This window comes from Sphingobacterium sp. NPDC055346, from assembly GCF_053645235.1.
Genome location: NZ_JBSHMI010000005.1, coordinates 1 through 115,343 on the forward strand (window position 1 = coordinate 1; position 115,343 = coordinate 115,343).

Here is a 115,343-nt window from a genome sequence, read left to right on the forward strand (position 1 = left end):
GAGCCGATGGTATTGCCGTAACAGGTGGGAGAGTAGGTCGGTGCCTAATTTTATACGGGAGCCCGCTGTCAACAGACAGCGGGCTTTCTGTTTTTGGTGAAAATTGGAAAGACAGCGGGAATATCATGTTCAGGCGACATAATGTCCATCATGATCCTGGAATATCCTCCTATCCCATAAATCCTGGTCCTTTCCCAGTTCTTGGCCCATCCTCTCATCCTTTCCATCCTGGTTCAAAACCAAACCATCCTTTCCATCCCTCCCTTTTCAGAACAATATCAAATAACAGATAGTTAAAATCGAATTAGTTCATTTGAAATATTATTCGCATTTTTATTCTAGTATAATTTTAACCAAATGTGAATTGTGAAATAGAATAAAGCTTATTTAAGCTCTAGTGCCAGTTAACTTTATTAAAATCTTACTTAAACCTGCGTATTAATGGGATCTTGTTTTCCGGGATTGGGAACCAAACCGGTTATTCGCTATTCCAATCAATCTATATTTATCATCGAGAATGAAAAGAACATTTAATTTATTTTTTCTCCTTCCATTAATGTTGGGGTTCCCCAATTTTAATGAGAACTCAGAACTACATCAAACTAAAAACAATTTCACTAATCAGTACGGTATCCGAAAGGGTCAGGATACTTTAAAAACCATGTCTGGTGCTCCATCCGATCTGATCATGACCGAATTTACCGGTCCCGATCTTACACCTTCGCCTGCCTGCCTAGCAGTTGCCCCTACTGGAGAAGTCTATGTAGGTGTGGATATGATCGGATCTCTGGGTAAGGATATGGGCAAAGGCTTTATCCGTAGATTTGTGGATTCGGATAATAACGGCAGCATGGATAAGCATACAGATTTCGCCCGCGTGGATAACCCAAGGGGAATCTTTGTCCTAGGTGATCAAGTATTTGTCCTGCACACGACATTTGACTCCAAATCGGGGATTGCTACAGGTATGGACCTTGTTGTGTTTGAAGACAAGGATAAAGATGGTGTTGCAGATGGAGACCCTAAGGTATTGATCAATGGCTTAAGTAATGCCAAGTATATTCAAGAACGTGGTACGGACCATGCAACAAATGGGATTAGAATGGGAATCGATGGCTGGATCTATATCGCAGTTGGAGATTTTGGATTCCATAATGCTACGGGTGCAGATGGCAAGAAATTGACCAATCTGGGCGGTGGTGTTTTGAGGGTTCGTCCTGATGGTACCGAAATGGAACTATATACACATGGTCTGCGCAATATTTATGATGTTGCAATCGATCCATTTATGAATATCTTCACCAGGGATAATACCAATGATGGTGGTGGCTGGGATATCCGTTTTTCCCATCAGATCCAATCTGGTGAATATGGTTATCCTTTATTGTTCCAAAACTTTACGGAGGAGATCATTCCGGCATTGGCCATGTTAGGTGGTGGTTCAGGAACAGGATCCTTATACATGGATGAGGATACTTGGCCAGAAAAATATAATAAGGTGCCAATGATGGCAGATTGGGGAAGGAACTTCCTTTATATGCATCATGTGACTCCGGATGGCCCTAGCTTCAAACAGAAAGAAGAAGAATTCATCAAGTTGCCACAGATTACGGATGTGGATGTAGATGGTTCAGGTAGATTATACCTATCTGCATGGGATGGTGCGGGCTATTCAGGTAATCCTGATAAAGGTTATATCGTTCGTGTTGTACCTCAAGGTTGGACTTACAAAGCCTTTCCAGAAATCAAGAATGCTTCTGTAGCTGAATTGAAGGAACTGTTGAAGTCTGGAAGTTCTACGATTAGGTTATATGCTTCCCAAGAATTGGTAGCAAGAGCATCTGATGAAGCTGCTACTGCAGCATTGGAGACTGCTCAAGACAAGAATTTGCCATTGAGCAGCCGAGTGGCTGGTATTTATACTTATGCACAGGTAGCTAAAGGAAAAGGCGTTACAGCCTTGCTAGACCTTGCTAAGGAAGCAACAGTTAGGGAATTTGCATACCGTGCCTTGACAGACCGTCTGTCTACCGTGGACCAAGTGCCAACAGATCCTTTTGTTGAAGGGTTGAAAGATCCATCAGTAAGGGTTCAGGCCGTTTCTGCTGTTTCATTAGGTAGATTGGGTCGTCCAGAAGTGGCTAATTCATTGCTACAAGTGGCTGTCCCAGCATCTTTCGTTGCTCCTGCAAAAGGAAAGGAAGGTCCTCATGATGTTCCTAACTCAGCAATTATTCTCCCTCATTTGGCCGTAAAAGCATTGGTTCGCTTGAATGCCGTAAATCCTGCCGTAGGATTTTTGAGCACAGAGAGTCCTGATCTGGCCTTATGGGCATTGCGCTATATGCATGATCCAAGAGCCGTAGAAGGATTGATCGCTGCCTATGGAAAAACAAAGGATCAAAAATTAAAGGATAAAATCCTGGTTACCCTTGCCAGGTTGTATAAAAAAGAAGCGGATTATGATGCTTCTTGGTGGTGGGGAACCCGTCCGGATTCGCATGGTCCATATTATAAAGCCGTTGATTGGGCATCATCGCCGGTTATCGAAAAATTCCTGGTTGCTGAGGGAGCAAAAAGCAGTAGTTCCAAAAAACAGTATTTTGCTGACCTAAATGAAAAATTCAGGATGGAGATTGCTGCATTTGATATTGTAGAACCTAAGGTAATTGCTGCAAAACAGCCTACAGAGAAGAAAGTTGACCTAGAGAAAATCAAGAACCAAAAAGGACAGGTAGGTAAAACTTCTATCGAAGAGGTAATGATAGCACTACGTAAAGTAAAGGGAGATCCTACGAAAGGTAAAGCTTTGTTTAACAAACAAGGTTGCCATGCTTGTCACAGTGTCAATAAAGGCGAGGCTATGAAGGGACCATTCATGGGACAGATCGGTGGTATCATGAACCGTGAGCAGATTGCCGAATCGATCTTGAGACCTAATGCATCTATTTCCCAAGGATTCTCCACTGTCTTGGTAACGACTAAGGACAAGAAGAATTTCATGGGTTTTGTGACCCAGGAGACTGCAAGCAAGCTTGTACTGAGAGATATTGCCGGGAATGTGAATACCATCAACAAAACCAATGTGGCAAGTAGAAAAGAAATGCCGAATTCTATGATGCCGGCCGGTTTGGCAAATTCATTGACTTTGGAAGAGTTTGCATCTCTGGTATCTTTCTTAGAAAAACAGAAATAAAAGCTTAATTAATAACAAAATAAAAGCCATGTCAAAGGACATGGCTTTTATTTTGTTGAAGGGTCTTAATCTTCTTCTTCGTCATAAAATTCCATCAATGATGAAATATAGGGATCATCCCATCCATCAACGATATCATCATAGGCCTCGTCAGGAATGTTGCTTTGCCTTACTTCTAATGAAGTACCCTTTTTATGTTCATGGAGTTTCAAGGTCACGATGGAAGGTTCTTCCTGCTCTCCGAAATACCATTCCTGGACAATTTTGCTGAACGGTTCCAATTCCAGGAACTTTCCTTGAATGGCTCCATCCCACATGGAGAATTCTCCATTGGGCACTGGGTCGATTTCTACAAGGTCGCCAGTCCATAATCTGATGGTTATTTCAGTCGTCAATGCTCTGTAAAGTTCCTCAGGTGTAGCAGGTATGATATAATATTTTTTAAATTCTTTCATTCTAAATATTAAAGGAAAAAAATAATTCCTGTAAATTTACATAGATTTATTAGCATAATATGAGTAATATTCTCCCGAATTCCTTAATAAAAAGATTAGGTATAAATCCATTTTTTGACGAAGACGCCTTTAAAGCCGCACATGAAAGCGGGGAAAAACTCACCTCCATACGCTTAAATCCTAAAAAACCCACAGAATTAGACTTTGAACTTGCCGACCGGATCCCCTGGTGTGAAAATGGGTATTATCTGAATGAACGTCCAAAATTTACCTTGGACCCCTTATTTCACGCGGGCTGTTATTATGTGCAGGAAGCATCATCTATGTTTGTCAGTCATATCTTGAAGGAACTAAAACTTCGGGAAAGGGACATCAAGGCCTTAGATCTATGTGCTGCACCAGGAGGGAAATCTACCTTGATCAATGATCAGATCAGTCCCAATAGCTTATTGGTAGCAAATGAAATCATAAAGAGTAGATCCGTCATCCTACAGGAAAACCTGATGCGTTGGGGGTTCCCAAATGTTGTGGTGACCAATAACGATCCTTCAGCTTTCAGAAGGTTGCCAGGGTTCTTCGATCTAATGCTGGTGGATGCCCCTTGTTCGGGTTCAGGCATGTTTCGAAAAGATGAAGATAGTATTGATGAATGGTCAGAAGCGAATGTAAAGCTCTGCAGGGAGAGGCAACAAAGGATTTTATCTGAAGTTGTATCTTGTTTGAGCAGCAATGGATATTTACTGTATTCTACCTGTTCTTATTCTTCTGAGGAAAATGAAGATATTTTGGATTGGCTGATCGAAGAATATAACCTTGCTAGCATAGAAGTTCCGGTTGATCCTGAATGGGGAATAGAACTGACCAAATCTGAAAAACATAAGGCCACTGGCTATCGTTTTTATCCGCATAAAACTAAGGGAGAAGGATTTTTCATTGGCATCCTGCAAGTAAAGCATATCCAGCCTACATTCTCGACCAAGAAGATGAAAATGGAGAAATCTCCAGTTCCTAAAGACTGCCTAGTTGGATGGATTGAAAATGACAAGGAGTTTTCCACATTAATGCACAATGAAAATGTCCACATTTTTCCGAAAGACTTGGAAGCCAGCATAAAGGCTTTACAACAGGTCCTTTACCTCAAAAATGCAGGAACAATGGTAGGAAAGTGGATAGGAAAAGAGCTTGTTCCATCCCACGATCTGGCATTGAGTGTTTTTAGAGATAAAAATCTGTCTTCAGTGGAGCTCTCTTTATCAGATGCTCAGGATTTCCTAAGAAAGGAACAGTTGGACATTGAATTATTCAATGGGGTGAAAAAAGGCTGGTGCTTGATTAATTATGAGGGTGTTTCTTTAGGCTGGGTAAAGGTTTTGGGAAATCGTATCAATAATTACTACCCAAGGGAAGTTAGGATAGCAAATCTATAACTTATAGATTTTGATGGGCTAAGATCAAAGCGCAAATATCCTTTGCAACTTCGTCTTTGCTTTTTAGATCAAATGAAAGGATCTCTTCTTTTTTATTGATGACCGTGATTTTATTGGTGTCGTGTGCAAAACCGGCTCCCTTATCTTGCATGGAATTGAGTACGATAAAATCTAGGTTTTTTCTCTTCAGCTTGCCAATTGCATTTTCCAGCTCATTGTTGGTCTCTAGTGCAAATCCAATCAGCGTCTGCTTTTCCGTCTTTTTTGCTCCAAGGCTAGCTAAGATATCCGTTGTTTTTTTAAGGGATATGCTGAAGTCTTCGGCTTTTTTCTTGATTTTCTGAGCGGCAACTTCGGTAGGGGTATAGTCCGCAACGGCTGCGCTCATGACCGTGATGTCGGCTTGATCAAAGTATTTGCTGCATGCATCAAACATCTCTGCTGCAGACTGAATATTGACCCTTTTTACGCCCTCTGGCGTGCTCAAAGCTGTTGGACCACTGACTAGGGTCACTTCAGCGCCAAGGCTGCTGAGTTCCTTCGCAATGGCATAACCCATCTTTCCGCTGGAATGATTGCCAATGAAACGAACTGGATCGATAGCTTCATAGGTTGGTCCTGCTGAAACCAGGGCTTTCTTTCCAGAAAGCGGTTTATCGGATTCGAAATAGTCTTGGATAAACTGGAAGATTTCTTCCGGTTCTGCCAGTCTACCTTCACCTACCAGTCCGCTCGCCAGATCTCCTTTTCCCGGAGGGATGATTACATTTCCGAATGATTGGAGCAGTTGGATGTTGTTTTTGACAGATGGGTGTATCCACATGTCCAAATCCATTGCCGGTGCTAAGAAAACCTTGCTTTTTGCAGAAAGATAGACTGCTTGAAGAAGATTGTCGCAGATACCTTGGGCACATTTTGCCAAAGTATTTGCTGTAGCTGGAGCAATTAAAATGAGGTCTGCCGATTCGGCAATATGGACATGGTTATTCCATTCCCCTGTTTTTTTGTCGTAATACTCGACGAAAACGGGGTTATTGGAAAGGGTAGAAAGAGTAAGTGGAGTAATGAATTGAGTAGCTTCCTGGGTCATGATAACCTGAACGGAGGCTTCTGCTTTTCTCAGTAATCTTACCAATGTTGCAATCTTATAAGCGGCGATGCTGCCGCTTATACCAATTACAATATGTTTGTCTCTTAAAGACATGGTAAATAGCTTACTCTTGTTCTTTAGATGGGTTTCTGAAATATACTTTCTCGTGTAAAAACTCGTCGATAGCTACTAAAGTTGGTTTTGGCAATCTTTCGTAGTGCTTAGAGATTTCAATTTGCTCACGGTTTTCAAACACTTCCTCTAAATTATCATTGCTGCTAGCAAACTCTGACAATTTTTGGTTTAACTCCTCTTTCATATCTACAGCGATTTGATTAGCACGCTTGCTGATAACAACGATAGATTCGTAAAGGTTATCAGTAGTTTGGTCTAACTCTCTTAAATCGCGAGTTACTGTTGAATTTGGAACGGTATTTTTATTCTGATTCATATATAAATAAAAATGGATGTACTAAAGATTATTGTTGATTGTTATTCTCGGTCTCGATTGGAACACCATTTGGTGTTGCAATACCTAAGTCTTCTTCACGTTGTTTCCTCATTTTTTCGTCATTAGCCATGATCTTCAGGGCAGAGGCAATCTTTCTGTCCGCACTTCCGCGAAGGCCGTTCAACTCATTGTTGTACTTGCTCTCAGGATAATGCTCCATAAAGCTGTCGTAATAATCAATCATCTGATTGAATCTTTCCTCCTGACGGTGAGGGTAGGAGTTATCGGCAAAAAGATATTGTGATTTTACCAATAGATATTCGATATCTTCTGCGTGCTTGGTGTCTGGATATATTTTTAATACATTTTCCAATGCGATCACAGCTGCACGGTAATCATCTGGCAATCCCATATTGAAATACAATTTGGCATTGTCAAAAGCTTTCTTCTCTAATTTGTCACGAAGGTTTTGGATCAAATCACCAGCCTCTTTTGCTCGTTCCGACTCAGGGTACAGGTTCACAAAGAGTTGAAGTTGGTCAATCGCCTTACGTGTATTGTCTTGATCTAAATTTGATCGTGGAGAATCTAAATAATAACAGTATGCAGACATAAACCGACATTCCTCAGCTCTAGGGCTGTTTGGATAATTATCTGCAAAGTTTTTAAAGTGAAATCTTGCTGAGATATAATCTTTAAGACGATAGGCAGCAAAAGCAGTGTAATAGTTTAGATCTTCAGCATCAGCTGTGCCACGGTATTTGGCCAACAGATCTTGAAATAAGGTCAAAGCTTTAGAGTACTTCTCTTTTTCGTAGTACTTTACAGCTTCTTGATACTTCATTTGTACGTTATTGCTTGCGCGTAGTTTTTCGAATTTACTCTTACAACTACCCAAGCCCAATAAAAGAAACAAGCCGACAATTAGGCTAAATACATGATTCTTTAAAAACATCCCACAAAGATACGTGAATTAATACTAATTTTCAATTATTTAATGATACGCGAAAATACTTGATTTCAATAAGGTAATTCTTGGATGAACCTGGTTTTAACAATCTTTAACTTAAAGTGCCTCATTTTGCTGAGATTGAAGGTCTTGAGGCTAATATTAGGGTTTTTTGTTAAGTCAAATGAATGTTGAATTAGCATCGGGCATGTCACAAATAATTAAAATAATAACTATATTTACGTTTAATATATTTTATCAGGATTTAAAATGACCTTATTTGAAAGAGTAGAGCAAGCATTGGATTCCATCAGACCTTATTTACAGACTGATGGGGGTAACGTTTCTATTGAAGAAATTACGCCAGACAACGTTGTGAAGCTTAAATTGTTGGGGACTTGCGCAAATTGTTCAATGAGTATCATGACTTTTAAAGCAGGTTTAGAACAAGCGATTAAAAAGGCCGTTCCGGAGATTGTTGCTGTGGAAGCAATCAATATCACGGATATGGATGATCCCAATGCGATAAACCCCAACCAATTGTAATAAAAATATTAGATGCTGTTAACACTATTTAACAGCGTCTTACGTATGATTTTCCCTAGTTTTGTTGCTACATGAAATTCCTACAGAAATATATCTTGCTTGCTGTACTATTGGCAGTTGGTTTGAGCCTCCAAGCTCAGAACAATAAAATAGTACAGGTCTCTGGGTATATTTTAGCGGAGGAGACGGATATTGCCGTTCCTTATGTGACCATTCGAAATGAAAGTTATGGGAATGAGACATATTCAGCCAACCATGAAGGTTACTTCTCCTTTGTCGGACATACCGGTGACGAGATTGTCTTTTCTTCTATTGGTTACCGCTCCGTGAGGATTACCATTCCTAATGTCGATGGAGATAAATATACCGTCAAGATCGAATTGACACCCACCGTAGAGGAATTACCGATGGTTACTGTTGGTCCTCCACTGCCATGGGCAAGTATTGAAGAGTTCAATATGGAATTCTTGGCCTTGAATATTGGTAGTGATGATGTAATGACTGCAAAAAGGAATCTATCTCCTCAAGCTTTGGCATCTCTTTCTAAGATTGTTCCTAGAAGTGCTGAAGAAATCCAGACGTTTAATAACTTTCAGCGACATATCAATATGTCGAATAAAGCCATCAACCAAAATATGGCAAACCCACTGTTGAATCCTTTTGCTTGGGGTTCATTGATCAACCAGATCAAGCGTGGAGATTTTAGTAGACAGCGACTGAAGTATTAATTGGCCTCTAGCGCTCCGCGCTTATTGATGCCTCTGATGTTTAACCTGGAGGCCATATAAGAAACCAAAGTGGAAACAGCCATTACCGTAATAAAGATCAGCACTAAATCCATATAACGAATGTCTACAGGGTAGGCGTCGAACAATGAGCCTTCGCTGGTTGTGACAAATCCGAAATGATCTTGCAATAAACAGAAAACCAATCCTAAGAAAGCGCCCGTGACACTTCCGATCAATGCAATGAGGATGCCTTGGTAATAAAAGATGTTTTGGATGAGGTTATTGCTCGCCCCTAAACTATTCAATACCACCATATCCTGTTTCTTGTCGATCACCAACATGGTCAGGGAACCAATAATATTAAATATAGCAATGATTCCGATGATCGTCACGATAAAGAAAACGATCCATTTTTCTGATCGTACGGTTTTGTAAAGGGTAGGGTTCTGCTGTTCCCTGTTCTTTACCTGAAAATCCTTGCCTAATAAAGCTTGAATTTCCTTTTGTAAGCTTGTAGAATTGTCGTTTTTCCCATAGAGTTCAATCGCTGAGATGCCTTCATGCTCATTGAGTAAATCTTTTGCAAAATCTATGGGTACAATGATTAAATCTTCGAAGCCGGGTTGATAGCCGAGAATGGCATTTGGCTTTATTACACGTGTCCTGATATCTTCCAATGGGTTGATATTGTTTGGAGATGCTTTTTTGTCAGGAATATTGAGGAATATCTGATTTTCGTCTCCTTGCAGCGGAACTTGTAAGTTTGCCTGGACCGTGGTGCCAAGAATAGCGTAATTCGTGCTGTCTTCCTTGACTTCTAACCTGCCTTCCAATAACATGTCTTCATTGGCGATTTGATGTAGGCTATTGGGTTCAATGCCCTTTAATCGCCCAATAAATTGCTGTTGGTTGAATTCAGCAAGGACCTTGTCTTCTAATACCTCGCTATATGAAGTGATTTCTGGTAATGCGCGAAGATTTTTAAAGGCTTCGCTATTGGTGGAAAACACCTTGCCTGAGGATGGTTCAATCCTATATTCTGGCGAAAAAGTGCTGTACTGTGAAAGAATAAAGCGTTCCAATCCATTGTAAAAGGATAAAACTATCACCAAAGCAGCTGTGCTCACCAATACCCCGATCATACTGATCGATGAAATGATATTGATCGCATTTACTGACTTTTTTGAAAAAAGATATCGTTTCGCAAAGAATATTGGGAGCTTCATTGTTCTAGGCTCTGATAAATGGATTAGTCTTTTTTTCTTCTCCAACAGTGGTTGTCGGTCCATGACCAGGATATACTACTGTTTCTTCAGGGAGTGTGTATATTTTGGTAGCAATACTGTTCAACAATTGCTGATGGTTGCCACCTGGAAGATCTGTGCGACCGATACTGCTCTTGAACAGAACATCGCCGCCTATCAAGAAGTTATGTTCTTTACTGTATAAACAAAGATGGGCAGGTGAATGACCAGGCGCTAAGATCAGGGATAATTCTTCATCGCCTATCTTTATGGAATCTTCTTCCGTTAAGAAGGTTTCAGGAATGGGCGATGGCTCATATCGGATACCCATTTGAGGAGCATAGTTTTGTACCTGTATCACTAAGGGTAATTCACCCTCATGGAACTGTGGAATTAGATCATAGGTCTCAGAAACAAATTTGTTGCCCAACACATGGTCGATATGACCGTGGGTATTGATAAGATGGATTGGTTTTAGACCATTGTTTTCAATATATTCTTTCAGATGGTTTTCTTCTTGATAATTGTGCATTCCAGGATCTATAATGATGCAGTTTTTGTTTTCATCATAGATTAGATAGGTGTTTTCCTGGTATGGATTGAATACAAATGTCTTGATATGTAGCATGTCCAAAAATAGGAAATATTTCTAAGCAATTGGGTTTTTCCTATTGATTCCAGATTTCCCAGTTTTTTTCTGCTTGCAGAACCAACATTTCATAACCATTTTTAATAGCTGCCCCTCTTTCTTTTCCTTTTTTTAGGAATAAGGTTTCTTCAGGGTTGTAAATAAGGTCATATAATAAATGTTCACTGCTGATTGCATGGTATGGCAAGGCTGGACACTCCTCGGTTTTTGGGAATGTTCCTAATGGTGTACAATTTATTAATAATGGCGTGTTTTGGATTAATTCTTCCGTTAGGTCTTCATAGGAAAGGTTATCTCCTGTCTTAGTCCGACTAACGATCTTAAAGTCTATGCCAAGCTTTTTTAAGGAGTATGCAACCGCCTTTGTTGCTCCTCCATTTCCAAATATTAATGCTTTGCTATGGTTGGGTTTCAATAATGGCTCCAATGACTTTTCAAATCCATATGCATCTGTATTGAATCCTTTCAATTTAACACCATCTGGTTCATGTCGGATTTGTATACAATTCACAGCGGCGATTTCCTTAGCTTCTTCTGAAAGTTCCGTTAAATATTGCATCACATCCTGTTTATAAGGAATAGTTACATTGACTCCGTAAAATTCAGGGTTATTAAGATAAAGGCTCGGAAATTCTTCGATTGTTGAAAGAGGGTATAAATCATAATCAATATTCTTTATACCCTCGTTTCTAAATTTTTCTAAATAATATTTTTTGGAAAATGAATGGCCAAGGGGATAGCCAATTAATCCTAATTGTTTCATCTTCCTTCTGTATATTTTTTAATTATGTCTACAATAACTTGATTTCCCTGTAATTGAGGCAAGTACTCAAATAATATATAATGCTTCTCTGGGTCTACATTTAAGGCAAGTTCCAAGAAACTCAAAGCCTCTGTATATTTCCCTGCTGCAAACATATAGGCAACCATGCGGTAATAAAGTGTAGCTTCATCAGGGTTACATTTGATGGCTTCTGAAATTACTTCAATAGCCTCTTCAAGTCTTGTTTGCTCAAATAAAAGCGATGAATAGTCCAACCATGCCTCAGCATCGGTTGGGTTTAATTCAACAACTTTTGAATAAGCTTCAATAGACTGATCAAATTGTTTCAATTTATATCGGGCATCCGCAATCGCAAACCAATAATCTGGATTTTCATCGTCGATTTCTAGAGCTTTTTTATAAAAATGAAGGGATTCAAAATATCTTTCTTCAAAATCTAAAGTTACTCCAATGCCAAACCAAGCATCACTTTGATTGCTATCAAGCTTTACAGCTTTTTTATAGTACTGCCTAGCTTCATCCATCAATTCCAACTTTTCATAGCATTCCCCAATGGCACAATAAGTATCTGCATTAGGAGTTTCATGCTCGAATGTTTGTTTATAGACTTCAATTGCTTCTGAATAGCGATCTAAGTTTACCAGGGCATTCCCTTTATTGAAATAAGCAGATGAGAAATTCTCATTGATCAAGATAGCATAGTCATAAGCGTCAATTGCAGCTCCAAAATCACCCAATTTATGGTAAGCATTTCCTAAATTATACCATGCAGCATATGAATATGGGTCTGTATCGATGTATTGGTTGTAGAATTGTATACTTTCTTGCTGTTGTTCCAATACATCATAGCAAAATGCTATTTCGTAAAGTGCATCTTGATTATCTTTATTTGCTTGAAGGGATTTCTTCAGATATGATATGGCCTTTTCGTAAGAGCCCTGCATCTGATATAAACCAGCAATCTGGTAATATACCTCATCTTTAGCATCACTTAATTTTAATGCCTTAAAAAAGTTTTCTTCTGCTAGAGCATGTTCCTGTAGGGCAGATAGGATTGTACCCTTGATTAGATAGATATCACCTTCCGAAGGTTCTAATAATTCAGCCTTGTTTAAAGCCTCCAATGCAGGCTCATACTGTAAAGTTGATGCCAATAGCTGAGCTTTTTTAATTAAGAACAAGGTTTCGAATGGGTGTTGGGCAGATGCAAATTCTATTACTTGTAAAGCCTTTATTGGATCATTGTTAGTAATGTAATAGTCAATAATGCTTTCAAAAGCTTTTGCGTCAAAAAAGTACTGGTCTTCATTTCGAAGCATTTCCTCATAACGATCCACCGAAAATTTTTGTTCTTCCGGGGTTCCAAATTCAAAATCTTCTTCCATTATTCTCCTCTTTAAATTTTATTCGTACTCTCCAATTCCTAAATGAAAATACTATTTTTTGAACATCTGAATATGTAATTGTTTTCAACATATTCACATTTTAGACTGGGCTAGTCTGCAAAAGTAAAGTTAATAAAGTAATTACAATGTAATTACTTCTGTAAAACAACAAAAAAGCCAGCTGTTTCAGCTGGCTTTTATTATTTCAAATTGTTATTTCTAACAATTATTTTTTGATCTCAACACGACGGTTTTGAACACGACCTTCTTCAGTATCGTTTGAAGCAACTGGGTTAGCTTCACCGTATCCTGTAGCGTTGATGCTTGATGCAGATACTCCAGCGTTAACTAAGTATTGTTTTACTGCATTAGCACGGTCTTTTGATAAGTTCATGTTGTAAGCTTCTGTACCTTCAGCAGATGCATAACCATCTAATGAAACAGAACCATTGCTATCTTTCAATTCTTTAGCTAATTTATCTAAAGTAGAGTAAGATTCAGTTTTCAATACTGAGCTATCAAATTCGAATTGAATTGGAGCGAAGTATCCTGAAGTAGTTCCGTCAGTTAATTGCTGAGGCTCAGGGAATTTGATTGGACATCCTGATCCGTCAACTACTGTACCTGCAGGAGTTCCTGGACATTTGTCAAATTTATCAGATACACCGTCACCATCAGAGTCTTTGCTTAATTGATCAACAGTGCCTTCTAAAGTAGATACGCGTTGTTTCAATGCTTCAACTTCGTTACGTAATGAAGGGTCTTTCAACTCATCATATAATGTAGCAACTGGGTTAGTGAATGTTAAGCTTTCTTTATCACGAGAACCTAAAGTGAACTCTAAACCACCATATACGTTAGAGAATTTTTGTTTTCCGTCGTAACGAACTGGTCCGTATAATAAGTTATCATCAGTGAAGTTCATTGTGTAACCTAAGTTCAAGGCAACAACTTCAGATAATTTAAATTTAACACCAACACCAACTGGGATAAATCCAGTTAAACGGTTGTCACGGTCTCCAGTAGCCTCACGGTCACCAAAGATTTCTTGACCCCATTTACCTTCGTTGTTGTAAACTTCAGTACCTGTGAAATCGTTGTTAGCAAATTGAACTGGGTTGTGAGCCATAACACCTAAACCAACTTTAGCGTAGAAGTTAACAGCATTTTCTCTTCTCATGAAGTCGATAGTACCTAATTGGAATACACCATTTAAGCTAGCTGCCCAGTTAACTGAAGTCTCAGCAGATCTTGCACCGTTTGCAGTTTCTGGAGCAGTTACTAAGTCATGGTTGAAAGTTTTGATACGACCACGGTTTCCTTCTAATTCTAAACCGAATAAGTGAGAGAATTGTTTACGGATAGTTAAACCATAGTATTCACCAACTTTGTTTTGGAAATATCCAACGCGTTGTCCGAAACCGTTTTGGCCACCTAAAATAGTGTTAGGAGTAGTGATACCACCTTGAACACCAATTGACCAAGTTCTGTATTGTGATCTACCACCAAATACAGTTGGGGTTTGTGCTTGAGCAGTTTCTGCGAAACCTAAAGCGGCTACTAAAGAAGCTGCAACAGCTGTTTTTTTAATTGTAGAATAGTTCATACTCTTTTTTTTAAGGTTATTAAAATTTTTAATTGTTTCTAGTTGTAAAAATCAATTTAACATAACTTAACAATAACAATGCCAAAAAATGTTAATTTGTAAAAAGCCCTTTTTTTATGTTACCTACAGGTCCTTTTGCCGCGTAAAAATACTTATTAACATTAAATAACACAAATTTTTTATCAAAACTTTATTAATTGTCAATAAATTCGAGGATAATAACAGATGCCTGTATGATATTTACTACAAAATATAATGAATTATTGCTAGGGTTAACCCGCCTAACAATGCACTTACAGGTATAGTTAAAATCCAAGCCCATAATAAACTTATGGTAACTCCCCATCGAACGGCGGAAACTCTTTTTACTATTCCAACACCGATAATTGAACCAGTGATCGTGTGTGTCGTTGATACCGGAATACCAAAATGCTCTGTAATCCCCAAGGTGATAGCACCCGCTGTTTCTGCACTTACTCCTTCTAATGGAGTAACCTTTGTGATTTTAGTACCCATTGTTTTTACGATTTTCCATCCTCCACTCATCGTTCCTGCTGCAATTGCAAAATAACAAGCCAATGGCACCCATTCAGGCATTTCTTCAAAACTTCCAATTACCCCTTGTGCAATCAATGCTGTTGCAATAATACCCATAACCTTTTGGGCATCGTTACCACCATGAGCAAAACTCAATCCTGCTGATGAAACTAACTGAAGGATTTTGAACCATTTCTCGGCTACAGCTGGTCTTGCTTTTTTGCAGATGTTGATAATTATTAAAGTAATGATAATGGAGATGGTCATACCAACCAATGGAGCCAAGACAATAAATGATACAATCTTTAAGGTTGCACTTAAATTAATAGCTTCCATGGGATTTGCTCCTAAGAATAAAGCATATGCCATTCCTGATCCCGCAAATCCACCAATCAAAGTGTGACTTGAGCTTGAAGGAATTCCATAATACCAGGTAAAAAGGTTCCATGCAATTGCGGCTACAAGGCCAGCAAAGATAACCTCTAGGGTGATGTATTCTTCTATGACCGTTTTGGCAATGGTATTAGCGACTTTATGGTCAGTAAAAACAAAATAAGCGACGAAGTTAAATAAAGCGGCCCATAGTACTGCCATAAATGGTGTCAATACTTTGGTCGATACGATAGTCGCAATGGAATTGGCTGCATCATGGAAACCATTGATGTAGTCAAACGCAATAGCCAGAACGATTACGACAATTAATAATGTGGTTATACCCATAATTTAATATTGTTGTGAATTCTTATTTAATAAATTAAGCGTTCTTCACAAGAATACTTTCTAATACATTGGCAACATCCTCACATTTATCAGTTGCATCTTCCATCGCTGATAAAACTTCTTTATTCTTGATCAGGTTGATTGCATCTTTTTCATACTCAAACAGCTCGGCAACTGCTTTGTCAAAAATATAGTCTGCCTTATTTTCGACGCTGTTGATGCGTACACATGAATCAGTAATATTTCTGATGTTTTTTAAATCTTTTAGCTCAAATAAAGCTTTTGCAACATGTTCAGTTGCTTCAAGAATTAAGCTTGAAATTTCTTTCATAGCCTCGCTTGGTTCTGTAACCTTATAAAGCTCCATTCTATTGGAAGCTCCATGAATAAAATCAGCAACATCATCTAGTGAACTAGCTAAGGCATGGATATCCTCCCTATCAAATGGAGTGATAAAGTTCTTGCCTAATTCTAAATGGATTTGATGTGTAAGATTATCTCCTTTGTGCTCAAGATCCTCCAATAATTTGGAGTTATCTTTTCTAAGCTGAAGATCTGTAGTATGAACGCTTTCTTTTAGAAGCTTAGCCATGTCAATTAAGTTTGATCCGGCCTGTTCAAATAATGGGAAAAATTTCTTGTCCTTCGGGACGAAGTATTGAAAAATGCTATTTAAAGACATAACTCGTATTTTAAGTAGCGCAAAATTATGCACTTAATGTTAAGTTAATGTTAAGTTTTGATAAATCGCTTAAATTAAGCTTTCTCAAGGGTAAATGAAAAGGTAGTACCTATACCTTCCGTACTTCTAACATGCACATTTTGCTGATGCGCTTCTATGATATGTTTAACGATTGCAAGTCCTAATCCTGATCCTCCGATATCCCGAGATCTACTTTTATCCGTCCTGAAAAATCGCTCAAATACTCTTGGTAGATTTTTTTCTTCAATGCCTTGACCATTATCAGTAATTTCAATCAGTACCTGGTCTATTAATAAGTGAACCTTGATATTTGTTTTACCTCCCTTGGATCCATATTTAATAGAATTATCAATTAAGTTGATTAAAACTTGTTGAATTTTCTTTCTATCCGCCTTTACATTAATTGGATTATTGCCTTTAGGGTTAAAAACAAGGGTTATATTATTTTCTTTGGCTTTATATTCCAAATCATCGATGGTCTCTTTAATAAGTGCAATGAGGTCAAATTTTTCCTTTACAATTGAGATCTCGCCAGATTCCAGTTTTGCTATTTCATCCAAATCATGGATCAGATAGCTCAAGCGATCTAAATTTCGAGAGGCTTTATTCAGAAAATTAACTGCCATTTCTGGATTGTCCTCAATCATACCGTCTTGAAGGGTCTCAATATATCCCTGAATCGCAAATAATGGGGTTTTGAATTCATGGGAAATATTAGAAAGAAATTCTTTTCGAAATTTTTCTTGAGCTTTTAATTGGTTAATCTCTATGGTTTTTTGTTTGGCCCAGTCCCTTACTTCTTTTTCTGCATCTCCAATCGGATCTTCAGATTTATGGTCCCCTAAAGCGTCTTTCAGTTCTTTGCCCAACTTCAGGTTGTGGATCAATTTGTATACAGATTTTATTCTTTCGTATACAAATTTTTGAAAAACATAGTTTAATAAGCTGAATGAAAGGACAAAACTCAGGATCAGGATAAAGGTAAAAGTAGGTAAGTCCCTCTCATAATAGTAGTTCATTCCTGATAGTGTCAAGGAAAAAACAAAACTAATGACAAGGATTAGGGTGCGAAAATTCATGTTTTACCTAATTAAAGGTGATCTCTCATTGTTTGAGATTAAAAACGGGCAATAATTGATTTACCTCCCGTAACCTTATCCCCAATGTTTACATTGATTTTTGAATCCAATGGCAAAAACAAATCCACCCTTGATCCAAACTTAATAAATCCAAATTCTTCACCTTGTTTCACCTCTTGGCCTTCTTTCACATACCAAACGATCCTTCTAGCCATTGCCCCAGCTATTTGACGGAACAATACTTCAACTCCAGATTCGGTCTTTACAACTACGGTTGTTCTTTCATTATCAGTAGAGGATTTTGGATGCCATGCTACCAAGAATTTCCCAGGATGATATTTGAAAAAGGATACAATTCCAGTTACAGGATTTCGATTGACGTGGACATTGATAGGAGACATAAAAATCGATACTTGAATTCTACGGTCCTTCAAATATTCAGTTTCTTCTGTTTCTTCAATCACTACAACCTTACCATCAGCAGGACATAGTACAATCCCATCATCGATTGTTATGGTTTTGTTTGGACTCCTAAAAAATTGGACAATCGTAATCAACAGAAATGCAGAAACAATATATATGATCCATTTCACAACACTACCGGCATCATAATAATGCGCAATGGCATTTATTATAAAAATAAATAATACTACTAATGCTAAACTGGTATAGCCTTCCTTGTGAAATTTCATAAATAAATATTTGTGCAAATATAATTATTCTCTATTAATGTCCTATTGTTCATTCTTTCTAACAATGTTCAAGCTATGGAATTGTATCTTTCCAGATTCGTCCGATGATACTTTTCCCTTTACAGTAATCTCATCCTGAATGTATTCCCCATTTACAAACGAGGGAATATATCGCTCCACGGAATTTAATACCAACTTAAATGGTCTGCTTATCTCCTCAGGAACATCATCTATGATCTCTAATTTTGATGGGTTTCCATCCTTGCTTACCTGAACTTTATATTCGAAATTATCCTCAATAGGTGCTCTCAATTCAAAAGAATGAAAAGGTTGGGTGAGATAATCAGTTAAATAGCTGTTATAACCCGCGATTTCATCGTAATTACAGCCCTTGGAAATGAATTTTTCTGCCCTAAAGAAATTTTCAACCGGTAGAACGCTGAAAATAGGAGATGAATACTCAGTTTCATTGATTATATCATACCCGGATTTGAAAACCCCTCTATAGTATACTTCCTCAGCAACTAAATCAGCTAATTTGTCCGCTGTATAATAAATTTGCCAAATTCCATCTGGCACACCGTCTTTTAATTTTCCTTTATGTTTTACAAATGGATAGCCATAGGGATTATAACCTTGGAAAGGAACATTGAAATCAAACCTGCCATTTCCTCCTTCTACAACCTTCCGACCCCGGGTATCATTGAACTCCATGATTTTCACATAGTCAGGAGAAAATTCTACAACCATCATTAATGCTCCATCCGGATAATAGTAGTTCCAATTGCCTTGAGGTCTATCATTCACAAATGTGGCTTCCCATTTAATAGATCGATTGGGGTGATAGGACTTGAAATAGCCAGATTTTTTCCCATCGACATAAGAACCTTCAAGTATCGGCCTGCCTTCTAAATCAAAATCGGTAAATGAACCGATATATTTACTGCTTGCAGGATCAAAACTCGCTACACGCTCAATGCTCTTAAATTCACAGTCTCTATCAACTAAATAATAATTGTTATCAAAATAAAAACGGACGAGGTTTTCTCCAGATTTTTCAAAAAAAATAGGGCTTCGGTCCTGAGCGAAGCTGTCCAAGAAAATTACAATAAAGAATAAAATACTACTCAGTATCTTCATTTTGTTTAATGTGCTTCTAACCAATTTCTTCCTTCACCAATCTCTATTTCAATTGGAACTTGCATCTCAATAGCGTTTTTCATCCTATTTTCGATGATGGATTTAAATTCATTGATTTCATGATTGGGAACATCGAATACAAGCTCATCATGTACCTGCATGATCATCTTGCCTTCCAATCCTCTTTCTGCAATATCTTTTTGAATATTTATCATGGCTATTTTAATCAAATCTGCTGCAGAACCCTGTATTGGAGCATTGATGGCATTTCGCTCTGCGAATCCTCTAACGGTCATATTTGCAGAATTGATATCCCTTAGATAACGCCTTCTTTTCAATATAGTTTCCACATATCCATTTTCCTTTGCAAATTCAATTACTTCGCTCATATATTTTCGAATACCTGTATATTGAGTGAAGTACTGGTCAATGATTTCTGCAGCTTCTTTGCGACTGATTCCCAAATTTTGTGACAGACCAAATGCAGATTGTCCATAAATAATCCCAAAGTTTACAGCCTTAGCATTTCTCCTCATATCAGAATTAACTTCCTCCAATGACACCGAATAAACGCGAGCAGCAGTTGCCTTGTGAATGTCTAATCCTTGTTTAAAGGCATCCAACATATTAACATCTTGACTTAATTCGGCCATAATCCTTAGCTCAATCTGAGAATAATCGGCAGAAAGCAATGTCCAGTCTTCATTTCGGCTGATAAAGGCCTTTCTCACTTCCCTTCCTCTTTCCGTACGGATTGGGATATTCTGTAAGTTTGGATTTGTAGAACTCAATCTTCCAGTTGCAGCCACAGCCTGATTGTAGGAAGTATGTATTAATCCTGTATTGGGATTGATCAGATTTGGAAGGGCATCAACATAAGTGGATTTCAACTTCTGAAGCTGTCTAAAATCTAAAATATCCTGTACGATGTCAGATTTGTTTGCTAAAGCCAGAAGAACGTCTTCACCGGTTTTGTATTGACCTGTTTTTGTTTTTTTAGCTTTCGGATCTAGTTGAAGTTTGTCAAATAGAACTTCTCCAAGTTGTTTTGGAGAGGCGATATTAAAGGTAACACCTGCTTTTTCATAAATCTGTTGCTCCAATACCTTTACATCTTTTTCTATTTCTTTTGAAAACTGCTTCAAGGTATCTACATCCACTTTTACTCCATTTCTTTCCACATCTGCCAACACTTTTAATAATGGAAATTCAACCTTTTGAGCTAACTCTATAGTTGAAGTTTCCTCAAGAAGAGGAGCAAGCTTGTTTTTTAATTGTAAGGTAATGTCAGCATCTTCAGAAGCATACTCTTTCACCAGCTCGACATCAACATCCCGCATATTTCCCTGATTTTTCCCTTTACCCCCGATTAAATCGGTAATAGAAACTGGAGTATAGTTTAAATAAGTCTCTGAAAGGTAATCCATGTTATGGCGAGTGTCAGGATCAATGAGGTAATGGGCAAGCATAGTGTCAAAAAACTCACCTTTAACATCAATATCATATCTGGATAGAAGAAGGATGTCATATTTTAGATTTTGACCAATTTTCTTAATGCCTTCATTTTCAAATATCTCTTTGAAAATATTCACTGTTTTTTGCGCTTCATCTTGATCGGCACTAACTGGTATATAATAACCTTCAAAAGCCTTGGTACTAAATGAAATTCCAACCAATTCCGCTTGTAGAGCATCCAAACCGGTTGTTTCCGTATCAAAACAGAAGGATTCCTCTTTGGCTAATTGCAGTGCAAGTTCTTTTTGTTTTTCTTCGCTGTCAACAAGTATATATTGGTGTGCAGTATTTTGAATGTTTGTAAAAACTGGGTTTTCGACAACTTCCGCAGATTGATTGCTCTTTGATCCTTCTAAGTTTGCATCATTATGGACTGCAAAAAGATCCATTTGTCCAGCTTTTGGTGCCGAATTTTCAACCATGCTGAAATCCTCTCCAAAAACTCTTTTTCCTAAAGTCCGGAACTCCAATTCAACAAACAAAGGCTCTAACACATCTTTATTAGGTTTCTCTAATTCCAATGCTTTTTCGTCCAATTCTACAGGAACATCCAGTAAAATGGTAGCAAGCTTTTTAGAAATCAATCCCTGTTCCGAAAAGTTTTCTACATTTTCTTTCAGTTTGCCTTTCAGTTTATCTGTGTTTTGGATCAGGCTTTCGATAGATCCAAATTCTTGGATTAATTTTTTAGCGGTTTTCTCTCCAATCCCCGGAATCCCTGGAATGTTGTCAACAGCATCACCCCATAACCCTAAAATATCGATGACTTCATGGACATTGTTTATTTCCCATTTCTCCAAAATTTCAGGAACACCTAAAGTTTCAGCGCCATTACCCATACGGGCAGGTTTATAGATGAAAATATTGTCCGATACCAATTGGCCAAAATCCTTGTCAGGAGTCATGCAATAGACCTTAAAATCCTTCTTTTCACCCTTTTTCGCTAAAGTCCCAATGATGTCGTCGGCCTCATAACCATCCATGGTAATGATTGGGATATTGAACCCTTCGATCAACCGATAAATATAAGGAATGGAAGCGGCAAGATCCTCGGGCATTTTTTCCCGTTGAGCCTTGTATGCCTCAAACTCTAAATGTCTATTGGTTGGTGCTGCAGTATCGAATACAACAGCAATATGACTAGGTTTCTGATTATTTAAAACATCGAGCAAAGTATTGGTGAAACCCATAATTGCCCCTGTGTTTAGTCCGTATGATGTAATGCGAGGTGTTTTACTTAGTGCGAAGTATGCACGGTAAATTAATGCCATCCCGTCTAAAAGAAATAACTTTTTCAAATTCTTCGTTTTTTTACCTTTATAACAAAGTTAACAAATTCAAATAGACGCAAAGATTAATTATTTTTTTCCATTTTTGCGGGAATTGCTTGTATTTTTAAATAACATGGAAAATTGATATGCGCGGACTTGTAACAAAATCTACCGGTAGTTGGTACCAAGTTTTGGATGATGATGGAAAAAGATATGAATGTCGGATAAAAGGAATATTCAGAACCCAAGGTATTAAAACAACTAACCCCATTGCTGTGGGGGATAGGGTGGAGTTTGAAATTGAGCATGGCCAACAAAGCGCAGTTATCACTAAACTTGAACCGAGGAAAAACTATATCATTCGAAGATCAGTAAACCTTTCCAAACAAACTCAAATTATTGGTGCAAATCTAGATCTAGCACTCTTGGTGGTTACTTTGGCCTCGCCACCTACATCTACTGGCTTCATCGATAGATTTCTGGTAACAGCTGAAGCTTATGGCATTCCAGCGGCACTTGTATTCAACAAACTGGACCTTTTTTCTGAAGAGGGCCTTGAGATCTTGGCGGAATACATGGCCATTTATGAAAACTTGGGTTACCCATGTTATACCGTATCCGCATTGGAAAAGGAAAATATAGAAGAATTGAATGAAGTTTTAAAAGACAAGATTACCCTCATTTCTGGTCACTCAGGCGTTGGAAAATCTACTTTGATCAATGCCATTATTCCAGGAGCCGATCTTAAAACCGGTAATATTTCCGACTGGTCAGATAAAGGAAAGCATACAACTACCTTCGCAGAGATGATCGATCTTCCATTCGGTGGGAAGCTTATCGATACTCCGGGGATTCGAGAATTGGGAATCGTGGATATCGAGCCCCAAGAACTTTCCCATTATTTTCCTGAAATGCGAAACCTCCTTAATCAATGTAAATTCCATAATTGTAGACATATCAATGAGCCGGGATGTGCTGTTTTGGACGCATTGGAAAATGGTGAAATTGAACCCTCACGCTACGATAGCTATCTGAGTATCTACAATAACGAAAACAATAGAAATTAATTCCTTCAAAATTTTCCCGAAGATTTGTAGTTATTTTGTTCTTTTTCAGTTAGTTGATTTAATTCTATTTAAATATTTTCTCCAGTAAATAAACATATTGGCTATATTGTTGTTAGGAAATAACACAAGCTGGGGATAAACCGTTTTTTTGAATTTTATGAAACCTATTTGGAAATGGATTATTGGGATTATAGCCGTCTTAATTTTGGCTATTTTGGGAATTGGCTGGTATTATAGCCGAAATTGGAAACCTATTGTAGAAGAAAAACTCAAGGAAACAGTTTCAAAAGCTACAAATGGTCTTTATTCATTGAAATATGATGATTTGGACCTCAATGTGGCTCTCGGAAATGTCACCTTAAAAAATGCAGAATTGATTCCTGATTCTGCTATCTATCGGAAAATGGTGCTCACTAAAGAGGCGCCTAATAGTCGCTATCATATCAAACTTTCAGCCTTAAAGGTCCGCAGATTCAATATCTGGGATGTAATCAAGAATAGGAAGCTGTATATCAAGGAAATCAATTTTGATTCCCCTGATATCCATATGATTTCCGAACGTCATGCCTATAATGACACCATTCAGCCTAAACAGCCCAAAACGCTATATGATAATATCAAAGATGTTTTTAGTTCAATAAATGTTCGGGATATAAACATTGATAATGTAAAATTTAAGTTCTCGAAAATTGAAGAAGGCAAATCCAGCGATATCGTCTTGGATAGCATAGGCATCAAGGTGCATGATATTTTGGTAGATCAGGCTTCTATACATGATACGACCCGCCTTTTTTACACCAAGATGGTCGAGGTTGAAGTGCCAAAGTTTGAATATGAACTCTCCAATGGTATATACAAGGCCAAATTTGACCATTTGATCATGAATACTCAGGATCAAAATGTATTGTTGACCAAAGTTGAGTATGCTCCAAAAATGAGCAAGGCAGCATATTTTAAGACCAGAAATGAAAACATAACCATGGCGGTCATGAAGTTTGACACCCTTCGTTTCGAAAAATTAGACTTCAAGGAACTGATTGACAACCAGCAGACCATTGCGCAACATGTACAGATTAAAAACGGATCCGTTTCCTTATATAATGATAAGAGGTATCCTAAAAAGAGTATCTCCAAGATAGGGAAATCACCTCAGCAGCAATTAATGAAAGTTAAGCAGCTCATTAGGATTGATACCGTATTTGTAGATAATGTAGACGTACTTTATGGCGAACATTCTGCGAAATACAATAAAGAAGGTGTAATTACCTTTAATCATGCCAAAGGAACATTGACAAATGTTACCAATGACAGTACGTTGTTGGCGAAAAATAAATTTATGCGGGCGGATCTGCAGGCAAGGATCATGAACGCCGGACTGTTAAAAATCCAGTTTGGCTTTGACATGCTGAGTAAAGATGGCTATCATACCTATAAAGGTTCTTTAGGTAGAATGCAAGCTCCAGCTTTCAATAAAATCTTGACTCCTCTGCTAAATGCTGAAATAGCCTCAGGAAATATTAGAAGCATCAGTTTTAATTATCAGGCCAACGACTATAGAAATTGGGGAGATTTTAGATTTGATTATGACCATCTAAAACTAAACCTGATGAACGCAATCGACCCAGGCATGAGTAAAACCAAGAAAGGGGTATTATCTTTTGTGGTCAACAACATCCTGATCAATGACAGTAATCCTGATGCCAATGAAAAATACCATATTGGCAAGGTAAATTATAAGCGTGTTCCAGAACATACTTTTTTCAAAACGTTATGGCAGAGTCTACTGGATGGGATCAAACAATGTGCGGGAATCAGCAAAGAGCGAGAGGCAAAACTGATGGGAGCCGCTGAAAAAGGTAAAGATGTCGTTGATGAAACCAAGGGCGTAGTCAAGCGAACAGGCAATTTCATTAAAGGATTGTTTAAAAAGAAAGATAAAGAAAAAGAAGAAAAGAAAAATTAGTTTCACGTGAAAGCTTTTTTTATGAGCCGTTCATTAATGAAGATATTGCTATGTTTGTAACTTGATGGATTCGATATTTAGCTTCCTAAAATATATATTTCGTTATAAAAAGAAAACTGTAGACCAGATTGTTTTTTATGTCAGTTTGATCAGTGCTGTAACCATGGTTGTGCATGTAGGTTACATTACGGATCCGGAGGTTGCAGTAATTACCGAGGATGCAGTTGTAGCTCTATATTATGGTCTTTTTCTTTTTGAGATCATTCGAACTGCCTCATCAATACTCGTAGCTCGGCGAATTAATGTGTCGCACTATACAGGGGTATTGGTCAGTGCCTATTTCCTGTTAATAACGATTTCGAGGATTACAGGTGGTTTCTTATCTACTTTTGCAAAAGACGAATGGTTATATCTTGGGATTGCCATTATATTCCTCTCAGAACTTTCGAAAAACAGCCTTTTCTTTGATAATTTCTACTTCAATCCGACCATATTATTTGTCATCAGTTTCTTGGGATTGATTATTCTAGGCGCGTTTCTGTTGATGCTGCCTCGTACGACACTGGAAGCGCCATTAAGTTTTGTCGACGCTTTTTTTATGGCCACAAGCGCCGTCTGTATCACAGGGCTTTCCACAACGGATATTTCGACCAATTTTTCTCTTTTTGGGCAATCCGTCATTATGGCCTTGATCCAAGTAGGTGGATTAGGGATCATGACCTTTACGGGATTCTTTGGGTATTTCTTTTCAGGAGGTTTTTCCTTCAAAAATCAATTGATGTTCGGAGAGATCTTAGGCGAAAACAAACTGAATTCTGTAATCTCCACTCTACTGACCATCATCTTTATCACTCTTCTTTTCGAACTGATCGGTGCCATTATGATTTTTGCCTCATTAGAAGCTAAATATTTTGACTCCGTTGGAGAGATGATTTTCTTTTCTTGCTTTCATGCCATTTCAGGATTCTGTAATGCAGGTTTTACCATTATTAAAGATGGGGTAACCAGCGATGAATACCGGTTCAACTATAATTTTCAATTGGCGGTAGCATCCATGTTTATTTTAGGAGGTTTCGGTTTTGGAACCATATTTAACCTATATACTTGGGTTCAGGAAAAAGTGAAATCTATGGTCCGTAGATTGATACAGAAGAAAAGTTATCGATATAAACCGCAGGTTTTTTCGTTCAATTCCAGGTTTATTGTAGTCTGTAATGTCACAGTTATTTTTTTGGCTACACTTTCTTTCTTTATTCTGGAACAAAATCATAGCCTGATGGCGGATAAATCCTCTTTTGGAAAATGGGTAACTTCCATTTTCATGGCGAACTCTACGCGCTCAGCTGGATTTAATAGTGTGGACTTAAACTTTATCAATATTCCCACATTGATCATGTTTGTGACCTTGATGTGGATTGGAGTTTCACCAGGATCAACAGGGGGTGGAGTAAAAGTAACGACCATTGCCATCGCCTTGATGAATATTGTGGCGCTTGCCAAAGGAAAAGAATCCATCGAAATCTATAAACGCAAAATTGCATCTGAATCAGTGAATAAAGCCTTTGCCATTATTCTGCTATCCGTTCTGACAATTACATTAAGCTTTATCTTATTGAATTTTTCAGATCCAAACCAACAGATGATTCCTTTGTTGTTTGAATCCGTTTCTGCATATACGACCTGTGGTTTATCCCTGGGAATTACCTCTTCCTTAACGGCGACGAGTAAGATTATTTTAATGTTTACCATGTTTGTAGGAAGGGTAGGAATGCTAACCTTATTGGTTGCATTTATTAAAAACACAAAGAACAAAAGTTATATTTATCCAACTGAAAAAGTATTGTTTTAAGAGATATGAAGTATATAGTATTAGGATTAGGGCATTTTGGGAGATCTTTGGCAATCCACCTTACCGAGCTAGGACATGAAGTAATCGCGGCTGATAAAAACATGAGCATTGTTGAACAGACCAAAGACCGCATTACCCATACCGTATGTCTGGACAGTACCGACCGTGATGCGGTCAGTTCATTGCCCTTAAGGGAAAGTAATGCCGTTATTGTAGCGATCGGTGAGGAAGAAGGTGCAAGTTTGATGACAGTGGCTCTTCTAAAACAACTGAAAGTAAAACGGATTATTGGTCGGGTAGTTTCAGATCTACAAAAGACTGTACTGGAAGCCATGAACATTGATGAATATATTATGCCGGAAGAAGAGGCCGCAGAGCGTTTAGCGATGCGTTTGGATAATATTGATATTGTTGACTCGTTTAAGATATCTGAAAAATACAGTATTATCGAAACAAAAGTTCCTAGCAAATACGTGGGAATGACCTTAAAAGATGCCGATCTGACCAATAAATACAAGGTTATTGTCCTGACGACTGTTCATGTAGAAAATGAAACCACCAAGGATGGTTCGACTCGGGTGAACAAAGAGGCTTCAGGGATTGCAAAATCCGATACCGTATTAATGGAAAACGACCTTCTGGTCCTATTTGGTGAACTGGCAAATATTAAAGATTTGATTCAGAAAGGTTAAAATAAACTTTTAACTAAATCCTTGCTCCAGACAAAATTAATCAATCGAAGAAGCCAAATAATCCTATAGGCTTCTTTTGTTTTATTTCAACTTTCTGATATCTCTTATCTCAAATCTCAACTCTATTCTATATTTTTGGAGCTATATCATTAATAATCCTATTAATTACTAGATGAAAACTTGGTTTAAGGAAAATCAGAATCACTTAATCATTATAGGCATCTTCTTGCTTCTAGTGGTGTTTTATTTTACGCCAGTATGGCAAGGCAAAACCTTACTACAAAGTGACGTGATGCAAGCTCGTGGTAGTCAGAAAGAAATTTTTGATTATAGAGAAAAAGACGGTACGACTCCATTATGGACGAATTCAATGTTCGGAGGGATGCCAACCTACCAAATTTGGTATGATCATGCCAATAATATCACCACCCACATCGGACCTGCTATTCGAGCTATATTTCCTCCGCCAGCGGATGTCTTGCTCATGTTCCTCCTAGGTGGATATTTCCTCTTCGCTGTATTGCGAATGAAGCCTTGGGTCGCGGCCATTGGTGCCGTCGCACTCGCGTTTTCATCCTATAATATGATATATGTCGAAGCTGGGCACATCAATAAGGCTTATGCTATCGCTTATTTCGCGCCTATTATCGGTTCGGTTATCCTCTGCTATCGCGGCAGCAAGTTTTGGGGACCTAGTCTACTGGCCCTATTCTTGGCACTTGAACTCAGGGCAAATCACATCCAGATGACCTATTACCTTTTCCTTGCCTTATTGGTATTGGTTGGGTTTGAGTTATATTACGCTATCCGTGACAAAAAATTGAACAATTTCTTAAAAGCTACTGGTTTGCAGCTGATCGGGGTTGTTGTCGCAGTTTTGGTCAATGCATCGGTGTTGTTCCCAACTTATGAATATAGCAAGGAAACCATCCGCGGAAAAGCGAACATCAGCAAAACAGATGATTCTGGTAAATCTGCCGCAGGTCTAGATAAGGAATATGCCTATGCATGGAGCCAAGGTATTGGTGAAAATATTACCTTTTTGATTCCAAATGCCTATGGTGGCCGTTCTGGAGGTACATTAACCCCAGAATCCAATACCATTAAAACCTTACAGAAAATTGGTGCATCCAAAGAAGAAGCTCTGCAGTATGCAAATAGACTTTTCCCTACTTATTGGGGTGAAAAACAATTTACCTCTGGACCTTGGTATTTTGGTGCAGGCATAATTTTCTTATTTGTCCTAGCGCTATTCGTGGTAAAAGACAGATTAAAATGGTGGATTTTAGCAGCAACCTTGCTGACTATTTTGCTTTCGTTTGGTCGTCACTTGCCATTTATATCCGATCTATTCTTTGACTACTTCCCAATGTACAACAAATTCAGGGCTGTAGAATCAATTTTGGTTATCCCTTCGGTCTTGATCCCTCTTCTTGCAATCATGGGATTGAACGAGATTATTACGCGTGGAAATGAAATCAAAGATCTAGATAAAAAAGTATTATATTCTGGTGGAGCCGTTGCTTTGCTGTGTCTGCTTATTGCAGTGATGCCTAGTTTGCTTTCTCTACGTATTTCAAACCATCAGGATTATGTTGCCTCATTGCAACAATATATTCAAGACCCAAGTTTAGCTAGTGAATTGGCCAATTCATTGTTGAAGGACCGTGCTGATATGGCTTCAAATGATGCTTGGCGTTCTTTCTTTATTGTGGTGTTGACCTTCGCCTTTGTATGGTTTTTCGTTAAGAAAAAACTTAATGCGGGAATCTTGATTGCTGCGGTAGCCGTTATTACCCTAGTAGATCTTTGGTCAGTTGATAAAAGGTATTTAAACACAGAATCTTTTGTAGACAAGAGTATCTATGAAAAACCGATCCCTGAAAGAGAAGTTGATCAATTGATACATTTGGACAAAGACCTTTCTTATAGAGTGTTTGATCTGACGACAAGTCCGTTCAATGATGCCAGTGCTTCATACTTCCACAAGAGCATCGGTGGATATCATGCTGCCAAATTGATGCGCTTCCAAGAATTATTGGAACATCAATTCAATGGCAACTTTAATGAAGACGTGTTGGACATGTTGAATGTACGATATGTCATCACAAAAGATCAAAGCAACAATTCAGATAGGATCCAACGCAGAAGCTCTGCATTAGGAAATGCCTGGTTTGTGAACAATGTTAAATTTGTCAACAGCAACCAAGCTGAGATGGATGCCTTGGGTACCTTTGATCCGAAAAAAGAGGCCATTGTAAACGAAGGATTGAAAGGCCAATTAGGGGACAAATCCATTGGTCAGCCAAATAACGCTGAAATTAAATTGACATCTTACCATCCTGATACCTTGAAGTATGAATATTCGGCAGGGAACAATGTCTTTGCGGTATTCTCTGAGATCTATTATGACAAAGGCTGGAAAGCTTACGTTGATGGCGAAGAAGTGCCTATTATCAGAACTGATTACCTATTGAGAGGTTTATCCCTACCAGGCGGTAACCACAAAGTAGAATTTGTTTTTGCACCAAATTCTATGCGAATCAGCAATATCATTTCACTGATTGCATCCATTACCCTTGTTTTAGGTCTAGGATTCGCAATTTGGTTATCTATCAAACATAGAAAAGAAAAAGTCAAATAAAATGGCTTAAGCGTATAGAAAAAGGAGATTCTTTATTAGAGAATCTCCTTTTTTTGCTTTTATCTTAGAATGTTCAGCCAGCGTGTTAAGTCTTACTCTGCGGAGTCTTGGTGTTCCCATAGCAAAGGGAAAATATATCCCCTAAAACAAGGTCAACTGCGGATCAGTGACCCTAAAGGTCTTTCTATGGTGAGGGGTCAACCCCAACTGTAAGACCGCTTGCCTATGTTTTATGGTCGGGTAGCCTTTATTCTGCATCCAATCATAATCTGGATAATCAACAGCAATGTTTTCCATGTACTCATCGCGATAGGTCTTTGCCAAGATCGAAGCTGCCGCAATGGAGAGGTACTTGCCATCACCCTTTATTATACAGGAATGAGGCACATTGGGATAAGGAATAAATTTATTGCCATCAATGATCAGGAAACCTGGTTTCACAGCAAGCATATCTAAAGCCTTGTGCATCGCCAAATAAGAGGCTTTATGGATATTGATCTTATCAATCTCTTCAGCCGAAACACTCGCAACGGCATAAGCCAAGGCTTCCTGCTCAATAATTGGCCTTAATTCCATGCGTTTCTTCTCCGAGAGCTTCTTGGAATCATTCAATACGGGATTACAATAATCCGCCGGAAATACCACAGCCGCTGCAAATACAGGCCCCGCCAAACAACCTCGGCCAGCCTCATCACATCCCGCTTCAATAAAGTCCCGCTGAAAAGTTGAAAGTAAAGTAATTGAATTCATGCTGTAAAGGTAGTATTTAGTAGTTAGTATTTAGTATTTAGTATTTAGACTGGTGTATCAACCATAGATTTATCCTTTTAAAGGCAAGAAAACCATATCAAAATCATTGAAAATCTGGCCGAAGCTAGAGTCTAAATACTAAATACTTTATACTAAATACTACCCCAAAGAAATGTAACAACTCCGTGATTAACCTCGTTTTACACTAATTTACACTTCTTGTGTTTTTCTTTGCTATGTATTCGGGAATATAAATTTTTTTCTTATACTGCTGGTAAATACAAGATTACTTGAATTGTATGAAAAGGAATATCATTATTGCCATTCTAATCTTTGCTAGTTCAAACTTGTTGGCGCAGAAGAAAAAAGACCGATATGCTATTTTACCCACTTTCCAAGTCCAGGTCGACGGAGACCTCAAGGAATGGGGAAATCAGCTATCTGTAATAGGTCAAGATTCCAGCTGGAGCTTTGCTGTTACAAACGACGCTAACTATCTGTACACCGCAGTTCAAATCAAGAACCTTGCCTTGCAACAGGAAGCAGCTCGAAATGGTATCATCGTGAATATCAACCCTGAAGGAAAAAAGAAAGATGGGGCAATTTTAATCTTTCCGATCCCAGACAGCGAGTCAGTCAGAGCAATGGTAAACGATGAAAACCTCCCGAATATGAATGTTCGCGAAGAGTTGATCAAGCGAAGCAGGGGGTATGGCGTGAAGGGTTTTGCTCGGATTGTAGATGGTAGGCTGTCATTCGAAAACACGTATGGCGTGCTGGCACTAGCAAAATTGATGGACAATGATGTTTTGGTTTATGAATCAAAAATTCCGATTCAATCAATTGGTATCAAGGATCTTAAAGATCCAGTTGCTATCCAAATCATGATTAACAATAGATTTACCATATTACAGAAAACTATCAAAAGCAGACCTGACCCCAGGGGATCGATGTACGGTCGATACAGCCCGACGGTTAAAAGTCCGTATAAGACCAAGATTGATGCTTGGATCTTAGGGACGCTGAACTAGAATTAGTTTAATTGATATATGGATAGATTATTGAAAGCCTTGATATGCTTATGCTTCATGGCAATGGGAATTACCGTATACGGTCAATCTGGCCGTGTCGTATCTGGGATGCTTCGGGATACCGAATCAAGACCCATATCAGGAGCGTCAGTGCGGTTGATAACGGCATCTGACACCATAGCAACTAGCTCTACCAATGCTGGTTTCTATACCTTTGAAAATGTTAAAGCCACAAAATTTAAGATCAGGGTAAGCAGCCTAGGCTTCTCACCTTTTGAAAAGGAAGTGGACTTTCCTGAAGGGCAAAAGGAAATCCAAATCCCTAGTTTTGAATTGGCCGTCAATGAAAACCAGATCGAAGAGGTGGTGATCCAAGGCGTACTGACTGTGCAGGTAAAGGGGGATACCGTAGAATACTCTACCAAAGACCTCAAACTCCGCGAAGGATCAGTTGCTGAAGACGCCCTTAAGAAATTACAGGGGGTTGAAGTCGACAAAGACGGAAACGTAACGGCCCAAGGTGAAACTGTAACCAAGGTCAGGATCAACGGGAAAGACTTTTTCGGTGGAGACGTCAAAACCGCTACCCAAAACCTTCCGGCCAATATTATCGAAAAAATTCAGGTTGTAGATGACTATGGTGACATGGCCAATGTGACCGGAAATAAATCTGGTGAATCGGAAAAGATCATCAATATCCAAATTGACCCTAAATATAATAAAGGCTTTATGACAACCCTTCGTGCCGGGTACGGTTCTGAAGATCGATACCAAGCAACAGGTATGTGGATGGGTATGACCGATAAAACTCAAGTCTCAATCTTGGGTAACCTAAACAACGTGAATGCGTCCCTGTTTGACTTCCGTACCATTGGCGGTGGCGCAAGGATGCGTCAAGGTGGTGGTGGCCGACCGGGCGGTGGCGGTGGAATGTTTGGCGGCGCATCGGGTCTAACTGATGTTGGATCCATCGGGGTCAATATCCGTCATGATTTCTCTGAAACGCTTAAAGTATATGGTAGCTACTCTTTTGGTCGGGATGATAATACAACATTGACGAATAGTTTGACAAACTATATCATGGGTGCTGATGGTGGTAACCTGGAGCAAAGTTCTGACTCCACTGCAAATAATATTGTTTCAAGCCATCGCTTTGAAGCTAATTTAGAATGGAATATCTCAGACAAGGATTATATAAAATTAACACCTCAGGTAGGGTTTTCTGGAACTACTTCAAACTCAAATTCTGTAAGTAACTGGTTTGATTTCCAAGAAAATACGGAAACCCGGGATAATAGGGTAGAAAGTGGAAGCTTGGATGCACCTAGGTTTGGTATCAGTGGTCTTTATAATAGAAAATTAAATGATAGGGGAAGGAATTTCTTCATGAACTTTAATTATGACAATGCCGCTACTACCCAGGATTACCAAGGCGTATTGGATCGCTTAATACAAGATCCTAATAACGCCAATACCAGCATGGCTGAAATCTATGAACAAACTATCCGTGAAGTCAACAACAAAAGTTGGAATGCAGGGGCTAGTGTATCATATCTAGAACCAGTATCCCAACATGGAAAGATTGAAATCCAGTACGACTTCAATAAAAACAATTATAACAATAAACAGAATCAGGATGCCTTTGATGAAGAAGGAGATGCATTACCTAATTTAGATGATCGTATCCTTAATTATCACTACGATCAAGATTATTCTTTTACCACACATAGAATTGGAGCAAATTATGCTTTTGAAAACGATAAGGTAAAATACTCCATTGGTGCTGCGGTTCAGCCGTCACTATTAAAAGGTACGGCCTCCAGCGATGCAGATAATGCAATTATCGATCGTTCAAACCTGAACTGGATGCCTATTGCAAGATTTGAATATAAGTTCTCTAGACAAAAGAACCTGAGCATCAATTATAATGGGTCTTCGACAGAACCTAATATCAATCAGATTCTTCCTTATGCGGTCGGAAACTCTTCTACCAACATCGTTTATGGTAACCCGAACCTGAATCCTGAATTCAGACATAGGATGATGTTGAGGTTCCGTGGAGGCGATTTCCAAAAAGGGAACACTTTCTTTGCGATGGTTAATGGTAACTTGACTTCAGATAAGATCGTATCTTTCGTAAAACGCGAAAACAATCCTACAGGTGGTTTGATTTCCGAAACTAGGTACCTGAATGAAGAAGATCCGGTATATAACCTAAACTCATTTTACCACTTCGGAAAATCGCTGAAGGAAAAAACCTACAACTTGATGTTGATGGGAGGGGTGAGCTATAACAAGAACATTTCCTATACCGCTAGGGAATTGAGTGCGACCGAAGGGATGAAGAATATTTCCAACAACTGGGTATTTATGCAAGGGTTGATGTTCAGATACAATCCATCTGAAAACTTTGAATTGAACCCAGGAGTAAGATACTCGTATAACTACACGAGAAACTCACTTGGTGATTTTAACAATAACGTTTCTTCTTGGACACCTACCTTGATAGGATCGGTGAACATCACGCCTACTACCATATTTGGTGCTGACCTTTCCAAGTCATTCAATAGTGGATATGGACCATTGACAAATGCCAATCCATTTATCATCAATTCTTACATCGAACAAAGACTTTTGAAGGGCCAACGCGGAACCATCCGTTTCCAAGCATTCGACTTACTGAATGAGCAAACCAACCTTTCAAGGACCGTTCAAGAAAACATGACCATCGACAGGCAAACAAACCGCCTAGGTCGTTACTTCATGCTTACATTCACATTCAAGCTTCAAAAATTCTCCGGAGTAGCCCCAACCGACAACGACGGCATGCCTCCAGGAATGAGAAGACCTAGGATGTAACAGTCTAGTATTTAGTAGAAAGTATTTAGTATTTAGATAAAAAATAAAGGACGGCCTAAGTTTATAGGCCGTTCCTTTGTTAAACATCGGTCTAACTACTATATACTTAATACTAAATACTATTCCTTACCTTTGTCATTCAATTTTTCTATATGGATCATAAGATATTCCAACTTGACAACGGGTTGCGAGTTTTGTTTCAGCCTCATTCCTCTTCCATTACGCATATTTGTTTGATTGTGGATGCCGGATCTAGGCATGAGGAGTTTGGTAAGTTTGGAACGGCTCATTTTATTGAACACCTGTTATTCAAGCGTACGGAACGTAGGAGCACCAATCAGATTTTAAATCGATTGGAGTCCGTTGGGGGCGACTTAAACGCCTATACGACCAAGGAATATACTTGTATCCATGCCTCCTTTTTAAATCCTTATCTCGAAAGGGCATTGGACCTATTCGAAGACATCCTATTTCACTCCGTATTTCCGGAGGAGGAGATGGATAAGGAGAAAGAAGTGATCTTGGATGAGATGGCATCCTATCTCGATAGTCCTGAGGAGTCCATTATGGATGATTTTGAAGATCAAGTCTTCAAGGACACTGGACTAGGCCACAATATCCTCGGACTTGAAGAGGACTTAAAGGCTATTCAACAAGACGATATCAAGCGATTCATTGACCAACATTATGACGCTTCCAAGATTGTAATTGCCATTTCAGGTAATTACTCGGACAAAAAGGTGCTCAAGATAGCCAATAAATGCTTTGGCAATCCAAATAACCACCAATGGATTCATGCAGCTGAAGATATGCGAAAGCCCGAAGTTGCTTTGATCGAAAAAGAAAGACCCATCAATCAAGCCCATGTAGTATTAGGTGGACCAGCTTTTGGAATCCATGATGACAGAAAAACTGGCCTCTTGCTATTGAACAATCTATTAGGGGGCTATGGGATGTCCAATATCCTGAACCTCAATATCCGTGAAAAATACGGGATTGCTTATACCATTGAATCCAACTACAGTCTTTATTCTGACACCGGCTTATTCAGTATCTATTTCGGTACGGATGCGGAGAAAGTGGATAAGACCTTAAAGCTGATTTACAAGGAATTGACTAAATTAAAGGAACAGGCATTGAGTGCACAGGCACTAGAAAAGGCGAAGAATAAGTTCAAGGGTCAGATTGCACTCGCAGAAGAAAATAGGATGAGCCTATTGATCGCAGAAGCTAAAAACATCTTAGATTATGATCGTGTTGTTGGCCTGCCTGAAGTATTTGAAAAAATTGATTTGGTAAGCTCCAAAGAGATTTTAGATATAGCAAATGAGGTTTTCAGTAAAGAAAATCTTTCATCTCTTTCTTTTCTACCCGAAGATTAAGTATATTTTTGTTGAATTAAACAATTGCATATGAAAACAGCATATATTTTTCCTGGCCAAGGTGCACAATTTGTGGGCATGGGTAAGGACTTATACGACTCAAACGAAGATTCAAAGGCTTTATTCGAAAAAGCCAATGAAATTTTAGGCTTCCGTATTACCGACATCATGTTCAATGGAACTGAAGAGGATCTGAAACAAACTAAAGTTACCCAACCAGCTATCTTTTTGCATTCTGTGATTTTAGCTAAGGCATTAGGCGATAGCTTTCAGCCAGCAATGGTTGCAGGACACTCATTAGGTGAATTCTCTGCATTGGTTTCTGCAGGAGCACTATCTTTTGAAGATGGATTGAAATTGGTTTCTAAGCGTGCTAATGCAATGCAAAAAGCAACGGATTTGGAACCGGGAACCATGGCTGCTATCTTAGGTTTGGACGATGTAATTGTAGAAGAGGTTTGTGAACAAGTTGATGATATCGTCGTTGCAGCAAATTATAACTGTCCAGGACAATTGGTTATTTCAGGATCTGTTTCTGGTGTTGACAAGGCTTGCGAAAAACTATTGGAAGCAGGTGCTAAACGTGCTTTAAAATTAAACGTAGGTGGTGCATTCCACTCGCCATTGATGGAAGCAGCAAAACAGGAATTGGAAGCAGCTATCTTGGATGTTGAAATCCAAGTTCCGGTTTGTCCTATTTATCAAAACTACGATGCATTGCCTTACCAAGATCCTACAGCAATTAAAGATAACCTGATTGCTCAATTGACTGGTGCAGTACGCTGGACACAATCTGTAGAGACCATGTTAGCAGATGGTGCTGAAAGTTTTGTAGAAGTTGGACCAGGTACGGTGCTTCAGGGGTTGGTTAAGAAAGTTAATCGTCAGATCCCAACTTCTTCAGCATCTATCGCTGAGTAAAATAAAAAATTAATTATTATTAAATAGGAAGATATAAGCCCTGCAATTTGCAGGGCTTATTTTGTTAATACTAATTTCTATGGACATTTTCCTTTGTAAATAGGTGCAATGCTAATGAATGAAATTGCCATTGTGATGAGTTTGTCGATATTATTTGAATGGATTTTAGTAGGAATAGTGATTTTTTTAGGTAAATTCATGTTGAATTAACACCTATAACTCAGAAATAGAACTAATTTCCTGTAATATCATTTGTCTTATATTCATTGGACCATTAAATAGAATTTTTTGGAGAATGGAGGGTTCCTTTTTAGAGAACGATTTTTATGCAAAATGTCCAAAATATTAATGATTTATTTCTTCTTCAGAAATTGAAAGATGGAGATAATATCGCTTTTCAAGAGCTTTACAACAAGTATTATGGCATTTTATATTTGCATGTCTATCAAAAATTGAAAGACCGAGAAGTCGCAAAAGACATAGTCCATGATTTATTTATAAGTATTTGGCAAAAACGGGCTGACCTTTCCATTAATGGCCAAGTTTCTTCCTATATGTATGCGGCAATTAGAAATAGAGTTATTGACTATATTTCTAAAGAAAAATCTAAGTTAAAATATTTAGAAAGCCTCACTGAGCCTAGTCAACAAATATCCTCAGAAACTGATTATTTATTGCGTGAAAAACTACTTGCTGAACAAATCGAAAGTGTTCTGGATAGGTTATCCCCTAGGGTTAAGGAAGTTTTTGAATTAAGTAGAAAGGAATATTTAAGTCATAAAGAAATAGCCAATAAGCTAAATATTTCTGAACACAGTGTTAGAGGATATATTAAACTAGCACTGAGGTTGTTGAAAATGAAGTTTGGGAGCATTCTTTACCTAATGTTGATTTTCTTTTGTAAATATTTATAATTATTACCCCCCCCCAATACACCTTTCATTCGTCATATAAGTAATCAAGGATAAACTTCAATGGCGAATCATAAAGATTCTATAAAAAAGGAACTATTAGATAAATATATATCTGGTAATTGTACTGAGTTTGAAAAAGCTCAAGTTGAGGATTGGTATCTAAATATTAATACAGATGGCAAAGACCTCTCTGACGCGGAAATAATTGATGACCTAATCGAAATCCAAGGAAAACTTAATTTAATCACTAAAAAGAAGGATAAAAAGGGAACATACCTCTTGTTAGCTGCTGCATCTATAATTGTTGCTTTGTGTTTTATCTTTCTATGGAATAATAAAATAGTTCCTCAAAAAAACCGAACTCAAAATGTCGTTACTAAAGGTGAAAATGTTATGCCTGGATCAAACAAGGCATATCTATCTTTAGATGGGCAGGCTTCAATTCCATTGGACGAGGACAATAACGGTATAGTTTCATCAAATTCTTCCATTCATTATGCAGATGGTACTAAAATAAGTGAATTAAATGTTGCCCAATCTGTCACTATATCTACACCTGCTGCTGGTCAATTTCAAGTTACACTTCCTGATGGTACCAAAGTTTGGTTGAATGCACTTTCTTCTATCAGTTTTCCATCCGTATTTGATAAAAGTGAACGAAAAGTAAGCATCAAGGGAGAAGTCTATTTTGATGTTTTTAGAGATGAAAAGAAACCCTTTACTGTAAATGCAGACAGGCAAATCATTGAAGTATTAGGGACAAGTTTTAACATTAATTCTTATGAGGACAATGATAATACCTATACAACGCTTATCTCGGGTAGTCTAGCCGTGAAAAATCCTAGCAGAGACAATAAAGTTATTTTGAAGCCGGGACAACAAGCCGTTTCTAATATAAACTCGCTTCCTAAGGTGAGTTCTGTCAATGTCGAAGAGATTTACTCTTGGAAGGATGGGATGTATATATTGAATAATGAACCCCTAAATGAATTTGCAAAAAAAATAGAAAGATGGTATGATGTCAAAGTTGACATGGGTAAGCATGGATCAAAACGTCTTTCAGCAATAATTCCAAGGAATGCAGTCTTATCAGAGGTTCTGGCAGCAATTGAATTGAAGACAGGTATTAAGTTTTATGTTGAAGAAAGGAGGGTTATGGTAAAATCTTAAATCTAAGGCGCTCACTATAAATGGGATGTAAGATCTTGCGAAAGGCTATATTCTTACTTTTTAACCTAATTCATATAATAACCTTAAACCTACAATACTGTAAAATCTCATTTTCCATGTATTGTTTATGAAAATACTTATGATCAATAATAATATTGGGTATTTTATTAAGTACCTACATTTCTCGAAGACTTATTTTACAATAAAGTTAACCGTACTGATTTTTCTGAGTTCAATCATGCTTTCATTAGGAAACATTAGAGCACAACAGGTTAGCTTAAATTATAATAATACTAATCTAAAAAGCATCTTGATTGACATTAGTAAGCAATCAAGTTATACATTTATCTACGATGAAAAGGACTTAGATGTAAATTCTGTTTTTTCAGTTAATGTTAAGAACAAAAGCATTTCTGAGGCTTTGAACGTCTTGTTCAATGGCAAAGCCATAAAGTATCAAATCAAAGGAAGATCAATTGCTTTAACAAGTAATACCGAATTTGAGCGTACTAAGCCAGAAGTAAAAGAAATTGACCAAACACGTGTTGTTTCTGGGAAAGTCATGAACGAAAGTGGTGAAAATCTTTCCGCAGTCAGTGTGTTGGTTAAAGGTACTTCCCAAGGGACCAGTACCGATATAGATGGAAAGTTCGCTATAGAAGTTCCTTCTGAAAACTCCGTATTGGTATTCAGTTCCATGGGCTATCAGAGTCAAGAAGTTTCAACCCAAGGGAGAAATCAACTTTCAGTGGTTCTAAAAACGGTGAGCAGTGATCTGGAAGAAGTTGTAGTTGTTGGATTTGGATCTCAAAGGAAGGAAAATTTAACAGGAGCAGTAAGTACGGTAAGTGCTAAAAAATTGGAAGATCGACCAATTGCAAATCTCGGACAGGGTTTGCAGGGATTAGTTCCAAATCTAAATATTTCGTCTGCTAATGGAAAACCAGGCACAGGTTCCTCATTCAATATCAGAGGGACAGGGTCCATAAACAGTGGCACGGCAACCCCTCTGATCCTTGTTGATGGTGTACAAAGGGATCCGAATTCAATTGACCCATCCGATGTTGAGAATGTTACCGTCCTGAAGGATGCCGCAGCTGCCGCAATTTATGGGGGTAGGGCCGCATATGGGGTGATATTGATCCAAACCAAAAATCCTAAAAGTCAAAAACCACAAATAAGCTATTCAGGAGAGTATACCATGTCTAGGCCGACAAAAATGGCAGAGTATATTAATTCCGTTGATTATATCAGAATGCATAGGGAAGCCAATAGAAATGGTCAGGATGGAGGAACAACCGCTACAGAAGCTTTTACAGTTGAAGATTCAATCCGGGCCGAGGCATATTTCAATGACCCTGTAAATAATTTACCTGTTTATGTAGATCCCGGAAACCCTGCAAAATACAGATACGTTGGGAACACCGATTGGATAAAAGAACAGTATCCAGGTTTTGAGCCCATGCAAAGGCATAATTTATCCTTGCAAGGAGGACAGGGTTCAACATCGGTTATTGCTTCGCTAGGTTATCTTGGTCAGAAAGGCCTTTTTAAGGAGGCTGGTCAAAAATATGAACGCTTGAATCCTTCCTTGAAGGTTAATTCTGATATTACAGATTGGCTTACATTAACTGGGAATTTTGCCTTGACACACATCTCTGATAAAGAAGCAGCGGGAGTGGTTACAGGCGGGACATCTAGTGGATGGATTTCTGGAGATTTAAGACCGATAATGCCTATCAGGCATCCTGATGGAAATTTTGCTGGACAAGGTAGTTTTACCAATCCATTTGCTGTAGCTGCAAATAATGGAAAAAGGAAGAGATATTCCAATGACTTATGGTTAACGGGAGGGGTGAAAATTAAACCAATAAAAAATGTATCCATTGTGGCCGACTATACTTGGAACGCCTACAATAATTTTAATCAAAGTCATCAAATTCCATTTAAGGAATATGGTGTAAATGGGATATTATTAGGGACGTTTCCATGGACTAGCCCATCTTCCGTTTCTGAAACCACAGACAATCACAATTATTTTGCATTGAATGCTTTTGCTACTTATGAAAACACCTTTGCTGAAAAGCATTATTTTAAGGCCATGCTTGGGGTTAACCAAGAAAGTAACCATTATAAAAGACTAGGTGTTTTTGCGAATAATTTAGTAGATCCTACAAAACCTGCTATAAATCTAAATAATGATCCTAGACCAAGCATCACTGGTGCTGAAAACGAATGGGCTCTATTTGGAACGGTATTTAGGTTGAACTATATTTTTAACAGTAAATATTTGCTAGAAATAAATGGCAGATATGATGGTTCGTCCAGATTCTCATCAAAAACCCGATATGTTTTCACCCCTTCGATTTCTGCAGGTTGGAGAATTTCGGAAGAAGGTTTTATGGAAGGGATAAGGGATGTTGTGAATGATCTAAAACTTAGAGGATCCTATGGTGAATTACCAAATCAAGGATTCGATCAAAATCAGCTTTATTCCGCAGCGAATTTCTATCCATATATTCCAACAATGCCAATCAATAATAGTCTGAGCTATATTTTTGGCAATCAAACCGGAGTTGGCGTATTGGCCCCAGGATTAGTTAGGAATGACTTTACTTGGGAAAAGTCTGCAACAACAAACTTCGGGCTGGACTTTGCATTTCTAAACAATCGTTTATCAGGATCTTTTGATGTATATGAAAGAAGAACTAGGGATATGCTAGTTGGAGGTGTTCCACTGCCCGCTGTTTTAGGAACTGCGTCTCCAAACCAAAATGCTGGGACTTTAATTACCAAAGGTTGGGAACTAAGTATAGGATGGAACGATCAAATTAATGAAGACCTTTCTTATGATCTCTTATTGTCTTTCGCTGACAACCATTCTAAGCTTACAAAATACCCACTTAACACGAGTCAAATTTTCAGCAATTGGTATGAAGGCAAATTAGATGGAGAAATTTGGGGTTTTGAAACTCAAGGCTTTTTTACAAGTCAACAGGAAATAGATTCGGCCCCTAACCAAAGTCAAATTTGGGGAGGTGCTTGGAGACCTGGAGATATAAGATATGCAGACCTAAATAATGATGGGAAGATTGACTTTGGCAATAATACGGTTTCCAATCCTGGTGATAGGAGGATAATCGGTAATTCTACTCCTCGTTATTCATTTGGATTGAATGTAGGGGTAAATTATAAAAGCTTTGATTTCACTGCTTTCCTACAGGGTATCGGCAAGCGAGATGCTTGGATAAGCAATAGTGCATTTTGGGGATTTACCAGTGAGTGGAATGTTCCTTTTATATATGCCACCGATTACTGGACTCCTGAGAATCAAGATGCTTTTTTTCCAAGGCTTCGTTTTGGAAATGGAGGAAACTCACAGACTCAAACCGGTTACCTACAGGACGCCTCTTATCTGAGGGTGAAACAATTGACGCTAGGATATACTCTTCCTCAAGTTTGGGCTAATAAGGTAAAACTTAGCCGAGTAAGAGCTTATTTATCAGGTCAAAATCTATTTACTTTCACCAAACTTTTCGATGCGTTTGATCCTGAAGTTTTCAATTTCCAAGACGCACCTCAAACTAGGTCATTTGCGTTTGGACTACAATTAGGATTTTAATTTTTGCTAAAGAACTTTGAATATGAAAACTATAATAAGAATTATATTAATAAGTCAAGTGGTTTTGCTTTTCTCATGCAAAAAAGATACTTATTTAGATAGGTTTCCGCTTTCTTCAATTTCGGAACCCACGTTTTTTAAGAATGAAAATGATCTGATGCTTTATGCAAATCAGTTTTATCCTTCACTACCTGCTCAAAATTTTATCCAGGACAATCAGTCTGATGATAAGGTGCCAAGTAGTATCAATAACTTTTTAGCTGGTCAATATGTGGTACCTACAGCGGATGCTTCTTACAATTGGACGAATATCAGGAACGTAAATTATTTTTTACAGCGATATATGAATGCTGAAGCTTCACAAGCTGTCAAAAATCAATATGCAGGTGAGGTCAGGTTTTTTAGAGCCTTATTTTATTGGGGATTAACAAAAAGATATGGCGATGTGGCATGGTACAGTAAAGATTTGACGGAAGACAGCCCTGAACTATATGCCCCAAGAACATCCCGTAATATTGTCATGGATTCTATTTTAGCTGACCTAAATTTTGCAGTAGAGAATATTCCTGCAGATAATGTTTCAGCTGGAAGAATTCATAAATATGCAGCAGCGGCCTTAAAAGCTAGAATATGTTTATGGGAAGGCACAAGGAGGAAATATTTTAATGTTGAAGGAAGTGAGAAATATTTGCAGGAAGCCTTGAAGGCAACAGATCTGATTATGGATTCAAAGAAATTCTCACTCTTCACAACAGGAAATCCTAAGACGGATTATTATAATCTGTTCATCCAACAAGAATTAAATAGTAATCCAGAGTCTATTTTAGGACGCCGGTTTTTACAAAGTATATTGATGAATGGAATCAGTAGGACTTTAGGTGAATCTGGGACAGGATATAGTAAAGATTTTGTTCAGAATTACCTTTGTATAGATGGATTACCTACGGCTTTGAGCCCTCAATATAAAGGTGAGGATACCCCTGAAAATGAATTTGCAAATAGAGATCCGAGAGCACAACAGACTATTGCTACCAAAGGGTTTGTACTTTTGCAAAATAGCGATGGTTCTAAAGATGTCATTGATCTTCCAAGAATAGGGACCAATACGGCTAATACGGGCTATCAGTTGATAAAAGGGAGAAGTTCCGATCCAGCAATGTGGCAAGCGAATCAATCGACTTTGGATTTCTTTATATTTCGATATGCAGAGATTTTGCTGATCTATGCGGAAGCAAAGGCGGAACTGGGCCTTGCCACACAGGCAGACATTGACAAAAGCATTAATCTATTGAGAAAAAGGGTCGGGATGGCTGAAATGACCATATCAACCTTAAAGCGTGATCCTAAGTCTTCATTTCCCGAAGTGTCTGTTTTAATCGATGAAATTAGAAGGGAAAGAAGGGTGGAATTGGCCGATGAAGGATTCAGGTTTGATGACCTATTAAGATGGAAGGCTGGTAAACGAATTGAAAAGCCAGAAACAATACTGGGGATGAAGCTAACGCCCGAGCTGAAAGCAAAATATCCCGCTTCTCAAGTAAATGGGATAATTGTAAATCAAAATAATTATGTCCGTTTATATACCTCAATTGAAAAAAGGCTGTGGGATGATAAGATGTATCTTTTCCCGATACCACTAGAAGAAATCAGTTTAAATCCTAACTTAACCCAGAACCCGGGATGGAAATGATAATTAAGAAATATGCGATTTGTCTGTTTTTCCTTTGTTTTGGAGGGACCTGTTTGGCTCAACAAAAGGAAGTAAAGCCTTCTTCCGCCCAAGTTGATTGGGCGGAAGCAGAAATTGGAGCGATGTTCCATTTTGATGTGGTGAATTATGTGCCCGATTATAACTGGAGAAAATGGGGGTCACATCCTCCTGCATCCATATTTAATCCCAGTAAATTGGATACTGATCAATGGATCAGGGCTGCCAAGGCCGCAGGAGCAAAATATGCTGTCCTGGTTGCAAAGCATGGCTCTGGATTTAGTCTGTGGCCTACAAAAGCACATGACTATAATATTAGTAATTCTCCCTGGAAGAATGGAAAGGGATACCTAGTCCTTGATTTCATCAATTCCTGTAAGAAATATGGACTCAAGCCAGGGATCTATGCTAGTGCCTCTGCAAACGGTTATTTACATGTGGATAATCCCGGTAAAGTCCAGGAAGGATCGCCCATAACCCAAGAAGAGTATAATAAGGTTGTTGAGACTCAATTAACGGAATTGTGGACTAATTATGGAAAGCTTTTTGAAATTTGGTTCGATGGTGGAGTTTTACCTGTAAATGAAGGCGGGCCAGACCTAGCACCCTTATTGAAAAGGTTGCAGCCTGATGCGGTGGTATTTCAGGGCCCCAATGACGCAAATAATTTGATTCGTTGGATCGGGAATGAAGAGGGACGAGCTCCTTACCCGAACTGGAGTCGATCTGATTTTACCACCTCTGCGACAGGGACTATTGTCATTGATGGTCTGAGCGGGAGTCCTAATGGTAAAATTTGGTGCCCTGGAGAAGCTGATTTTCCACTTAGAACAGGATGGCAAGGAGGGTGGTTTTGGAAAGAATCAGGACAAGATATGCTATCTTTAGAGCAATTGGTCAGTTCCTATTATACTAGCGTAGGAAGAAACTCCAATATGTTGTTAGGGATCGTAGTTGACACGAGTGGGTTAGTGCCAGAGGAAGATTTTCAAAGGCTTGAAGAGTTTGGGCATGAATTGCTAAAGATTTCCTCAAACCCTATTAAATCTCAGAAAAATCTTGTTGGCAATTCAGTCAACCTTGACCTGAAACAACCAAAAGATATTAATCAGATCATTATTCAAGAGAATATTAGGAACGGTGAAATAATAAGGAAGTATAAAGTTGAAGCATGGATCGGAAATAAATGGGTCGAGATTTGTTCTGGGGAATCAATAGGGAACAAAAGAATCCAAAAATTTGATGATATTTATACATCCAAAGTTAGATTAACCATAGTTGATTCTGAAGGATCTCCTGAAATTAAGGCTTTTTCGATTTTTAAAGTCTGAGACTGGTCTAGATGTTTGATGGATTCACCAAAATTTCTCGATTTTATTCTGACCTTATTCGAGACACATTCCGAATTTTCCGAATGTGTCTCGAATAAGGTCAAAGCAAGGTCCGGAGCATTGCACAAAAAAACGCTTGAAATTTTCAAGCGTTTTTATTTATGTTTTTGATCTTAAAGACCAAATGCTTTTTTCACTGGCTCGACAAAATCTAGCTTTTCCCAAGTGAAAAGATCCACTTCCAAAGTTTTGGTTTCGCCATTCGAGTTTTCGAAAGTTTTGCTTACCGTTTTTGGTGTTCTTCCCATGTGGCCATATGCTGCGGTTTCAGCGTAGATTGGGTTACGAAGGCCTAAGCGTGTTTCAATGCCGTAAGGAGTCATGTCGAACAGCTCAGCAATGATCTTTGCGATTTCTCCATCAGTTTTGTTCACCTTGTTGGTTCCGTAGGTATTCACATAGATACCCATAGGATCTTTTACACCGATAGCGTAAGAGATCTGTACCAGGATTTCGTCAGCAACACCCGCTGCCACCAAGTTTTTGGCAATATGGCGAGTGGCATAAGCTGCAGAACGGTCCACTTTGGATGGGTCTTTTCCAGAGAAAGCACCGCCACCGTGCGCACCTTTACCGCCGTAAGTATCGACGATGATCTTTCTGCCTGTCAAACCGGTGTCGCCATGAGGTCCACCGATTACGAATTTACCGGTAGGGTTGATGTGGTATTTGATTTTATCTGTGAATAGCGCCTGTAGTTCAGGTTTCAATTGAGCCTTTACACGAGGAACCAAGATGTTTTCAATATCAGATTGGATTTTCGCCTGCATTTCTTTTTCAGAAGCGAAGTCATCATGTTGGGTTGAGATCACGATGGTGTCGATGCGAACCGGTTTATGGTTGTCATCATATTCCAAGGTTACCTGTGATTTAGCATCGGGGCGAAGGTATTGGATTTCGTTGTTCTCGCGTCTTAGACCTGCAAGTTCATATAAAAGACGGTGGGAAAGGTCCAATGCCAGGGGCATATAGTTTTCGGTTTCGTTATTGGCGTAACCGAACATAATACCTTGGTCACCAGCGCCTTGTTCTTGTTTTGTGATACGATCTACCCCTTGGTTGATGTCGGCGGATTGTTCGTGAATTGCCGAAAGAACTCCACAGGAATTCGCTTCGAACATATACTCGGATTTAGTATATCCGATTTTTTCTATAACCTGGCGAGTGATCTTTTGAACGTCCAAGTAGATTTTGGACTTCACTTCACCTGCTAAAACCACCTGTCCAGTAGTAACTAAGGTTTCAATAGCTACGCGGGCATCTTCATCCCAAGCGAGGAAGTTGTCGATTAAAGCGTCCGAAATTTGGTCTGCGACTTTGTCAGGATGTCCTTCAGATACCGATTCGGAGGTAAATAAATATGCCATAAAAATAATAAACGTTTGAAGGGAATAGCAGGCAGTATGTGAAAAATCATTTGTCCCGAATGGTTTTAGCACTTTTTTACTGTGGTTGCAATCTCCCATTTACATTATGATAATGCTAAATGCAAATCAGTCCACATTTTGTGTGGCACAAAGCTACGATACTTTGCAATATTTAAAAAGTATTTCAACCAAATTATTATCTTTAGCGGAATTAAATGACGTAAATGAGAAAGAAACGCATACTGTTTGTAATCAATCCAGTATCTGGTGGGAAGAAGAAAACAACGTTTAATAAACAGGTACTCGAAGTACTGGATTTAAACAGATTTGACCCGACGTTTAAGATTACCAATCACGCTAATCACGCCTATGAACTTGCTAAATCTGCGATAGATGAGCAGTACGATGCCGTCATTGCCGTAGGTGGCGATGGCACGATCAATGAAATAGGGACGGCCTTGGTGGGCAGTGATATTCCATTGGGCATTGTCCCTGAGGGTTCTGGGAATGGATTGGCGCTTTATTTAGGTATTCCGATGAATGAGTCTGCGGCTTTGCGCAGGATCAATCGGTTTGAATCGGTCGACATCGATTGTGGAAAGATCGGGGAACGTTGTTTCTTCAATATTGCGGGTATCGGTTTTGATGCTTCAGTAAGTGATCGCTTTGCTTCGGAAACATTTAGGGGGCCGGTTGGATACCTTCGCACGATAATTAACGTTATTAGTAAGTATAAGCCTAAGAAATACACATTGAACATTGATGGTAAGGTCTACGAACGGGAGGCCTTTATGATATCGGTTGCGAATTCACCGCAATATGGCAATAACGCCTACATTGCGCCGAATGCATCCATCAATGATGGGGTATTGGATGTATGTATTGTGCATAAATTTCCGTTATATACATTACCGATGATGATCTTCCATCTCTTCAACAAGACTGCGGACCAATCCGAGTATGTAGAAATAATACCAGGGAAGAAGATCTGTATCGAGCAGGAGGGAAAGGCACCATTGCATTTGGATGGAGAGCCGATGGATTTAGGAAACAAGATTGATATAGAAGTGCAGGGCAATGCCCTCAAGATTATTTGTTAGTTATGGTAAAACAGAAGAAGCAAAGATTCGAAGGGATCGTTTATTCGACCTCTGACGATTATGAATATACCGATTCGGATGGGATGGAGGAAGAGGACACCATTCCCAATGAGAAGCAGAAACTGAAGGTCGGCTTGGACAAGAAACAGCGGAAGGGGAAGGTTGTGACCATCGTGACGGGATTTATAGGGACTGGTTCAGATTTGGATGATTTAGCCCGTAAATTGAAGCAGCGATGTGGCGTAGGGGGGAGTGCCAAGGATGGTGAAATATTGATACAAGGTGATTTTAAAGAAAAAATTATACAATATTTAACTTCCGAGAAGTACCAAGTTAAATCCTTTGGTGGTTAAACATGGAATTGTCCTGTAAACGTTTAAAAAACAAAGAAATAATGGGGATTTGGTTAAAAATAGGGGGTGCAAAGGCGGGCGGTATTGTAAGTAAATACTCACTTATTTTTAACATTTAACGATTTGATAATTTGCAATTCAAAAAAAAAATGGTTTTCATTGTAAAAAATATGGAATATTCAACCGTTATGTGATACGACAAAAGAAGCATTGATTTGAGAGCTGCTGAAGAACGTCAATGAGTAGGTAACACAGCCTAAAAGTTAAATAATCAGATATCTTCAAATTAATTTTGTTTTTAACAGAAAATGCTATATTTGTTTTGAATTAATGTAAAATAACGGCATTTAGCTTGCATTAAATTGAATTTAACTTAATAATTAAACAACAGTAAAAAATCTAAAAATTAGTAAAAAATGGCAAACGCACCAAAAACTACAACCCCAGCTAAACAAGAGAGTGGCAATGCGGGTAATCTATTTGCAAGTTTAGCAATTATCATTTGTCTAGTAATTGGTTTCTTGGTTTACAAGTTTGTGATGGGTGATCCTTCAAACTTTATCGATGAGAATCCAGCGAACCAACCAAAACCAGGTAACTACTACGGTATGGTTTACCATGCAGGTTACGTAGTACCAGTTCTTCTAGGTTTATTCTTAATGGTATGGGTGTTTTCAATCGAGCGTCTTATCGTTATTGGTAAAGCATCTGGAACAGGAAACGTAGGTAACTTCGTAAGAAAAGTACAAGGATTATTGAGATCAGGTAACATTGATTCAGCTATCCAAGAGTGTGACAAGCAAAAAGGTTCCGTAGCGAACGTAATCAAAGCTGGTCTTTTAAAATATAAAGATGTTGAAGCACATCCAGGATTAGATACAGAGAAATCGGTATTAGCAATCCAAAAAGAAATTGAAGAGGCTACTACCTTAGAAATGCCAATGTTAGAGAAGAACTTAACCGTTATCGCAACATTAGTTTCTATTGGTACATTGACAGGTCTATTAGGTACAGTAACAGGTATGATTAAAGCGTTCTCGGCTTTAGCTACAGGTGGTGCACCAGATTCAGCAAAATTAGCGAACGGTATTTCTGAGGCCTTGATCAACACGGCTACAGGTATCGGTACATCAACAATCGCGATTATTTTCTACAACATCTTAACTTCTAAGATCGATACGTTAACATATTCTATTGACGAGGCTGGTTTCTCAATCGTACAAACATACGCTGCAAACCACAAATAAGAAGATTCGAAAAAAAGTTGAATTTATTTTATGCAATGTTCAACGGTTTCGCATCATTATTAAAAAGAAATAGAGTGTTCACATTAAAGAAGTAAAGAAATGGGAAAAGCAAAAGTAAAAAGAGCCAGCACATCGATCGACATGACGGCGATGTGTGACGTGTCTTTCTTGCTTCTTACATTCTTCGTTTTGACAGCAACTGCACGTCAGCCAGAAGTAATGCCCGTAGACACCCCTGCATCCACTACGTTGGATAAATTACCGGACGATAACTTAGCAGTTATCACCGTAGGTAACCAAGGGAAAGTATTTTTTGGAGAGAAGAACCCTGAGGTTCGCGTAAAAACTCTTAAGAATATGTCGGCAAAATATGGTGTTGCGTTCTCAGAACAAGATTATGAGAAGTTTAAAGGACTAGATGAGTTTGGAGTACCTTTCAAGCAATTGCGTGCCCTACTTTCATTACCAAATGACAAACGTACTTTAGAGGTTCAACCAGGTATCCCCGTGGATAGCACCGAAGAACTTTCAAACGAGTTGTATCATTGGGTTCAACAGGCTCGCTTGGCAACGGTAGAATTCAACCGTGACCAAGAGACCAAAGTGAAGAACTGGTCAGATCCAGGAGCGATGAAAGTAGCGATCAAAGCAGATGCGGAAGAGAAGTACGCGGTAATGAATTTGATTATTGAAACACTGAGAAACCAAAAACAAAACAAATTCTTCTTTGTTACCGGTTTACGTCAGGAAAAATAATAAGAGAAAATGGCAGAATTAAATCAAGACTCCGGCGGCGGCAAAAAAGGCGGCAAAGTTAGGTCGAAGAAAAATGGAGGTCGTGTAGATTTAACCGCGATGGTGGATCTAGCATTCCTTCTGATTACTTTCTTCATGCTAACAACTTCCTTGAACAAGCCACAAGCCATGGATGTTAACATGCCTGATAAGAATAAGGACAAGAATGAGTTGAACCCTGAGATTGAAATCGCAGATAACCGTTCGATCACCTTATTGCTAGGATCAGATAACAAGATCGCTTGGTATTATGGACAATTAGCAAACCCAATCTCGGCACCCGCTGTAGTAGACTATAGCAAAGAAGGAATCAGAAAGATCGTCCTTGAGAAGAAAGCTCAGGTTCCGCAAGTGTCAGGAGGAAAAGACCTAATCGTCGTAATCCGTCCAAGTGACAGATCAGTACAACGTAACCTCGTTGATATACTAGATGAAATGAAAATCACTGATGTTAAACGTTTCATGATTTCGAAAATCAAACCTGAAGAAGTTGAGGTTTTGAAAACAAACGGAATCTATAACGAATAATTCATCAGACAAAAAGGAAAAAAATGATCGGTTCAAAATTAGATTTATTTAAGAAAGAATGGCTAGATGTCGTTTTCGAGAATAGAAATAAAGAATACGGAGCATATGCATTGCGTAAATACGCACCAAAAGCTACCAACATCGCTTTATTCTCAGTTTCGGCAGTAGTCCTTGCTTTCACGGCTATCAAAGCCTTCGATATAAAGCTTTTTCCTGAGAAACCTGTTGAGGAAGTAGTAGAAGTTACTCCAGTTACTTTAGAGGATTTAGAGATCCCTGAACCACCTGAAGAGGAAGAGCCACTACCTCAAGAGGAAGAGCCACCTCAACGTATCGCTGAGGAACCACCGGCGGAAGACCTAATCCGTTTCCCAGAGCCTAAGGTTGTTGATGCGAGACAAGTAAAAGAAGAGGTTGTTTCTCAAGAAGAGATTAAAGAGAAAAACGCTACTCCAGCACGTATTACCCTGAAAGGTACCCCAGGTGCATCAGGTGTTCCTACTGGAGAGTTCGGTCCGAAGAAAGTGGAAGGTGCTATCACGGGTAGTACAAAAGGAGAGGTGGACGGCGATGCTAACAAAGTTTATGACTTTGAGGCAGTTGAGGTTCCAGCATCTTACCCAGGAGGTATCAATGCATTCCGCCAGTTCGTATCGAGCACACTTCAATATCCACAAGCTGCAATCGATGCAGGTGTGAAAGGTACAGTTGAGTTGTCCTTCGTGATTGACAAAACAGGTGCTTTGACAGATATCAAAGTGGTAAAAGACGTTTCTTACGGTACAGGTCAAGCAGCGATCACTGCATTGAAGAAATCAAAGAAATGGCAACCAGCTATCCAAAACGGTCGTCCGGTTCCAGTTCGTTATTCATTGCCAATTCGCTTAGACTTGTCGCAAATGTAATTCGATATGTCGAATCATTCAACAAGAAATAATTTTAGACAGAAATCGCCCACACAGCGATTTCTGTCCATTTTAGGACTATTCATGTTCCTCTTTTATTTTGTGTTGGGATTGTTGATCATCTTTTGGAGCGGATTTCCAATTGAGATCGATCCAACCTATAAAAAGATCTTCGGGATACTCCTAATCGTCTATTCATTTATGCGTTTTGCCCGACTTTGGCAAAATAATTTCAGGAATTAATTAATCCTTGAGGCATTAAATCATTCTAAGATAATATGAAGGGTAGATTATGGTATGTACTGGCGATGCTTCTGATTGTAGCTTCAGCGATTTCCTGTTCACAAAATAGAAATAAAGGACAGGAAAGTGCAGACAGCACGACAGCAGGCGCTGGCACTTCAAAAGATGATATATTGACAGGTGAACTTTCGGTCATTGTTGATGAAGCAGTCCTTCCAATCATGCTGGAACAGGTAGAGGTTTTCAAGACATCCTATGTCAATGCGAACATCAAACTGATTCCATTGCCAGAACGCGAAGCAATCAATGCTTTAATTAAAGGCGAGGCGGATATTGCGATTTTGAGCAGGTTATTGAACAAGGAAGAAAATGCGGGTTTCAGCAGTCGAAAAATTAGCCCGAGGACATTTCCGGCCTTCTATGATGGGGTGGTTTTTTTCAATAATTTGAGCGCTAGAGATACTTCAATCGATATTCCGACGTTAACATCTTTATTGAAGGGTGATTCCAATACGGGAAAACGTTTGGTTTTTGACAATGTGAATTCAAGTACTCTTCGACGCGTGAAAGAATTTGTAAAATTGGATAAAGTCTCAGGGCAATCTGTAAAAGGTATGAAGACCTCCAAGGAGGTTGTAGAAGAGGTATTAACGGATGCAAATAGCATCGGTGTAATGTCCTATGGTCAATATTTAGATTGCGTTTCACAATTTGGAGAAGAAAATAAAATTCGTATCTTAAGCCTTCAAAGTTTGAAAGACGGGAAAAACCTTGGTTTTTTCAAGCCTTCCCAGACCACGTTTGCTACCGATGAATACGCTCTGAAGACAGAGTTTCACGTGTTGAATTATCAACCAAATTTGGGTTTGGGAATTGGATTTTCTGCTTTCTTGACAGGAGACCGTGGGCAGCGGATTGTGCTGAAATATGGGTTATTGCCCGTGACGATGCCAGGTCGAGAAATTATCATACGAGAAGACAACATAAATTAGTTTATAACAAAGAGTAAATAACAGATTATGACAAACAGCAAATTATTTTTAAGCCTTTTGGTTGCGGGAGCTTTTGCTACAGGAACAGCACAAGCTCAAAGTATCAAAGATGCAAAGGCTGCAATTCAAGCTGAACAATATGACAAAGCTAAAGCTATGTTGCAAAATTTAGTTCAGAAAAAGGCAAAAGATGGTGAAAACTATTTTTACTTAGGTCAAATCCACTTGATCAACGATAAGGTCGATTCAGCACAGATCGTTTTCCAGGAAGGTGTAACGAACGTTCCTAAGGAAAAATTGAATACTGTAGGTCTAGGTATCGTAGACCTTGAAAAAGGAAACGTGAGTGCCGCTGAAACAAAGTTCTCAGAAGCTTCACAAGGCATAGGCAAAAAAGAGTATGAAATCCCTTACTTTATCGGTAGAGCGTACATTGATGCCCCAAAACCGGATTACAAGAAAGCGGTTGAATACTTGACCAAAGCGAAGGAAATGAATGCTAAGGATGCCTTAATCCCTACAGCATTAGGTGATGCTTACGCTGGACTGCGCGAAAGTAGCCCTGCATTCGTAGCGTACCGTGACGCTTTGGCAATCGATGACAAACTATTGGCTCCAAAAATTGGTCAAGCAATCATTTCAAGGAGAGCGCAAGCTTATGACGTAGTATTAGAGCAATTGACCACGTTGGCTGGTGAAAACCCAGAATATGGTCCAATCTACCGTGAATTGGCAGAAACTTATTACTTGTCATCCATCAAAGCACCTGAAGAGCAATACCGTGAAATCAACCAGAAAGCAGTTGAAAACTATAAAAAATACTTGTCACTGACAGGTGATGCTTCCATTGATGCTAAAGTACGTTACGCTGACTTCTTGGTTTATTCAGGTAACTACGATGAATTGAAAACAGTAGCTCAAGAATTATCAACTGTGGAAGGTGTTGATGCCAAAGTATACCGTTACTTAGGTTACATCTCTTTCTTGCAAGATAAAGACTATCCAAAATCATTGGAGTACATGACCACTTTATTCAGCAAAGTTGATACTGCACGTTTGATCGGTCGTGACTACCTGTACGCTGGTTTAGCAAACTTAGTAGCAGGTGATGCTGCAAAAGGCGCTGAACTATTGAAAGTAGCTGAAACTAAACAGACTGAAGATGAGAACTATGATGAAGAAATCTCAGAAACTGCCTTTGAATACTTCAAGAACGGTGAGAACGAAATCGCAGCTAAGATCTTCAGGATCCCTGCCAGTAACGACAGCTCAGATTATTTCTTCGATTCAAACTTCTACTTAGGACAGATTGAGTACGGCATCGGTTCTAAATTGGTAACCGTTCCTGAAGGTACTGAATTGACTCCTGAAGAAGTTACTGCTAAGATGAATGAGGCTAGACCACATTTAGAGGCTGCAGTAAAATCGTTGGGTACAGTAGCTGCATCAACTAAAAAAGAAGTTGTTGACAAATACAAAATCCCTGCGTTATACTACAAAGGATTAACTGAATTAGCTTTGGATAACGTAATGTACGATCCAGAAAACGCTAAAGGTTTGTTCGTAGATTCATTCACTCAATTGCTATCTGCTATTACCGCATCTGGCAAAGCTGAAGAAGAAGCGAACAAAACTTACGCTGCTGATGCCAATAACTATATCGGTTACTTCGCATACCTAAAAGGTGATACAGCTAAAGCTAAACAACATTTTGGGGAAACATTGAAGTTGAAACCAGATGATGCCTTCGCTACCCAGATGATGGGTGCACTTTAAGGGAGTTCGAACAAGATTTATATAATGGAGGCCGCTTTTTGCGGCCTCCATTATTATTTAGAAATTTAAGAGGATTGACCGTGGTTGGATTTGAATGGCCAGGCGGTGAAATCGGGACTAAATCCAAATACAAATACGTTAACGGTCATCAAGCGTTGATCTCCCTACGCCGTTTTGGTTGAAATCCGTATATTGTTCCATGAAGTCCTCAACTCTTTTATATTAAGTGCCTTGATTATGCGATAAGGGGATTTGATACCGGGACTAACCTAATTTTAAATGATTATTGAGGAAAGCTGGTTACTTGACCACTTTCTGACCTTTTCATCTTGTTCCGCTTGCCCAATCTTCTACTGTGTATTTCCTAAGATGTGATTTGCCCGGTCCAATGGTCCTTAGTTAGGACCTGCCAGATTTTTTTCAACTACCTAAATTCCCCTGTATGGGATGCACATTCGTTCAAGATCATCAATTTCTTTTTAAGCGCGGTTTGCATATCCTTGCCAGGCCAATCAACCTTTTTCTACTTCACCTTTCCTGATAATTTAGCGGTTGTGCAAAATGGCAAATTTTCCAGATTTTTCCTGTATTTGCCAAAATAATTACCTGTCCCGTGAGTTCTGCAGGAGAATAAAGGCTCAATTGGTAAAGGTTAGGGTTGTTTAACTGCTGTATAGTGGCCAGTCTTGCCCTAAATCTATCGGGCCGGCAGGAACAGCTTTTTTTAGTATATCACAACTGTTCTCATATCCGCTTGTGGGATTTTTGACAATACAGCTTCCCTAAACACTCACAAGCCAGTGGTGAGATAAAGTGGAGTGATTCTCCCAATTAGACCAAAATCATGAAACGATGCTTCTAGGATTAGATATTCAGGCCTATCTCTAATTCCTGGACTAGTTCATGGAGGCTAAAAAATCACTCTTGAACTGTATGGAGCTTCTTTCATTTTTATTTATTTTTGGCATGTGACGATTAATGAACTAAAAAATGAATTGCTCAACAGGCAATATGAAGACAACATACGGATCGCACCACACATTGTGGTGTGCAATGCAGAGCGGTTCCTTCAAAAACAGTTCAGGGACTGTGCCAATTGGAAAAAGGATCTTGATTCTTGCCCAAGCTACGATCGGTTGATTCTCTTCCATAAAGCTGTTTCAGGACGCTGATTGACCAGAACCAGGTTACCTGACTTAAGACTGCTTGTGTTTTTAAGCTAGTGATCCCATTGGTCATGTGGAATTGAGTGATTTAGGACTATCAATTACCGTTATACTTGACGAAATGGAGTTTTGGCTTGCTAGATAGGGACTCCATTTCCGGACCCTGATAATTGCTCGGCCAGTGTTACCTCAATTCTTAAAAAATGTAAAAAAACCACTTGACACTTGAATTTAAAGGATTTGATTTTTAGATTAGCCAAAACTTTATAAAAACGGGATTTTCCATTTCATTTGACATTTTTTCCAAAGCTATCAATTTAAAATAGTTTAATAGATTATGTTACGAAAAACCAAATTTTCCAGATTTCAGGCCAAGCCTTTTTTTTTCCTTCTAATCTGCATGGTAATCCACTCGGGTTATGTGCTTAGCCAAAGCAGCCACATCCAGAACAGTTCCACGCAGGCTCCATTTCGGAGTCGCTTGATGAATGTCGAGGCAGCTCGGAACGAGACATTTAGGTACCATGCAACCTTAGAAAACTTATCCAAGACAACTAAGATTTACATGCTCCAGGCCGAATTGCCCCCGGGGTGGTTAGCTAACTTCATGGTAGAGGGGACCCCCGTGCGCTCCCTAGAGATGACGGCTGGCAAAAGCTATGACATAAACATTGAGGTAAATCCCTCTCTATTGGCCCCTCCGGGGAAAACGTCCTTTCTCATCCTCGCAATTTCCGAAATGGATACCCTTAAACTTCCGCTTGAAGCTGTCGTAAAAGGTTCATTCAATCTAGATCTCTCCACCCCTACCGGCAAGTTGAACGAGGAATTGGTTGCTGGGAGGAAAAAGGAGCTACTGTTTGAACTCAAAAATTCCGGCTCATTGCCTTTAACTGAAATTGAATTGAGCGGTCTCCCACCTAAAAGCTGGACGGTGACCTTCGAGGATGCGCAAGTCAAGGAATTGGCCCCTGGTAAGTCCATTACTGTAAAGGCTCTTATTGAGGTCCCTGAAAAGAGCATTGCGGGTGACTATGTCCTTAAGGTTTCTGCAAAGAACGCCAATGTATCTGCAGAAAGTGCCATTAGGGTCCAAGTTAGGACCTCTGTCTGGACGGGGCTGTGGGGGATTGCCATAATATTGATTTCGATAGCCTCCATTTTCTTTTTGATAAGGAAATTCGGCAGGCGCTAGCAAATTTCCATCAGGTCCTAATTATATAATCCATTATTTTATTGTGGGTAAACTTCCATGAAATGAAAGAACCGATCATTGAATTTGAAAATCTTTGCAAAAATTATGGTAATAAAAAAGCCGTAGACAACTTGAACCTTCAAATATATGAAGGAGAAATCTACGGTTTGCTAGGTCCGAACGGTGCTGGAAAAACAACCACTATCTTAATGATGATGGGACTTACCGAACCAACTTCTGGTATGGCGTCCGTAGATGGCATGCAATCAAACAGGAACCCGATAGAGGTTAAGAAATTGGTTGGGTACTTACCTGACAGCGTGGGGTTCTACGAAGGAATGTCACCTTTGGACAATTTAAGGCTTATAGGCCGGTTAAATCAAATTCCTGAAAAAGAAATAGAAGAAAGATCGCATCTTTTACTCCAGCAGGTAGGGCTGGAAGAGGATAAGCAAAAGTTGGTGGGTACGTTCTCTCGGGGAATGAAGCAGCGTTTGGGCCTGGCAGAAGTGCTAATCAAAGATCCTAAAATTATTGTCCTCGACGAACCTACATTGGGTTTAGACCCCCGCGGCATTAAGGAATTCCTGGCACTTATACAAGACCTTAGCAGGAGAAGGAACATTACTGTATTGTTGTCTTCCCACAATTTGCACCATGTCCAGCAGGTCTGTGACAGGGTGGGGATATTTGTCCAAGGAAAATTGATAGCGAGTGGAAATATTGCCGATCTGGGCCATTCATTGAATAAAAAAGATGGTTTTTTTACCAGTGTTCAGACCCAGGTTTCGACCCTGGGGCCTTCTGTTTTGAAAACGCTTTTAAGAGAGCTTCCCGTCATGAGGATTGATTTAATTTCGGAAAACCATGCCGAGATCACTACCTCTGAGGAATGTACTGCTTCCATCGTAAAGATCCTTGTCACAGAAGGATACGATATTACCTCGGTACAAAGGGACAACCTGACCCTTGAACAGATTTACCAACAATATTTCCTTGAAAACCCTAAATTTTTATAAAGATGAATATCCATAGTACCTTACGCACAGCGCAAATTGGTGTAAGTCATTTTTGTAGTCCTTTTTGGATTCTGGCACGGAAAGAAATTGCTGACATGGTTAGAAGTTGGAGGTTCCGAATATTAATTTTGTTAGTTCTGTTAATATTAACGAGTTCCATTACCCACGTCGTGGAACAGGTGCCGGCCTGGATCCAGAACAATGATCTCTTAGAATCGGATTTTCCATTTCTCAAAATATTTACCTCGTCGGGTTCAACCCCTTCGTATTATGTACTCATAAGTTTCGTCGCTCCCCTACTTGGGATAAGCCTAGGGTTTGACAGAGTGAATTCAGAATTTCTAAGCGGAACGATGACACGAATTGTTACCCAGCCAATCTACAGAGACAATATTCTATTGGCCAAATTTTTAGCACCCATATTTGTCCTGAGTGTATTATTTCTTTGTGTAACGGGATTGGTCGTTGGAACCGGAATGATTTGGACTGGATTAAGCGTTCAGCTTGTAGAAATTATTCGGATATTCGCCTTCATCTTTCTGTTGATTGTTTACCTAGGGTTCTGGTTGGCCTTTTCGTTATTGATGTCCATAGTTTTTAGACAGCCCTCGTCTGCGGCCCTCACATCATTGAGTTTATGGTTGTTCCTGACCATATTTTTTCCCATGCTGACATCACTCATTGTCCAGCAGCTGCTGCCTTTGAAACCTTTCATGTCAGTAGAAGAGCAGTTCTCAAGGCAGGAATTGGTGCTGAATATATTGAGAGTCAGTCCAAGCCAATTGTTCATAGACGGGAGTACTTCCATCCTGATGCCAACCGTAAGGAGTTTAGGTCCGCTGAACATTGAGCAGATGGAGGCAGCGATCCCAGCACCATTGCCGATAATTGATAGTTTATTGATAGTTTGGTCCCAGTTAACTGGATTAATAGCGGGAACTTTGGCCCTCTTTGCCATATCCTACTATCTTTTTATGAGAAGGGAAATTAGAAATTAACCCGTTTCCTTACTGTCCCATGGCAAGGCCCCCACGGTAGCCAAATGTGCATAGCTGCAGCTCCAATGTAGGGGGACGAGCTTTTAGCGCGCAATCTATCTTCTGGCGATAGCATTAGGTTCTATCGAGGAGCTTGATTAGGGCGGACTGTAGTAGATCAAGGTAACCGTAGGCTTTTGGGAAATTTGGCTTTAGGTCCAATAACCAGGTGTCCAGACCACTTTCTTAGGATAAGCTAGGTCTTTGTCCTGCGGAATGGCGAGCGGCACACCAAATTGTGCTCGCTTACCGATGTGGAAAATCTAGCGGAATCTAAACGGTGCTGGTTCAAGCGTCAGGTATTGTCCATTGGGACTATTTATAATGTTTCAAAATAACAAAAAGCAAAGCTATACGGCTGTCCCTCACTTTTTTTATTGACATAAATTGTTATTTTTGCTAGACTACTAATAGCGATAAACTAAAGATATGGAAGGATTAGCAGGGCAAAGTGCACCTATAGATTATATTCCTATATTGATCCAATTGGCTGTGGCCGTTGGCTTCGGTGTTACGACAATCATCGGTACCCATTTAATTGGTCCTAAAGTGCGCACAGAGAATAAGCTTAGTGCTTTTGAATCTGGGGTTGAGGTTGTCGGGAATGCAAGGCAGCCGTTTTCCATCAAATATTTCCTGGTAGCAATCTTGTTCGTCATCTTTGATATCGAGGTGATCTTTATGTATCCATGGGCAGTTAACTTCCGTGAATTTGGCGTTCAGGGGTTGATAGAGATGTTTGTTTTCATGGGACTATTGCTTTTAGGGTTTATTTATGTCATTAAGAAAAAGGCATTGGATTGGGACTAGCCTTGGGCCTATTCCTTGAAGATCACTTTAATAAACAGAGAGATGAGTAATATTACCTTATCAGATGCGCCTCCTGGTGTAGAGGGAGCAGGATTTTTTGCAACGACTTTGGATAAAGCCATAGGTTTGGCGAGAGCCAATTCCTTATGGCCATTGCCATTTGCGACGTCCTGCTGTGGAATTGAGTTTATGGCAACGATGGGATCTACCTATGATTTAGCGAGGTTTGGTGCCGAGCGTCCGAGCTTTTCACCAAGACAGGCTGATATGTTGCTAGTGATGGGGACCATTGCAAAGAAGATGGCTCCGGTATTGAAGCAGGTTTATGTTCAGATGGCAGAGCCCCGTTGGGTAATTGCTGTTGGTGCATGTGCTTCTAGTGGAGGTATTTTCGATACCTATTCCGTGTTGCAGGGGATTGATGAGATCATTCCGGTGGATGTTTATGTTCCTGGCTGTCCTCCGCGTCCTGAGGCAATCTTAGATGGAGTACTAAGACTTCAAGATATTGTAAAGAACGAGTCTTTGAACCGAAGAAATACGCCTGAGTATAAGGCTTTATTAGAAAAGTACGGAATCGCAACAGATAATGGATAAGTTGACTAATCAAATGGTTATTGATAAACTGAATGCAGAATTCGGGGAATCAGTAAACCATATAACAGAACCTAAAGGACTGCTAACAGTCGAAACCGATAAGGAAAATATCATAAAGCTGTTGACCAGCATCAAGGATGATGAGGCGATGCAGTTTATTTATTTGACTGATATTACTGCGGTCCACTATCCGGAACGTGAAAAGCCTTTCGCTGTTGTGTACCATGTCCATAGTTTAGTTCATAATGTCCGCATTCGGATCAAGGTTTTCCTGGAAAAGGAAAATCCAAGTATTCCAAGTGCCACGGTTCTTTGGAACGGTGCGAATTGGATGGAGCGTGAAACTTATGATTTCTTTGGGGTCAATTTTGAAGGACATCCGGATTTAAGGAGAATTCTTAATATGGATGATCTGGGAGTTTTCCCGATGCGCAAAGAATACCCGCTGGAAGATCCAAACCGTGTGGACAAAAAGGATTTTTATTTTGGACGTTAAGAGAGGATGTCATGAGTAAATCGATTTCAAGAATATCACATAATGCACCAGTCTTTGATGATAATGATCCTCAAGACGATTTGGTGACCCTAAATATTGGTCCTACCCACCCTGCAACGCATGGTGTTTTTCAGAATGTCGTGCAGATCGATGGTGAGCGTATCGTCAGTGGGGTTTCCACCATTGGATATATTCACCGTGCATTCGAAAAAATTGCAGAGCATAGACCTTTTTATCAGATTACCCCTTTAACAGACCGCTTGAACTACTGTTCATCACCAATCAATAATATGGGTTGGCATATGACCGTTGAGAAGCTTTTGGATATAGAGATACCAAAACGCGTTCAATATATGCGCGTGATAGTGATGGAATTGGCGAGGATTGCTGACCACATCATATGTAACGGTATTTTGGGGGTTGATACTGGTGCCTTTTCAGGATTCCTGTATGTGATGCAGGAACGTGAGTTCATCTATGAAATCTATGAAGAGATATGCGGAGCCCGATTGACGACCAATATTGGGCGTATCGGTGGTTTTGAGCGTGATTTCAACGACGTGGCATTTGAAAAGATCAGAGAATTCTTAAAGAGATTCCCGCCAGTTTTGAGGGAATTCCAAGAGTTGTTTGACAGAAACAGAATTTTTATCGAGCGTACCTCCAATGTAGCCGCGGTTACCCCAGAGGAAGCTTTAAGTTATAGCTGGTCAGGTCCAATCTTACGTGCAACAGGCGTGGATTATGATGTGAGAGCGCATTCTCCATACTGTTCATACGAGGAATTTGATTTTGATATTCCAGTAGGCACAAATGGGGATGTTTATGACCGATTTATGGTAAGAAATGAAGAGATGTGGCAATCCCTTCGAATCATTGAGCAAGCTTTGGAAAAAATAGACAAGGAGCCGAAAGGCATTTTCCATGCTGATGTTCCTGATTTTTACCTCCCGCCAAAAGAGCAAGTATATACAAGCATGGAGGCCTTGATCTATCACTTTAAGATCGTGATGGGAGAATGGGACGCTCCAAAGGCTGAGGTTTATCATTCCGTTGAAGGGGCAAATGGTGAATTGGGATTCTATATGGTACATGATGGAGGAAGAACTCCATATCGTCTGCACTTTAGAAGGCCTTCATTCATCAATTATCAGATGTTTGCGCCTATGAGTAGCGGAATGTTGATTTCAGATGCGATTATCAATATGAGTAGTTTAAACGTAATAGCTGGTGAATTAGATGCTTAGTGTTAAAGAAAATATGATTGTCGAGTTTTCGGCAGAGCTTTTGGGGAAATTCTCCGAAGTGGTAAGTCGTTATCCAGAAGGTAAGCAAAAATCAGCATTATTGCCTATCCTTCACCTCGTACAGGAGGAATATGGATGGTTAAGCGTGGATGCCATGGAGAAAGTGGCGGCCTTCTTAACCATCCAACCTATTGAAGTGTTCGAGGTGGCGACATTCTATACCATGTATTTCCTACAGCCGCAAGGTAAATATGTCCTGGAGGTTTGCCGAACGGGGCCATGTTGCCTGGTTGGTGCAGAGAAGATCATGTCTCATATTGAAGAGAAATTAGGCGTAAAAGAAGGAGAGGTGACTGCTGATGGGATGTTCTCTTGGCGGGGCGTGGAGTGTTTGGCGGCATGTGGATTTGGTCCCGTGCTTCAGATCGGTCCAAGCTATACCTTCTATGAGAACCTGACACCGGAGAGTGTCGATCAATTAATCGGCGATTTAAAGAATAAATCAAAAAGCGAGGCTTAGTAATATGGGACGTAAGTTATTATTAGAACATATCAATGTGCCAGGAATCAACACCTTCGCTGTTTATCGGGAGAAGGGTGGTTACCGTGCTGTAGAGAAAGCCTTGAAAAGCATGTCTCCAGAGGATGTAGTGGAAGAGGTGAAGAAATCGGGTCTTCGTGGCCGTGGTGGAGCAGGATTCCCTACTGGAATGAAATGGAGCTTTTTGGCAAAACCAGAAGGCGTTCCGCGTTATTTAGTTTGTAATGGAGATGAGTCGGAACCGGGAACATTCAAGGACCGTTTCTTGATGACCTATATTCCGCATGCCTTAATTGAAGGGATGATCGTTTCCAGCTATGCATTAGGAGCACATACCTCCTATATCTATATCCGTGGCGAGATGATGCCTCAAATCCGAATTATGGAAAAGGCCATCGAAGAAGCAAAAGCGGCTGGATTTTTAGGTAAAAATATATTAGGGACTGGTTACGACCTGGAGATCTATGTACAACCGGGAGGGGGGGCCTATATCTGTGGTGAAGAGACAGCCCTGTTGGAATCCCTAGAGGGGAAAAGAGGTAATCCAAGGATTAAACCTCCATTCCCTGCTGTTGCGGGCCTATATGGCTGCCCAACGGTGGTAAACAATGTGGAATCCATTGCTGCGACAGTGCCTATCGTCAATGATGGCGGCGAGGAGTATGCAAAAATTGGAATTGAAAGAAGTACAGGAACTAAATTGATTTCAGCGTCAGGGAATATTGCAAAACCTGGAGTATATGAAATTGAGATGGGTGTCCCAGTGGAAGAATTTATTTTCTCCGATGAATATTGTGGAGGAATGGCAAATGGCAAGCGATTGAAGGCTGTAGTGGCTGGAGGTTCTTCGGTGCCTATCCTTCCTGCCAACCTGATTGTGAAAACGATGAAAGGCGAACCGCGCCTGATGACCTATGAGTCATTGGCAGATGGGGGCTTTATAAGTGGTACAGCAATGGGATCTGGAGGCTTCATCGTTTTTGATGAAGATCAATGTATTGTCAGGAATACCTATAACTATACTCGTTTCTACCGTCATGAGAGCTGTGGGCAATGTTCACCTTGTCGTGAAGGAACGGGTTGGATGGAAAAGATCTTGAACAAGATCGAGACCGGTCATGGTGACATGTCGGACATCGATCTATTGTGGCAAGTGCAACAAAAGATCGAAGGAAATACGATCTGTCCACTTGGTGATGCAGCGGCTTGGCCTGTTGCAGCCGCAATTCGTCACTTTAGGGATGAATTTGAGTGGCATATCCTACATCCGGAAGAAGCCCAGAAGAGAAACTACGGTTTAGCACATTATGCAGATCCATTGGTTCCAGTAACGGAATAATTAGGGTCATTTTAACAAAAAGCAACAATGGCAGAAGAAGTTCAAAATTTTAAAGTAACGATAGACGGAATAACGATTGAAGTTGCTCCGGGTACTACGATATTAAATGCTGCTAGGCAGATTGGTGGGGAGATCGTTCCTCCAGCCATGTGCTATTATTCTAAGCTAGAAGGTACAGGGGGAAAATGCCGTACCTGCTTGGTGAAAGTAAGCAAAGGATCGGAAAAGGATCCAAGACCAATGCCTAAATTGGTTGCATCATGCCGTACAACGGTCATGGACGGAATGGAGGTGCTGAATATTACCTCTCCAGATGTCGTGGATGCAAGAAAGGCGGTTGTGGAGATGTTATTGATCAACCACCCATTGGATTGTCCGGTCTGTGATCAGGCAGGCGAGTGTAAGCTCCAAGATTTGAGCTATGAGCATGGTGCTGAGAAAACCAGATATGAATTTGAGCGCAGGACATTTGAGCGAATTGATATTGGTGATAAGATCCAGTTGCACATGAACCGATGCATTTTATGCTATCGTTGTGTATATGTGGCCAACCAATTGACCAATAAAAGGGAACATGGCATTCTGTTCCGTGGAGACCATGCTGAAATATCGACTTATATCCATGAGGCACTGGATCATGACTTTATCGGTAATGTGATCGATGTATGTCCAGTTGGAGCATTGACGGACAAGACCTTTAGGTTTAAGAATAGGGTTTGGTTTACTAAACCGGTCGATGCCCACCGTGATTGTCCAAAATGTTCTGGAAAGGTGACATTATGGTACAAAGGTCCAGATGTGATCCGTGTGACGGGAAGAAAAGATGAGTACAATGAGGTTGATGAGTTTATCTGTGATACCTGCAGGTTTGAAACCAAGCGTACAGATGAGTGGATTTTAGATGAGCCGACCAAGATCAGCGATCAATCGGTTATTGCCTCCAACCACTACCATCAATTTGATCCTCCAAGTGTAATCAAGGACAATCCTGTATTGCAGGAAGCCAATGTGGAGCAGTTAGCAAGATCTGAAAAATTAAAATAGAAAATAGGGAAGATGGAAACGGCCTTTATTTTAGAGAAATTAATCTTAGTTGTCATCATATTCGTGGTTACCTTGGTCATTGCCATGTATTCCACGTTAGCTGAGCGTAAGATTGCGGGTTTTATGCAGGATCGCCACGGTCCGGATAGAGCTGGAGCATTTGGTATCTTACAGCCTTTATGTGATGGTGGTAAATTCTTTTTCAAAGAAGAAATCATTCCTGCGGGAGCACATAAAACCTTATTTATTTTAGGGCCGACCATAGCCATTATTACAGCCTGTATCAGTTCGGCGGTAATTCCTTGGGGGCAAACCTTGACCATTGGTGACAAAGCGATCAGCTTACAGGTTGCCGATGTGAATATCGGTGTACTTTACATCTTTGGGGTTATTGCTCTTGGTGTTTATGGGATCATGCTTGGTGGATGGGCATCGAACAATAAGTTCTCGTTAATGGGAGCGATTCGTGCGGCTTCACAAAGTATCAGTTATGAAATTGCCATGGGTCTTTCCTTGATCGCTTTATTAATGGTGACCGGAACGCTATCCATTGGAGAGATCGTAGCACAACAATCAGGATTTGTAAACTGGAATATCTGGGTTCAGCCTTTGGGATTCCTGATCTTTATGACCTGTGCATTTGCAGAATGTAACCGTGTACCATTTGACTTGCCAGAATGTGAGACTGAGTTAGTTGGGGGATACCATACGGAATATTCATCCATGAAATTGGGTCTTTATATGTTCTCTGAATACATCAATATGTTCGTGTCCTCATCATTGATGGCAGCATTGTATTTCGGGGGCTATAATTTTCCATTTATGTATGATCTGGGTCTTTCAGAAAACTGGATCACCATCATTGGGGTATTGGTATTCTTTGCGAAGATATTTGGATTCATCTTCTTCTTTATGTGGGTAAGATGGACCTTGCCGCGTTTCAGATATGACCAGTTGATGAATTTAGGCTGGAAGATGTTGATTCCATTGGCCATTGCCAATATCGTTTTGACAGGGATCATTACCATCGTTAAAGATACTTACTTTTAATCGGGAGAGATATGCAGTCGTTATCAAATAGGAAAAAAGTATTAGAACAAAAGCCGATGAACTTTTGGGAGCGCATTTATTTGCCTGCTATCGCCAAAGGTCTATCGATTACCATAAGGCACTTCTTCAAGAAGATCCCTACCATTAAGTATCCGGAGGAGATCAGGCCTTATTCAAAGAACTTTAGGGGACAGCATTCCTTGAAGCGTGATGAACAGGGCAGGGAGCGTTGTACAGCATGTGGCCTATGTGCCTTGTCTTGTCCTGCAGAAGCCATTACGATGACTGCGGGAGAGCGCAAGAAAGGGGAGGAGAACCTGTACAGGGAAGAGAAATATGCAGTTGTTTATGAAATAAACATGTTGCGTTGTATTTTTTGTGGCCTGTGTGAAGAAGCATGTCCAAAAGAGGCAATTTACCTAGATGGTAAACATGTTACTGCAGATTATTTACGTAAGGATTTCATTTATGGTAAAGACAAGTTGTTGGAACCAAAGTTTGATATCACCAAATTATCTCAAAATCAGCAAGCATAACCTATGACCATATTTTATTTTGTAGCGTTTCTATCGATATTCTTTGCGTTGATGACCATCTTCACGAAGAATCCTGTACATAGTGTACTCTACTTAGTTATCACTTTTTTCACCTTTACCGTGCATTATATTCTATTGAATGCGCAGTTTTTGGCCGTAGTTAATTTTATCGTTTACATGGGGGCGATCATGGTTTTATTCCTGTTTGTCCTGATGTTACTGAACCTGAACAAAGATAGCGAGCCTATGAAATCCCATTTAGTGAAATTTATGGGAGCGATAGCTGGAATGTGCCTATTGGCCGTATTCTTAGGTGCTTTTAGGGTATTGGAATCTAATAATGAGTTTGTAAAGGGCCATGAAGATATTGGTTTGGTAAAGAACCTGGGCAAGGTATTGTTCAAGGACTTTTTATTACCATTTGAATTGTCCTCCATCCTGTTGTTAACAGCGATGGTTGGAGCTGTATTATTGGCAAAGAAAGAAACACGAGCGAAACAAAATGGGTAGTTTAATTGAAAATATGCAGGGTATTCCCCTGAATCATTATTTGATATTCTGTAGCATCATCTTCGTGATCGGTGTGATCGGGGTATTGATTCGCCGGAACGTCATTATTATCATGATGTCGATTGAGTTGATGCTTAATTCGGTGAATTTATTGTTGGCTGCGTTCTCCGCTTATCGTGGGGATCCTAGCGGACAGGTTTTTGTGTTTTTTATTATGGCTTTGGCAGCTGCAGAGGTTGCGGTCGGTCTAGCGATAATTATTATGGTTTATAGGAATACCAAATCAGTGGATATTGATTCCCTGAATAAACTGAGGTGGTAAAAATAGATAAGAATTTTAGAGAGAATTGTATATGAAAGAATTCATTTGGATGCTCCCCTTACTTCCTTTATTAGGATTTCTGATGATTGGACTGCTGAGAAAAAGCACGCCAAGACCATTGATTTCAATTATTGGATGCGGAACAATCCTCATTTCATTTTTACTAAGCTGTGGTTTATTCAAGGAGGTTTATGATGCAAGACAAGCTGGGGGTGATGGTGTTATTTTCCAAGAAGTATTCAACTGGTTTACGGTAGGAAGTTTTAGTTTCAACATTAGCTTTTTGGTTGATCCATTGAGTTCAATCATGTTATTGATCATTACGGGAGTTGGATTTTTGATCCATCTGTACTCTGTAGGATATATGGCAAATGATGAAGGTTTTGGTAAATACTTCTCGTATTTGAACCTGTTTATCTTCTTTATGTTGCTTTTGGTATTAGGATCCAACTATTTGGTGATGTTCATCGGTTGGGAAGGCGTAGGCTTATGTTCTTATCTATTGATCGGATTCTGGTTCAAGAACAGCAATTATGCGAAGGCAGCGAAAAAAGCTTTTGTCATGAACCGTATCGGTGATTTAGGGTTCTTGATCGCCATGTTCTTTATCTTGGCCAATTTTGGTTCTTTAGAATTTCAACAGGTATTTCCTGCTGCCGGACAACTGGCAATGGGCGATACGTCTTTATTGATCATTACCTTATTGTTATTTGTTGCAGCAACAGGTAAATCGGCCCAGATTCCATTGTTTACTTGGTTGCCAGATGCGATGGCAGGCCCGACGCCAGTTTCGGCCTTGATCCACGCAGCGACTATGGTAACTGCTGGTATCTATATGATCGCCCGTTCAAACATCATGTTTACATTATCTCCGGTTACCATGGAGGTTATTGCGATCATCGGTGTGGCAACGGCTTTGGTTGCTGCATTTATTGCGATTACGCAAAATGACATCAAAAAAGTATTGGCATATTCCACGGTCTCTCAACTGGGATATATGTTTTTAGGTTTAGGTGTTGGAGCCTTTACCGGAGCGTTTTTCCATGTGTTGACCCATGCATTTTTCAAGGCCTTATTGTTCTTGGGTGCGGGTTCCGTAATCCACGCGATGAGCGAGGAGCAGGATATGCGAAAAATGGGAGGCCTGAAAAAGTACTTGCCTATCACCTATGCAACGATGTTGATCGGAACGATAGCTATTTCCGGGATTCCACCATTGTCGGGTTTCTTTTCAAAAGATGAGATATTGGCACATGCCTTTGTTGCCAGTCCGATCTTTTGGGCGTTAGGTTTTATTGGAGCCTTATGTACCGCATTCTATATGTTCAGATTGTTGTATCTGACCTTCTTTGGTAAATTCCGTGGAACGGAGAACCAGAAACATCATTTGCATGAATCACCTAGCTCAATGACTATTCCATTGATCGTATTGGCTATTCTGTCGGTATTGGGTGGATTAATCAATATTCCTGAGGCATTATTCGGAGGCGCATGGTTGGCTAACTTCCTAAGTCCGGTATTTGCACAAACTAATCAGGTAGTGGAACCATTCCATCTATCACATAGCACAGAGTTTGTTTTAATGGGCGCATCAGCATTAGGTGCCATCATTATGGCTTTCGTTGCTTACAATAAGTACATTAAAAAATCAGATATTCCCGGGACCGATGGTTCAGCAGAACAAGGCGGACTATATAATCTATCTTACCATAAAATGTACATCGATCAATTGTATGACACCTTATTTGTTCGTCCATTGAATGGACTGTCCAAATTCTTGCATACTGTTGTTGATAAGACCGGTATCGATGGATTAGTCAATGGAATTGGCGAATTGTTTGTTTCTTCAGGGAAGGGCATTCGTCAGATCCAGAGTGGGAATGTTGGGTTTTATATATTTATGATGGTGATCGGAGTTATTGCTTTCATGCTTTATGGATTATTTACAATCTAGATCAGAATTTAGGAATCAATGGACAACCTTTTTATACTGCTAATTTTACCTGTAATAAGTGCTATTATTTTAGCCTTTATCAAGAACAGCTCTGCTAAATGGGCTGCATTGGTCTTGTCACTTATTCAATTAGGCTTAACAATTCCTTTCATCTGTACGTTTGTGCCTGATGCAAGTATTCAGTTTGCACAATCTTGGAACTGGATATCGAGCTTGGGGATTCAATTCCAGATAGGCTTGGATGGTATTAGCCTTCCTATGTTGATCTTAACAAATGGCTTGATCCCTTTAATCATCTTGGCAAGTTTTGGCCATGAGCAAAAGGGAGGATTCTATGGTTTAGTTTCCTTTATGCAGGCTGGATTGGTATTGGTATTTATCTCATTGGATGCTTTTTCATTTTATGTAGGTTGGGAAGCAGCTTTGATCCCAATTTACTTTATCTGTGCATTGTGGGGAGATGGAAACCGTATCAAAATAAACTTGAAATTTTTCGTATATACCTTCTTCGGGAGCTTGTTGATGTTGATTGCGATTATCTATCTATATCAACAAACCGGCGGAAAGGATATGTCATGGGCAACCTTGACTCAATTGGACCTGACAGATGCTGCTCAACGTTGGGTATTCTGGGCGTTCTTTATTGCTTTTGCAATTAAGATTCCTTTGTTCCCATTCCATTCATGGCTGCCAGATACCTATACTCATGCATCTACAGCAGGTACCATGCTTTTGTCGGGTATCATGTTGAAAATGGGTCTGTTTGGTCTATTGCGTTGGTTATTGCCTTTAGCACCTGAAGCGGTTTCTCGATATGGCAATATTGCATTGATCATGGGAATCATCGGTGTCGTTTATGGAGCGATCATCGCTTTCAAAATGAAAGATGCTAAACGCTTGATTGCTTACTCTTCTATTTCACACGTGGGTCTTATTGCCGCAGGTGTTTTTTCATTGACCCAAGAAGGAATGCAAGGAGCAATCCTGCAAATGATCAATCACGGTATTTCTGTTGTTGGTCTTTTCTTTGTAATCGATGTTATCCAGAGAAGGACAGGAACCAGGGATCTTGCTGAGCTAGGTGGTTTGGCGATTAAAATGCCGATCCTGGCGGTGACTTTCTTGGTGATCATCATGGGTGCAATCGGATTGCCACTAACAAATGGTTTCATTGGAGAGTTCTTATTGTTAAAGGGAATTTTCGGTAGTGGCGATAGTGGCGTTTGGTATGCTGTTCTTGGTGGTACGACCTTGATTTTTGCAGCAGTTTATATGTTACGTCTGTATCAGAAAACCATGTTAGGTCAGATCAATGACAATCAGACCCAGGTAAAGGATATTTCTGGCTATGAGGTGGTCTTATTATCGATCATTGTCATTCTAGTTATTTTAATAGGTGTTCTTCCGAATAGTTTATTACATCTTTCAGAGGCATCAGTTTCACAGTTATTACAACAAATTAAATAGTACGAGTTTAAAGATATATTATGGGTGCGATTATTACGCTTTCTTTGTTAGGTATTCTGCTTTTGTATTTAGGCTTGTACAAAGCTAAAAATGCATTACTGCCTGTTAGTATATTAGGCTTGTTGGTTGCCTTTGGGTTTGAAGCCTATTATTGGAATGTCCAGGCAGAGCCTTTATATAGAGGAATGGTTATTTTTGATCATTTTTCCCTTTCTTTTTCGATGCTATGTATAGCATTGACCATTCTGATCCTGTTATTGTCGAAAGAGTACTTTAAGTCTATTTCGGACAATATCGCAGAATATTATTCCTTAATCTTATTCTCCTTAACGGGTGCTATATTAGTTTGTTCTTACCATAATTTCGCCATGCTGTTTATCGGTCTAGAGATTATGTCGGTAGCCTTGTATATTTTGGCGGGGATCAGAAGGACCGATAAGGCATCCAATGAAGCTTCGTTGAAGTACTTCTTGATGGGGGCTTTTTCTACTGGTTTCTTGCTGTTCGGTATAACGCTATTATATGGATCAACTGGTTCATTTGATTTAGCTGTGATCAAACAATATATTATTGATAATCCAACAGGCATTTCACCAATGTTCTATGGAGGTATCTTGTTATTGTTAGTTGGGTTGTGCTTCAAAGTTGGTGCTGCTCCATTCCATTTCTGGACTCCAGATGTATATGATGGTGCTCCTATATTGATCACGATCTTTATGAGTACCGTGGTGAAGATTGCTTCATTCGCTGGCTTCTTAAAATTGTTCAGTACCGTCTTGGTTCCATTGAATGAGTTTTGGACTCCGGTTTTATTGACCGTGGTGATCATTACCTTGTTTATAGGAAACGTGACTGCGCTTATGCAGACCAGTTATAAGCGTATGCTGGCTTATTCTAGTATTTCGCATGCTGGATATATGCTTTTTGCAATCTTGTCGATCGGTCCAAATTCAACTTCAGGAATCTTAACTTATTCAGCAGCTTACGGGTTGGCTTCGATTATTTCTTTTGGAGCATTGATCTTGGTGAAACGCCAAGCTGGATCGGATAGTTTTGAATCCTTCAATGGTCTAGGTAAAAGAAGTCCGTGGTTGGCATTCTGTATCACGATTTCTATGCTTTCATTAGCAGGTATTCCGTTGACAGCAGGTTTTATCGGTAAGTTTATGATGTTCTCCAATGTTATGAATGATTACCATACCGTACTGTTGGTTTTGGCTGCAATCAATGCTGCAGTTGGTGTGTATTACTACTTAAGGGTAGTGGTTCATATGTACTTCATGGATTCTAAGGAAGAGGTGACCGTTAGCATGCCGATTAATTTCCAGATCGTATTTGTTCTTTCCGTAATTCTGACTTTTGTGTTGGGAGTTTATCCGGATGCGTTGATTTGGTTAGCTAAATAGACATCAGACAATGGACATAAGACCTGGAGAATGGGTTTTGATGTCCGATAGAAGATATAAAGTAAAAAGGTCAGGATATCCTGACCTTTTTGTATTGATGTGTAGTTGTTGAAGATTTTTAGGCTTTGGTATTCCAGAATTCGTCTTCCCAAGCCATTTCGTTTATTGGATGTTCGTGTTTAAGGCTGATATATTCCATTTCTTCATCGGTAGCTATGCTCTGAATGAGAGGGAACAGCTGTCTTTCTTCCATTCTGATATGGGATTCCATTTTTTCTTCAATTCTGTTGAGGGATTTGACGGTATGTGGCTCATTCAATATCAGTCTTTTTATAGCTCTATGTTCAGCAATAGCTTCCTGTGCAAGTTTGTTCTCAGAACCAAGGATTGGAAAAACATATTTCTCTTCAATATTGAAATGATGGGAGATCTGTTGATGCCAAGCATTGATCAAGAAGTTGCCGATACGGTCAGGGTCGATATTTAGTTCCAGGCCTCGCCTTATCTTCCAACAAATCAAAAGGGAGAAATGATGTTCCTTACTAAGAGGCCTTAATGCTGGATGTCTTTTCAAAGGTCTAGTTTCCATTGTTCCAGTTTTTATGGTGATTCTGTTCTATAGAGGCACCCAGATCAACCGGGTGCCTATTTTCAAGAGCTGAACTCTTGGGCTACAGATTTATTAATTTAAAGACAGGGATGCTGGTCCGAATTCTTCGAAATGGATCGCTTCTGTGTCAACGCCCGCATCTTTCAGGAATTCATAATGTTTGCGGATAAAGCCTGCAGGGCCACATAAATAGTAGTTGGCTCCATTCAGCAATACCTTTTCCTGAATCTCTTCGAGATTGACAACGCCAGATGTTGCATCAGCGCTTTCTTTTTCCAATTGTTCATAGAATAGATGATTCTGCAATGATGGATTGATGGCTGAAAGTTCCTGTAATCTATCTTTGAAAGCATGGACCTGTTCATTTCTACATCCATGGACCCAAACGATCGGTTGGGTACTGTTTTTATTGAGAATCAATTCCTCAAGCATGGCCAATAGAGGAGTCTGTCCGATTCCACCACTGATAAAGACTTGTGGGTTGTTGTTTTCCTTTTGGTTCAAGACAAAGTTACCTGATGGTGAACTAAGTTCGATCTTATCACCTACTTGGATATGGTCGTGCAATCTATTGCTGATCATGCCGTCTGGATGTTTACTGCCTTTTTCTTTTTTAACAGAAATACGGTAAAACTTGCCGTTTGATGAGCTTGAGATACTGTATTGGCGAGGTTGGATCAGGTTTAATTCTGGTAAGAACAGCCTAACACTGATATATTGACCAGGTAAGTGGGCAGCGATATCTCCCTGATCGGTTGGATACAGGTAAAATGAGGTAATCTCTTGGGATTCCATTACTTTATCTCTGACCTCAAATGGCCTCCAACCGGTCCAGCCTCCTGGTCTATTTACTTTTGCTCTGTAAAGAGCGTTTTCATGACCGCTCATGATATCTGCCAATTGGCTGTAAGCAAGGGTCCATGCTTCTAACAGTTCGTCCGTAGCTGCATCGCCAAGAACTTCTTTAATGGAAGAGATCAGATGGTTTCCGACGATCTGATAATGTTCAGGGCGGATGTCTAAACTGGTATGTTTATGGCCAATATGGTCGACCACGCCTAAAAGAACCGACGGATTTTCAATATTTTCGGCATAAGCCAGCACTGCCATAGCCAAGGCCGTTTGTTGTTTCCCTGATTGTTGGTTGCCCATGTTGAAGACATGTTTAAGTTCAGGGTTGTGCTGAAACATGCGGTTGTAGAAATAGCTTGTTAATAATACTCCGTTTTCTCTCAAGACTGGTACTGTCGCTTTAATTAATGCTATTTGATTCTCTGTCATTACGTTGATAGTTTTCTAGTTTCTTATTTAAATTGAATTAAATTAAAACAAAGATAAAAAGAATAAAAGAGTTTTTTGTCCTTTATTAAGTTTCTGACATAAGAATGTTGTAGACGAGGGCGGGTAAAGAATAGGGCTCATTCTCAATTTTTATCCCTAATTTTGGAGAATGGGTATGTTTTCAAAGTCAACCGAGTATGCCATTCGAGCAGTCTTTTATATCGCTAAGTCCACACAACTTGGTAGAAAAGTGGGTATAAAAGAGATTGCCAGCAATATACAATCACCTGAACCCTTTTTGGGGAAGATCCTTCAGGAGCTGAGCAAGGGTGGTATTGTGAAATCTGTAAAAGGTCCCAATGGCGGGTTTTACCTGACTGAAGTTGAGATGAATAAGAGATTGTCGGAGGTAGTCAAAGCAATCGATGGGGATGATATTTTTATCGGTTGTGGCATGGGCTTACCGCAATGTTCCGAGGAACATCCATGTCCTTTGCACAATGAGTTTAAGGCCATCCGTTCGGAATTGGCAAGGATGCTCAACAGCATTACCCTGGGTCAGTTCAATGAGGAGCTTATTCTGGGCAGCTTAAAACTGAACCGTGTTGATAAGAATCAATAATAATTCCTTCGGTCCACAACATATTTTGCCTCCTTTTTTCGTTTAATAATTTGAACTTTCACAACAAATTGTATCTTTATAAAGTTCAGGTTTTATTATGAGAAGTGCCCCTTTCTTCTGTTTTTTGTGCGCATTTGTATCGGTCCATTGCTTCACGGTTAACCTTTCGTTGGCCCAAACTGTCATTTCTGGCAAAGTATTGGATAAGGACAGCAAGCAGGCAGTTGCAGGGGCGACCATTCTGGATTTAGATACCAAAAGGGCAACTTCTGCAGATAATAAGGGCTTCTTCAGTTTGAGTTTGGATTCTCGGTCCAAACAGATTGAAGTCCGTGCCCTAGGCTTCAGGACCCTGATCGCCAATATCCCTGATTCACTTACCAATCTCGTCTTTGAATTGACCCATGATTCCAATAAGATCGAAGCAGTCTCCATTAGCCATAAATCTAAATATCGTAACAGGAACAACAAAGCGGTCGAGTTGATCGATTTGGTGATAAGACATAAACATCAAAACAGGTTGTCTGGAAAGGACAGTCTGGAGTTTGATCAATATGATAAGCTTAAATTCGGTTTTATTGACCCTAAGGTTTCCAATAAACAGGGAATGTTGGGACTGGGCTTTCTGTTCGGGAACATCGATAGTACCAGTTATGAAGGGAAAAAGCTGCTTTCCCTGTATTTGGAGGAGAGCAATGCAAAGGTCTATGGAAAGAAGGATCCCCCGAAATTTAAAAAGATAATAACCTCCCAAAGAAAGACCGAGTTTGATAGGCGATATGTCAACAACCCCAACATCCAGGAATTCCTGAACTACATGTTCCAGCAGGTAGATGTTTATGATGAGAGTATCTATATCCTGAACAAGCAGTTCTTGAGTCCAATCGCAGATAACGGTAAACTGTTCTATAAGTATTATATCACGGATACTATCTTCAATGAAGAAGGATATTTTATCCAATTGAAGTTCGAACCAAGGAATAAAACGGATCTATTGTTCAATGGTATTCTTCAGGTAAGTATGGATGGCACCTATGCTGTTAAGAAAGCTAACCTCAAGATCAATGAGGAAACCAACCTTAACTGGGTAAAGGAAGGGGAGATAGTTTTTCATTATGAGAAAGACAAAACAGGGGTCATGTTAATGGACAGCACCCGGACTTTTCTGACTTTCGGAATTCGAAAGGGGGAGACGGTTTTTGCTGATCGCATAAGTATTAACGACAATTATCGCTTAGGAACCAAGTTCCCGATAAATGTTTTTTCAGGTCCACCGACTGAGATACTTCCCCAAGCAGACATAACCATCCCGAATCGACCAATTGCGTTGAACAACGCGGAACAGAATACGTACAGGAACATTGAAACGCTAAACCAGAAAAAGAGTTTTAAGACCGTTTTGGCTTTAGGCTACCTGTTGTCCCAAGGTTTCTATAACCTTGGGATGTTTGAGATAGGTCCGCTGGAATATCTGTACAGCCAAAATAATATTGAGGGGAACCGTTTCAGGATAGGGGGCAGGAGTACGCAAGCATTGACAGACAAAGCGTATTTTGAAGGTTATGTCGCATATGGATTGGATGATGCCCGATTGAAGTACTTTCTGAGATCTGCCGTTTCCCTGAACGGTAATTCGGTGGTGACTTTTCCAGCCCATTATATTGAAGGATCTGTTCAGAACGATATAATGGAGCCAGGTCAACAGATAGGTTTCCTAAAAGGGGATAGTTTCTTCAGGTCCATTCGAAGGAATAGACCTACAAAATGGTTTGATACCCGTGCTTATCAATTGCAACATGTTGTAGAATTTGGAAACCACTTCAGTGTTACCACTGGATTCACGCATAGAAACCAGAATACGGTTGGAGATTTGCGATTGATCAACTCAGGGAACCCAGAGGCGTTGCTGACCCATATCCAGAGCAATGAGGCACATGTGGACTTGCGATGGGCACCTTTTGAGAAATTCTATTATCGCAACTTAAATAGGAAGACCATCATTGAAAAACATCCGGTTTTCAACCTGACCTATACCCATAGTCTGGACGGTTTCTGGAATACGACCTATGCCTATGACAAGCTGACTGCAGCAGCTTCCAAGCGCTTCTTTTTAAACCAACTAGGTTTTGCAGACCTCAGGGCAGTTGGGGGTAGAATATGGGGAACCCTACCATACACAATGTTGGAGTTACCGAACGTAAAACAGCGTGAAGACCGACATGAAATCGATTTCGACATGATGAACCCCATGGAGTTTGTTGCCGATAGTTATTTAAAGGTTGGGGTATACCATCAATTGCAGGGATTCTTATTCAATAAGATTCCATTGATCAAGAAATTGAATTTACGGGAGGTATGGGGAGCTCAGATGTTCTATGGTAAATTAAGTGACCAAAATAACCCGTATATTAGTAATGATGTGGTTGAATTCGACCGCAATAAGGAAGGAGAGATCTTGACAAATGTTCCTAATGGACAGCCTTATTGGGAGGGTACCTTGGGAATTGACAATATCTTGAATGTTCTGAAGGTTGAATATGTGAGGAGATTGAATTACAATGGACTACCCAATGTCAGGAGTGAACGAATAAGGTTTTCAATCAATATTAATTTTTAGTATGAGCTATCAAAACATTACGCTAGAGATCAAGAATAAAACAGCCCAAATTACCATTAATCGCGAAGGCAAATTAAATGCCTTGAATCGCGATACCATTGCGGAACTGAAGGATGCAGTAAGCCGGGCTGAAGCTGATGGGTCCGTCAGGGGGCTGATATTGACCGGTGCAGGGGAAAAGGCCTTTGTTGCCGGTGCGGATATTAAGGAGTTCCTTGGCAAGAGCAAAGAGGAGGCAGAGGCGATGTCGAGGTCCGGGCATGAACTGATGAATAAAATTGCCAACCTTTCCAAGCCTGTGGTTGCTGCCATCAATGGTTTTGCGCTGGGAGGAGGACTGGAACTCGCTTTGGCCTGCCATTTCAGGGTAGCGTCCTCTACCGCCAAAATGGGACTCCCTGAAGTTTCCCTAGGTCTGATCCCTGGATATGGAGGGACCCAGAGGCTACCCGAGCTTATCGGCAAGGGGAGGGCCCTGGAACTGATCCTGACAGGAGAGATGGTCGACGCCAAAGCGGCGTACATATGGGGCCTTGTAAGCTCGATCGTTGATCCTGATCTTCTTATTGACCAGTCCCAAAAACTCCTTGAAAGAATCTATTCCCGATCCGCTTCTGCAGTATCTGCGGCCATCGTAGCGGTAAACGGCAGCACCCAGGGAAAGGTGGAAGGATACGGGCTAGAGATCCGGACCTTTGCCGAATGTTTTGTTTCAGAGGATTTCTCTGAAGGACTGAGTGCATTCACTGAAAAGAGGAAGCCAAGGTTCTGAACAGTCCTTGCTGAGAAATCCATTTGTTTGCCTGATCCTTCGAAAAAAGCACCGTAAATATGGAGGTGGGGCAATTGGGGTTCGCAGGTGCCCAAAGTGAAATAACCTTGAGGTCCACATGCTTTTTGAGGAACCGCCTTATAGAATGATTTTGACATCGATAACCTTAATAATATTGCAATGGCAGGTACTTTAAACCCTCTTCTGGCGTTTTCGGAAAATGTATATCTGATGATTTTTTCGTTCGATCCCTCCAAATGGGAGATAAGGTACATGAACCATTCATTCAGATTTTTTATGGGATTTGAAAAGGTTGCCGAGAACCTAACGGAGATCCTTGACCATGTACACCCAGAAGATAGGGAATCTCTCCTAAGGGAAATCAAGGACATCAGGGTGAAGCCCATTGAAAAGAGAGCAGTCAGGTTTTCTGTAGCTGGAAATTTAAGGCACCTGAGACTTACCATGTACCAGGTCGATACTTCAGGTAGGCCAGAGTGCGTAGGGTTCGCCGAAGACTTTACCGGAGAGGTCGAGTTCCAGAAGAACATACTCAGCCACAATGCAAAGAAAAATGCCATTCTCAATATATTGAGCCATGATATAGCAGGGTCCTTCGCCACCCTAAGGAACCTTACTGATTTAGCCATGGGGAACATGAACAACGGGGACCCCGGCAGCCTGGAGAACGCATTGTCTGCAATAAGAGACATCTGTATGAGCAACATGTCGCTAATCAAGAGTTTCCTAAAGAAGGAATTTATCACCTCCTTGTCGGTTCCCCTTAATATGGAAAGGGTGGACCTGGTGCCGATGGTACGTGATTTCATGGACCAATGTGCCAGAATGGAGAGCCATCTAGGGGTATCATTTGTGTTCAGTTCAGATTTTCCCACTATCACCATGGACATGGATGAGGATAAACTGATCCAGGTATTGAACAACCTTATTTCCAATTCTCTCAAGTTTACCCACACTGGCGGAACGATAACGGTATCGCTCATTGATATTGGAGATAAAGTCCGCCTATCCGTCAGGGATACGGGGATAGGTATACCCGAGGACATGAAATCTCAGGTATTCAACAAGTTCAATGACCAGAGCAGGACCGGTCTAAATGGCGAAAAATCGAATGGAATCGGCTTATGGGTAGTTAAGACCGTTGTAGAGTGGATGGGGGGGCGCGTTGATTTTGAAAGCCGCGTGAATGAAGGGACAGAATTTTTCCTAGAGTTCCCCAAAACGTTTTCACATGGGTAGGGTGCCATCGGTATTAATCCTAATCAGAGCGGAATTGGATCTGATGCGGGCTAGCGAAATCCGGGGAGGGATCAGTGGGTAGGAGTCCTTCGCTCGGTGAAAATGATCAGGCAACTCTTTTCCAGCCCAGTGAAAAATGGCGCAGATTTTCTTTTACAGAACGGTTGCCCTGAAATAGTGGATTAAACAAAAAACCAAGCAATGCTCAAAACAAGACACCGTTACCAGCGGCATATGCTGAACCAGTTATTTAATCTTTTCTGGACGCTTGTATGCTTTACGCCCATATTTTGGTTCTGGTACCTGGTAGGTGCAAAGGGGTCCTGGCTGTATATTGCAATTGGCTTAGCTATGCTTTTTGCCCTTGTGCCGGCATGGGTCCTAGAAAGGACCGTCTTGAGCGAGGATCCAGGATTTTATGAAAGGTACGGTGTAAGGTTCATGAGGAAATTTGTCCAGGACGGGGATATCGTGAATTCCATGACGAAAAAAAAACGACCTGCCCAAGGTAGGGGAAAGGCCCATGCGAAAAGATACCTTTCTACGATCGCGATGTATGAGCGTTACCATTGGACATGTATGGTGTTCTTCCTGCTTTCCACCGTCATTGCCTTTCTCCATGGATTTTGTATCGCAGGGACCTCAATTTTAGCTGCCAATTTCACATATAATGCAATCCCGATCTTTCTACAACAGTACAATAAGGTCAGGATAAAGAAAATTACAGATCTTCAGGATACTTAGTTGAGGATGCTCTTATCTTTTCGTCCTTTATCCTGATGTGGATGGCTGATTCCATCTTATAGCTAGTATGGCAGGGGTTTCCGGCATTATGTAGCATGGTGCCGGACATTTTATTACTCCCCAGGGCATTATTTCCGAATTTGCTGGTCGGCGCAAGCCCCTTTTTTCCCATTGCCCTCCAAGCATCCAAGCGGCCTCAATGCAGAGGTCCGGAATTTCCCCCACACCCTGGCTTTACGATCCTATTGGGAAGGGGATTGTTGGGGCTAAGGTTCCGGAGGGCCTGGTCTTGGAGCCCTTTTTGGGTCTCTTGGAAACTCTCCTGGAATAACCTCGGGGTTTCCGTATGGTCTCTACGGGTAATAAGGAAAATCGGTCGCTTTGCTTTCAGAAGTTTCCCCACCAACTTTTAATTTATATGTTATGGCATTAATTACAGCAATTGAATGCAAGGTCAGCAGGGAAATTGAAATTCAATCTCCAAAGATTCCTTCCATGGTCTTTTAGGGGCTGTCCTTATTTCTAGGGGATATCGGACGCACAAAAATGCGTTCGGTTGAGACAGGACAGAAGACAAAGGTCCTCTCGCCATCGGTCAATGGGCAGCACCATCCTAACGTTTAGGGATCCATAATAAAGCGGTGAAACCAATGGGGCATGATTGATTGACCATTGCCTGGCGCATAAAAATGGATTCCATTCCGAAGGCTTTCAGTGCGTTAGGTAGATTATGTAATATCTTTGGTACGCAATTAAACCTTCTGTTTTTGAGATTGTCGTTTATTTTATGAAAAGAGCACCATTGATATTTCGGAAAAAAAAATTGGATATAGAGGATTTTGTTTTCACTCATGCATTTTGGATGCTTCGCAACCATTCTAGGGACAAAGCGGTTTGTTTTGTTGATTCCCTATTGAAAAAGTACCCCAAGGCAAAAAAATCTGTTTTGCTGCGGTTGTCCCAGATAGAGTGAGAAATGTCTTACCTGGTATATAGGCACATTGCCTTTGATTCTCGGATTCTTCGGCCATGCCCAGTTGGAGCAAGGACATGGTTATATTCGATCCCTAGATTGCTCGTATCGTTTGTGCATATCAGGGCAAATCGGAAGCCCTAGCCTTCATTGTAGCGCTAAATAAGATTCAAATAGAAGATCTGGTCAAAATAGACATGCCGATAGATGCCGTTGTAACATAAAGCAACCAATAACTGAGACCTCCTAACCGCTATCAACTGGTCCAGAAATTCAAGTGAATTGGCCTTACCTGTGCGCATATCCTTTCTCGACATCCCGGAACGCGTATTTGATGGTATAATGTTCCTAGATTACCTCCCGACTGAATAATCAGTCGATTGTCTGTCAGAAATGATAGGTTTTCCCTGGATTGAAAACGAATTTCAGGTCAAGGATTTGCTTGCCTTCAAGAATTCTTTCAATACCAGGTCCATCAAAGGGAAAGGTTGCTCCTGAAACTAACTTGTTTAAAATGGATTATAAGAGTTTCGATTTAAATTAATGTACAGTGCGGATCTTCAAATATCTCATGCAACCATTCACCCAAAATGTTATTTATAAGCTCGAATTTGGATTACTTTCCGAAGTAAATAAGCTGTATTCCCGCCTTTGAGACCTATCCGCTGGAATTTTGACCATCCGGTTGAGTAAAAGTTAGCCCGTCCAAACCAGACGGGCTAAAGCTTCTTTTAATATCCTGGATTTTGTGTCAGGTTCGGTTCTACCTTGAGTGAGCTCTCATGGAAAGGCCACAAGTACTGATTGTCTGTAAACCTCCGGTCTTCGATCTTCAATGACTGAAGGGTGTTATTGATCTTCCTTGTATGGCCCATTGCAGGTTGGTTCAATACTTTGTCCGCGATCTTCCAGCGTATAATATCATCATACCGTATACCTTCTCCTGCAAATTCAATCCTTCTTTCATTGCGGATTAGGTCAATCCACTGTTGCTGGGTTTTGCCCGTGAGTTTCACATCCGCGATCGTCATGTCCAATCCTGCTCTTTTGCGGATTTTATTGATGTTATCCTTCGCTAGTTCATCAGGTCCTCCGGACATAATCTTCGCTTCAGCATAGGTCAACAGCACTTCTGCATATCTTATCAGCGGGAAGGTCATGTTCCCACCGGACCTGAAGGCATCGGCTTCGTCCACGAACTTCCTGAACCAATAGCCAGATTTACTGCCCCTAAGTTGCTGATAGTACATTGGGCTGTTCACATTATAGATGTCGATCACCTCCCCCGAAAACTTATCACCGTGCCCAAAAATACTTTGTCCATACCGAGGATCCCTGTTCAATTTTGGGTCAAGCTCATATTCTTCTCTGGTATGAAGCGGACATTGGTCAATTGGACGCCCTTGCAAGGTCCAATAGCTATCAACCAAAGATTTGGTTGGGACCATATAGGATTGGCCTTTTCCGGTCCTGTAATGAGGGCCTAGATGTTCAAAGGATGCAGTTGCAGAGTTGTCGTGGCTCTCCATGTCAAATTTGATGATGAATTCCTTGTTTGTTTTGTCCGCCTTGTAACTAAACATATCCCCATAGTTGCCATGCAGGTCGTATCTGCCCGAGTCCATGATTTCTTTCGCAATCTTAGCCGCCAGGTCATATCGCTCAAAATAGAGCGCATACCTCATGATGATTGCCTTGAATGAGTATTTGTTGAACATGTAGGCATTGGTGGTTCCCTCTGACTCCGGTAACCTGGAGGCAATTTCCTCTGCCATGGGGAACAGTTTGTCCAAGATCTCTTTTTTAGGAGTAGATGGCTGTTTGGCTGTTTCAAGGTTTGCCGGTTCAAGGACAAACGGAACATCTCCCCAATGGGACACGATTCTAAAGTAATGCCATACGCGTAGTCCCTCAAGGACGCCTTTGTACTTTTGCCTCACGGTTTCATCTTCAACATAAGGGATATCGACGTTCGCGATAAAGGTATTTAGGCGTCCAACGTGTTTATTGAACAGGGTCCAATAGTACTCTGCGGCCCTTGAGTTGCTGTTGTAATTCCCATTTGCCATAATGCCGTGGTGGTCAGTTTCGATGCGGGCATAGCCGTTGTCCGATCTTCCGTCCAGCATATAGAAGACAAGCCTTCTGTCGGTCGGATGAGTGAAAACATCTCTATAAGAGCTATAGACCACTCTTCTCAAATCTTCTTCAGTATTGAAAAACTCTTGGAAATTAGTTGCTGTAGGATCTCGTTTATCTAGGAATTTCTCACAGCTCGTTGTTCCCAAAGAGCTGATCAGTGCTAATGCAAATATTGTCTTTTTCATTTCAGTAAAGTCATTCGTTAAAAAATGGTTGCTCTAACTCCAAAGCTGTATGTTGCCATTCTTGGGTACACACCATTACCTTGGTTTTCAGTCTTGGATTTGTCCAGTCCTCTTTCCGGTTCCAGGCCTTCCCATTTGGTAAAGGTGAAAGCGTCCTGGGCATTAACATACAATCTGATGTTCTTGATGCTCTTTCCTATTCCTGGGAAAGTATATCCCAACTGTATCATCTTGATCCTGAAATATGAAGCGTCCCCCAGCCAGACATCGCTTAGGTAAGCATTTGAACTATTTCCGCTCCATATCCTTGGAAAACGGGCATTTGGATTGGATTCAGTCCAGCGATTATCTGCATATTCCTTACGGGGCGTCCCCAAGGAATTACTGTCACCATCCACATAGACAGGGTAACCTTCCATTCCGACTAATCTTCCATTTCTTTTACCGACACCTTGTCCCATTACCGAGAAGTCCCAGTTTTTATAGTTCAGGCCAAGGTTGATGGAGTAATTCATGTGAGGAAAAGGATCTCCTAAATAAATCCGGTCCTGGTCATTTATGATACCGTCGCCGTTTTGGTCCTTGTACCTGATGTCACCGGGCAAGGTGTTTGGTAATTTAGCTTCTGTATTTTCCACCTCAGTTGCATTCTGGAAGTAACCATTGCTCTCAAAACCATAATAGTTGTCGATAGCAGCACCATTGTACCAGATTTTATCACTATCGCCCTTGAATATCAGAGTATCTCCCTTATTGTAACCCGCTTTCAACACTTTATTGATATTGTCGAACAGCATTGCGCCGACATTATACTTTACATTTCCAATCCTGTCAGACCATTTTGCGGATAGTTCCCAGCCCTTGTTCTGGACCTCGCCGATATTGACTGCAGATTCCAAGGTGTTCGATCCAGTTAGGGGAGGGACAGGGAAGTTGTTGTAAATTAAGTCGTAAGAGAATTTATCGTATACTTCAGCGGTCAACGACAATCTATTGTTCAAGGCAGTCAAGTCCATACCGATGTTCCATTGTTTTTGTTTCTCCCATGAGAAATCAGGATTGGGAACTCGGATGGTCCACCCCCAGTTATTTACGATCTCTTGCCATAGGTATGGAGCAACGTTCTCATTACCGATCAATCCATAAGATGCACGGATTTTCAGATTGTTGATAGCGCCGCTTTCGCGCAAGGAGCTAAAGAAAGACTCGTTGTGCATATTCCATGCAATCGCCGCCGAAGGGAAGAAGCCCCATTTGTTGCCCGGGGCAAACTTGCTGCTCCCATCAGAACGGCCTGTCAATTCGACCAGATAGCGGTTATCGAAAGAGTAGTTCAGTTTTCCGAAGAATGAAGCTTTGTTCTCTTCTCTATAGTCGGTGTAAGTATAGCTCATCATTTCCGTTCCCAAGGTCAAATAGAGCTTATCTTTATTATCGCGTAGGTCTTTGGTGTAGTTCGCTAAAGCTCTCGCGGTCAATTGGCTCGAGCTCACCCCTTGTTCCGCAGTAACAGAGTTGTTCCATATCGTAACTGGTGCGCCGTCCCCATCGTAGAACTTAAAGGTCCTGCGTTCTGCCTTATTTGCTGATTTATTGATCATATAGGAAACATTACCTTCGATGTTCAGGTTTTTATTGATGTTATATCGTGGCCTCAGGTTGATTGTACTTCTGTCGTGCAGGTAGTTTTTGATTCCGCCTTTTGCAATGGAAGCCAAAGGGTTCATGTTGTTATGAAGGATGTAATGCTCTGGGATGTCGGTGTCCCCATAAAAGATCTGCTGTGTAGGGTTCATTCTCCAGGCTATCTGGTAAAGGCCGTGGCCGTTGTCATTTGCCATCAGGCGATCGACCTGTAATCGATGGGCATAGAAATCAGCCAACAGGACGAATTTGTCCGCTATGTTGATGTTTGTGTTGAAACGCGCTGAGAACTTTTCGGTCCCTTCGATGTCGTTCAATCCTTTTTCCCCGATATGGCCCAGCATCAGGTTGAATGTTCCAACACCACCACCGCCAGAGATGTTCGCTGTGGTGTTGTTTGCAAAAGGTTTCCTCGTCATGATCTCATCGAGCCAGTTCACACTTCTTGTTTCTCCTGATTCTGCCTTGCGTATGTCCTCATCGGTAAAGAGCAAGGTTTGGTTTTGGTGTGCGCGGGTCTCATTGTTCAACTTCATGTACTCCGCGGCATTTACCCAGTTCGGTAGGTCGATAGGGTTGCTGAATGCACCCCAAGCGTTTAGGTCAACCTTGAATTTGCCGGTATAGCCGCGTTCCGTTTCAACTATGATCACTCCATTTGCACCTCTGGATCCGTACATGGAGGTTGAGGCGGCATCCTTTAGGACAGTGATGCTCTTGATTTGGTTAGGGTCAAGGTCAGTGATAGACTGTTCCATTCCGTCCACAATGACCAATGCATCTGCATTCTGCAGGGTGCTGATACCTCGAATGGAAATAGTTCCTGGAACAGCACCTGGGATATTGGACCCCTGGAGCATCGTTACCCCCGGTACGGTTCCGGAAAATGCTTCTTCCATTTTGAAAATGGGCCTGGTTTTGGTGGACTCCATATCCAGACTTGCCACCGAAGACGCAACGTGCTGTTTCTCCACTTGGGAATAACCCATTACCACCACCTCATCGATGGCCTTGTTGTCCGGTTCAAGTATGACGTTGAGATAATCCTTTCCTTTTATGTCGGTCTCCTGGGTCGTGTAACCGATAATGGAGAAAATCAAGGTACCATCATTTGGAACACTTATCTGGAACTGGCCGTCGTCATTGGTCTGTGAACCGATGTTGGTCCCTTTCAGGAGGACAGATACATTTGATAATGGAACGTTGTCGGCTGTTCTGACCTTTCCGTTGATCGTTCGCTGCTGACTGAATGCTCGCGTTGTGCAAACTAAGCATAGGAGCAATAAAAAAGCGGACCTCGCTATGGTTTTCGAAGTAAATTTCATGAGTAATAATGGTATTTATTGATTGTTAGATTCTAGGAGATTGTATCGTTCTTTGAGATTTTTTCATAAACAAGAAATAGGTTTTGGTACAAAGGTTCTTTTTTTAAATTAAAAAATGGTTAACAAATGATTACTAAGGTATTAAATTATATTAAAAAGCCTTTCTTTAAGTTTGCGCTTCTGATGTAATAATTTTGTTATCTTACTTTTTGTTAACTAAATGGTGTTGCTTGAAATTCCTCTTACTGAACCAATTGGGTTAGCATGAGCGAATGTCCGTTGACAAGACCAGCCGCTATCTGAGACCGGAGCATGGTAGGTTTGCAGGGAATTTAAACATGGTTCAGAACCAAATCAATAGTTCGTTGTTTTATTATTCTAAAATCAGTTATGAGCAACAACGATGTTTTTTCACAGAAGGAACGTAATGTAATCATCCTAATCATAGTCATTGTATTGGGAGGGATCATCCTTTATGCCACCTCGGGGATATTCGGTGCCTTTTTGGGGACCATGGTCATGTATACCCTATTTCGGAACCTAAATATCTTCTTGATCGAGAAATGGCATTGGCCCAAGCCTGTATCTTCCATTTTTATCATCATCCTTTCCATCTTTATCATCGTCCTTCCCTTCTTGGGGATAGGGAAGATGCTTTTTGATAAAGCTATCGAGCTCCAACAGGATCCGCAATGGGTCAAGAAGATCATGGATGCCATCAATCATTTTGTGGGTGATAAATTAGGGCAACCTGATCTCATCGAGAAGCAACTTGAGGCCAGTTCTACCTATTTAGGGGGGCTTTTGACCACAGCGCTTACCGGAGCTGCAAATGTGTTCCTGGAAATCGCGGTGATGTATTTCCTGTTATATTTCTTGTTTGTGAATTATAAAGGATTCGAAGGCGGGATAGTTCATTACCTCCCTTTTGATGATGAGAATGCAGTTACTTTTGGGGAGGAGCTAAAAAACATCACCTATTCAAATATTATTGGACAAACGATCATTGCCATTATCCAGGGAGCATGTTTGGCGATCGGTTTTTGGATTTTCGGTGCCAAGGACCCGCTGTTTTGGGGGGTGATCTGTGCTATCCTTTCCTTTATTCCATTACTGGGACCACCGTTGATTTTTGTTCCTGCTGCGGTCATATTGTTGGCCGACGGACATAACTGGCAGGGGATTGGGCTGCTTGCCTGGGGATTTGGTTTAGTGATCAATATCGATAATGTACTTCGCTTGGTGATCGCCAAGAAACTAGGGGACATACATCCGATCATCACAGTGGTCGGTGTGATCATCGGTCTGCCTTTATTTGGATTGATCGGGCTGGTCTATGGCCCATTGTTACTGGCCTATTTCTTAATCGCTGTTAGGATCTATAAATCAAACAAACGACTTTCCTTAAAACAGCATTTGTTGCAGGATGGGCAGACATAGTGTATTAAATGAAGTATTTAGACCTATGTGCATCCCTCTGAATATGGCTGGCCTATCCAACGACGTACCCTAACATATATTCATTGAACCTTTCATAGAACACATCAAAGGTCCGGACCGAATCATCCTTGGTGAGTATGACTTTCATGACGCCTTGCTGGGTGTAGCGGAATGGCTCAATCGTCATGTTATGGTAGAAGGAAACGCCCCTATTGCCCTGGAGTTTGTAGAGGGCTTCCTTGGCACACCAACAGGCATATAACTGGTCTACCATTTGGTCTCCTTCAATAAACGCTAGTTCTTCCGGTTTTAGGAACTTGTTTTTTATCCTGACCACCTTTTCTTTTACAATTTCAAGGTCTATTCCACAGACGCCAGCAGAGCTCAGCATCACGCCGGCATAATCATAGGAGTGGGTCAATGAAATTTCATATGGGAAGTCTGGCAAATAGGGTTTCCCATTTGAATCAGAGGGGCAGCTGATATAATCCGGAGTTTGCAGCAAATAGCGCAAAAGTGCTCTTGTTGCCAACCAATGTAAGGTCCTTTTCCCTTTTGCTAGGCTCCTGAGCTTTGTCAGTTCAGATTCGTCAAGTTGCAACATGGCAACCAATTCATCTTCCGTTTCTTCAATTTTCCACAGGGCTATGCGGCTGTGCGCATCCAATTCTTTTAGATATGCTAGTGACATAGCCAAATTTAGCGTTTACCAACTAGTATTTAGCTTTAGATATGTTTTTTATTTATTTTTAATGTATTTTTGAATCCTGCTAATCAGCAGTAGTTTAGCTTCAGAATATGATATTATCAGATAAGAGAATTTTAGAAGAAATCGATAGGGGGATGATCGTGATTGAACCTTTCGACAGGAAATGTTTGGGAACAAATTCATACGATGTCCATTTGGGAAAATATTTAGCAAGGTACAAGGATGAGGTCCTGGATGCGAAGAAGCATAATGAAATCGAACACTTTGAGATTCCGGCTGAAGGTTATGTTCTTCAACCAGGCACACTGTATTTAGGGGTAACCATAGAGTATACAGAAAGCCATGGGCATGTTCCTTTCTTGGAAGGGAAATCTAGTACTGGGCGTTTGGGTATCGATATCCATGCAACTGCTGGTAAAGGTGATGTTGGTTTTTGCAATACCTGGACCCTGGAGATTTCCGTTGCACAGCCAGTTCGCGTATATGCTGGGATGCCGATCGGGCAATTGATCTACTTTGTGGTGGAAGGTGATATCGAGACGATGTACAACAGTAAGGGAAATGCGAAATACAATAACAAAACCATTCGCCCTGTGGAAAGCATGATGTGGAAAAATGCTTTTTAGTGGTTTAATTAAAAGTATTTCCTAAGAAAATATATATTAGAAAGGGCTGGAATCATGATTCCAGCCCTTTCTAATGTCCCTGAATTCCTAAGTTTCCATTAACCTCCGAATTCCATCAGGTACGATTTCAGGAATCCGTCCAGATCCCCATCCAATACTGCCTGTGTATTCGAGGTTTCGGTATTTGTCCTTAAATCCTTGATCAATTTATAGGGATGGAGGACATAGTTGCGGATCTGTGAACCCCATTCAATTTTTTTCTTCGAACCTTCGATTGCAGCGGTTGCTTCTTGGCGCTTTCTCATTTCGATTTCATACAATTGGGACTTTAATAAGCGCATGGCATTTTCCTTGTTCTGCAATTGCGATCTTGACTCCTGGTTCTTGATAATGATCCCGGTAGGCTTATGGTGCAGCCTCACCGCAGTTTCTACCTTATTTACGTTCTGGCCTCCTGCTCCTCCCGAACGGAAGGTGTCCCAATCGATTTCTGAGTCCTTTACTTCGATCTCTATATTGTCATCCACCAACGGATAGACATATACCGATGCAAACGAAGTATGTCTCTTGGCATTGGAGTCGAAAGGAGAGATCCTAACCAAGCGATGTACGCCATTTTCACCTTTCAGATAGCCATAAGAAAAATTACCAGAAAACTGTAAGGTCACTGTCTTTATCCCGGCTACATCACCTTCTTGATAATCCTGCTCCGTTACCTTACAGCCATGTTTCTCGCCCCACATGATATACATCCTCATCAGCATCGCTGCCCAATCGCATGATTCGGTACCACCGGCACCAGCCGTTATTTGCAGAATCGCATCCAATTGGTCCTCTTCGGCACTGAGCATGTTCTTGAATTCCAGCTCTTCGATTTCTGTCAGTGCAATCTGGTATTGGTCTTCCAATTCCTTTTCGCTAGCATCACCGCTTTGAAAGAATTCATACAGAACACCTGTATCTTCCACTGCAGCATTGACATGATCAAACTGATCGGTCCAGATTTTATGGTTTTTAATGGAATGCAGGACCTTTTCTGCGGCTTTTGGGTCATCCCAAAAGTCGGATTGCATCGTGATTTGGGTTTCACGCTCTATCTCTTCCTTTTTGGCATCAATGTCAAAGATGCCTCCTCAGGGAAGTGATTCTGTCCCTCAAGTCTTGAATTTGTTCTTTGGTCATAGGAACAAAGATAAAATAAAATTGAGGATAGAATAGGCTGTAATCCTTATATTTGAACAAAAGTAAAGATATATGTTACCAAAAATTGATTTTACAACGACCCAAGCCTTCAAATATTTAGCCGATCATTTCATAACCATAAACGAATCCAGCATTAAGGATCTTTTTGCTAAAGATCCTGAACGTTTCGATAAGTTTTCCATCTATTTGGGCGACATCCTGTTGGATTATTCTAAAAACCGCATAAATGAGGAAACCATGGCATTGTTGATCCAATTGGCGCGCGAGTGCAAATTGAAAGATGCAATCGAAGCCATGTTCAACGGCGAGAAGATCAATGAAACAGAAAAACGTGCGGTATTGCATACGGCATTGAGAAATAGATCCGGCAAGCCTGTCCTTACCGACGGAAAGGATGTGATGCCAGAGATCAAAGGAGTCCTGGAAAGGATGAAAGACTTCTCCGGACGTGTTATTTCTGGAGAATGGAAAGGATTTACGGGAAAAGAGATCACGGATGTAGTGAACATCGGTATCGGTGGTTCTGATCTAGGGCCAGTAATGGTCACAGAGGGACTTAAAGCATATAAGACAAGGTTGAACATGCATTTTGTATCCAATGTAGATGCAACCCAGATTGCGGAAACCCTGAAAGGTCTAGATCCTGAAACTACATTGTTCCTGATTGCATCAAAGACCTTTACTACCCAGGAGACCATGGCCAATGCAAATTCTGCCAAAGTATGGTTCTTGAAGGCAGGAGCAAAAGAGGCCGATGTTGCCAAGCACTTTGCAGCCTTGAGTACCAACGAGTCTGGCGTATCAGCATTTGGTATTGATACCAGGAATATGTTCGAATTCTGGGATTGGGTAGGCGGTAGATACTCTTTATGGTCCGCTATTGGACTATCGATCTGTTTAGCGATAGGTTTTGAAAAGTTCGAGGAACTTTTGACAGGAGCATACGAAGCCGATGAGCATTTCAGGAATGCGGAATTTGAAGAGAACATCCCGGTCATCATGGCTCTATTGGGCATATGGTATAATAATTTCTTTGAAGCTGAAAGCAGTGCCATCCTTCCATACGACCAATATTTACATCGATTTGCAGCTTATTTCCAACAGGGAGATATGGAAAGTAATGGTAAGTATATTGATAGAAATGGAAAGAGAGTTGATTATGAAACCGGACCGATCATTTGGGGAGAGCCGGGTACCAATGGTCAGCATGCTTTTTATCAATTGATCCATCAGGGAACCAAGCTGATCCCTTGTGACTTCATTGCACCAGCTATTTCCCATAATCCACTGGGTAATCACCACCAAATGTTGCTTTCCAACTTTTTTGCACAGACCGAGGCCCTGATGAATGGAAAATCAGAGGAGGAGGTAGTCGCTGAACTGGAAAAAGCAGGTAAGTCCGAAGCTGAAATCAAAGAATTGACCCCTTTCAAAGTATTTGAAGGAAATCGTCCTACCAATTCATTCTTGATCAAAGAGATCACGCCTAAGACTTTAGGAGCCTTGATCGCACTTTATGAACATAAGATCTTTGTGCAGGGGATCATCTGGAATATCTTTAGTTTCGATCAATGGGGTGTGGAGCTTGGAAAGCAATTGGCAAACCAGATCCTTCCTGAGTTAGAGGGAGATGGAGCCGTTGAAACACATGACTCCTCGACCAATGGACTGATCAATCAATACAAAGACTGGAGATCATAATCTAAGGGGAGGAACCCCTAAAGCCTCTAAAATATTTTTTTAATTAATACATGGAATTTTGATGGCCTGGGCAAATCCCAGGCTTTTTTTTGAGTTCGACAGGCTTGGCAAATCATCATAAAAATGGAAAAACCTGCATAACTCAACCGGGGCGAGCAAAGAAAAACTCCCTTTACCAGACTTATTGGTCTTATCTTTTTTGCTTTTGGCAAATTTTGCCGACCTTAGGGTTTACCTAATTAATAACTGAACATTTACTATGAAATTCAAACAACAGACCATTTGCCGTTTCAGGAAATTAGCCTTTTTATTACTTTCAACAGGGATTGCATATACTCCAACGCAAGCACAGCGCATGGGACCCAATACCCCAAGATCCGTTGACCCAATAGTTGAGCAGATCGTAAATGAGGCAACAAATAATTCAGAATTGGAAACATTAGCTTTTGAACTGCTGGATGTCGTGGGGCCGAGATTAGTTGGTACCCCTCAAATGACCCATGCCAATGAATGGGCATTGAAAACCTTTCAACGCTGGGGGATCTCAGCAAAAAACCAGCAATTTGGTGAATGGCATGGATGGGAGCGAGGGATCTCGCATATCGATATGACCCATCCCAGGCAGAAAACGTTAGCTGGAACCCAATTAGCATGGAGCCCTACCACCAATGGTAAAGCCATTGAAGCGGAGGTCATTGCCTTTCCAGATATCAAAGATTCACTCGCCTTCAGGGCTTGGTTGCCTAAGGTAAAGGGGAAATACGTAATGGTTTCAATGCCACAACCAACCGGTAGGCCGGATGCCAACTGGAAAGAATACGCAACGCCTGAATCTTATGCAAAAATGAAGAGGCAAAGAGATTCTATCGGATCCGTTTGGAATGAACGTATCAAGGCAACAGGATTAGCTCCCAACTCTATTCCTTCAGTTCTCGAGGATGCTGGAGCGGTAGGTGTACTGAGCAGCTATTGGTCGGCAGAATTTGGTGCAAATAAGATTTTCGGAGCTAGGACCCATAAAGCGCCTTCATTGGATATCTCCCTGGAGGACTACGGTATCCTATACCGTTTGGCTGAAAAAGGCTATGCACCAAAGATTAAAGTAGAGACTTCTTCTAAACATTTAGGAAATGTTCCATCTTTCAATACCATAGCAGAGATCAAGGGATCTCAGTTTCCTGATGAATATGTTATCCTGTCTGCGCACTTGGATTCTTGGGAAGGTGGCTCTGGCGCAACAGATAACGGTACCGGAACCATTGCAATGATGGAAGTCGCTCGTGTTTTGAAAAAAGTCCTTCCGAACCCTAAACGTACGATCTTGGTAGGATTATGGGGAAGTGAAGAGCAGGGATTAAATGGATCTCGATCATTTGTCCTGGATAACCCTGAGGTCATCGAGAAGACTCAGGCAGTCTTCAACCTAGATAACGGTACAGGCCGTGTTGCCAATATCAATGGTTCAGGCTTTGTACATGCCTATGACTTTATGGGACGCTGGTTAGATGCAGTTCCCAGTCATATTACAAAGGATATCAATACACAATTTCCAGGATCCCCTGGTGGCGGTGGTTCAGACCATGCTTCATTCGTAGCTGCGGGGGTACCAGGCTTTATGCTTAGCTCTTTGTCATGGGGTTATTTCAGCAACACTTGGCATACCAACCTAGATACATACGATAAAATAGTCTTTGATGACCTGATATCCAATGTGATCCTAACAGCCGTATTGACCTATAAAGCTTCTGAAGAACCCGCTTTGGTGAACAGGGAAAAAAGAGTGTTGCCAGCAGATGCAAGTGGAAAACCTGGAACTTGGCCAGCTATTCGCCAACCAAGGAGAACAGGGGTGGGGTATTAGGAGATAGACATGAGGCAGGAGAACCGTTTGGCGTTAATCCACCTTATTTGGGACAGGATTGGAGGATAGAACAAGATTGTTATCCAGCTAGAAAGGGATACAGTTTTATAGTCACGGATCGCATTCGTCCACTGGATGCAGGTATATATGTCCTATCGGATTAGGATACTGAAAAATTGGTTTAGCGCAGGCTATTCCATTTTTCAGTATCCTTTTTTATTGAATAACTTACGTCGTCATTAGCAGAATAGCACATTCGGGTTCTCCCAATCCGAACGGTAAATGAAGGATCTGTAAGGTTCTCCCCCCAGGACCCTGTCTCGATAATCGAAGATTATGCAACTGTGCGCCAATTCATGTTTTATTGGGTTTTGAAGGGTCTTAATGCTTTGTTTTTCTCATTAACCATTTCATTTTTCTATATAAGGTCGGGCACAAACTTTTAGAGTTGAGGTATTGCAAACGTCCATCCTTTCAAAGAAAGTTCTATAGCCGCAGGCTCTTTTTCAGGTTGCATAAAAATGGAAAGGATGACGTTGACCTGTGCGATGGGATTGGCCTTGGAAGATATTCCCGACAGCAAGGTATTCCTTTGAAGTGCGCTGGGCAGTGCGAAGAGCTACCTTAAATGGGCCAAAGCGTTTACTGGTCCGAGTTGTTTTTGGCGTCCGTGTGCTCCTTCGCCGGTTTGGTTATCTAGGGCATTAAAAGTAACGCAGAAGATATATTTTGCTTTTTTTTTTAATTCATGCCATCGCTTCTATGGAGTTCACCGGAGGCCGGTTTTTTACATTTGGTTCATTGCTCAACGGTGACACGAAAATCTTCCTGATCACAATTAAATAAGGACAAGTGACCATTTATATCCATATAAAACAAAGCAGGCTGGACATTCAATGACCAGCCTGCTTCTTTTTTTATTTTTACCTAGACCAGGGTGTAATGGCCAATGTCTACCTTATTTCTTAAGCCTAATATAATCAGTCAGCACATTTGCACTTTCATCAAGCACAAAGTCGTAATCCAATTTTGGCTGCGGTTGACCTTCTTTCCAAAGTGGTTCACCTAAGAAAGAAAGCTGTTTGTTGATACGCTCTCGTTGTTTCAATCTGCTTTTTTCCCTTTCAGCTTTAAGTTTTTCCTCATTCAAGGAAATTGCAGGCATGGACTCATTTTTGCTGAATTCTGCAATGTCTTCCAGTAAGAACGAATATGCAGGTGATTTTTGCATACGTTTCTTATGGATGTCTTCCAATTGCGTACTGATTTCGGTCAAAGAACCGATTTTCGAGAATTTGGTTGGTTTGATCTGATCCCAGGGCAATGCGGAAGGCTCAGAACTTTCTCCAAATTTCTCAGCTGAATATTGTGTAGGGAATACTAGGTCTGGGTCGACACCTTTATGTTGGGTACTGCTACCTGTAATACGGTAGAATTTACCCATCGTAATATTGATCTGCCCAAATTCCGGAGCACCGTTCGGGGTGTCCGGATCAGATTCGCCCGATGCCTTGATCAAAAGCTTGTTGGTGGCACTGATGAAACGGGACATATCCACCGCATTTTGGACTGTGCCTTTTCCGTAGCTCGTAGAACCAAGGATAATTCCCCTTCCGTAATCTTGGATCGCACCAGCGAAAATTTCAGAAGCAGATGCAGAGAACCTGTTGATTATCACACCAAATGGACCCTCCCATGCCAATCCCGTTTCTTGGTCGCTGTCTACCTGGACACGGTTCCGAGAATCTCTCACCTGAACTACGGGACCCTGGTCAATAAAAAGGCCGGTCAATTCAATAGCCTCTTGCAACGAACCGCCTCCATTATTTCTTAAATCCATCAATACAGCATCCACACCGTCCTGTTTCAGGCTATCCAATAACAACCTTACATCTCTTGTGGTGCTCTTATAGTCTTTATCTCCACGGCGGACCGCTTCAAAATCGATATAGAATTTAGGGAGGTTGATCACGCCGATTTTGTAGTTTTTGCCGTCCTCACCTTTAATGGTTCTTATTTCACGTTTTGCTGATTCCTCGGCAAGAATGATCTTTTCACGGGTAAGTTTTACGATTTTTGGTGCAGCGGATAATTCAGCTCCAGCAGGTAGGATTTTCAAACGAACCACAGTTCCTTTTTTTCCCTTGATCTTTGCTACAGCAGCATCCAGTCTCCAACCGATGATGTCTTCAAACTCACCATCATTGCCTTGCGCAACAGCTACGATGCGATCATTGATATGAAGTGACTTATCTTTGAATGCAGGGCCTCCAGCAATGATCTGCTTGATGGTCACCATTTCATTCTCCATTTGAAGCTGTGCTCCAATACCCTCTAATGTATTTGACATGCTCTCATTGAAAGCTTGTGCGAATGATGGATTGTAATAGGTGGTATGAGGGTCAACAGCGTCTGTCAATGCCGTCATGATCATTTGGAAAGCATCGTTGGAATTTGTTTTCTTAGCTTGGGAGATCAAGTTATTGTATCTGTTGCGTAGAGTTTCCTTGTTCTTTTCTCCATCCACCTTTGCAGAGTCTCCTGCAGTCAGTCTCAGGTTCAGAAGATCATATTTAACACGCTTTCTCCACTGGTCCTTCAATTCGGCCTCTGAAGTAAACCAATCTTGTTTCTCGCGAAAGCTGGTATAAGTTTCGTCTTTTGTGAAGTCATGTTTTGCATCGATTTGCTCCAAGGCAAAGTTCATGCACTGCAGATATCTGTTAGTGTATTTATTGAAGATATAGAATGCACTGGACAGGTCGCCAGCCCTGAAGTCTTGGCTGATGCTGTTCTTGAATTGTTGGAATTCGTCAATATCAGATTTCAACATGTAATTCTTCCCCTGGTCGATTCCTTCCAACAGGTTATTGAAAACAATATTGGAAAGGGAATCGCCCATGGGGACTTTCTTATAGCTGAAATTCTCCAATAAATTGGCTACTTCTTTCGCAATGATCTCATGTTGCGTTGTAGGCTTTAGTTCTAAGCCGTCCTGATCCAGGTTGACCCTTGGTTTTGCTCCACAGGCTACAACCGATATTAACGCAAGACAGAAAAGGAGATGTTTAAACATATATGTATAGTTCTTGAATTTGTTCATTAATTGTTGTTTCAGGGAATAACTCTATTCAAATAGTAAGAGGGTATTTTTATTACCGCTCAATTTAGTTAAAAATTAACTCAATGCTAGGATGACAACGTAAAATATTCATTTCAATTGTTCTTTCCGGTCACTTTTAAGGGTTATTAACTACTTTCCGGACAACCTCTTGACAACTGCGAATTAAAATAATTCGTTTCTTAATTTCCAGTAACTTGAAAGCTCCTGTTCGGCGTCTTCAAAGTTGCCCATCATCAAGTATATGTCCCCCAATTTATCTGCAATGGCCAACTGTAGGACCTTGTTGTTTTCTACGTCTGCCAATGTTTTTGCCTTTTCAAATTCCAATTGGGCAACTTTATAGTTCTGCTGTATGTATTTGGAAAGAGCCAACATGTATTCGATCTCAGGCAATTCATTGTCGATTTTTCTTAATGTCGCTAGATCTTTTGCTTGGATCAAAAACCACTGCGCTTCGGTATGCTTGTTCTGCAGCTGATAGATCTTTGCCAGATTAATCAAAGCATATACTTTGCCAAATTGGTTTTTGGTCCTGTTGTACAATGGAAATGCACGGCGGATAATGGTGTTTTCAGCAGCAAAATATTTCTTTTCATATGCTTGCACCAAGGCAATGCGGACCAAGGTATTGGCTTGGTCTACCAATTCCTTTTTCTGCACTGCAGATTGCAGGAATGTTTCCTGCATTGAAGCAGCGTCCGATAGGTTGCCATTGAATAGGTAGGCATTTGCAAGATTGTGCTCAAGCACGAATTTTTCGCCGGATCCTGAAGTTCTTGCTGCATTCAGTCCCCTTATCAATAGGGCGATAGCTCTATTGATGTCTCCTTGTTTAAGTAGTTCAAAAGCATGCTCATTGGCCATGCCTGCCGCCAAAGGTAAATTCCTGTTGCTTTCGAGTTTTGTGATCAGGCTATTCCATTCCCCTTCAGTTGAAGGGTAGGGCTTGATACTTTGCTTTAAATAAGCCGCATTTGAAGTTGGCCTATAATCTTCAATAATGGACTGGTACTCCAATTGACGGGCAATGGAGTCAAAAAAGCCCTTTTTCTCTTTATAGGAATCCACCAATTCCTCTTCTTTTGTCCGAGGTGCGGGAAGAACATATACTTTCGGGCCAATTCCAGCAAATGTACTGTCATATTTTGTAACAAAACCCGAAGGGTCCAATGGTTTATCATTGGTCTGGGCCTTTACGCTTACTGCCAACAGAATTAAGCCAAGAGTTAAGCTAACACGCACTTTATCAATCATTCTCAAATTCATTTTTTTCAAAAGTATTAAATAATCTGAAATATAAGATAAATGCAGCTGTTGGGAAAGGTAGAATAATTATTAAATAATGTTAAAACTTTTCGTTTAGCTGGAATTACCGGAGTTTAGCGAGTAAAAGATAGACGGAATGCCACATTCGTATTACCAATGCATATTTACATTGGGTTTGCTATGAAAAATCAATAGCTTTGTGGATTATGGCTACCAGAGTACCATTGGCTGAAAGGATGCGTCCCAGAAACCTTGCTGAATATGTCGGTCAAAAACATATTATAGGCGAGGGGGCCGTGCTATGGAACGCCATAGAGCAAAAGTCCATTCCTTCCATGATCTTCTGGGGACCTCCGGGGGTCGGTAAAACAACATTGGCTTTATTGGTCGCTAAATCCTTGGATAGGCCCTTCTATAGCCTCAGTGCCATACAGTCCGGTGTAAAGGATGTGCGCGAAGTGATTGAAAAGGCTGAACAGATGCGCCAGTTCAACCAGGAACAACCCATCCTTTTCATCGATGAGATCCACCGATTTTCCAAGTCACAGCAAGACTCGCTGCTTGGGGCCGTGGAAAGGGGAACGGTAACCTTGATCGGCGCTACCACTGAAAACCCGTCATTTGAGGTTATATCCGCTCTTTTATCGCGGTGCCAGGTGTATGTATTACAGGAGTTGACCAAGGAAGACCTGGTCCAGATCGTTGATTTGGCCCTGAACCAAGATGAATTCTTAAAGGAAGAGAATATTTCCATCAAGGAATATGATGCCTTGCTGCAACTCTCAGGTGGGGATGCTAGAAAACTGTTGAACATCTTGGAATTGGTTTCCCAAGCGGCATCGCATGGTAAACAGGAAATAACAAATGAATTTGTTGCAAAGCATGTTCAACAGAACAGAGTGCGCTATGATAAGTCGGGAGAGCAGCATTACGATATCATTTCGGCATTCATTAAATCGATCCGTGGGAGCGACCCAAATGCTGCGGTATATTGGCTGGCCAGAATGATTGAAGGGGGAGAAGACCCTAAGTTTATTGCCAGGAGGCTTTTGATCTTGGCGTCGGAAGACGTGGGGAATGCGAACCCGAATGCCTTGTTACTCGCAAATAACTGTTTCCAGGCCGTAAACGTGATCGGATGGCCGGAATCTAGGATAATTTTATCGCAAACAGTTATCTATTTGGCCTGTTCTGCAAAAAGCAATGCTTCCTACGAAGCCATCAATAAAGCTCAGGCTATCGTGCGCAAATCTGGGGACCTGTCGGTTCCACTTCACTTGAGGAATGCACCCACCAAATTGATGAAAGAGCTGAATTACGGAACTGAGTACATGTATGCCCATGCCTATAGCGGAAATTTTGTTGATCAGGAATATATGCCTGAGGGCCTGCATGATCAGAAAATGTACGAGCCTGGAAAAAATCCCGCTGAGGAGAAACTAAGGATTGCACTTCGAGATAAATGGAAAGGTAAATATGGATATTGAGTTTAATTTTTTTACTTTTATATAAATGTCTAAAACATTTACAACTATAGACTTTGAGCTCGCAACGGCAAAATACAATAGTGTTTGTGCTGTTGGTATAGTGGACGTTGTTGACGGCAAGATCGTAAATGAATTTTACAGTTTGGTCCAGCCTCCACAGAACAGGTATATGTGGCAAACCTCCAGAGTGCACGGTATCAAACCAAAGCATACAGCTCAGGCTCCGACCTTTATTGACCTATTTCCAAGCATTAAAGATTTGTTGGTTTCCAAACATATGGTAGCACATGATGAATTATTAGATCGTTCAGTGCTGAAGGAGACCATGAACTTTTATAACCTTCCATTCGAAGAACTTGGTCTGGAACCTGTTTGGGAGTGTACAAGCAAGATTTACCGATCATTAGGTTTTGAACGGACCAAGTTGAGTATATGTTGTGACTTAATGGGCGTAGAACTTAAGCATCATGATGCACTGTCCGATGCTAGGGCCACCGCCGAATTGTACCTAAAAGTGGACGATGCAATTGAAATGAAAAAATTAGGTTAATGATGGGCAAAATAATCAATGTAATATTATCTGGTGGTGTAGGCTCAAGGTTATGGCCGCTGTCCAGAAAGTCGAAGCCAAAACAATACCTGCCGATTTTTGAAGGCAAAACCTTGTTTGAATTGACCATCGCTAGGAATCAAGAGATTGCGTCCAAGGTGGTCTTGGTAGGGTCGGCATCCAACAAAACAATCGCCGAACCCTATTTGAAAGGTTATGACCATGATATCATTGCAGAGGCGGTCCCCAGGAATACGGCTGCCGCTATTGCATTTGCTGCCTTCCACGCGGATCAGGACGATATATTGATCGTTTCGCCTTCGGATCATCTGATCGAGGGATTGAAGAACTACCGAGAGGCCATCAACCAGGGCATCATTTATGCCCAAGAAGGATTTATCGCAACATTTGGAATAGTCCCAACTAGACCCGAAACCGGCTATGGATATATTGAGCACGAAGGCAATACCGTGCTCTCTTTCCGCGAGAAACCAAATGAGGAAACCGCAAAGGACTTTCTAAAGAAAGGCAGCTTCTTGTGGAATTCGGGGATCTTCTGTTTCAAGGCTGGGGTATATTTAGAAGAATTGATGCGTTTTGAGCCCAAGCTGTACAATGCTGCCGAGGTGGCATTTGAATATGCCCAGGACCTGGCCCTTGATCTGGCGCATTCCAAACTGATCCCTTCCAAGAGTATCGACTATGCGGTAATGGAGCGGAGTGACCTGATCAAGGTCGTGCCAGCAAGATTTGAATGGTCCGATATGGGGGCGTTCGACTCTTTATATGAGTATTTTAGGAGCAAAGGGCACCCTGTTGACGAGAATGGCAATATTGTTGTAGGTACTAATAAGCATACCGTATTTGTAGGCTTAAGTAACTGTATGCTAGTGAATACGGAAGATGCAGTTTTGGTGCTGGACAGGAGTCGAGCGCAGGATGTTAAACAGGTTTATGAACAGTTGGAAAAGGACAATCCTGCGTTAATTTAAGGTGTTTTGTAGCAAATGGGTTTTATTGAACGTTTTCATTAAACCTTATCGAGAAACAGGATGTCTAATATATAATTAGGGACCTATTACCAAACAACTAATATTTTTAGAAACTATGGGATTTTGGAGTAATTTATTTGGGGGCAAGAAAAATGACGGAAAGTCTTACGCTAATAGATTGGCATGGGTAGGCTGGGACATACACAACCATATCCTTCCAGGGATCGATGACGGTAGCCCCAGCGTTGAGGAATCTTTGATCCTGGTCAAAGGACTGAAGGAGTTGGGTATACATAACAGCGTTTCGACACCGCACGTTATGGCCGGGGTGCACAACAACACACCGCAGACCATCAAATCTGCTCATGCAGAGTTAAACGACCATTTAAAGGCAAATTCGCTGGATTTTAAACTTAACTTCAGCGCCGAGTACATGATCGATGACCAGATTCAGGAATGGATCCAGGCAGATAATCTGTGTCTGATCGCTGATAAGTACATGCTGGTAGAAATGTCCTACCTCTCAGAGTCCAAGGCCCTGTTCAGTGTTATCAAGGACATCCAGGATCGGGGATACCAGCCCATCCTTGCTCATCCCGAGCGCTACAATTATTTCCACAATAATTTCAAGATATTCGAAGAGATCAAACAAGCGGGTTGCCAACTGCAGTTGAACCTCCTTTCCATAAGCAAGTACTACGGAGAGAACGTGAAGACCTGTGCTCTGACGCTGATCCGTGCTGGGATGTATGATTTTGTAGGTACAGATATGCACCATACGCGGCACTTGGAGGCACTCAAGACGGTGGTTGCCAAATATGACATCCAAGAGTTATTGAGGGGAAATCCAATCAAAAATTCAAAACTTTTCGAATCCAAAAGTGAAAAGAAAACAGCCTGACTGATTATCCAGGGGAGTTCACGGTCAAGGAGATAAATCACTTTGCCAACCCTGCCCTGATCCTGATATTCGATCCCCAGAAGCTTTGGGCGTTCTTTATCTCAGGTTAACTTATTTTGAAAATAGGTTAAGCAATGCAGCGATCGGTCTATGATTCCTTAGAGGTCGAACCTATCCTTTCGCCAAGGGGTCATATGGACTCTAAATAAAAGTTTAGGTTTCCATGGTCCCTAGTTCCTCCTCTGCTTATTAATGGACAAAGTTGGGGCATTTAACTATATGTTCCTTAACCTAGCCATACTCCATAGATTGAACCCATGAGACAATCACCTTATTATACCTTTGGAACGGTCGAATCTTTAAGTATCAATAACTAATTCCTATTTTTTAATTTTAAAGCGCCCGATTTTTCGAAAATTCTTAAATTTCCCGGAAATTTGTGGATTTGGATCCGCTTTTGCCGGTCAAATTTATATTTCTAGTAAATCTACGGGGAACCAAACTCTTTGAATTGCAGGAAAGTCTCTAAAGAAGAAAAATATAGACTTTCCTTCGTGTAGATTAGCGTTTTTTCACTCTTTTTTTGATAATTTAGTTCTATCACCTACCTTCGGCAATGGTCCTGAAATAGGCGGGTACCACCGAAAAATAGATTAACAAATGATCCTAATAGTTGACGACAAACCCGAAAACATCTTTTCTTTAGAAAAGACTCTGAAATCTAAAGGCTTTCGTACCGATTCTGCCCTTTCTGGAGAAGAGGCGTTGAAAAAATGCCTCAAGAACGAATATGCCCTGATCATCCTAGATGTACAGATGCCCGAAATGGACGGTTATGAAGTCGCAGAGTTCCTGTCATCGACAAAGAAGACCAAGGATGTCCCGATAATCTTCCTGTCCGCCGTCAACAGGGAAAAGAAGTATATCGCCAAGGGCTACGAATCAGGCGGCATCGATTACATTACCAAACCGGTGGACCCCGATATCCTTTTGCTGAAGGTTAATACCTTCTATCGACTATACGAACAGACGGCAGCATTGCATAAAATGCAGGAAGAGCTGCAGAGAGAAATCGAATGGCGCAAATCAGCTCAAAATGAGCTTTCCTCAAAATTTGAGGAACTGAACACGACCCTAGAATCATTGCCCCAGGTCGCTTTTACAACGGATTCCCAGGGGAATGTGGATTTCGTTAACGAACAGTGGTTCCGGTATTCTCATGATAGGTCCACATGGCCCGAACTCCATCCCGAGGATGGACACATTTTTGAGAAATGGAAGTTCCAATTGGAAGACAAGCTTCCATTGGAGGCAGAATTGAGGCTTCGGGAAAAACAATCTGATAATTACCGTTACCATCTCCTAAAGCTTGTGCCCGTTGCCCAGGGGTCAGCTGGGCACAGCTGGGTCGGTACCATGACCGATATAGATGAGCGCAAGCAATTAGAAAATAAAAAAGATGAATTCCTGAGCGTTGCGAGCCATGAGCTCAAGACCCCATTGACCAGTATCAAGGCCTTTGCAGAAATATCGCTGCGCTCAATGAAGGACATGAAGGACCACCGTGCCTACAATTATCTCTCCAAGGTTAAGGAACAGGCTGAAAAGCTCCATAGCTTGGTAGAGGACCTTCTGGATATTTCCAGGTTGGAAAACGGCGGAATTAAAATCTCCCTTCAGGAAGTTGATTTCGAAGATCTCATCCAGCAGTCTGCTGATTCTGCAATGGTAGAACACCACGGTTCCGCAATCAGAATTGAGCGAACAGGCGCAAAGATCGATAGACCGATTTTAGCTGATCCCATAAGGTTGGAGCAGGTCCTGACCAATTATCTCAGCAATGCCATAAAGTACGCTCCAGGTTCGCAAGTAGTCCGCATTAACACAACTGTTAAGGACGATGCCCTGACCATAGAGGTCAGCGATGAAGGCATAGGGATCCCAGAACAGAAAATTCCTTTTGTCTTTGACAAGTTCTACAGGGTACAGGAAGCATCAGCAAAGTTCCAGGGCCTAGGCCTAGGACTGCACATTTGCAAAGAGATCATTTCCCTTCACGGGGGAGAATGTGGGGTCAGGAGCAAGCTTGGAGAAGGATCGACATTTTTTTTTACTCTCCCAATCAATAAATAATGGCAAAAAACGTATTTAGGAACCTTCAGATCGGTTTCGGTTTTTCCATGGCCATCCTTCTGGCCTCCTCCGCGGTCATGTTCCTCTCGTTCCGCAAACAGCGGGAGAACAAAGCCCTTATGGATCAGTCCCAACGGACCATACTCAATTCTCAGTTGGTCTTGATCGACCTGCAGAATGCTGAAACCGGACAGAGGGGCTATCTGCTGACAGGCCAGGAAGAGTTCCTGGCGCCGTACCGGGACAGCCGTAGGGATCTGCCGCAGCACCTGGGCAACCTTGTCAATGGAGATCTGAGCCCAATCCAAGTGATCAGGGCCCAACGACTCGGACGCTTGGCCAGGGAAAGGATTGAAGTGCTGGAGGGACTCATGGCACAGCGTTTAAGTTCCGGCAACCTATCTCCCGATCACCTAGACAGGGGGAAATCGATCATGGATTCATGTAGGGTCCTTATCGGCGAGATCCAACATGAGGAAGAAGCCAGGGTAGGAAAGCGTTCCGAGGAACTCGATAACTCCACTTTGACGACTACCATCCTGTTTGCCTTTGCCTCCTTAATGTCCTTGGTCATCACTGCCATCCTGTTCTGGAAACTTCGAGGCGACTACAGAAGGCGGGCAGAACTACAGCAGGAACTGCTAGAGAAGGACAGTGACATGAAACATAGGTTGAACATTATTAGGGGGATAGCCCGACAGGTTACCAAGGGAAACTATTCTGTGATCATAGATGACACGAAAAAGGACGATCTTGGGAACATAGCTGAGAGCCTTCGCATAATGACCGAGTCCCTGAAGAAGAACTTTGATCAGCTCCAAAGGAACGAATGGCGGAAAAATGGACTGGCCCAGCTGAATTCAGGTCTGATGGGAAACCCCGGTCTTGAGGAAATTGCAAAGTTCAGCATGGAATTCATCACCGACTACATGGATTTGGAGAACGGAGCAGTTTTCATGGTCGAAAGGAGTACGTTCAAGGTCATGCATACCGTCGGGCTCCAAAGCCTGCCTTTCTCAGAGGTCCCACTAACTGGAGGTGTCTTGGGAGAGGTCTACAGGACCAAAAGGTATAGGGTCCTCAAGGACCTATATCCAGAAGAGTTCAAGCTTTCCTTTGCACAGGGTGAAATATTAGTCCGCCAGATTGCATTGGTGCCCATTATCTACCAACAGGAATGCATGGGGATCCTCGAAGTCGGTTCTCGGGGAGATATAAGCGAAGAGAAGATTGGGATAATTTCCGACTTCTGTGAAACCATTGGGATATCTATGGCCGCGGCACAGAGCCGGCGCAGGGTCCAACAGCTATTGGAAGAAACCCAGACCCAGACTGAGGAGCTTCAGGTCCAGCACGCAGAACTGGAGACCCTCAATAGCGAGCTGGAAGCCCAGGCCGGTAGGTTGAGGGTCTCAGAAGAGGAGCTAAGGTCCCAGCAGGATGAGCTGCTGATCTCCAACCAGGAGCTCGAGAAAAGATCGCATCTCTTGGAGGAAAGAAACCAGGTGATCGTCGCACGGAACAGGGAAATCCAGGAAAAAGCGGAAGCCCTTGCCCTGAGCACCAAATACAAATCGGAGTTCCTTGCCAACATGTCCCATGAATTGAGGACCCCCCTTAACTCCATCCTCTTGCTTTCCCGTGTGCTCACTGAGAACACGGATGGAAACCTTAACCAGGAACAGGTTGAATCAGCCCAGGTCATCTGGTCATCAGGAACAGGGTTGCTTACCCTGATAGACGAAATATTGGACCTTTCCAAGATCGAGGCAGGGAAGATGGACATAGAGCTCGAGGAATTTAGGTTGGCAGACCTCATTTCGGAGCTCCAGCAGATGTTCAGTCCCCTCACCAAGGAAAAGAACCTGGAGCTCCGGATCGAGAATGGACTGCCGGGAGATTTCAACCTGAAAAGCGACAGGCTCAGGTTGGAACAGGTCCTAAGGAACCTGCTGTCCAATGCAATCAAGTTCACAGAAAATGGCCACATAACCCTCAGGGTGGAGAGGACCTCTGGACCTGGGGCTTCCGTCCGGTTCCATGTCAGAGATACAGGGATCGGGATTCCCCAAGAAAAACAGAAACTGATATTCGAGGCCTTCCAACAGGCGGACGGGTCTACCAGGCGGCAATACGGGGGAACCGGCCTGGGACTTTCGATCAGCAGGGAAATCGCAAGATTGCTGCATGGTGAGCTTACCGTGGAGAGCACCCCGGGCCAGGGAAGCTGCTTTACACTCTCACTGCCGCTTGATTTTGTGAATGGTGAGCAGATCGATGTCCAAAATGAGGAACCCATAGCTCCCCTAATTAAGGCCTTAGAGAATCCGGCAATTGGTCCTGGTATCCTTATCCCGCAATTTATTCCAGATGACCGAGGGACCATTGTTCCGGGGGACAAGGCGATCCTGATAGTGGAGGACGATGAAACTTTCGCCAGATTGGTACTGCAATATGCAAGGAAAGCTGGCTACAAGGCAATAGCTGTCGGCAGGGGTGACCTGGCCATGGAAGCTGCCCTGAGGTTTTCTCCGAAGGCTATCCTGCTGGACATCGTCCTGCCCCATATGGACGGGTGGCAGGTTCTCGAAGGATTGAAGTCCAATCCGGATACCCGTCATATCCCAGTCCACATGATGTCGGCCGAACAAGCCAAGAAAAGCGAAAGCATACGCAGGGGCGCAATCGATTTTATCAGGAAACCTTTCCAAAACCAGGGCTTCCAGGAGATTTTCTCCAAAATAGATTCGGCCTTGAGCAACGGTCCCAAAAAGGTATTGATCGTTGAGGAAAATCCAAAGCACGCCGAAGCGCTTTCGTCCTATCTTGAGAGCTTCGACATTTCCACAGAGGTGAAGTCCTCCCTTGAACAGGGGGTAAAGGCCCTTACATCGGGTAAAGTTGAATGTGTCATCCTGGACATGGGGATCCCGGATCCAGGGGCATATGAGACCCTGGAAACAATAAAGGGCCAAGATGGCCTAGAGGACCTTCCCATAATCGTCTTTACCGGAAAGAGCCTCTCTGGGCAGGAAGAGATGCGCATTAAGGAATATGCGGACTCGATCGTCCTGAAAACGGCCCATTCCTTCCAGAGGATCCTAGACGAGGTGAGCCTATTCCTTCATCTGGTGGAAAATAAGACATCTAGTTTATCTCCGCAGGTGAATGCAAAAGGTAGCCGACTTGCCGAAATCTTGCATGGAAGGAAGGTCCTGATTGCCGATGATGATATCCGCAACATCTTTTCCATATCAAGGGCCCTGGAAAAATTCAATATGGAAATCTACTCTGCCATCGATGGTGTGGAAGCTTGCCAGGTCCTGGAAAGTCAACCCGACATCGACATCGTGCTGATGGACATAATGATGCCAAAGATGGACGGTTTCCAGGCCATCGAAAAGATCCGTTCCATGGAAATCTTCAGCAAACTCCCGATAATCGCAGTCACGGCAAAAGCGATGATGGGAGACCGGGAGCGGTGCATGAAGGCAGGAGCCTCAGATTATATATCCAAACCTGTGGATCTGGACCAATTGGTCTCTTTGCTCCGGGTGTGGCTTTTTAACCGTTAAACCTTAGAAAACAGATGAGCATATTGATTATTGATGATGACAGGCGGAATATCTTCGCCCTTAAGACCGCACTCAGATCAAGGGGGTACGATTCCCATGGCGTCCTCAGTGCCCAGGAGGGACTTGACCTCATAGAGGTTGGAATGGGCATCAGCGTAGTGCTGCTGGACATGATGATGCCGGAATTTGATGGATTCCAGTTTTTGCAGCACATCAGGGATTCCAGCGGGAAGGATTACCCACCCGTAATTGCGGTGACAGCAAAGGCCATGAGCGGGGACAGGGAGAGGTGCCTTGGTGCGGGCGCGGATGGTTACGTATCCAAACCAGTGGATATAGATGTTCTCCTGGCCGAGATCCAGGGTTTAACGGGAGGGTGAGAATGGATATCGATTCCCAGTTAGATATTTTCCTTTTCAGGTTCCTCGAGGAATTCGGCTATGATTTCACAGGTTATAGCAGGGACTCCATTCAGAGGAGGATTTTACGGATTATGTCCTTATGGAAGGTTTCCGATCTGGAGGAGCTCTTGGACAGGATGCTCATGGAAAAAACATTGGCAGGGGACTTCGTGCAACAGGTCAGCGTTCCCCTGACCACGATGTTCCGAGATCCAGCTTTTTTCCTGGCCCTCCGTCAGCACGTGATCCCTTTCCTGAGTACCTTCCCCCTGATCCGGGTCTGGGTAGCAGGTTGCTCCACTGGTGAGGAAGCATATTCAATGGCCATATTGTTAAACGAATCTGGACTTCTTGAAAGGTCCCTGATCTATTCAACAGACCTAAACCCAGTCTCTGTGGAGCGTGCGTCCATGGGCCTGTTTCCCTTAGAGAACCTTGGGGAATTTGCAGATAATTATGTCAGTTCGGGCGGTACTAGGGATCTGTCTGACTATTACTCGCCTAAACTGGGCAGCATTAGCTTCAATGATGAGCTCCGTTCCCGAATGGTGTTCTCTACCCATAACCTTGCCAGTGACTCTTCCTTCAATAGCTTTCAGCTTATCCTGTGCAGGAATGTTCTGATCTATTTCAGGCGCTCCCTGCAGGGATCGGTAATGGAGCTCTTCCACACGAGCTTGGAAAATGGCGGATTCCTAGGCCTGGGTCCCAAGGAAACCCTCCTGTTCTCCTCGCTTAGGGATAGGTTCCAACAAGTTGGTGACCAAAAAATCTGGCGGAAAATAAATTAATGTTTCAAATTTTGGGGAGATTTAATATTTTCGCATAATACGATGGAAAACAAAAGGATACTTATTTTCGATGACGACCGGCACGTACTGGAGATATTTACGATCGTGCTGGAGGACATGGGGCATATCGTCGAACAGTGCCAGACTTCTCATGATGTTCTGGAAAAAGTGGAAAGGTTTCAGCCTGACCTGATATTGATGGACAATTGGATACCGGATATCGGAGGTGTAGCAGCAACCCAGATCTTGAAATCAAATCCCCAATATCGAGACATCCCGGTAATCCTGGTATCAGCGAACAGTGACATAGAGGACTTGGCCGCCACTGCAAAAGCTGACGGGTTCCTTTCCAAACCTTTTGACCTTGACAGTCTGGAGGGCATAGTCAATGAAACCTTCCAGGATAAGATAAAATAAATAGAATCCAAAAAGGTCATTTCGTTTTAAAAAGCGAATGTTGAACTAGGGTGATGTACCAGACACTTTGGTAGGTTTCCTAAAAAGAGCAGCCTAAGCTCCGATCTGTTTACCGCCGGGACAAACAACCGGGAAAATATGTGTTTTTCATAGAATCTTTATCTGATGATACTTAGACTGATCGCTTCCTGACCCCTCTTTCTGGTAGTCGGTTAGGTTAATTCTAGACGTGTTTCCTCATCAGTGGCTTAATGGGATTATAGCTATTTCTTAGAAAAACGTATCCCTTAGCTCTGCTAAATCTGTTATATCCATAACTTTCTTCCCTTAGGAACCTTTCATGCCTCTCTGTTCTCAGGGCATAATGGACGGTAACCCCTCCAATGGAATTTATTTTTTTAGCCAGCGAAAAATCCGGGACTTATCTGTCTTGGCAACCTTTGAAGAGCTTTAATAGTTTTTTCTGTACAGCTGCTTCCCTATCCCTTTTGTTTGCCCTTGCGTTCCGCTTGATCCAGCTGTCCAGTTTTCCCGCTTCGAATTTTTCCAGTATAACGGGACATATGTAGCTTTTTCTTGCTATCGATGGCGTATTGCCAAGATGGTACGCCACAGACCTGACTAGTTCTTTGCTGCTCTTCTCCCTTACCTTTATATTTCCTGGGTAATTTTCCAAGAGATGCCCCAATGCTCGAAAGCAGGCATTCCACGTCCTGATGGTCTTGCTGGTCACGTCTCCTGCATATACCTCAGAAAGGTAATTGTTCAAATGGGTTGGTTGGATTGGCCTCTTTTTATTTTGGTGATCAAAGTATTGCAGGAGTTGCCTGCCCGGTAATTCCAATAATCTTACGATCTGGGAACAGATCATTTTCTTGTCACACGCTTTCTCCTGTCTGATTCCTCTCTTCCCCTTATATCTGAAAATCAACTTGCCATTGATTATCTTGACATGCCTGTTCTGCAGTGTTGTGAGACCGAATGATCCATTTGAGTTACTGTAGAATGTATTTCCCGGTCTTATTGAAGTATATTGTATGATCGTAATTGCCAGGGCGCACACGAACCTTTGATCAAGATTCTTCCCTTTCAGGTCCCTTGCCAATTGCTTTTTCAAGGCTGCCAGTCCCTTACCGTAAAGGTATAGCTTGCTGAATTTGTTCTAGTCCCGAAAGGAGGTCCAATTAGCGTGGTAAATATATTGCTTTCTCTGTTTATTATCGAGTCCCGTGGCCTGGATGTGCCCATTTTTGTGGGGGCAGATCCATACATCCGTCCAATTTGGCGGTATCGACAGAGAATGGATGCGAGATAAAACCGAAGGATCAGCGATCTGGGATCCTTCATGGTCACAATACTCAAATTCTCTTCCGGTATTGAGCCTGTAAATTCCTGTTGAAAAACTACGTATGTACCTAAAAGATTTTTTTGCTGCCATTTTCTTTCCGAGAGGTTATATTGTCCGTTTGCTTACTAGGGATAATCTCCTTGCTGACTAATTTGTTTTAACATTTGGTCATTTCCTGGAAAGAATCTCCTAAAGGCCTCATGCCACCAATTATCTTTCTCCGTGACGACGACGGCACCTTGAATCAAATACTCATCGTTCAATGTCGTTCCACCATTTATTTAAAGAACTTAATATCTCTCTTGGTTCAATGGTTCGTTTTACAGTTTAGCGATTGCATTCCCTGAGCCTTTCAGGATTGACTCCTCGGACTCAGTATGGTATTTAATGCACCCCCTTGGGATCCGGGGATCAAAATTTTGCCATTTCCATTTTGATTGTATGTTCAACCCGATGTGATTTCCGAATAGACCTTTAGCGCGACCTGGATGGGATTTGGCTTTCTTTTCCCATTAAGGATAACCAAATCGGTCCTAATCGACCTGGATCCGTTAAAATCCTACCGTCGAGCCTGGGAAGGCGGTATATCGTCACGGTATTTAGGACAGAGAGGGTCCTCTTCGTACAAGTTGTGACCTTCCCCAGACTCTATTATTTGTCCATTTAACGGCACAGGTTCTAGGTTCTGCCGAGAAAGATAATTTAATAGGATGGTTTACCCCTCCAGATTCTTTCGACATGCCATTGGTTGGATGGGATAACCGAAGTATCTTGGGGGAGAGCTAGGTAGAGTGAAGGTCTGTATGTGCACCTCTAGGGAGCATCTTGGGAAAAACGGATAAGCTCAGGGAAATAAGTCCCCTAGATCAGCAAAGGTCCCCTCTGATGGTGAGAGGGACATTCTATCGCTGGACATTATAACTATGGAAAATAACAAGACAGATAACTAATCCCGGCCCAAATTACGTAGAGGTCGGGATTCGTGTTGATACTGAGAATTAATGGGAAACTAATTAGCAGCATTTAAGAGACCCGGTTCCGGTGAAGGAACCGGGTCCACGATGGATATATAAACTTAATTTGATCCTCTTCTGGTGCAAATTTAAAATCGGACAAAAGACAAATCAAGGGATTTAAGATCTTTTAACAGTTTCTTGAGAGGCTGCTCTTCAACCATCCCCGATCTTATTACCAAGGGCAACAGTTTTGGATCCCAAGGACAGGGTAGCTGGCAGTCCATGCCTGGTACGGGGGTTACTTTGGATGTTTACCAGGAAATGTGGGGAATAAATGCATGTAAGGCAGTATGAGCTTTTTGACCGTCCCTAAATGGCCAATAAATAACATAGCGGTTTTGGAGCCTAGGATACAATCAAGGCCGCCAAGAAGGTGAAAGGTGCAACCCGTATGACCCTGTTGTCCAAGGGGTAAGGTTTAGATGGACGTCCGGTGCCGGGAGATAGAATAGTGACATGGACTGGAAATGTACGTTCTGGGTCTCAATTTAATATTTTGTGAATCAACGCGGATACCAAAGCTAAGGGGATCGCCAATAGATAGTAGCCGGGGTGTAGGCCGTCCGATAAATATTCTCCTACTACCATGAAAAACATTGCGCACAGCGCGGAACAGCCACAGAATATAACAGCGGCACCATACCAGTCCTCTCTCGAAAACCGAAATGGTGAAGAGCTGGCCTTTCTCGCCAATAAGGTCCTTATCGCCATGGCCAGGTAATAGATAAAAAATACCCAGAACAGGGATACTAAAAAATAAAACACTGTACGTTCTTCACAACCCATTGTCTGCCTTCGTAAAACATAGGTAACTCCCAAGACCACTTGTGTCAACCATATCGATTCGTGGATAGGGAATTACCCGCAAACTACTAATTTACCAAATTTCCGGTATTCCCAAAGTTTTTTCCCTACGGCCACTTTGTACCGACGGAACTCCGTTCGCCACTCAACCCAATTTGACCGGCTCCTATATGCCCAATGACCTTCGGGCCATACCATTCTGGCGGTTTCCGGATTGTTCAGGTACCGGAGATGGTACCACATGGCAATCCTGATGCACCCAATCGCTGGAGAATTGTTGTCAATCGGTTACGCACAGTGCCTGCCAAACTGTTACCCTTCACCAAATCACCTAGCCATGTCGGTCATCAGCTGTGTCCTCAGCATTCCGGGATGAACCCGATTGAGGTCAGTGCGGGCTGATGGCTTGTTAAATAGCGTATGTGATGGCATCGGTCCTTCCAGATCTGACTGGATTTCGGAGCTCGTGACAATTCCAGTATAATTGGCCTGGATAGATGCTATGCTAAATTGAATGTAGCGCTGTCTCTCAGGCGAACTATGCTTTAAGGGGAAATCCCTGTTCAGTTTAAAGTGAAAGCTCTGGAGAATTACGGAACGGACACGGCTAGGTATTCCCCTAAGGATGGGAAGCTGCTCGGGAGCCCTCCCCCTGGCTTTCCTTCAGGATATATCGAAGGTCGTCCGAGGCCGGGAGTTCAAAGACCTCTAAACCGAAGTATTTTATAGAGGCCAAAAGGTGGTCAAACAGATCGGATATTACGTCCTCATAGAATGTCCACTGTGTGCCTTTTGTGAACATGTACAGTTCCAAAGGCAGGCCATGCTGTGTCGCGGGAAGCTGACGGACCATAGCTGTCATCTTTTGGTGGATATTGGGGTTTTGCATGACGTACGCTTTTATGTAGGCCCTGAACAGACCAATGTTCGTGATCCTCCTCCCGTTCACTGGCATTTCGGGATCGATCCCATTTTCCGAATTGAACGTTTTGATCTCCTGCTGCCTCTTCTCGATGTATTCAGAGAGTATGGATATTTTCTTGAGCGTTTCAAGTTCCTGGGGGTCCAGGTACCTTATCGTTGATATCTTGATATTTATGGCCCGCTTTATCCTGCGGCCGCCGCTTTCTTGCATTCCCCTAAAGTTCTTGAATGAGTCGCTCAGCAGTGTGTGGGTCGGGACGGTAACGATCGTCTTGTCCCAATTCTGTATCCTGACGTTGTTGAGGTTGATCTGTAGGACGTCCCCATCTGCCCCGTATTTTGGCATCTCTATCCAGTCACCTACCCGGACCGAATCGTTAGCGGAGACCTGTATGCTCGCAACAAAACCGAGAATGGTATCTTTGAACACCAACATCAGGACTGCAGAGGCCGCACCCAGGGAGACCAGGAAGGACCAGGGGGAATTTCCAGTAATGATAGAAACCGCCAAGGTGCCCCCGACAAACAATAGGAATATCTGCAGTACCTGAAGGTAACTGTCCAGGGGCTTGTCAACAAACCTCCTTGATGAGCGCAGGATGTCCCTTAGGGACTTAAATAAACCATTTAGCAGCGAATAACCCGCAAAGATCATGAAGATGTCCAGTAATTTGGCCAGACCTGAATTAAGGGATGGAAATCCCACAAAAACCAAAGGGAGAAGCTT

Annotated in this window: 91 protein-coding genes and 1 pseudogene (1 of these 92 running past the window's edge); 64 read left to right on the forward strand and 28 right to left on the reverse strand. The window is 41.3% G+C overall.

Annotated features, from left to right (window positions below; genetic code table 11):
- Positions 1-293 (forward strand): hypothetical protein (locus tag ACWICE_RS11055; RefSeq protein WP_454298397.1); only part of this gene is annotated, 293 nt, incomplete at its 5' end.
- Positions 294-517: 224 nt separating this feature from the next.
- On the forward strand, positions 518-3,196 hold the full coding sequence (locus tag ACWICE_RS11060) for a DUF7133 domain-containing protein (RefSeq protein WP_454298398.1): 2,679 nt from the start codon (positions 518-520) through the stop codon (positions 3,194-3,196).
- Positions 3,197-3,261: 65 nt separating this feature from the next.
- Here the strand turns inward: ACWICE_RS11060 and ACWICE_RS11065 are convergent, their stop codons facing one another.
- Positions 3,262-3,651, reverse strand: coding sequence for an SRPBCC domain-containing protein (locus ACWICE_RS11065; protein ID WP_185213257.1), 390 nt, complete (start codon positions 3,649-3,651; stop codon positions 3,262-3,264).
- 59 nt (positions 3,652-3,710) lie between these two features.
- Between ACWICE_RS11065 and ACWICE_RS11070 the strand changes: the two genes are divergently transcribed.
- Positions 3,711-5,078: a methyltransferase RsmF C-terminal domain-like protein gene (locus tag ACWICE_RS11070; RefSeq protein WP_454298399.1), complete on the forward strand. Its 1,368-nt coding sequence runs from the start codon at positions 3,711-3,713 to the stop codon at positions 5,076-5,078.
- A gap of 1 nt (position 5,079) precedes the next feature.
- Here the strand turns inward: ACWICE_RS11070 and coaBC are convergent, their stop codons facing one another.
- From coaBC to ACWICE_RS11085, 3 genes are read right to left on the reverse strand one after another with little or no spacing between them, the layout of a single operon-like run.
- A complete protein-coding gene (coaBC, locus tag ACWICE_RS11075; RefSeq protein WP_454298400.1) occupies positions 5,080-6,282 on the reverse strand; it encodes a bifunctional phosphopantothenoylcysteine decarboxylase/phosphopantothenate--cysteine ligase CoaBC in 1,203 nt (400 codons plus the stop codon).
- 10 nt (positions 6,283-6,292) lie between these two features.
- Entirely contained in the window at positions 6,293-6,619 is a 327-nt protein-coding gene (locus tag ACWICE_RS11080; RefSeq protein ID WP_094257467.1) for a DNA-directed RNA polymerase subunit omega, read from the reverse strand.
- Positions 6,620-6,647: 28 nt separating this feature from the next.
- Positions 6,648-7,574 carry an outer membrane protein assembly factor BamD gene (locus tag ACWICE_RS11085; protein ID WP_185213253.1) on the reverse strand — a complete coding sequence of 309 codons (927 nt, stop codon included), beginning with the start codon at positions 7,572-7,574 and terminating at the stop codon, positions 6,648-6,650.
- Positions 7,575-7,838: 264 nt separating this feature from the next.
- Between ACWICE_RS11085 and ACWICE_RS11090 the strand changes: the two genes are divergently transcribed.
- Positions 7,839-8,114, forward strand: a complete 276-nt coding sequence (locus ACWICE_RS11090) for a NifU family protein (protein WP_093099647.1) — start codon at positions 7,839-7,841, stop codon at positions 8,112-8,114.
- Between the two features lie 71 nt (positions 8,115-8,185).
- Positions 8,186-8,842: a carboxypeptidase-like regulatory domain-containing protein gene (locus ACWICE_RS11095; RefSeq protein ID WP_254530245.1), complete on the forward strand. Its 657-nt coding sequence runs from the start codon at positions 8,186-8,188 to the stop codon at positions 8,840-8,842.
- Here ACWICE_RS11095 and ACWICE_RS11100 read toward each other — a convergent pair.
- The 11 genes from ACWICE_RS11100 to polA all read right to left on the reverse strand — a co-directional run bounded on the left by ACWICE_RS11100 (position 8,839) and on the right by polA (position 22,194).
- The gene (locus ACWICE_RS11100; RefSeq protein WP_454298401.1) at positions 8,839-10,068 is read right to left on the reverse strand and encodes an ABC transporter permease; all 1,230 of its coding nucleotides are present in this window, start codon (positions 10,066-10,068) and stop codon (positions 8,839-8,841) included. The two genes, ACWICE_RS11095 and ACWICE_RS11100, sit on opposite strands and share 4 nt — an antisense overlap.
- A gap of 4 nt (positions 10,069-10,072) precedes the next feature.
- The gene (locus tag ACWICE_RS11105) at positions 10,073-10,714 is read right to left on the reverse strand and encodes an MBL fold metallo-hydrolase (RefSeq protein ID WP_454298402.1); all 642 of its coding nucleotides are present in this window, start codon (positions 10,712-10,714) and stop codon (positions 10,073-10,075) included.
- A gap of 40 nt (positions 10,715-10,754) precedes the next feature.
- On the reverse strand, positions 10,755-11,498 hold the full coding sequence (locus tag ACWICE_RS11110; RefSeq protein ID WP_313262069.1) for a shikimate dehydrogenase family protein: 744 nt from the start codon (positions 11,496-11,498) through the stop codon (positions 10,755-10,757).
- Positions 11,495-12,904 (reverse strand): tetratricopeptide repeat protein, encoded by a 1,410-nt coding sequence (locus ACWICE_RS11115; protein WP_185218438.1) that lies wholly within the window; start codon positions 12,902-12,904, stop codon positions 11,495-11,497. Before ACWICE_RS11115 ends, ACWICE_RS11110 begins: the two co-directional genes overlap by 4 nt.
- A gap of 226 nt (positions 12,905-13,130) precedes the next feature.
- Positions 13,131-14,510 (reverse strand): OmpA family protein, encoded by a 1,380-nt coding sequence (locus ACWICE_RS11120; RefSeq protein WP_185213247.1) that lies wholly within the window; start codon positions 14,508-14,510, stop codon positions 13,131-13,133.
- Positions 14,511-14,753: 243 nt separating this feature from the next.
- Positions 14,754-15,767, reverse strand: a complete 1,014-nt coding sequence (locus tag ACWICE_RS11125; protein ID WP_094257458.1) for an inorganic phosphate transporter — start codon at positions 15,765-15,767, stop codon at positions 14,754-14,756.
- 34 nt (positions 15,768-15,801) lie between these two features.
- Positions 15,802-16,449 (reverse strand): DUF47 domain-containing protein, encoded by a 648-nt coding sequence (locus ACWICE_RS11130; protein WP_094257457.1) that lies wholly within the window; start codon positions 16,447-16,449, stop codon positions 15,802-15,804.
- A 74-nt stretch (positions 16,450-16,523) separates the two neighbouring features.
- Complete coding sequence (locus ACWICE_RS11135; RefSeq protein ID WP_308214550.1) at positions 16,524-17,339, reverse strand: sensor histidine kinase; 816 nt, start codon at positions 17,337-17,339, stop codon at positions 16,524-16,526.
- A 248-nt stretch (positions 17,340-17,587) separates the two neighbouring features.
- Positions 17,588-18,241 carry a phosphatidylserine decarboxylase family protein gene (locus tag ACWICE_RS11140; protein WP_454298403.1) on the reverse strand — a complete coding sequence of 218 codons (654 nt, stop codon included), beginning with the start codon at positions 18,239-18,241 and terminating at the stop codon, positions 17,588-17,590.
- Positions 18,242-18,283: 42 nt separating this feature from the next.
- Positions 18,284-19,381, reverse strand: coding sequence for a toxin-antitoxin system YwqK family antitoxin (locus ACWICE_RS11145; RefSeq protein WP_454298404.1), 1,098 nt, complete (start codon positions 19,379-19,381; stop codon positions 18,284-18,286).
- Positions 19,382-19,386: 5 nt separating this feature from the next.
- Positions 19,387-22,194 carry a DNA polymerase I gene (gene polA, locus ACWICE_RS11150; RefSeq protein WP_454298405.1) on the reverse strand — a complete coding sequence of 936 codons (2,808 nt, stop codon included), beginning with the start codon at positions 22,192-22,194 and terminating at the stop codon, positions 19,387-19,389.
- 119 nt (positions 22,195-22,313) lie between these two features.
- Here polA and rsgA point away from each other — a divergent pair, with 119 nt between their 5' ends.
- The 5 genes from rsgA to ACWICE_RS11175 all read left to right on the forward strand — a co-directional run bounded on the left by rsgA (position 22,314) and on the right by ACWICE_RS11175 (position 30,382).
- Entirely contained in the window at positions 22,314-23,234 is a 921-nt protein-coding gene (gene rsgA / locus ACWICE_RS11155) for a ribosome small subunit-dependent GTPase A (protein WP_254530254.1), read from the forward strand.
- A 157-nt stretch (positions 23,235-23,391) separates the two neighbouring features.
- A complete protein-coding gene (locus ACWICE_RS11160; RefSeq protein WP_454298406.1) occupies positions 23,392-25,197 on the forward strand; it encodes a hypothetical protein in 1,806 nt (601 codons plus the stop codon).
- A 64-nt stretch (positions 25,198-25,261) separates the two neighbouring features.
- Positions 25,262-27,046 carry a TrkH family potassium uptake protein gene (locus ACWICE_RS11165; protein ID WP_454298407.1) on the forward strand — a complete coding sequence of 595 codons (1,785 nt, stop codon included), beginning with the start codon at positions 25,262-25,264 and terminating at the stop codon, positions 27,044-27,046.
- A 5-nt stretch (positions 27,047-27,051) separates the two neighbouring features.
- The gene (locus tag ACWICE_RS11170; protein WP_185213240.1) at positions 27,052-27,738 is read left to right on the forward strand and encodes a potassium channel family protein; all 687 of its coding nucleotides are present in this window, start codon (positions 27,052-27,054) and stop codon (positions 27,736-27,738) included.
- A 172-nt stretch (positions 27,739-27,910) separates the two neighbouring features.
- Positions 27,911-30,382, forward strand: a complete 2,472-nt coding sequence (locus tag ACWICE_RS11175; RefSeq protein WP_454290834.1) for a YfhO family protein — start codon at positions 27,911-27,913, stop codon at positions 30,380-30,382.
- A 141-nt stretch (positions 30,383-30,523) separates the two neighbouring features.
- Here ACWICE_RS11175 and ACWICE_RS11180 read toward each other — a convergent pair whose 3' ends face one another.
- Complete coding sequence (locus tag ACWICE_RS11180) at positions 30,524-31,132, reverse strand: ribonuclease HII (RefSeq protein WP_185213238.1); 609 nt, start codon at positions 31,130-31,132, stop codon at positions 30,524-30,526.
- Between the two features lie 299 nt (positions 31,133-31,431).
- On the opposite strand from ACWICE_RS11180, the gene ACWICE_RS11185 reads away from it, so the two are divergent.
- The 9 genes from ACWICE_RS11185 to ACWICE_RS11225 all read left to right on the forward strand — a co-directional run bounded on the left by ACWICE_RS11185 (position 31,432) and on the right by ACWICE_RS11225 (position 46,070).
- Positions 31,432-32,163 carry a hypothetical protein gene (locus ACWICE_RS11185; RefSeq protein WP_454290835.1) on the forward strand — a complete coding sequence of 244 codons (732 nt, stop codon included), beginning with the start codon at positions 31,432-31,434 and terminating at the stop codon, positions 32,161-32,163.
- Between the two features lie 18 nt (positions 32,164-32,181).
- Positions 32,182-35,022 carry an outer membrane beta-barrel protein gene (locus tag ACWICE_RS11190; RefSeq protein ID WP_185218444.1) on the forward strand — a complete coding sequence of 947 codons (2,841 nt, stop codon included), beginning with the start codon at positions 32,182-32,184 and terminating at the stop codon, positions 35,020-35,022.
- Between the two features lie 152 nt (positions 35,023-35,174).
- Positions 35,175-36,404 (forward strand): M16 family metallopeptidase, encoded by a 1,230-nt coding sequence (locus tag ACWICE_RS11195; RefSeq protein WP_185213235.1) that lies wholly within the window; start codon positions 35,175-35,177, stop codon positions 36,402-36,404.
- A gap of 30 nt (positions 36,405-36,434) precedes the next feature.
- On the forward strand, positions 36,435-37,325 hold the full coding sequence (fabD, locus tag ACWICE_RS11200; protein ID WP_454290836.1) for an ACP S-malonyltransferase: 891 nt from the start codon (positions 36,435-36,437) through the stop codon (positions 37,323-37,325).
- 326 nt (positions 37,326-37,651) lie between these two features.
- Positions 37,652-38,239 carry an RNA polymerase sigma factor gene (locus ACWICE_RS11205; RefSeq protein WP_454290837.1) on the forward strand — a complete coding sequence of 196 codons (588 nt, stop codon included), beginning with the start codon at positions 37,652-37,654 and terminating at the stop codon, positions 38,237-38,239.
- Positions 38,240-38,299: 60 nt separating this feature from the next.
- Positions 38,300-39,409 (forward strand): FecR family protein, encoded by a 1,110-nt coding sequence (locus ACWICE_RS11210; RefSeq protein ID WP_454290838.1) that lies wholly within the window; start codon positions 38,300-38,302, stop codon positions 39,407-39,409.
- A 238-nt stretch (positions 39,410-39,647) separates the two neighbouring features.
- A complete protein-coding gene (locus ACWICE_RS11215) occupies positions 39,648-43,031 on the forward strand; it encodes a TonB-dependent receptor (protein WP_454290839.1) in 3,384 nt (1,127 codons plus the stop codon).
- 22 nt (positions 43,032-43,053) lie between these two features.
- Positions 43,054-44,721 carry a RagB/SusD family nutrient uptake outer membrane protein gene (locus ACWICE_RS11220; protein ID WP_454290840.1) on the forward strand — a complete coding sequence of 556 codons (1,668 nt, stop codon included), beginning with the start codon at positions 43,054-43,056 and terminating at the stop codon, positions 44,719-44,721.
- Positions 44,712-46,070: an alpha-L-fucosidase gene (locus tag ACWICE_RS11225; protein ID WP_454290841.1), complete on the forward strand. Its 1,359-nt coding sequence runs from the start codon at positions 44,712-44,714 to the stop codon at positions 46,068-46,070. Before ACWICE_RS11220 ends, ACWICE_RS11225 begins: the two co-directional genes overlap by 10 nt.
- A gap of 173 nt (positions 46,071-46,243) precedes the next feature.
- Here the strand turns inward: ACWICE_RS11225 and metK are convergent, their stop codons facing one another.
- The gene (gene metK / locus ACWICE_RS11230) at positions 46,244-47,497 is read right to left on the reverse strand and encodes a methionine adenosyltransferase (RefSeq protein ID WP_454290842.1); all 1,254 of its coding nucleotides are present in this window, start codon (positions 47,495-47,497) and stop codon (positions 46,244-46,246) included.
- A gap of 224 nt (positions 47,498-47,721) precedes the next feature.
- On the opposite strand from metK, the gene ACWICE_RS11235 reads away from it, so the two are divergent.
- The 27 genes from ACWICE_RS11235 to ACWICE_RS11365 all read left to right on the forward strand — a co-directional run bounded on the left by ACWICE_RS11235 (position 47,722) and on the right by ACWICE_RS11365 (position 73,172).
- Positions 47,722-48,597, forward strand: a complete 876-nt coding sequence (locus ACWICE_RS11235) for a diacylglycerol/lipid kinase family protein (RefSeq protein WP_185213228.1) — start codon at positions 47,722-47,724, stop codon at positions 48,595-48,597.
- A 2-nt stretch (positions 48,598-48,599) separates the two neighbouring features.
- Positions 48,600-48,950 carry a translation initiation factor gene (locus ACWICE_RS11240; protein ID WP_454290843.1) on the forward strand — a complete coding sequence of 117 codons (351 nt, stop codon included), beginning with the start codon at positions 48,600-48,602 and terminating at the stop codon, positions 48,948-48,950.
- 416 nt (positions 48,951-49,366) lie between these two features.
- Positions 49,367-50,197, forward strand: a complete 831-nt coding sequence (locus tag ACWICE_RS11245) for a MotA/TolQ/ExbB proton channel family protein (RefSeq protein ID WP_093099604.1) — start codon at positions 49,367-49,369, stop codon at positions 50,195-50,197.
- A 99-nt stretch (positions 50,198-50,296) separates the two neighbouring features.
- A complete protein-coding gene (locus ACWICE_RS11250) occupies positions 50,297-50,953 on the forward strand; it encodes an ExbD/TolR family protein (RefSeq protein ID WP_093099602.1) in 657 nt (218 codons plus the stop codon).
- A gap of 9 nt (positions 50,954-50,962) precedes the next feature.
- A complete protein-coding gene (locus ACWICE_RS11255; RefSeq protein WP_185213226.1) occupies positions 50,963-51,520 on the forward strand; it encodes an ExbD/TolR family protein in 558 nt (185 codons plus the stop codon).
- A 23-nt stretch (positions 51,521-51,543) separates the two neighbouring features.
- Positions 51,544-52,425, forward strand: a complete 882-nt coding sequence (locus tag ACWICE_RS11260; RefSeq protein WP_454290844.1) for an energy transducer TonB — start codon at positions 51,544-51,546, stop codon at positions 52,423-52,425.
- 6 nt (positions 52,426-52,431) lie between these two features.
- Positions 52,432-52,668 (forward strand): hypothetical protein, encoded by a 237-nt coding sequence (locus ACWICE_RS11265; RefSeq protein ID WP_093099596.1) that lies wholly within the window; start codon positions 52,432-52,434, stop codon positions 52,666-52,668.
- Between the two features lie 35 nt (positions 52,669-52,703).
- Positions 52,704-53,660 carry a PstS family phosphate ABC transporter substrate-binding protein gene (locus ACWICE_RS11270; protein WP_254530281.1) on the forward strand — a complete coding sequence of 319 codons (957 nt, stop codon included), beginning with the start codon at positions 52,704-52,706 and terminating at the stop codon, positions 53,658-53,660.
- Positions 53,661-53,687: 27 nt separating this feature from the next.
- Entirely contained in the window at positions 53,688-55,436 is a 1,749-nt protein-coding gene (locus tag ACWICE_RS11275; RefSeq protein WP_454290845.1) for a tetratricopeptide repeat protein, read from the forward strand.
- Positions 55,437-56,404: 968 nt separating this feature from the next.
- On the forward strand, positions 56,405-56,608 hold the full coding sequence (locus tag ACWICE_RS11280) for a DUF6965 family protein (protein WP_376780675.1): 204 nt from the start codon (positions 56,405-56,407) through the stop codon (positions 56,606-56,608).
- A 733-nt stretch (positions 56,609-57,341) separates the two neighbouring features.
- The gene (locus tag ACWICE_RS11285) at positions 57,342-57,797 is read left to right on the forward strand and encodes a COG1470 family protein (protein ID WP_454290846.1); all 456 of its coding nucleotides are present in this window, start codon (positions 57,342-57,344) and stop codon (positions 57,795-57,797) included.
- Between the two features lie 62 nt (positions 57,798-57,859).
- On the forward strand, positions 57,860-58,816 hold the full coding sequence (locus tag ACWICE_RS11290; protein ID WP_454290847.1) for an ABC transporter ATP-binding protein: 957 nt from the start codon (positions 57,860-57,862) through the stop codon (positions 58,814-58,816).
- A gap of 2 nt (positions 58,817-58,818) precedes the next feature.
- A complete protein-coding gene (locus ACWICE_RS11295; RefSeq protein WP_454290848.1) occupies positions 58,819-59,814 on the forward strand; it encodes an ABC transporter permease in 996 nt (331 codons plus the stop codon).
- Positions 59,815-60,282: 468 nt separating this feature from the next.
- Positions 60,283-60,663: an NADH-quinone oxidoreductase subunit A gene (locus ACWICE_RS11300; protein WP_093099584.1), complete on the forward strand. Its 381-nt coding sequence runs from the start codon at positions 60,283-60,285 to the stop codon at positions 60,661-60,663.
- Between the two features lie 42 nt (positions 60,664-60,705).
- Complete coding sequence (locus tag ACWICE_RS11305; RefSeq protein WP_093099582.1) at positions 60,706-61,260, forward strand: NADH-quinone oxidoreductase subunit B; 555 nt, start codon at positions 60,706-60,708, stop codon at positions 61,258-61,260.
- Positions 61,253-61,756 (forward strand): NADH-quinone oxidoreductase subunit C, encoded by a 504-nt coding sequence (locus ACWICE_RS11310; protein WP_093099580.1) that lies wholly within the window; start codon positions 61,253-61,255, stop codon positions 61,754-61,756. Before ACWICE_RS11305 ends, ACWICE_RS11310 begins: the two co-directional genes overlap by 8 nt.
- Before the next feature lie 11 nt (positions 61,757-61,767).
- Positions 61,768-63,003: an NADH-quinone oxidoreductase subunit D gene (locus ACWICE_RS11315; RefSeq protein WP_175486330.1), complete on the forward strand. Its 1,236-nt coding sequence runs from the start codon at positions 61,768-61,770 to the stop codon at positions 63,001-63,003.
- Positions 62,996-63,523: an NADH-quinone oxidoreductase subunit NuoE family protein gene (locus ACWICE_RS11320; RefSeq protein WP_093099578.1), complete on the forward strand. Its 528-nt coding sequence runs from the start codon at positions 62,996-62,998 to the stop codon at positions 63,521-63,523. The genes ACWICE_RS11315 and ACWICE_RS11320 overlap by 8 nt, the downstream gene beginning before the upstream one ends.
- A gap of 4 nt (positions 63,524-63,527) precedes the next feature.
- Positions 63,528-64,883, forward strand: coding sequence for an NADH-quinone oxidoreductase subunit NuoF (gene nuoF, locus ACWICE_RS11325; protein WP_093099576.1), 1,356 nt, complete (start codon positions 63,528-63,530; stop codon positions 64,881-64,883).
- Positions 64,884-64,910: 27 nt separating this feature from the next.
- Positions 64,911-65,927 (forward strand): 2Fe-2S iron-sulfur cluster-binding protein, encoded by a 1,017-nt coding sequence (locus ACWICE_RS11330; RefSeq protein ID WP_093099575.1) that lies wholly within the window; start codon positions 64,911-64,913, stop codon positions 65,925-65,927.
- Positions 65,928-65,939: 12 nt separating this feature from the next.
- Positions 65,940-66,977, forward strand: a complete 1,038-nt coding sequence (nuoH, locus tag ACWICE_RS11335) for an NADH-quinone oxidoreductase subunit NuoH (protein ID WP_093099573.1) — start codon at positions 65,940-65,942, stop codon at positions 66,975-66,977.
- An 11-nt stretch (positions 66,978-66,988) separates the two neighbouring features.
- Positions 66,989-67,513: a NuoI/complex I 23 kDa subunit family protein gene (locus ACWICE_RS11340; protein ID WP_093099572.1), complete on the forward strand. Its 525-nt coding sequence runs from the start codon at positions 66,989-66,991 to the stop codon at positions 67,511-67,513.
- A gap of 3 nt (positions 67,514-67,516) precedes the next feature.
- The gene (locus tag ACWICE_RS11345) at positions 67,517-68,023 is read left to right on the forward strand and encodes an NADH-quinone oxidoreductase subunit J family protein (RefSeq protein WP_093099570.1); all 507 of its coding nucleotides are present in this window, start codon (positions 67,517-67,519) and stop codon (positions 68,021-68,023) included.
- Entirely contained in the window at positions 68,016-68,345 is a 330-nt protein-coding gene (gene nuoK / locus ACWICE_RS11350) for an NADH-quinone oxidoreductase subunit NuoK (RefSeq protein ID WP_185218458.1), read from the forward strand. The genes ACWICE_RS11345 and nuoK overlap by 8 nt, the downstream gene beginning before the upstream one ends.
- 31 nt (positions 68,346-68,376) lie before the next feature.
- Positions 68,377-70,299: an NADH-quinone oxidoreductase subunit L gene (gene nuoL, locus ACWICE_RS11355; RefSeq protein ID WP_454290850.1), complete on the forward strand. Its 1,923-nt coding sequence runs from the start codon at positions 68,377-68,379 to the stop codon at positions 70,297-70,299.
- A gap of 18 nt (positions 70,300-70,317) precedes the next feature.
- Complete coding sequence (locus tag ACWICE_RS11360) at positions 70,318-71,766, forward strand: complex I subunit 4 family protein (RefSeq protein ID WP_454298408.1); 1,449 nt, start codon at positions 70,318-70,320, stop codon at positions 71,764-71,766.
- 20 nt (positions 71,767-71,786) lie between these two features.
- Positions 71,787-73,172: an NADH-quinone oxidoreductase subunit N gene (locus ACWICE_RS11365; protein ID WP_185218461.1), complete on the forward strand. Its 1,386-nt coding sequence runs from the start codon at positions 71,787-71,789 to the stop codon at positions 73,170-73,172.
- A 118-nt stretch (positions 73,173-73,290) separates the two neighbouring features.
- On the opposite strand, the gene ACWICE_RS11370 is transcribed toward ACWICE_RS11365, so the two are convergent.
- Together ACWICE_RS11370 and hmpA are read right to left on the reverse strand one after the other, a co-directional pair.
- Positions 73,291-73,761, reverse strand: coding sequence for a hemerythrin domain-containing protein (locus ACWICE_RS11370; RefSeq protein ID WP_454290851.1), 471 nt, complete (start codon positions 73,759-73,761; stop codon positions 73,291-73,293).
- A 93-nt stretch (positions 73,762-73,854) separates the two neighbouring features.
- Positions 73,855-75,063, reverse strand: coding sequence for an NO-inducible flavohemoprotein (gene hmpA / locus ACWICE_RS11375; RefSeq protein WP_454290852.1), 1,209 nt, complete (start codon positions 75,061-75,063; stop codon positions 73,855-73,857).
- 175 nt (positions 75,064-75,238) lie between these two features.
- Here hmpA and ACWICE_RS11380 point away from each other — a divergent pair, with 175 nt between their 5' ends.
- The 5 genes from ACWICE_RS11380 (at position 75,239) to ACWICE_RS11400 (ending at position 81,078) form a co-directional block, all read left to right on the forward strand.
- Positions 75,239-75,685: an RrF2 family transcriptional regulator gene (locus ACWICE_RS11380; RefSeq protein WP_454298409.1), complete on the forward strand. Its 447-nt coding sequence runs from the start codon at positions 75,239-75,241 to the stop codon at positions 75,683-75,685.
- Between the two features lie 97 nt (positions 75,686-75,782).
- Positions 75,783-78,302, forward strand: a complete 2,520-nt coding sequence (locus ACWICE_RS11385; RefSeq protein WP_454298410.1) for a DUF5686 family protein — start codon at positions 75,783-75,785, stop codon at positions 78,300-78,302.
- A gap of 1 nt (position 78,303) precedes the next feature.
- Positions 78,304-79,074 carry an enoyl-CoA hydratase/isomerase family protein gene (locus ACWICE_RS11390; RefSeq protein WP_454290854.1) on the forward strand — a complete coding sequence of 257 codons (771 nt, stop codon included), beginning with the start codon at positions 78,304-78,306 and terminating at the stop codon, positions 79,072-79,074.
- A 273-nt stretch (positions 79,075-79,347) separates the two neighbouring features.
- Complete coding sequence (locus tag ACWICE_RS11395) at positions 79,348-80,334, forward strand: sensor histidine kinase (RefSeq protein WP_454290855.1); 987 nt, start codon at positions 79,348-79,350, stop codon at positions 80,332-80,334.
- A gap of 201 nt (positions 80,335-80,535) precedes the next feature.
- Entirely contained in the window at positions 80,536-81,078 is a 543-nt protein-coding gene (locus tag ACWICE_RS11400; RefSeq protein WP_454298411.1) for a glycosyl-4,4'-diaponeurosporenoate acyltransferase CrtO family protein, read from the forward strand.
- 1,704 nt (positions 81,079-82,782) lie between these two features.
- Here ACWICE_RS11400 and ACWICE_RS11405 read toward each other — a convergent pair.
- Positions 82,783-84,378 (reverse strand): RagB/SusD family nutrient uptake outer membrane protein, encoded by a 1,596-nt coding sequence (locus ACWICE_RS11405; RefSeq protein WP_185213206.1) that lies wholly within the window; start codon positions 84,376-84,378, stop codon positions 82,783-82,785.
- 17 nt (positions 84,379-84,395) lie between these two features.
- Complete coding sequence (locus ACWICE_RS11410) at positions 84,396-87,347, reverse strand: SusC/RagA family TonB-linked outer membrane protein (RefSeq protein ID WP_454298412.1); 2,952 nt, start codon at positions 87,345-87,347, stop codon at positions 84,396-84,398.
- A gap of 390 nt (positions 87,348-87,737) precedes the next feature.
- Between ACWICE_RS11410 and ACWICE_RS11415 the strand changes: the two genes are divergently transcribed.
- Positions 87,738-88,787 (forward strand): AI-2E family transporter, encoded by a 1,050-nt coding sequence (locus ACWICE_RS11415; protein WP_185213204.1) that lies wholly within the window; start codon positions 87,738-87,740, stop codon positions 88,785-88,787.
- Between the two features lie 52 nt (positions 88,788-88,839).
- Here ACWICE_RS11415 and ACWICE_RS11420 read toward each other — a convergent pair whose 3' ends face one another.
- Positions 88,840-89,478: a 4'-phosphopantetheinyl transferase family protein gene (locus ACWICE_RS11420; protein ID WP_454298413.1), complete on the reverse strand. Its 639-nt coding sequence runs from the start codon at positions 89,476-89,478 to the stop codon at positions 88,840-88,842.
- A gap of 107 nt (positions 89,479-89,585) precedes the next feature.
- On the opposite strand from ACWICE_RS11420, the gene dcd reads away from it, so the two are divergent.
- Positions 89,586-90,122, forward strand: a complete 537-nt coding sequence (gene dcd / locus ACWICE_RS11425; RefSeq protein WP_093099536.1) for a dCTP deaminase — start codon at positions 89,586-89,588, stop codon at positions 90,120-90,122.
- 98 nt (positions 90,123-90,220) lie between these two features.
- On the opposite strand, the gene prfB is transcribed toward dcd, so the two are convergent.
- A protein-coding gene (gene prfB / locus ACWICE_RS11430) for a peptide chain release factor 2 (protein WP_139185500.1) occupies positions 90,221-91,304 on the reverse strand; the annotation gives its coding sequence in 2 pieces (ribosomal slippage) (positions 90,221-91,243 and positions 91,245-91,304; 1,083 coding nt in all).
- A 72-nt stretch (positions 91,305-91,376) separates the two neighbouring features.
- Here prfB and pgi point away from each other — a divergent pair.
- On the forward strand, positions 91,377-93,026 hold the full coding sequence (gene pgi, locus ACWICE_RS11435) for a glucose-6-phosphate isomerase (RefSeq protein ID WP_454298414.1): 1,650 nt from the start codon (positions 91,377-91,379) through the stop codon (positions 93,024-93,026).
- A 259-nt stretch (positions 93,027-93,285) separates the two neighbouring features.
- On the forward strand, positions 93,286-94,887 hold the full coding sequence (locus tag ACWICE_RS11440) for a M20/M25/M40 family metallo-hydrolase (RefSeq protein ID WP_454298415.1): 1,602 nt from the start codon (positions 93,286-93,288) through the stop codon (positions 94,885-94,887).
- A 958-nt stretch (positions 94,888-95,845) separates the two neighbouring features.
- Here the strand turns inward: ACWICE_RS11440 and ACWICE_RS11445 are convergent.
- Both ACWICE_RS11445 and ACWICE_RS11450 read right to left on the reverse strand, forming a co-directional pair.
- Positions 95,846-97,990, reverse strand: coding sequence for a carboxy terminal-processing peptidase (locus tag ACWICE_RS11445; protein ID WP_454298416.1), 2,145 nt, complete (start codon positions 97,988-97,990; stop codon positions 95,846-95,848).
- Positions 97,991-98,173: 183 nt separating this feature from the next.
- The gene (locus tag ACWICE_RS11450) at positions 98,174-99,277 is read right to left on the reverse strand and encodes a tetratricopeptide repeat protein (protein ID WP_454298417.1); all 1,104 of its coding nucleotides are present in this window, start codon (positions 99,275-99,277) and stop codon (positions 98,174-98,176) included.
- A gap of 206 nt (positions 99,278-99,483) precedes the next feature.
- Here ACWICE_RS11450 and ACWICE_RS11455 point away from each other — a divergent pair, with 206 nt between their 5' ends.
- The 9 genes from ACWICE_RS11455 (at position 99,484) to ACWICE_RS11495 (ending at position 110,524) form a co-directional block, all read left to right on the forward strand.
- Positions 99,484-100,764 carry a replication-associated recombination protein A gene (locus ACWICE_RS11455; RefSeq protein ID WP_185213198.1) on the forward strand — a complete coding sequence of 427 codons (1,281 nt, stop codon included), beginning with the start codon at positions 99,484-99,486 and terminating at the stop codon, positions 100,762-100,764.
- 25 nt (positions 100,765-100,789) lie between these two features.
- Positions 100,790-101,314 (forward strand): exonuclease domain-containing protein, encoded by a 525-nt coding sequence (locus ACWICE_RS11460; RefSeq protein WP_312697936.1) that lies wholly within the window; start codon positions 100,790-100,792, stop codon positions 101,312-101,314.
- Positions 101,314-102,306: a mannose-1-phosphate guanylyltransferase gene (locus tag ACWICE_RS11465; protein WP_454298418.1), complete on the forward strand. Its 993-nt coding sequence runs from the start codon at positions 101,314-101,316 to the stop codon at positions 102,304-102,306. The genes ACWICE_RS11460 and ACWICE_RS11465 overlap by 1 nt, the downstream gene beginning before the upstream one ends.
- A gap of 115 nt (positions 102,307-102,421) precedes the next feature.
- Positions 102,422-103,207, forward strand: coding sequence for a tyrosine-protein phosphatase (locus ACWICE_RS11470; RefSeq protein WP_454298419.1), 786 nt, complete (start codon positions 102,422-102,424; stop codon positions 103,205-103,207).
- A gap of 660 nt (positions 103,208-103,867) precedes the next feature.
- The gene (locus ACWICE_RS11475) at positions 103,868-105,340 is read left to right on the forward strand and encodes an ATP-binding protein (RefSeq protein ID WP_454298420.1); all 1,473 of its coding nucleotides are present in this window, start codon (positions 103,868-103,870) and stop codon (positions 105,338-105,340) included.
- Positions 105,340-108,915: a response regulator gene (locus ACWICE_RS11480; protein WP_454298421.1), complete on the forward strand. Its 3,576-nt coding sequence runs from the start codon at positions 105,340-105,342 to the stop codon at positions 108,913-108,915. Before ACWICE_RS11475 ends, ACWICE_RS11480 begins: the two co-directional genes overlap by 1 nt.
- A gap of 14 nt (positions 108,916-108,929) precedes the next feature.
- Complete coding sequence (locus tag ACWICE_RS11485) at positions 108,930-109,295, forward strand: response regulator (protein ID WP_093099520.1); 366 nt, start codon at positions 108,930-108,932, stop codon at positions 109,293-109,295.
- 2 nt (positions 109,296-109,297) lie between these two features.
- Positions 109,298-110,107 carry a CheR family methyltransferase gene (locus tag ACWICE_RS11490; protein ID WP_454298422.1) on the forward strand — a complete coding sequence of 270 codons (810 nt, stop codon included), beginning with the start codon at positions 109,298-109,300 and terminating at the stop codon, positions 110,105-110,107.
- Positions 110,108-110,149: 42 nt separating this feature from the next.
- Positions 110,150-110,524: a response regulator gene (locus ACWICE_RS11495; RefSeq protein WP_093099517.1), complete on the forward strand. Its 375-nt coding sequence runs from the start codon at positions 110,150-110,152 to the stop codon at positions 110,522-110,524.
- 421 nt (positions 110,525-110,945) lie between these two features.
- On the opposite strand, the pseudogene ACWICE_RS11500 reads toward ACWICE_RS11495, so the two are convergent.
- The 3 genes and pseudogenes from ACWICE_RS11500 to ACWICE_RS11510 form a co-directional block, all read right to left on the reverse strand.
- A pseudogene (locus ACWICE_RS11500) lies at positions 110,946-111,674 on the reverse strand (hypothetical protein); the annotation flags it as partial.
- Between the two features lie 12 nt (positions 111,675-111,686).
- Positions 111,687-111,962, reverse strand: coding sequence for a hypothetical protein (locus ACWICE_RS11505; RefSeq protein ID WP_454298423.1), 276 nt, complete (start codon positions 111,960-111,962; stop codon positions 111,687-111,689).
- Positions 111,963-114,311: 2,349 nt separating this feature from the next.
- Positions 114,312-115,343: the 3' portion of a mechanosensitive ion channel family protein gene (locus tag ACWICE_RS11510; RefSeq protein WP_454298424.1), read on the reverse strand. It continues 300 nt past the right edge of the window; only the last 1,032 of its 1,332 coding nucleotides appear in the window; its start codon lies beyond the right edge, outside the window; it ends in the stop codon at positions 114,312-114,314.

Excerpts from the sequence above, each read along its gene's own strand:
- ACWICE_RS11060 (WP_454298398.1), top strand. The coding sequence starts at position 518 with ATGAAAAGAACATTTAATTTATTTTTTCTCCTTCCATTAATGTTGGGG.
- ACWICE_RS11065 (WP_185213257.1), bottom strand. The coding sequence starts at position 3,651 with ATGAAAGAATTTAAAAAATATTATATCATACCTGCTACACCTGAGGAA.
- ACWICE_RS11070 (WP_454298399.1), top strand. The coding sequence starts at position 3,711 with ATGAGTAATATTCTCCCGAATTCCTTAATAAAAAGATTAGGTATAAAT.
- coaBC (WP_454298400.1), bottom strand. The coding sequence starts at position 6,282 with ATGTCTTTAAGAGACAAACATATTGTAATTGGTATAAGCGGCAGCATC.
- ACWICE_RS11080 (WP_094257467.1), bottom strand. The coding sequence starts at position 6,619 with ATGAATCAGAATAAAAATACCGTTCCAAATTCAACAGTAACTCGCGAT.
- ACWICE_RS11085 (WP_185213253.1), bottom strand. The coding sequence starts at position 7,574 with ATGTTTTTAAAGAATCATGTATTTAGCCTAATTGTCGGCTTGTTTCTT.
- ACWICE_RS11090 (WP_093099647.1), top strand. The coding sequence starts at position 7,839 with ATGACCTTATTTGAAAGAGTAGAGCAAGCATTGGATTCCATCAGACCT.
- ACWICE_RS11095 (WP_254530245.1), top strand. The coding sequence starts at position 8,186 with ATGAAATTCCTACAGAAATATATCTTGCTTGCTGTACTATTGGCAGTT.
- ACWICE_RS11100 (WP_454298401.1), bottom strand. The coding sequence starts at position 10,068 with ATGAAGCTCCCAATATTCTTTGCGAAACGATATCTTTTTTCAAAAAAG.
- ACWICE_RS11105 (WP_454298402.1), bottom strand. The coding sequence starts at position 10,714 with ATGCTACATATCAAGACATTTGTATTCAATCCATACCAGGAAAACACC.
- ACWICE_RS11110 (WP_313262069.1), bottom strand. The coding sequence starts at position 11,498 with ATGAAACAATTAGGATTAATTGGCTATCCCCTTGGCCATTCATTTTCC.
- ACWICE_RS11115 (WP_185218438.1), bottom strand. The coding sequence starts at position 12,904 with ATGGAAGAAGATTTTGAATTTGGAACCCCGGAAGAACAAAAATTTTCG.
- ACWICE_RS11120 (WP_185213247.1), bottom strand. The coding sequence starts at position 14,510 with ATGAACTATTCTACAATTAAAAAAACAGCTGTTGCAGCTTCTTTAGTA.
- ACWICE_RS11125 (WP_094257458.1), bottom strand. The coding sequence starts at position 15,767 with ATGGGTATAACCACATTATTAATTGTCGTAATCGTTCTGGCTATTGCG.
- ACWICE_RS11130 (WP_094257457.1), bottom strand. The coding sequence starts at position 16,449 with ATGTCTTTAAATAGCATTTTTCAATACTTCGTCCCGAAGGACAAGAAA.
- ACWICE_RS11140 (WP_454298403.1), bottom strand. The coding sequence starts at position 18,241 with ATGAAATTTCACAAGGAAGGCTATACCAGTTTAGCATTAGTAGTATTA.
- ACWICE_RS11145 (WP_454298404.1), bottom strand. The coding sequence starts at position 19,381 with ATGAAGATACTGAGTAGTATTTTATTCTTTATTGTAATTTTCTTGGAC.
- rsgA (WP_254530254.1), top strand. The coding sequence starts at position 22,314 with ATGCGCGGACTTGTAACAAAATCTACCGGTAGTTGGTACCAAGTTTTG.
- ACWICE_RS11160 (WP_454298406.1), top strand. The coding sequence starts at position 23,392 with ATGAAACCTATTTGGAAATGGATTATTGGGATTATAGCCGTCTTAATT.
- ACWICE_RS11165 (WP_454298407.1), top strand. The coding sequence starts at position 25,262 with ATGGATTCGATATTTAGCTTCCTAAAATATATATTTCGTTATAAAAAG.
- ACWICE_RS11170 (WP_185213240.1), top strand. The coding sequence starts at position 27,052 with ATGAAGTATATAGTATTAGGATTAGGGCATTTTGGGAGATCTTTGGCA.
- ACWICE_RS11175 (WP_454290834.1), top strand. The coding sequence starts at position 27,911 with ATGAAAACTTGGTTTAAGGAAAATCAGAATCACTTAATCATTATAGGC.
- ACWICE_RS11180 (WP_185213238.1), bottom strand. The coding sequence starts at position 31,132 with ATGAATTCAATTACTTTACTTTCAACTTTTCAGCGGGACTTTATTGAA.
- ACWICE_RS11185 (WP_454290835.1), top strand. The coding sequence starts at position 31,432 with ATGAAAAGGAATATCATTATTGCCATTCTAATCTTTGCTAGTTCAAAC.
- ACWICE_RS11190 (WP_185218444.1), top strand. The coding sequence starts at position 32,182 with ATGGATAGATTATTGAAAGCCTTGATATGCTTATGCTTCATGGCAATG.
- ACWICE_RS11195 (WP_185213235.1), top strand. The coding sequence starts at position 35,175 with ATGGATCATAAGATATTCCAACTTGACAACGGGTTGCGAGTTTTGTTT.
- fabD (WP_454290836.1), top strand. The coding sequence starts at position 36,435 with ATGAAAACAGCATATATTTTTCCTGGCCAAGGTGCACAATTTGTGGGC.
- ACWICE_RS11205 (WP_454290837.1), top strand. The coding sequence starts at position 37,652 with ATGCAAAATGTCCAAAATATTAATGATTTATTTCTTCTTCAGAAATTG.
- ACWICE_RS11210 (WP_454290838.1), top strand. The coding sequence starts at position 38,300 with ATGGCGAATCATAAAGATTCTATAAAAAAGGAACTATTAGATAAATAT.
- ACWICE_RS11215 (WP_454290839.1), top strand. The coding sequence starts at position 39,648 with ATGCTTTCATTAGGAAACATTAGAGCACAACAGGTTAGCTTAAATTAT.
- ACWICE_RS11220 (WP_454290840.1), top strand. The coding sequence starts at position 43,054 with ATGAAAACTATAATAAGAATTATATTAATAAGTCAAGTGGTTTTGCTT.
- ACWICE_RS11225 (WP_454290841.1), top strand. The coding sequence starts at position 44,712 with ATGGAAATGATAATTAAGAAATATGCGATTTGTCTGTTTTTCCTTTGT.
- metK (WP_454290842.1), bottom strand. The coding sequence starts at position 47,497 with ATGGCATATTTATTTACCTCCGAATCGGTATCTGAAGGACATCCTGAC.
- ACWICE_RS11235 (WP_185213228.1), top strand. The coding sequence starts at position 47,722 with ATGAGAAAGAAACGCATACTGTTTGTAATCAATCCAGTATCTGGTGGG.
- ACWICE_RS11240 (WP_454290843.1), top strand. The coding sequence starts at position 48,600 with ATGGTAAAACAGAAGAAGCAAAGATTCGAAGGGATCGTTTATTCGACC.
- ACWICE_RS11245 (WP_093099604.1), top strand. The coding sequence starts at position 49,367 with ATGGCAAACGCACCAAAAACTACAACCCCAGCTAAACAAGAGAGTGGC.
- ACWICE_RS11250 (WP_093099602.1), top strand. The coding sequence starts at position 50,297 with ATGGGAAAAGCAAAAGTAAAAAGAGCCAGCACATCGATCGACATGACG.
- ACWICE_RS11255 (WP_185213226.1), top strand. The coding sequence starts at position 50,963 with ATGGCAGAATTAAATCAAGACTCCGGCGGCGGCAAAAAAGGCGGCAAA.
- ACWICE_RS11260 (WP_454290844.1), top strand. The coding sequence starts at position 51,544 with ATGATCGGTTCAAAATTAGATTTATTTAAGAAAGAATGGCTAGATGTC.
- ACWICE_RS11265 (WP_093099596.1), top strand. The coding sequence starts at position 52,432 with ATGTCGAATCATTCAACAAGAAATAATTTTAGACAGAAATCGCCCACA.
- ACWICE_RS11270 (WP_254530281.1), top strand. The coding sequence starts at position 52,704 with ATGAAGGGTAGATTATGGTATGTACTGGCGATGCTTCTGATTGTAGCT.
- ACWICE_RS11275 (WP_454290845.1), top strand. The coding sequence starts at position 53,688 with ATGACAAACAGCAAATTATTTTTAAGCCTTTTGGTTGCGGGAGCTTTT.
- ACWICE_RS11285 (WP_454290846.1), top strand. The coding sequence starts at position 57,342 with ATGGATACCCTTAAACTTCCGCTTGAAGCTGTCGTAAAAGGTTCATTC.
- ACWICE_RS11290 (WP_454290847.1), top strand. The coding sequence starts at position 57,860 with ATGAAAGAACCGATCATTGAATTTGAAAATCTTTGCAAAAATTATGGT.
- ACWICE_RS11295 (WP_454290848.1), top strand. The coding sequence starts at position 58,819 with ATGAATATCCATAGTACCTTACGCACAGCGCAAATTGGTGTAAGTCAT.
- ACWICE_RS11300 (WP_093099584.1), top strand. The coding sequence starts at position 60,283 with ATGGAAGGATTAGCAGGGCAAAGTGCACCTATAGATTATATTCCTATA.
- ACWICE_RS11305 (WP_093099582.1), top strand. The coding sequence starts at position 60,706 with ATGAGTAATATTACCTTATCAGATGCGCCTCCTGGTGTAGAGGGAGCA.
- ACWICE_RS11310 (WP_093099580.1), top strand. The coding sequence starts at position 61,253 with ATGGATAAGTTGACTAATCAAATGGTTATTGATAAACTGAATGCAGAA.
- ACWICE_RS11315 (WP_175486330.1), top strand. The coding sequence starts at position 61,768 with ATGAGTAAATCGATTTCAAGAATATCACATAATGCACCAGTCTTTGAT.
- ACWICE_RS11320 (WP_093099578.1), top strand. The coding sequence starts at position 62,996 with ATGCTTAGTGTTAAAGAAAATATGATTGTCGAGTTTTCGGCAGAGCTT.
- nuoF (WP_093099576.1), top strand. The coding sequence starts at position 63,528 with ATGGGACGTAAGTTATTATTAGAACATATCAATGTGCCAGGAATCAAC.
- ACWICE_RS11330 (WP_093099575.1), top strand. The coding sequence starts at position 64,911 with ATGGCAGAAGAAGTTCAAAATTTTAAAGTAACGATAGACGGAATAACG.
- nuoH (WP_093099573.1), top strand. The coding sequence starts at position 65,940 with ATGGAAACGGCCTTTATTTTAGAGAAATTAATCTTAGTTGTCATCATA.
- ACWICE_RS11340 (WP_093099572.1), top strand. The coding sequence starts at position 66,989 with ATGCAGTCGTTATCAAATAGGAAAAAAGTATTAGAACAAAAGCCGATG.
- ACWICE_RS11345 (WP_093099570.1), top strand. The coding sequence starts at position 67,517 with ATGACCATATTTTATTTTGTAGCGTTTCTATCGATATTCTTTGCGTTG.
- nuoK (WP_185218458.1), top strand. The coding sequence starts at position 68,016 with ATGGGTAGTTTAATTGAAAATATGCAGGGTATTCCCCTGAATCATTAT.
- nuoL (WP_454290850.1), top strand. The coding sequence starts at position 68,377 with ATGAAAGAATTCATTTGGATGCTCCCCTTACTTCCTTTATTAGGATTT.
- ACWICE_RS11360 (WP_454298408.1), top strand. The coding sequence starts at position 70,318 with ATGGACAACCTTTTTATACTGCTAATTTTACCTGTAATAAGTGCTATT.
- ACWICE_RS11365 (WP_185218461.1), top strand. The coding sequence starts at position 71,787 with ATGGGTGCGATTATTACGCTTTCTTTGTTAGGTATTCTGCTTTTGTAT.
- ACWICE_RS11370 (WP_454290851.1), bottom strand. The coding sequence starts at position 73,761 with ATGGAAACTAGACCTTTGAAAAGACATCCAGCATTAAGGCCTCTTAGT.
- hmpA (WP_454290852.1), bottom strand. The coding sequence starts at position 75,063 with ATGACAGAGAATCAAATAGCATTAATTAAAGCGACAGTACCAGTCTTG.
- ACWICE_RS11380 (WP_454298409.1), top strand. The coding sequence starts at position 75,239 with ATGTTTTCAAAGTCAACCGAGTATGCCATTCGAGCAGTCTTTTATATC.
- ACWICE_RS11385 (WP_454298410.1), top strand. The coding sequence starts at position 75,783 with ATGAGAAGTGCCCCTTTCTTCTGTTTTTTGTGCGCATTTGTATCGGTC.
- ACWICE_RS11390 (WP_454290854.1), top strand. The coding sequence starts at position 78,304 with ATGAGCTATCAAAACATTACGCTAGAGATCAAGAATAAAACAGCCCAA.
- ACWICE_RS11395 (WP_454290855.1), top strand. The coding sequence starts at position 79,348 with ATGAACCATTCATTCAGATTTTTTATGGGATTTGAAAAGGTTGCCGAG.
- ACWICE_RS11400 (WP_454298411.1), top strand. The coding sequence starts at position 80,536 with ATGCTCAAAACAAGACACCGTTACCAGCGGCATATGCTGAACCAGTTA.
- ACWICE_RS11405 (WP_185213206.1), bottom strand. The coding sequence starts at position 84,378 with ATGAAAAAGACAATATTTGCATTAGCACTGATCAGCTCTTTGGGAACA.
- ACWICE_RS11410 (WP_454298412.1), bottom strand. The coding sequence starts at position 87,347 with ATGAAATTTACTTCGAAAACCATAGCGAGGTCCGCTTTTTTATTGCTC.
- ACWICE_RS11415 (WP_185213204.1), top strand. The coding sequence starts at position 87,738 with ATGAGCAACAACGATGTTTTTTCACAGAAGGAACGTAATGTAATCATC.
- ACWICE_RS11420 (WP_454298413.1), bottom strand. The coding sequence starts at position 89,478 with ATGTCACTAGCATATCTAAAAGAATTGGATGCGCACAGCCGCATAGCC.
- dcd (WP_093099536.1), top strand. The coding sequence starts at position 89,586 with ATGATATTATCAGATAAGAGAATTTTAGAAGAAATCGATAGGGGGATG.
- pgi (WP_454298414.1), top strand. The coding sequence starts at position 91,377 with ATGTTACCAAAAATTGATTTTACAACGACCCAAGCCTTCAAATATTTA.
- ACWICE_RS11440 (WP_454298415.1), top strand. The coding sequence starts at position 93,286 with ATGAAATTCAAACAACAGACCATTTGCCGTTTCAGGAAATTAGCCTTT.
- ACWICE_RS11445 (WP_454298416.1), bottom strand. The coding sequence starts at position 97,990 with ATGAACAAATTCAAGAACTATACATATATGTTTAAACATCTCCTTTTC.
- ACWICE_RS11450 (WP_454298417.1), bottom strand. The coding sequence starts at position 99,277 with ATGAATTTGAGAATGATTGATAAAGTGCGTGTTAGCTTAACTCTTGGC.
- ACWICE_RS11455 (WP_185213198.1), top strand. The coding sequence starts at position 99,484 with ATGGCTACCAGAGTACCATTGGCTGAAAGGATGCGTCCCAGAAACCTT.
- ACWICE_RS11460 (WP_312697936.1), top strand. The coding sequence starts at position 100,790 with ATGTCTAAAACATTTACAACTATAGACTTTGAGCTCGCAACGGCAAAA.
- ACWICE_RS11465 (WP_454298418.1), top strand. The coding sequence starts at position 101,314 with ATGATGGGCAAAATAATCAATGTAATATTATCTGGTGGTGTAGGCTCA.
- ACWICE_RS11470 (WP_454298419.1), top strand. The coding sequence starts at position 102,422 with ATGGGATTTTGGAGTAATTTATTTGGGGGCAAGAAAAATGACGGAAAG.
- ACWICE_RS11475 (WP_454298420.1), top strand. The coding sequence starts at position 103,868 with ATGATCCTAATAGTTGACGACAAACCCGAAAACATCTTTTCTTTAGAA.
- ACWICE_RS11480 (WP_454298421.1), top strand. The coding sequence starts at position 105,340 with ATGGCAAAAAACGTATTTAGGAACCTTCAGATCGGTTTCGGTTTTTCC.
- ACWICE_RS11485 (WP_093099520.1), top strand. The coding sequence starts at position 108,930 with ATGAGCATATTGATTATTGATGATGACAGGCGGAATATCTTCGCCCTT.
- ACWICE_RS11490 (WP_454298422.1), top strand. The coding sequence starts at position 109,298 with ATGGATATCGATTCCCAGTTAGATATTTTCCTTTTCAGGTTCCTCGAG.
- ACWICE_RS11495 (WP_093099517.1), top strand. The coding sequence starts at position 110,150 with ATGGAAAACAAAAGGATACTTATTTTCGATGACGACCGGCACGTACTG.
- ACWICE_RS11505 (WP_454298423.1), bottom strand. The coding sequence starts at position 111,962 with ATGGCAGCAAAAAAATCTTTTAGGTACATACGTAGTTTTTCAACAGGA.